This is a genomic window from Collinsella intestinalis DSM 13280 (genome assembly GCF_000156175.1).
Classification (GTDB): Bacteria; Actinomycetota; Coriobacteriia; order Coriobacteriales; family Coriobacteriaceae; genus Collinsella; species Collinsella intestinalis.
The window spans coordinates 326,706-437,827 of the sequence record NZ_GG692710.1 but is presented as its reverse complement, the minus strand read 5'-3'; the positions used below and the strand labels follow the sequence as shown (position 1 = coordinate 437,827).

General features: G+C 61.8%; 130 protein-coding genes and 2 tRNA genes (1 of these 132 only partly in view). 28 read left to right on the top strand and 104 right to left on the bottom strand.

Annotation, left to right across the window (positions count from 1 at the left end):
• The 11 genes from rpe to COLINT_RS02040 form a co-directional block, all read left to right on the top strand.
• Positions 1–411, top strand: partial view of a ribulose-phosphate 3-epimerase gene (rpe, locus tag COLINT_RS02090; RefSeq protein ID WP_006722673.1) — the 3' portion only. It extends 270 nt beyond the left edge of the window; only the last 411 of its 681 coding nucleotides appear in the window; its start codon lies off the left edge, out of view; the stop codon is at positions 409–411.
• 5 nt (positions 412–416) lie between these two features.
• The gene (locus COLINT_RS02085) at positions 417–1,589 is read left to right on the top strand and encodes a cysteine desulfurase family protein (protein ID WP_006722672.1); all 1,173 of its coding nucleotides are present in this window, start codon (positions 417–419) and stop codon (positions 1,587–1,589) included.
• Positions 1,576–2,382 (top strand): Nif3-like dinuclear metal center hexameric protein, encoded by an 807-nt coding sequence (locus COLINT_RS02080; protein ID WP_006722671.1) that lies wholly within the window; start codon positions 1,576–1,578, stop codon positions 2,380–2,382. The genes COLINT_RS02085 and COLINT_RS02080 overlap by 14 nt, the downstream gene beginning before the upstream one ends.
• Positions 2,379–3,092, top strand: coding sequence for a zinc ribbon domain-containing protein (locus tag COLINT_RS02075; protein WP_006722670.1), 714 nt, complete (start codon positions 2,379–2,381; stop codon positions 3,090–3,092). Before COLINT_RS02080 ends, COLINT_RS02075 begins: the two co-directional genes overlap by 4 nt.
• 2 nt (positions 3,093–3,094) lie before the next feature.
• A complete protein-coding gene (coaBC, locus tag COLINT_RS02070; RefSeq protein ID WP_006722669.1) occupies positions 3,095–4,279 on the top strand; it encodes a bifunctional phosphopantothenoylcysteine decarboxylase/phosphopantothenate--cysteine ligase CoaBC in 1,185 nt (394 codons plus the stop codon).
• A 59-nt stretch (positions 4,280–4,338) separates the two neighbouring features.
• Positions 4,339–4,415, top strand: a tRNA-Pro gene (locus tag COLINT_RS02065).
• 114 nt (positions 4,416–4,529) lie between these two features.
• Positions 4,530–5,273 carry a CDP-alcohol phosphatidyltransferase family protein gene (locus COLINT_RS02060; protein ID WP_006722668.1) on the top strand — a complete coding sequence of 248 codons (744 nt, stop codon included), beginning with the start codon at positions 4,530–4,532 and terminating at the stop codon, positions 5,271–5,273.
• Between the two features lie 87 nt (positions 5,274–5,360).
• Entirely contained in the window at positions 5,361–5,771 is a 411-nt protein-coding gene (locus tag COLINT_RS02055; protein WP_006722667.1) for an FHA domain-containing protein, read from the top strand.
• Positions 5,764–6,660 carry a transcriptional regulator FtsR gene (gene ftsR / locus COLINT_RS02050; RefSeq protein ID WP_006722666.1) on the top strand — a complete coding sequence of 299 codons (897 nt, stop codon included), beginning with the start codon at positions 5,764–5,766 and terminating at the stop codon, positions 6,658–6,660. The genes COLINT_RS02055 and ftsR overlap by 8 nt, the downstream gene beginning before the upstream one ends.
• Before the next feature lie 51 nt (positions 6,661–6,711).
• A complete protein-coding gene (locus tag COLINT_RS02045) occupies positions 6,712–7,245 on the top strand; it encodes an adenine phosphoribosyltransferase (RefSeq protein ID WP_006722665.1) in 534 nt (177 codons plus the stop codon).
• Positions 7,246–7,392: 147 nt separating this feature from the next.
• Complete coding sequence (locus COLINT_RS02040) at positions 7,393–8,277, top strand: DegV family protein (protein ID WP_006722664.1); 885 nt, start codon at positions 7,393–7,395, stop codon at positions 8,275–8,277.
• A 188-nt stretch (positions 8,278–8,465) separates the two neighbouring features.
• Here COLINT_RS02040 and COLINT_RS02035 read toward each other — a convergent pair whose 3' ends face one another.
• The gene (locus COLINT_RS02035) at positions 8,466–9,407 is read right to left on the bottom strand and encodes an NAD(P)/FAD-dependent oxidoreductase (RefSeq protein ID WP_039910260.1); all 942 of its coding nucleotides are present in this window, start codon (positions 9,405–9,407) and stop codon (positions 8,466–8,468) included.
• Positions 9,408–9,603: 196 nt separating this feature from the next.
• On the opposite strand from COLINT_RS02035, the gene COLINT_RS02030 reads away from it, so the two are divergent.
• Positions 9,604–10,800, top strand: a complete 1,197-nt coding sequence (locus COLINT_RS02030) for an MGDG synthase family glycosyltransferase (RefSeq protein ID WP_233418312.1) — start codon at positions 9,604–9,606, stop codon at positions 10,798–10,800.
• A 160-nt stretch (positions 10,801–10,960) separates the two neighbouring features.
• Here COLINT_RS02030 and COLINT_RS02025 read toward each other — a convergent pair whose 3' ends face one another.
• From COLINT_RS02025 to COLINT_RS08100, 4 genes are all read right to left on the bottom strand, one after another.
• On the bottom strand, positions 10,961–12,274 hold the full coding sequence (locus COLINT_RS02025) for an NCS2 family permease (protein ID WP_006722661.1): 1,314 nt from the start codon (positions 12,272–12,274) through the stop codon (positions 10,961–10,963).
• 34 nt (positions 12,275–12,308) lie between these two features.
• The gene (gene dut, locus COLINT_RS02020) at positions 12,309–12,752 is read right to left on the bottom strand and encodes a dUTP diphosphatase (protein WP_006722660.1); all 444 of its coding nucleotides are present in this window, start codon (positions 12,750–12,752) and stop codon (positions 12,309–12,311) included.
• A 2-nt stretch (positions 12,753–12,754) separates the two neighbouring features.
• On the bottom strand, positions 12,755–13,198 hold the full coding sequence (gene nrdR, locus COLINT_RS02015; RefSeq protein WP_039910259.1) for a transcriptional regulator NrdR: 444 nt from the start codon (positions 13,196–13,198) through the stop codon (positions 12,755–12,757).
• Between the two features lie 87 nt (positions 13,199–13,285).
• Complete coding sequence (locus COLINT_RS08100; RefSeq protein ID WP_006722658.1) at positions 13,286–13,747, bottom strand: LysM peptidoglycan-binding domain-containing protein; 462 nt, start codon at positions 13,745–13,747, stop codon at positions 13,286–13,288.
• Between the two features lie 157 nt (positions 13,748–13,904).
• On the opposite strand from COLINT_RS08100, the gene lexA reads away from it, so the two are divergent.
• A complete protein-coding gene (gene lexA / locus COLINT_RS02005; RefSeq protein ID WP_039910258.1) occupies positions 13,905–14,543 on the top strand; it encodes a transcriptional repressor LexA in 639 nt (212 codons plus the stop codon).
• A 42-nt stretch (positions 14,544–14,585) separates the two neighbouring features.
• On the opposite strand, the gene hflX is transcribed toward lexA, so the two are convergent.
• The 24 genes from hflX to rpsP all read right to left on the bottom strand — a co-directional run bounded on the left by hflX (position 14,586) and on the right by rpsP (position 42,238).
• A complete protein-coding gene (gene hflX, locus COLINT_RS02000) occupies positions 14,586–15,875 on the bottom strand; it encodes a GTPase HflX (protein WP_006722656.1) in 1,290 nt (429 codons plus the stop codon).
• Positions 15,872–16,792 carry a tRNA (adenosine(37)-N6)-dimethylallyltransferase MiaA gene (gene miaA, locus COLINT_RS01995; RefSeq protein ID WP_006722655.1) on the bottom strand — a complete coding sequence of 307 codons (921 nt, stop codon included), beginning with the start codon at positions 16,790–16,792 and terminating at the stop codon, positions 15,872–15,874. The genes hflX and miaA overlap by 4 nt, the downstream gene beginning before the upstream one ends.
• Complete coding sequence (gene miaB / locus COLINT_RS01990; protein WP_006722654.1) at positions 16,789–18,150, bottom strand: tRNA (N6-isopentenyl adenosine(37)-C2)-methylthiotransferase MiaB; 1,362 nt, start codon at positions 18,148–18,150, stop codon at positions 16,789–16,791. Before miaB ends, miaA begins: the two co-directional genes overlap by 4 nt.
• A gap of 1 nt (position 18,151) precedes the next feature.
• Positions 18,152–18,472 carry a stage V sporulation protein S gene (locus tag COLINT_RS01985; protein WP_039910257.1) on the bottom strand — a complete coding sequence of 107 codons (321 nt, stop codon included), beginning with the start codon at positions 18,470–18,472 and terminating at the stop codon, positions 18,152–18,154.
• Positions 18,473–18,563: 91 nt separating this feature from the next.
• Positions 18,564–19,652, bottom strand: a complete 1,089-nt coding sequence (locus COLINT_RS01980; protein ID WP_006722652.1) for an ATP-binding protein — start codon at positions 19,650–19,652, stop codon at positions 18,564–18,566.
• 8 nt (positions 19,653–19,660) lie between these two features.
• Positions 19,661–21,220: a ribonuclease Y gene (gene rny, locus COLINT_RS01975; protein ID WP_370739231.1), complete on the bottom strand. Its 1,560-nt coding sequence runs from the start codon at positions 21,218–21,220 to the stop codon at positions 19,661–19,663.
• A gap of 204 nt (positions 21,221–21,424) precedes the next feature.
• On the bottom strand, positions 21,425–22,096 hold the full coding sequence (locus tag COLINT_RS01970) for a regulatory protein RecX (protein ID WP_006722650.1): 672 nt from the start codon (positions 22,094–22,096) through the stop codon (positions 21,425–21,427).
• A 14-nt stretch (positions 22,097–22,110) separates the two neighbouring features.
• Positions 22,111–23,211, bottom strand: coding sequence for a recombinase RecA (gene recA, locus COLINT_RS01965; protein WP_006722649.1), 1,101 nt, complete (start codon positions 23,209–23,211; stop codon positions 22,111–22,113).
• Between the two features lie 146 nt (positions 23,212–23,357).
• A complete protein-coding gene (locus tag COLINT_RS01960; RefSeq protein WP_006722647.1) occupies positions 23,358–23,936 on the bottom strand; it encodes a CinA family protein in 579 nt (192 codons plus the stop codon).
• Between the two features lie 83 nt (positions 23,937–24,019).
• Positions 24,020–24,670, bottom strand: a complete 651-nt coding sequence (pgsA, locus tag COLINT_RS01955) for a CDP-diacylglycerol--glycerol-3-phosphate 3-phosphatidyltransferase (RefSeq protein ID WP_006722646.1) — start codon at positions 24,668–24,670, stop codon at positions 24,020–24,022.
• 5 nt (positions 24,671–24,675) lie between these two features.
• The gene (gene rimO / locus COLINT_RS01950; RefSeq protein WP_006722645.1) at positions 24,676–26,013 is read right to left on the bottom strand and encodes a 30S ribosomal protein S12 methylthiotransferase RimO; all 1,338 of its coding nucleotides are present in this window, start codon (positions 26,011–26,013) and stop codon (positions 24,676–24,678) included.
• A gap of 9 nt (positions 26,014–26,022) precedes the next feature.
• The gene (locus COLINT_RS01945; protein WP_006722644.1) at positions 26,023–26,520 is read right to left on the bottom strand and encodes a YajQ family cyclic di-GMP-binding protein; all 498 of its coding nucleotides are present in this window, start codon (positions 26,518–26,520) and stop codon (positions 26,023–26,025) included.
• A gap of 39 nt (positions 26,521–26,559) precedes the next feature.
• Positions 26,560–27,957 (bottom strand): helix-turn-helix domain-containing protein, encoded by a 1,398-nt coding sequence (locus COLINT_RS01940; protein WP_006722643.1) that lies wholly within the window; start codon positions 27,955–27,957, stop codon positions 26,560–26,562.
• Complete coding sequence (locus COLINT_RS01935) at positions 27,958–30,531, bottom strand: FtsK/SpoIIIE family DNA translocase (protein WP_006722642.1); 2,574 nt, start codon at positions 30,529–30,531, stop codon at positions 27,958–27,960.
• Positions 30,532–30,673: 142 nt separating this feature from the next.
• Complete coding sequence (locus COLINT_RS01930; RefSeq protein ID WP_006722641.1) at positions 30,674–32,353, bottom strand: ribonuclease J; 1,680 nt, start codon at positions 32,351–32,353, stop codon at positions 30,674–30,676.
• 210 nt (positions 32,354–32,563) lie between these two features.
• Complete coding sequence (ppdK, locus tag COLINT_RS01925; protein WP_006722639.1) at positions 32,564–35,287, bottom strand: pyruvate, phosphate dikinase; 2,724 nt, start codon at positions 35,285–35,287, stop codon at positions 32,564–32,566.
• A gap of 202 nt (positions 35,288–35,489) precedes the next feature.
• On the bottom strand, positions 35,490–36,362 hold the full coding sequence (locus COLINT_RS01920; protein ID WP_006722638.1) for a pyruvate, water dikinase regulatory protein: 873 nt from the start codon (positions 36,360–36,362) through the stop codon (positions 35,490–35,492).
• Between the two features lie 189 nt (positions 36,363–36,551).
• Positions 36,552–38,642, bottom strand: a complete 2,091-nt coding sequence (glyS, locus tag COLINT_RS01915) for a glycine--tRNA ligase subunit beta (RefSeq protein WP_006722637.1) — start codon at positions 38,640–38,642, stop codon at positions 36,552–36,554.
• On the bottom strand, positions 38,643–39,560 hold the full coding sequence (locus tag COLINT_RS01910) for a glycine--tRNA ligase subunit alpha (protein WP_039910254.1): 918 nt from the start codon (positions 39,558–39,560) through the stop codon (positions 38,643–38,645).
• Between the two features lie 51 nt (positions 39,561–39,611).
• Entirely contained in the window at positions 39,612–40,244 is a 633-nt protein-coding gene (gene lepB, locus COLINT_RS01905) for a signal peptidase I (RefSeq protein ID WP_006722635.1), read from the bottom strand.
• Entirely contained in the window at positions 40,237–41,028 is a 792-nt protein-coding gene (gene trmD / locus COLINT_RS01900) for a tRNA (guanosine(37)-N1)-methyltransferase TrmD (RefSeq protein WP_006722634.1), read from the bottom strand. Before trmD ends, lepB begins: the two co-directional genes overlap by 8 nt.
• An 18-nt stretch (positions 41,029–41,046) precedes the next feature.
• Entirely contained in the window at positions 41,047–41,562 is a 516-nt protein-coding gene (locus tag COLINT_RS01895; protein ID WP_006722633.1) for a ribosome maturation factor RimM, read from the bottom strand.
• A gap of 4 nt (positions 41,563–41,566) precedes the next feature.
• Entirely contained in the window at positions 41,567–41,878 is a 312-nt protein-coding gene (locus COLINT_RS01890) for a KH domain-containing protein (protein ID WP_006722632.1), read from the bottom strand.
• 3 nt (positions 41,879–41,881) lie between these two features.
• Positions 41,882–42,238 (bottom strand): 30S ribosomal protein S16, encoded by a 357-nt coding sequence (gene rpsP, locus COLINT_RS01885; RefSeq protein WP_006722631.1) that lies wholly within the window; start codon positions 42,236–42,238, stop codon positions 41,882–41,884.
• A 194-nt stretch (positions 42,239–42,432) separates the two neighbouring features.
• On the opposite strand from rpsP, the gene dinB reads away from it, so the two are divergent.
• Together dinB and COLINT_RS01875 are read left to right on the top strand one after the other, a co-directional pair.
• Complete coding sequence (gene dinB / locus COLINT_RS01880) at positions 42,433–43,731, top strand: DNA polymerase IV (RefSeq protein WP_006722629.1); 1,299 nt, start codon at positions 42,433–42,435, stop codon at positions 43,729–43,731.
• 176 nt (positions 43,732–43,907) lie between these two features.
• Positions 43,908–44,732 (top strand): glycosyltransferase family 8 protein, encoded by an 825-nt coding sequence (locus COLINT_RS01875; protein WP_006722627.1) that lies wholly within the window; start codon positions 43,908–43,910, stop codon positions 44,730–44,732.
• A gap of 92 nt (positions 44,733–44,824) precedes the next feature.
• Here COLINT_RS01875 and rsfS read toward each other — a convergent pair whose 3' ends face one another.
• From rsfS to COLINT_RS01530, 71 genes are all read right to left on the bottom strand, one after another.
• Complete coding sequence (gene rsfS / locus COLINT_RS01870) at positions 44,825–45,280, bottom strand: ribosome silencing factor (RefSeq protein ID WP_006722626.1); 456 nt, start codon at positions 45,278–45,280, stop codon at positions 44,825–44,827.
• Positions 45,281–45,302: 22 nt separating this feature from the next.
• Complete coding sequence (yqeK, locus tag COLINT_RS01865; protein ID WP_006722625.1) at positions 45,303–45,905, bottom strand: bis(5'-nucleosyl)-tetraphosphatase (symmetrical) YqeK; 603 nt, start codon at positions 45,903–45,905, stop codon at positions 45,303–45,305.
• 4 nt (positions 45,906–45,909) lie between these two features.
• On the bottom strand, positions 45,910–46,569 hold the full coding sequence (gene nadD / locus COLINT_RS01860) for a nicotinate-nucleotide adenylyltransferase (RefSeq protein ID WP_006722624.1): 660 nt from the start codon (positions 46,567–46,569) through the stop codon (positions 45,910–45,912).
• Entirely contained in the window at positions 46,556–48,058 is a 1,503-nt protein-coding gene (gene obgE / locus COLINT_RS01855) for a GTPase ObgE (protein ID WP_006722623.1), read from the bottom strand. Before obgE ends, nadD begins: the two co-directional genes overlap by 14 nt.
• Before the next feature lie 174 nt (positions 48,059–48,232).
• Complete coding sequence (gene rpmA / locus COLINT_RS01850; protein WP_006722622.1) at positions 48,233–48,487, bottom strand: 50S ribosomal protein L27; 255 nt, start codon at positions 48,485–48,487, stop codon at positions 48,233–48,235.
• Positions 48,488–48,525: 38 nt separating this feature from the next.
• The gene (rplU, locus tag COLINT_RS01845) at positions 48,526–48,891 is read right to left on the bottom strand and encodes a 50S ribosomal protein L21 (RefSeq protein ID WP_039910251.1); all 366 of its coding nucleotides are present in this window, start codon (positions 48,889–48,891) and stop codon (positions 48,526–48,528) included.
• Positions 48,892–49,006: 115 nt separating this feature from the next.
• Positions 49,007–49,828: a TIGR03936 family radical SAM-associated protein gene (locus tag COLINT_RS01840; RefSeq protein WP_006722619.1), complete on the bottom strand. Its 822-nt coding sequence runs from the start codon at positions 49,826–49,828 to the stop codon at positions 49,007–49,009.
• Positions 49,825–51,702, bottom strand: a complete 1,878-nt coding sequence (locus tag COLINT_RS01835; protein WP_006722618.1) for a TIGR03960 family B12-binding radical SAM protein — start codon at positions 51,700–51,702, stop codon at positions 49,825–49,827. Before COLINT_RS01835 ends, COLINT_RS01840 begins: the two co-directional genes overlap by 4 nt.
• 135 nt (positions 51,703–51,837) lie before the next feature.
• Positions 51,838–52,728, bottom strand: a complete 891-nt coding sequence (locus COLINT_RS01830; RefSeq protein WP_006722617.1) for a hypothetical protein — start codon at positions 52,726–52,728, stop codon at positions 51,838–51,840.
• A 56-nt stretch (positions 52,729–52,784) separates the two neighbouring features.
• Positions 52,785–53,966, bottom strand: a complete 1,182-nt coding sequence (locus tag COLINT_RS01825; protein ID WP_006722616.1) for an FtsW/RodA/SpoVE family cell cycle protein — start codon at positions 53,964–53,966, stop codon at positions 52,785–52,787.
• Between the two features lie 9 nt (positions 53,967–53,975).
• Entirely contained in the window at positions 53,976–56,021 is a 2,046-nt protein-coding gene (gene mrdA, locus COLINT_RS01820; RefSeq protein ID WP_006722615.1) for a penicillin-binding protein 2, read from the bottom strand.
• A 9-nt stretch (positions 56,022–56,030) separates the two neighbouring features.
• A complete protein-coding gene (gene mreD / locus COLINT_RS01815; RefSeq protein WP_006722614.1) occupies positions 56,031–56,594 on the bottom strand; it encodes a rod shape-determining protein MreD in 564 nt (187 codons plus the stop codon).
• Positions 56,595–56,604: 10 nt separating this feature from the next.
• Positions 56,605–57,585 carry a rod shape-determining protein MreC gene (gene mreC, locus COLINT_RS01810; RefSeq protein ID WP_267878530.1) on the bottom strand — a complete coding sequence of 327 codons (981 nt, stop codon included), beginning with the start codon at positions 57,583–57,585 and terminating at the stop codon, positions 56,605–56,607.
• 15 nt (positions 57,586–57,600) lie between these two features.
• Positions 57,601–58,632: a rod shape-determining protein gene (mreB, locus tag COLINT_RS01805; RefSeq protein WP_006722612.1), complete on the bottom strand. Its 1,032-nt coding sequence runs from the start codon at positions 58,630–58,632 to the stop codon at positions 57,601–57,603.
• Positions 58,633–58,751: 119 nt separating this feature from the next.
• Positions 58,752–60,170: a tetratricopeptide repeat protein gene (locus tag COLINT_RS01800; protein WP_006722611.1), complete on the bottom strand. Its 1,419-nt coding sequence runs from the start codon at positions 60,168–60,170 to the stop codon at positions 58,752–58,754.
• A 49-nt stretch (positions 60,171–60,219) separates the two neighbouring features.
• Entirely contained in the window at positions 60,220–60,759 is a 540-nt protein-coding gene (locus tag COLINT_RS01795) for a peptidylprolyl isomerase (protein ID WP_006722610.1), read from the bottom strand.
• Positions 60,760–60,846: 87 nt separating this feature from the next.
• A complete protein-coding gene (locus COLINT_RS01790; RefSeq protein WP_039910247.1) occupies positions 60,847–61,989 on the bottom strand; it encodes a zinc ribbon domain-containing protein in 1,143 nt (380 codons plus the stop codon).
• Entirely contained in the window at positions 61,986–64,817 is a 2,832-nt protein-coding gene (locus COLINT_RS01785; RefSeq protein ID WP_006722608.1) for an HAD-IC family P-type ATPase, read from the bottom strand. Before COLINT_RS01785 ends, COLINT_RS01790 begins: the two co-directional genes overlap by 4 nt.
• Positions 64,818–65,092: 275 nt before the next feature.
• Positions 65,093–66,142, bottom strand: a complete 1,050-nt coding sequence (locus tag COLINT_RS01780; protein WP_006722607.1) for a GH25 family lysozyme — start codon at positions 66,140–66,142, stop codon at positions 65,093–65,095.
• 3 nt (positions 66,143–66,145) lie between these two features.
• Positions 66,146–66,436, bottom strand: a complete 291-nt coding sequence (locus COLINT_RS01775) for a phage holin (RefSeq protein WP_006722606.1) — start codon at positions 66,434–66,436, stop codon at positions 66,146–66,148.
• Between the two features lie 14 nt (positions 66,437–66,450).
• Positions 66,451–66,792, bottom strand: a complete 342-nt coding sequence (locus tag COLINT_RS01770; RefSeq protein ID WP_006722605.1) for a hypothetical protein — start codon at positions 66,790–66,792, stop codon at positions 66,451–66,453.
• Entirely contained in the window at positions 66,785–67,231 is a 447-nt protein-coding gene (locus tag COLINT_RS01765) for a carbohydrate-binding protein (protein WP_156780297.1), read from the bottom strand. Before COLINT_RS01765 ends, COLINT_RS01770 begins: the two co-directional genes overlap by 8 nt.
• Positions 67,232–67,279: 48 nt before the next feature.
• Positions 67,280–68,449: an RNA-directed DNA polymerase gene (locus COLINT_RS01760; protein WP_006722603.1), complete on the bottom strand. Its 1,170-nt coding sequence runs from the start codon at positions 68,447–68,449 to the stop codon at positions 67,280–67,282.
• Positions 68,450–68,652: 203 nt separating this feature from the next.
• Positions 68,653–68,772 carry a DUF6273 domain-containing protein gene (locus tag COLINT_RS08810; RefSeq protein ID WP_267878532.1) on the bottom strand — a complete coding sequence of 40 codons (120 nt, stop codon included), beginning with the start codon at positions 68,770–68,772 and terminating at the stop codon, positions 68,653–68,655.
• A gap of 27 nt (positions 68,773–68,799) precedes the next feature.
• The gene (locus COLINT_RS01755; RefSeq protein WP_006722602.1) at positions 68,800–69,300 is read right to left on the bottom strand and encodes a hypothetical protein; all 501 of its coding nucleotides are present in this window, start codon (positions 69,298–69,300) and stop codon (positions 68,800–68,802) included.
• 65 nt (positions 69,301–69,365) lie between these two features.
• Entirely contained in the window at positions 69,366–70,271 is a 906-nt protein-coding gene (locus COLINT_RS01750; RefSeq protein WP_006722601.1) for a DUF6273 domain-containing protein, read from the bottom strand.
• A 13-nt stretch (positions 70,272–70,284) separates the two neighbouring features.
• Positions 70,285–70,989, bottom strand: a complete 705-nt coding sequence (locus tag COLINT_RS01745; protein ID WP_006722600.1) for a hypothetical protein — start codon at positions 70,987–70,989, stop codon at positions 70,285–70,287.
• Between the two features lie 10 nt (positions 70,990–70,999).
• A complete protein-coding gene (locus COLINT_RS01740) occupies positions 71,000–71,263 on the bottom strand; it encodes a hypothetical protein (protein WP_006722599.1) in 264 nt (87 codons plus the stop codon).
• Positions 71,253–72,338, bottom strand: a complete 1,086-nt coding sequence (locus COLINT_RS01735; protein WP_006722598.1) for a hypothetical protein — start codon at positions 72,336–72,338, stop codon at positions 71,253–71,255. Before COLINT_RS01735 ends, COLINT_RS01740 begins: the two co-directional genes overlap by 11 nt.
• Entirely contained in the window at positions 72,331–74,652 is a 2,322-nt protein-coding gene (locus COLINT_RS01730) for a fibronectin type III domain-containing protein (RefSeq protein ID WP_006722597.1), read from the bottom strand. Before COLINT_RS01730 ends, COLINT_RS01735 begins: the two co-directional genes overlap by 8 nt.
• A 3-nt stretch (positions 74,653–74,655) precedes the next feature.
• Complete coding sequence (locus tag COLINT_RS08095) at positions 74,656–76,971, bottom strand: phage tail protein (RefSeq protein ID WP_006722596.1); 2,316 nt, start codon at positions 76,969–76,971, stop codon at positions 74,656–74,658.
• Positions 76,964–77,263 (bottom strand): hypothetical protein, encoded by a 300-nt coding sequence (locus COLINT_RS01720; protein ID WP_039910244.1) that lies wholly within the window; start codon positions 77,261–77,263, stop codon positions 76,964–76,966. The genes COLINT_RS08095 and COLINT_RS01720 overlap by 8 nt, the downstream gene beginning before the upstream one ends.
• A 50-nt stretch (positions 77,264–77,313) precedes the next feature.
• Positions 77,314–77,604 carry a hypothetical protein gene (locus tag COLINT_RS01715; RefSeq protein WP_006722594.1) on the bottom strand — a complete coding sequence of 97 codons (291 nt, stop codon included), beginning with the start codon at positions 77,602–77,604 and terminating at the stop codon, positions 77,314–77,316.
• A 1-nt stretch (position 77,605) separates the two neighbouring features.
• The gene (locus COLINT_RS01710; RefSeq protein WP_050750532.1) at positions 77,606–78,187 is read right to left on the bottom strand and encodes a phage tail tube protein; all 582 of its coding nucleotides are present in this window, start codon (positions 78,185–78,187) and stop codon (positions 77,606–77,608) included.
• 11 nt (positions 78,188–78,198) lie between these two features.
• Positions 78,199–78,540 (bottom strand): hypothetical protein, encoded by a 342-nt coding sequence (locus COLINT_RS01705; protein WP_006722592.1) that lies wholly within the window; start codon positions 78,538–78,540, stop codon positions 78,199–78,201.
• A gap of 8 nt (positions 78,541–78,548) precedes the next feature.
• On the bottom strand, positions 78,549–78,794 hold the full coding sequence (locus COLINT_RS01700; protein ID WP_006722591.1) for a hypothetical protein: 246 nt from the start codon (positions 78,792–78,794) through the stop codon (positions 78,549–78,551).
• Entirely contained in the window at positions 78,787–79,125 is a 339-nt protein-coding gene (locus COLINT_RS01695; RefSeq protein ID WP_006722590.1) for a hypothetical protein, read from the bottom strand. The genes COLINT_RS01700 and COLINT_RS01695 overlap by 8 nt, the downstream gene beginning before the upstream one ends.
• Positions 79,122–79,514 carry a Gp19/Gp15/Gp42 family protein gene (locus tag COLINT_RS08580; RefSeq protein ID WP_006722589.1) on the bottom strand — a complete coding sequence of 131 codons (393 nt, stop codon included), beginning with the start codon at positions 79,512–79,514 and terminating at the stop codon, positions 79,122–79,124. Before COLINT_RS08580 ends, COLINT_RS01695 begins: the two co-directional genes overlap by 4 nt.
• 2 nt (positions 79,515–79,516) lie before the next feature.
• On the bottom strand, positions 79,517–79,735 hold the full coding sequence (locus tag COLINT_RS08575) for a hypothetical protein (RefSeq protein ID WP_006722588.1): 219 nt from the start codon (positions 79,733–79,735) through the stop codon (positions 79,517–79,519).
• An 11-nt stretch (positions 79,736–79,746) separates the two neighbouring features.
• Positions 79,747–80,625 carry a phage major capsid family protein gene (locus COLINT_RS01680; RefSeq protein ID WP_006722587.1) on the bottom strand — a complete coding sequence of 293 codons (879 nt, stop codon included), beginning with the start codon at positions 80,623–80,625 and terminating at the stop codon, positions 79,747–79,749.
• A gap of 9 nt (positions 80,626–80,634) precedes the next feature.
• Positions 80,635–81,108, bottom strand: a complete 474-nt coding sequence (locus COLINT_RS01675; RefSeq protein ID WP_006722586.1) for a hypothetical protein — start codon at positions 81,106–81,108, stop codon at positions 80,635–80,637.
• A 196-nt stretch (positions 81,109–81,304) separates the two neighbouring features.
• Positions 81,305–82,597 (bottom strand): VG15 protein, encoded by a 1,293-nt coding sequence (locus COLINT_RS01670; protein WP_006722585.1) that lies wholly within the window; start codon positions 82,595–82,597, stop codon positions 81,305–81,307.
• A complete protein-coding gene (locus tag COLINT_RS01665; RefSeq protein ID WP_006722584.1) occupies positions 82,566–83,987 on the bottom strand; it encodes a phage portal protein in 1,422 nt (473 codons plus the stop codon). The genes COLINT_RS01670 and COLINT_RS01665 overlap by 32 nt, the downstream gene beginning before the upstream one ends.
• Positions 83,987–85,411 carry a terminase large subunit domain-containing protein gene (locus COLINT_RS01660; RefSeq protein WP_006722583.1) on the bottom strand — a complete coding sequence of 475 codons (1,425 nt, stop codon included), beginning with the start codon at positions 85,409–85,411 and terminating at the stop codon, positions 83,987–83,989. Before COLINT_RS01660 ends, COLINT_RS01665 begins: the two co-directional genes overlap by 1 nt.
• The gene (locus COLINT_RS01655; RefSeq protein WP_006722582.1) at positions 85,408–85,863 is read right to left on the bottom strand and encodes a P27 family phage terminase small subunit; all 456 of its coding nucleotides are present in this window, start codon (positions 85,861–85,863) and stop codon (positions 85,408–85,410) included. Before COLINT_RS01655 ends, COLINT_RS01660 begins: the two co-directional genes overlap by 4 nt.
• A gap of 208 nt (positions 85,864–86,071) precedes the next feature.
• Positions 86,072–86,371, bottom strand: a complete 300-nt coding sequence (locus tag COLINT_RS01650) for an HNH endonuclease (RefSeq protein WP_050750531.1) — start codon at positions 86,369–86,371, stop codon at positions 86,072–86,074.
• Positions 86,372–86,624: 253 nt separating this feature from the next.
• Positions 86,625–87,827, bottom strand: coding sequence for a site-specific DNA-methyltransferase (locus COLINT_RS01645; protein WP_211203978.1), 1,203 nt, complete (start codon positions 87,825–87,827; stop codon positions 86,625–86,627).
• A gap of 27 nt (positions 87,828–87,854) precedes the next feature.
• Positions 87,855–87,995 (bottom strand): hypothetical protein, encoded by a 141-nt coding sequence (locus tag COLINT_RS08455; RefSeq protein ID WP_006722578.1) that lies wholly within the window; start codon positions 87,993–87,995, stop codon positions 87,855–87,857.
• Between the two features lie 384 nt (positions 87,996–88,379).
• Positions 88,380–88,646, bottom strand: a complete 267-nt coding sequence (locus tag COLINT_RS01640) for a hypothetical protein (protein ID WP_006722575.1) — start codon at positions 88,644–88,646, stop codon at positions 88,380–88,382.
• On the bottom strand, positions 88,643–89,263 hold the full coding sequence (locus COLINT_RS01635; protein ID WP_211203977.1) for a hypothetical protein: 621 nt from the start codon (positions 89,261–89,263) through the stop codon (positions 88,643–88,645). The genes COLINT_RS01640 and COLINT_RS01635 overlap by 4 nt, the downstream gene beginning before the upstream one ends.
• Positions 89,264–89,383: 120 nt before the next feature.
• Complete coding sequence (locus tag COLINT_RS01630; protein ID WP_006722573.1) at positions 89,384–89,728, bottom strand: hypothetical protein; 345 nt, start codon at positions 89,726–89,728, stop codon at positions 89,384–89,386.
• Complete coding sequence (locus COLINT_RS01625; RefSeq protein ID WP_006722572.1) at positions 89,725–89,934, bottom strand: Lar family restriction alleviation protein; 210 nt, start codon at positions 89,932–89,934, stop codon at positions 89,725–89,727. The genes COLINT_RS01630 and COLINT_RS01625 overlap by 4 nt, the downstream gene beginning before the upstream one ends.
• A gap of 4 nt (positions 89,935–89,938) precedes the next feature.
• Positions 89,939–90,340 (bottom strand): beta-sandwich lipoprotein, encoded by a 402-nt coding sequence (locus COLINT_RS01620; protein WP_006722571.1) that lies wholly within the window; start codon positions 90,338–90,340, stop codon positions 89,939–89,941.
• A gap of 2 nt (positions 90,341–90,342) precedes the next feature.
• On the bottom strand, positions 90,343–90,480 hold the full coding sequence (locus COLINT_RS08450; RefSeq protein ID WP_006722570.1) for a hypothetical protein: 138 nt from the start codon (positions 90,478–90,480) through the stop codon (positions 90,343–90,345).
• Positions 90,468–90,926 carry a hypothetical protein gene (locus COLINT_RS01615; RefSeq protein ID WP_006722569.1) on the bottom strand — a complete coding sequence of 153 codons (459 nt, stop codon included), beginning with the start codon at positions 90,924–90,926 and terminating at the stop codon, positions 90,468–90,470. Before COLINT_RS01615 ends, COLINT_RS08450 begins: the two co-directional genes overlap by 13 nt.
• Complete coding sequence (locus tag COLINT_RS01610) at positions 90,923–91,195, bottom strand: hypothetical protein (RefSeq protein ID WP_006722568.1); 273 nt, start codon at positions 91,193–91,195, stop codon at positions 90,923–90,925. Before COLINT_RS01610 ends, COLINT_RS01615 begins: the two co-directional genes overlap by 4 nt.
• A gap of 2 nt (positions 91,196–91,197) precedes the next feature.
• Positions 91,198–91,575, bottom strand: coding sequence for a hypothetical protein (locus tag COLINT_RS01605; protein ID WP_006722567.1), 378 nt, complete (start codon positions 91,573–91,575; stop codon positions 91,198–91,200).
• Position 91,576: 1 nt separating this feature from the next.
• The gene (locus tag COLINT_RS08090; protein ID WP_006722566.1) at positions 91,577–92,026 is read right to left on the bottom strand and encodes a hypothetical protein; all 450 of its coding nucleotides are present in this window, start codon (positions 92,024–92,026) and stop codon (positions 91,577–91,579) included.
• A complete protein-coding gene (locus tag COLINT_RS08085) occupies positions 92,023–92,601 on the bottom strand; it encodes an ATP-binding protein (RefSeq protein ID WP_050750529.1) in 579 nt (192 codons plus the stop codon). Before COLINT_RS08085 ends, COLINT_RS08090 begins: the two co-directional genes overlap by 4 nt.
• Positions 92,582–93,205, bottom strand: coding sequence for a DUF6291 domain-containing protein (locus tag COLINT_RS01590; RefSeq protein WP_006722564.1), 624 nt, complete (start codon positions 93,203–93,205; stop codon positions 92,582–92,584). The genes COLINT_RS08085 and COLINT_RS01590 overlap by 20 nt, the downstream gene beginning before the upstream one ends.
• On the bottom strand, positions 93,198–93,662 hold the full coding sequence (locus tag COLINT_RS08695; protein WP_006722563.1) for an HNH endonuclease: 465 nt from the start codon (positions 93,660–93,662) through the stop codon (positions 93,198–93,200). The genes COLINT_RS01590 and COLINT_RS08695 overlap by 8 nt, the downstream gene beginning before the upstream one ends.
• Before the next feature lie 2 nt (positions 93,663–93,664).
• A complete protein-coding gene (locus COLINT_RS01580; RefSeq protein WP_006722562.1) occupies positions 93,665–94,012 on the bottom strand; it encodes a hypothetical protein in 348 nt (115 codons plus the stop codon).
• A 9-nt stretch (positions 94,013–94,021) separates the two neighbouring features.
• Entirely contained in the window at positions 94,022–94,402 is a 381-nt protein-coding gene (locus tag COLINT_RS01575) for a single-stranded DNA-binding protein (RefSeq protein WP_006722561.1), read from the bottom strand.
• Positions 94,399–95,037, bottom strand: coding sequence for an ERF family protein (locus COLINT_RS01570; protein ID WP_006722560.1), 639 nt, complete (start codon positions 95,035–95,037; stop codon positions 94,399–94,401). The genes COLINT_RS01575 and COLINT_RS01570 overlap by 4 nt, the downstream gene beginning before the upstream one ends.
• The gene (locus tag COLINT_RS08080; protein WP_006722559.1) at positions 95,038–95,928 is read right to left on the bottom strand and encodes a DUF1351 domain-containing protein; all 891 of its coding nucleotides are present in this window, start codon (positions 95,926–95,928) and stop codon (positions 95,038–95,040) included.
• 20 nt (positions 95,929–95,948) lie between these two features.
• Complete coding sequence (locus tag COLINT_RS01555; protein ID WP_006722558.1) at positions 95,949–96,146, bottom strand: hypothetical protein; 198 nt, start codon at positions 96,144–96,146, stop codon at positions 95,949–95,951.
• 2 nt (positions 96,147–96,148) lie between these two features.
• Entirely contained in the window at positions 96,149–96,514 is a 366-nt protein-coding gene (locus COLINT_RS01550) for a hypothetical protein (RefSeq protein WP_006722557.1), read from the bottom strand.
• Complete coding sequence (locus tag COLINT_RS01545) at positions 96,511–96,969, bottom strand: RusA family crossover junction endodeoxyribonuclease (RefSeq protein WP_006722556.1); 459 nt, start codon at positions 96,967–96,969, stop codon at positions 96,511–96,513. Before COLINT_RS01545 ends, COLINT_RS01550 begins: the two co-directional genes overlap by 4 nt.
• Positions 96,966–97,271 (bottom strand): hypothetical protein, encoded by a 306-nt coding sequence (locus COLINT_RS08570; RefSeq protein ID WP_211203976.1) that lies wholly within the window; start codon positions 97,269–97,271, stop codon positions 96,966–96,968. The genes COLINT_RS01545 and COLINT_RS08570 overlap by 4 nt, the downstream gene beginning before the upstream one ends.
• Positions 97,272–97,293: 22 nt before the next feature.
• Positions 97,294–97,521 (bottom strand): hypothetical protein, encoded by a 228-nt coding sequence (locus COLINT_RS01535; protein ID WP_006722554.1) that lies wholly within the window; start codon positions 97,519–97,521, stop codon positions 97,294–97,296.
• A gap of 48 nt (positions 97,522–97,569) precedes the next feature.
• Positions 97,570–97,938, bottom strand: a complete 369-nt coding sequence (locus COLINT_RS01530) for a hypothetical protein (RefSeq protein ID WP_156780292.1) — start codon at positions 97,936–97,938, stop codon at positions 97,570–97,572.
• Between the two features lie 156 nt (positions 97,939–98,094).
• On the opposite strand from COLINT_RS01530, the gene COLINT_RS08445 reads away from it, so the two are divergent.
• Complete coding sequence (locus tag COLINT_RS08445; protein ID WP_006722551.1) at positions 98,095–98,310, top strand: hypothetical protein; 216 nt, start codon at positions 98,095–98,097, stop codon at positions 98,308–98,310.
• Between the two features lie 65 nt (positions 98,311–98,375).
• Here COLINT_RS08445 and COLINT_RS01520 read toward each other — a convergent pair whose 3' ends face one another.
• Both COLINT_RS01520 and COLINT_RS01515 read right to left on the bottom strand, forming a co-directional pair.
• Entirely contained in the window at positions 98,376–98,585 is a 210-nt protein-coding gene (locus COLINT_RS01520) for a hypothetical protein (RefSeq protein WP_006722550.1), read from the bottom strand.
• 17 nt (positions 98,586–98,602) lie between these two features.
• Complete coding sequence (locus COLINT_RS01515) at positions 98,603–98,794, bottom strand: helix-turn-helix domain-containing protein (RefSeq protein ID WP_006722549.1); 192 nt, start codon at positions 98,792–98,794, stop codon at positions 98,603–98,605.
• A 138-nt stretch (positions 98,795–98,932) separates the two neighbouring features.
• Between COLINT_RS01515 and COLINT_RS01510 the strand changes: the two genes are divergently transcribed.
• From COLINT_RS01510 to COLINT_RS01490, 5 genes are all read left to right on the top strand, one after another.
• The gene (locus COLINT_RS01510) at positions 98,933–99,145 is read left to right on the top strand and encodes a helix-turn-helix domain-containing protein (RefSeq protein ID WP_006722548.1); all 213 of its coding nucleotides are present in this window, start codon (positions 98,933–98,935) and stop codon (positions 99,143–99,145) included.
• Positions 99,142–99,651 carry a hypothetical protein gene (locus COLINT_RS01505; protein ID WP_006722547.1) on the top strand — a complete coding sequence of 170 codons (510 nt, stop codon included), beginning with the start codon at positions 99,142–99,144 and terminating at the stop codon, positions 99,649–99,651. Before COLINT_RS01510 ends, COLINT_RS01505 begins: the two co-directional genes overlap by 4 nt.
• Before the next feature lie 3 nt (positions 99,652–99,654).
• On the top strand, positions 99,655–100,173 hold the full coding sequence (locus tag COLINT_RS01500) for a hypothetical protein (RefSeq protein ID WP_006722546.1): 519 nt from the start codon (positions 99,655–99,657) through the stop codon (positions 100,171–100,173).
• Between the two features lie 102 nt (positions 100,174–100,275).
• Positions 100,276–100,788: a hypothetical protein gene (locus COLINT_RS01495; protein ID WP_039910237.1), complete on the top strand. Its 513-nt coding sequence runs from the start codon at positions 100,276–100,278 to the stop codon at positions 100,786–100,788.
• Positions 100,789–100,924: 136 nt separating this feature from the next.
• Entirely contained in the window at positions 100,925–101,932 is a 1,008-nt protein-coding gene (locus COLINT_RS01490) for a virulence RhuM family protein (protein ID WP_006722544.1), read from the top strand.
• Between the two features lie 120 nt (positions 101,933–102,052).
• On the opposite strand, the gene COLINT_RS01485 is transcribed toward COLINT_RS01490, so the two are convergent.
• Positions 102,053–102,385, bottom strand: coding sequence for a YjcQ family protein (locus COLINT_RS01485; protein ID WP_006722543.1), 333 nt, complete (start codon positions 102,383–102,385; stop codon positions 102,053–102,055).
• A gap of 32 nt (positions 102,386–102,417) precedes the next feature.
• Here COLINT_RS01485 and COLINT_RS08235 point away from each other — a divergent pair, with 32 nt between their 5' ends.
• On the top strand, positions 102,418–103,836 hold the full coding sequence (locus COLINT_RS08235; RefSeq protein WP_006722542.1) for a recombinase family protein: 1,419 nt from the start codon (positions 102,418–102,420) through the stop codon (positions 103,834–103,836).
• Here COLINT_RS08235 and COLINT_RS01480 read toward each other — a convergent pair.
• Positions 103,822–103,898: transfer RNA gene (locus tag COLINT_RS01480), tRNA-Arg, on the bottom strand. The two genes, COLINT_RS08235 and COLINT_RS01480, sit on opposite strands and share 15 nt — an antisense overlap.
• Positions 103,899–104,111: 213 nt before the next feature.
• On the opposite strand from COLINT_RS01480, the gene aroF reads away from it, so the two are divergent.
• From aroF to aroQ, 6 genes are read left to right on the top strand one after another with little or no spacing between them, the layout of a single operon-like run.
• Positions 104,112–104,966 (top strand): 3-deoxy-7-phosphoheptulonate synthase, encoded by an 855-nt coding sequence (gene aroF, locus COLINT_RS01475; RefSeq protein ID WP_006722541.1) that lies wholly within the window; start codon positions 104,112–104,114, stop codon positions 104,964–104,966.
• Between the two features lie 44 nt (positions 104,967–105,010).
• Complete coding sequence (aroB, locus tag COLINT_RS01470; RefSeq protein WP_006722540.1) at positions 105,011–106,153, top strand: 3-dehydroquinate synthase; 1,143 nt, start codon at positions 105,011–105,013, stop codon at positions 106,151–106,153.
• On the top strand, positions 106,147–107,463 hold the full coding sequence (gene aroA / locus COLINT_RS01465; RefSeq protein WP_006722539.1) for a 3-phosphoshikimate 1-carboxyvinyltransferase: 1,317 nt from the start codon (positions 106,147–106,149) through the stop codon (positions 107,461–107,463). Before aroB ends, aroA begins: the two co-directional genes overlap by 7 nt.
• Before the next feature lie 9 nt (positions 107,464–107,472).
• Positions 107,473–108,579 carry a chorismate synthase gene (gene aroC / locus COLINT_RS01460; protein WP_006722538.1) on the top strand — a complete coding sequence of 369 codons (1,107 nt, stop codon included), beginning with the start codon at positions 107,473–107,475 and terminating at the stop codon, positions 108,577–108,579.
• A gap of 10 nt (positions 108,580–108,589) precedes the next feature.
• Positions 108,590–110,095, top strand: a complete 1,506-nt coding sequence (locus COLINT_RS01455) for a shikimate kinase (protein WP_006722537.1) — start codon at positions 108,590–108,592, stop codon at positions 110,093–110,095.
• Between the two features lie 33 nt (positions 110,096–110,128).
• Positions 110,129–110,572 (top strand): type II 3-dehydroquinate dehydratase, encoded by a 444-nt coding sequence (aroQ, locus tag COLINT_RS01450; protein WP_006722535.1) that lies wholly within the window; start codon positions 110,129–110,131, stop codon positions 110,570–110,572.
• The last annotated feature ends 550 nt before the right edge of the window (positions 110,573–111,122 follow it).

Below are 111,122 nucleotides of genomic sequence, written 5' to 3'. Positions count from 1 at the left end.
TATGAGGCCTCCACTCATCTGCACCGCACGGTTTCCCACATCAAGTCCCGTGGCTGCAAGGCTGGTGTGGTGCTCAACCCCGCCACTCCCGTGGATGTGCTCGAAGATATCCTCGATGAGCTCGATATGGTCCTGCTCATGAGCGTGAACCCTGGTTTCGGCGGACAGAAGTTCATCCCGCGCACGCTCGATAAGCTCCGTCGCCTGCGCGCCATGTGCGTCGAGCACGGCGTCGATCCGCTCATCGAAATCGATGGCGGTGTGGGCGCCGGCAACGCCGAGGAGCTTGGTGCCGCCGGTGCGACGGTTCTCGTGGCCGGTTCGGCCGTCTTCGGAGCTGAGGATCCGGCTCAGGCAGTCGAGGACATCCGTCAGGCCGGTACGCGCGGCCGAGCTTCCAAGGAAGCGTAGGCGCGATGTCTGACACGTATACCAATCTCGACTACGCGGCCTCGACGCCCATGAGGCCCGAGGCAATCCGCGCTCAGCTTGATTACGATGCCTCGGAAATCGCCGGGGCAAATCCCAACTCCCTGCACTCCCTCGGTCGCAAGGCCGCGCAGGTGCTCGAATCTTGTCGTAGGGTTGTCGCCCGAAGCTTCGGTTCGCACGTACGCGCCTCTGAGGTGTTGTTTTGCGGTGGCGGAACCGAGGCCAACGTCTTGGCGCTCATAGGTCTTGCCGAGGCGGCTCGTGCGGCCGATCGCCGGCGCGACCGTGTTGTCGTTTCCGCGATTGAGCACGATTCGATCATCGATAATCTCCCGCAGCTTCGCGCTTTCGGATTCACGGTCGATACGGTCAAGCCCAACCGTCGAGGATATGTCGAACCTTCTGAGCTCGAAGCGCTCATGGGACCCGATGTCGCGCTTGTGTCGATCATGTTCGCCAACAACGAGACCGGCGTTATCCAGCCCGTCCGAGCGCTTGCCGATGTGGCCCATGCCCACGGGGCCGTCTATCACGCCGACGCCGTCCAGGGTTGGCTGCATGTGCCCTTTGATGTTGCAGATCTCGGTGTCGATGCCCTCTCCATCGCCGGGCATAAGGTCGGTGGGCCGGTCGGCATCGGCGCCTTGTATCTCAAGGGCCGAACCCCGATTCGCCCACGCAGCCTCGGAGGTGGGCAGGAGCGCGGTCTCAGACCCGGCACCCAAGATCTTCGGGCCATAGTTGGACTTGCCGCCGCCGCCGATGCACTTTTCCCGCACGTGGCTGAGCACGTTTCTGTACTCAGGCCTCTGGCCGATAACCTGTATGATCGACTCTGCTCAAATTCCAAGGTTCATGCCACGATGGGGGATTGGGCCGATTCCGATCGTCTCCCCGGCATCGTGAGCATTTACGTCGAGGGCGTCGACTCTGAGGAGCTCATCTTGAAGCTCGACGGCCTTGGGTTCGCCGTTTCCGCAGCGAGTGCCTGCTCGAGTGGGAGTATGGATGCCAGCCATGTGCTGCGGGCTATGGGGATCCCTCGTGAGGATGCGCTCGGCTCCTTGCGCATCTCCTTCGACGACCGCGTCGACCCTGCGGCCCTCGACCGGTTTGTCGAGGCCTTTTTCGAGGTGGCGCACGATGCTCGTCCGTGACCTTGAATCTTCCCTGCTCGCACGTTTCCCACGTCGGGATGCCGAGGCCTGGGACCATGTGGGGCTCTCCGTGGGCGATCCCGATGCCAAAGTACGCGGTGTGCTGTGCTCTTTGGATGCCACCCTGGACTCGCTGCACGCTGCGTGCTCCTTGGGTTGCAATGTGCTGTTGACGCATCACCCGGTTTACATCTCGGCTCCCGACAGCTTCTGTCCTCCATCTGCTGAGCGTCCCTCGAGTTCCGCCGTCGTGTACGAGGCCGTCCGGCTCGGTGTGAGTGTCATCTCGCTTCACACCAACCTTGATCGCTCCCACGAGGCGAGGGCCTCACTTCCTGGGCTTCTCGGTATGGAGGCGCGATCTTCTCTCGAGTACCCAAGCGACCCGGATGCGACTGGTTTGGGAAGCCTGTGTGCTTGTGACCCCATCCCGCTCGGCGATCTTGCCGTTCGTCTGCGGGATTCGTTTGAGACGGCACCGACCGTTTGGGGCGATCCTAAGATGACGGTCTCTCGACCGACATTTCTCGGCGGTAGCCTCGGTGATTTCGGTGAGCTCGCCGTGCGCGCGGGCGCCGATGTCGTGGTGACCGGAGAGGTGGGCTATCATCGCGCCCAGGACCTCTCTCTCAGGGGGATGGGGGTTGTGGCTTTGGGCCACGATCGCTCCGAGCAGCCGTTCTGCTCGATTTTGGCCGACGCCTGCGTCTCGATTGGCGTCCCGGCCGAACACGTATATGTCAATCCGCTGCCCACGCAATGGTGGGTGCCGACGCAAGGAGATTTCGCATGAGTCTTGGTTCCGATCTGATCAAGCTGCAGGAGACCGACCTCGAGCTTGCAAAGCTGGGCAAGCAGCTCGGCTCGCTGCCCATCATCGACGAGCTTGGCAAGAAGCGCGCGGCTCTCACCAAGCTCCGCGCCGAGGCCACGCGCCTGCTCGCCGTTCGCAAGGACGCGCAGATCGCCGTCGATGACCTCGATGAGGGCGAGCGCGCCTGCCATGAGGCCGCCGCCGCCGCTCAGGCCCGTCCCGTCGATCCGAGTGATTACCGTGCGATGCGAGATCTGGAGGAGGAGCTCTCCAATCTTGCCAAGCGCCTCGAGCGCATCGAGTTCGACCGTCCCGAGGCACGCGAGGCGCTGGCCGCTGCCGAGGAGCGCGAGCGCAAACTTGCCGACTACATCAAGCGCTTCGAGGCCGCCATTGTCGAGGACACGCGTTCCGCCCGCGATCAGGCCTCTGCCATTCAGGCCGAGATCGACGAGCTTTCCCTTCGCCGCAGCCACCTGTTCGGCCGTCTGCCTGAGGACGTCCAGGGGCTGTACGAGCGCTCCTCTAAGCGCTTCAAGGGCCTGTGTGTCGAGCGTATCCAGGGCAACGTCCCGACGGTCTGCCGCACCGCCCTCCAGCCCGCGTCCATGGATGCGCTTCGTCATGCGACCGATTATGCCGAGTGCCCGTACTGCCACCGCATCATCGTGGTCAACGAGCAGGAGTAGTCATGCCAAAGACCGTTCTCGTTTGCGTTACGGGATGCATCGCCGCGTATAAGTCATGTGAGATTGTCCGCCTTCTCCAGAAGGCCGGCGTGCGTGTCAAGGTCTGCATGACCGAGCACGCAACCGCGTTCGTGGGCCCGACCACCTTTCGAGCGCTCACGCACGAGGAGGTTGCGATCGACCTGTTCGACAACCCCTCCGACCCGATTCACCATATCTCGCTTGCCAAGGAGCCCGATGCCGTTCTCGTGGCCCCGGCCACGGCCAACGTCATCGCCAAAATGGCCCATGGCCTTGCCGATGACCTGATGAGCACGACGCTGCTTGCGACGGATGCCCCCATTGTCGTGGCTCCCGCGATGAATGTGGGGATGTGGACGGCGGCCGCCACTCAGGAGAACGTTGCGACCCTCGCTGCCAGGGGCTGTGAGATCGTCTACCCCGCTACCGGCTACCTTGCCTGCGGTGACACCGGACAGGGCAAGCTCGCCGAAGTCGAGGCAATTGTGGACCGTACGCTTGCCGTGCTCGGGCGATCCGACATCCTTGCGGGCGAGCACGTGCTCATCACCGCCGGCGGTACGCGTGAGGCCATCGACCCCGTACGCTATATCGGCAATCGCTCCTCCGGCAAGATGGGCTACGCGCTTGCGTGCGCCGCACGGGACATGGGGGCCCGCGTCACCTTGGTGAGCGCCCCGACGGCCCTTCAGGCGCCTCAAGGTGTGTGCGTCGTTCCCGTCGAGTCGGCTGCGGAGATGCATGCCGAGGTCGAGCGCGCTTTCGAAGAGGCCACCATGCTCGTTTGCGCCGCTGCGGTCGCGGATTATACCCCCGCTACCGTCGCCCCCGAAAAGCTCAGCAAGTCCGATGGCGAACTGACCTCTGTTCCGCTCGTCAAGACGCGCGACATCCTTGCGGACATGTCGTCCAAGAAGGACGATCGCGTCGTGATCGGCTTTGCCGCCGAGACGAATGACCTTACTCGTCGTGCCGTCGACAAGCTCGCCCGCAAGGGCTGCGATGCCATCGTCGCCAACGATGTGTCGCGTTCGGAGTCCACCTTCGGCTCAAATACGGATGCGGTTCTTTGGGTGACAGGGGAGGGGGCTGAGGAGATCCCCTGCATGGACAAGCAGGACCTCGCCTATGAGCTGCTGAAACGCGCCAAAGGACTAAAATCTTAAAACAGATGAAAAAAGTTCTTGCATCTGTTGGAACCTTTGGGTAAAGTAATTCCTTGCTTCGGGACGTAGCGCAGCTTGGTAGCGCACTTGCATGGGGCGCAAGGGGTCGCTGGTTCAAATCCAGTCGTCCCGACCACGGAGCATTAAGGGCGGCCATTTGGTCGCCCTTTTCCATTTTCAGGTTGTCGGCTTACGCGTTTCGTAAGCGGGTATCATGCCTCCAGTGTTTCATGTTCTAGGGGAGTAAGGCGTGGCCGCAGGCAAGATCAGGAAAAAGATCAAGAAGGAGCTCATCGGTACCTCCGATTATCCTTCCAATAAGATCTTCACCATCTCAAACTTCATCACCTTCACGCGCTTGATTCTCACGGGCGTTTTTCTGTACCTGTTCGTGACCGACCAAAACCGTTACGTCGCCCTCGCCATATACGCGATCGCGGCTTCTACCGATTGGCTCGACGGGCAGATCGCACGCATGACCAAGACCGTGAGTTGGCTGGGAAAGATGCTCGATCCCATTGTGGACCGCGCCTTGCTCTTCACCGGTGTCGTCGGCCTGGTTGCTCGAGGTGAACTGCCGCTATGGATCTGCCTAGCCATCGTCGGTCGCGATGTGTACCTGTTCCTCGGCAATTTTGTGGTTCGCCATTACCATCGCAGGCCCATCGATGTCGTTTTTATCGGCAAGCTCGCCACCGCTCTGCTGATGAGCGGTTTTACCTTGATGCTCCTCGGGATGCCGATGCTCGATGGCCTGGGCCTTGTCCCGGCCTCCGTTTCCTGGCTGCCCGGCATTAACGACGTGGCCGCTCCGCTGGGTATTTACTTCGTGTATGCAGGAGTCTTCTGCTCACTGGCAACGGGTGGCGTCTATACCGTCAAGGGCATGGTCGCCATTCGCGCCGCGATTGCGCATCCCGAGGACGAGGATGATGATTTTCTAAACCCTGAGATCGATGATGCCGATGATGCCGAGGTCGTTGAGAACGCATAACGACACCGATATGCGAACTATTTGGGTTAGAATAAATTATTGATTGTATTTTCCGGGTTTATCCCGTTTTGCCGCTAGGGGGTTACCATGGCCAATGTCGAGCAGAATGAGACAACGCGCGTTTTTCGCATGCCGAGCAGCGATGCCACCGCGCCTGACCTCATGAAGAGCACGCCCCTCATCGTCCCGGTCCTTTCCATCATCAAGGGGCCGCAGACCGGCAATGTCTTTGAGTTGGATCAGCCCGAGGTCACCATCGGTCGCGATCCCTCCAACACGATCTTCCTCAACGACATGACCGTCTCTCGCAGCCATGCCAAGATCCTGCGCAACGCCGCCAGTGTTCTCATCGAGGATCTCGGCTCCCTCAATGGCACCTGGGTTGATGGCGCCATCGTCAACTCCGCGCCTCTGCACGACGGCTCGTCCGTGCAGATCGGCACGTTCACGCTGATGTACCACGAGAGCACCGTGGAGCGCATCGAAACCGGTGAGTAGCTTGGCTGAGCGCAGCTACCTCAGCATCGGGCAGGTGGTCAACCTCCTGCGCGGAACGTATCCCGATCTCTCCAACTCAAAAATACGCTTCCTTGAGGACGAGGGGCTTATTACGCCCCATCGCACCCCTAAGGGCTATCGTCAGTACTCCAAGGCCGACGTTGACCGCCTTGAGGTCATCTTGCATCTTCAAAAGACGCGGTACATGCCCCTTTCCGCTATCAAGCAAAAGCTCGATAGCGCCTCGGACCTGTCCGCGCTCGCGTTCGAGGTCGGTCTCTTGACAGATGCCCCCATGAAGGTTGCCTCTAAGGAGACGCGCCAGAAACTGCATCCCATTGAGGACGTCCCTGACATCCTCGGTGTCGATATCGCGTTTCTGCGCCAGCTTTCCGACAATGATCTCATCCGCATCATACGCAGCCCGCAGAACCGCGAGCTTATCGATGGCCGTGATTTCGAGATCATCCGCCACTGTGCCGAGCTTTCGCGCTTTCATATCGAGCCGCGCAATCTGCGTCAGTATGTGATTGCAGCCAATCGCGAGTCCGCGCTCTTCGAGCAGGTTCTCATTGGCATGCTCGGTTCCGATGACTCCGATGATGACCGTGAGGCTAAGCTCGACCGTGCTTTTAAAACGTTGCACGACCTCACCGATGGCGTCCGCACCGCCCTTCTTCGCAACCGTGTATTCGAATCGCTTAACGCGGTCGTTGAAGATGCCGACGTCGATGCAATCGATGATGAGATAACCCGTGCGCAGCAGGCCGCTCAGAACCATGTGAGCCAGCAGTCTTACGCGACTGGGCATGAGCAGGTCGTGAGCGCATTGGATGCAAGCGAGCTCGCAGCCCAACCGATTCGCGTCCTCCCCGTCGACGCTTCATAGCGCCGTACGTTGTGACAATCAAAGCCAAAACGAGTAGAAAGATGCGCCGACATGTCCGATTTTGACTTCGAGTCCTTTATCACCGACATCCCCGATTATCCCGAGCCCGGTGTTGTCTTTAAGGACATCACGCCCCTGTTCGCCGATGCCAACGCAATGCGTCAAACCGTTCTCGCGATCGCTGATCACTTTCGTGATGCGGGTATCACCAAGGTTGTCGGCCCCGAGGCTCGTGGCTTCATGATCGGCGTGCCCGTTGCCATGGAGCTCGGAGCTGGCTTTATTCCCGCTCGCAAGCCCGGTAAGCTGCCCCGTGAGACCTACTCCGTTAGCTATGAGCTCGAGTATGGTTCCGATACGCTCGAGATTCATCGCGATGCGATCGAACCCGGTGACCGCATCCTGATCGTCGACGACCTTATCGCCACGGGTGGTACTGCTGCTGCAACCGGCAAGCTCATCCAGGAGGTTGGGGGCGAGCTGGTCGGCTATGCTTGCATCCTCGAGCTTACGTTCCTGAATCCGCGCGACGTACTTGCGACTTCGGGTGATCAGGAGCTGTTCAGCCTGGTCAAGGTCGGTTAACGCACACTTCCGTCGGTTATGGGGAGGAAAGGGGAGAGCCTTTCCTCCCCATCTTCATATGCGCTGGGTTTCTGCCTTTTCCTCCTCAACTGGTCATTTTAGTAGGTATATACTCTGGTCTCGATAAATCGAGCGAAAGGAACCCTCATGACTTGGGCTATTATCGCTGACTCTAGTTGCAACTTGCGTGACTATACGCCTGCCACTCCCAATTGCACCTATGCATTCGCGCCGCTGACTCTCCACGTGGGAGGGGAGGAGTACCCCGATGACTCCGACTTGGATGTGAGCAAGCTGAACGAGCGAGTCCATTCGGAGGCAACAGCATCGAGTTCGGCATGCCCGAGCGCTGGCGAATGGGCTGATCTGTTCCGACTGGCCGATAACGTCATTGTTGTGACGCTTTCCTCCAATCTTTCGGGAAGCTACGACTCTGCTCAGATGGGCCGCAATCTCGTTATGGATGAATATGCTCGAGAGCACGGCGGTCAGATTATGGGCAAAAACATCTACATCCTTGATTCTCGAGCTGCGGGCGCAAAACTCGAGGTCATGGTCCGCCTTATCGATCGGTACCTTATGAAGCACTCTGATGCGACGTTCGACGAGGTCGTTTCGTATGCGAAGAAGCTCGAGTCGAACAGCCAGGTGCAATTCTCGTTGAGGAGCTTCGACAATCTTGTCAAGAATGGGCGCATGCCCAAGCTGGTTGGCGCACTCGCAAGCGGCCTTTCCATTCGTATGCTTGGAACGGCAAGCGAGCAGGGCACCATCAAGGTGATTGCCCCGACTCGTGGCGATAAGAAGACGATGAAGAAAATCCTCGATGTCATGAGGTCGGACGGATATCGTGGCGGCCTGGCATATATCGATCATGTCGACAATGTCGAGGGTGCAGAGGAGCTGGGCCGTGCGATTGCATCCGAATGGCCGCAGGCCGAAGTCGAGATCCTTCCTTGTCGAGGTCTCTGTTCTTATTATGCTGAGGAATCTGGTTTGATCATCGGGTATGAGTGGAACGGCCTGAGTTAAGTAGTCTACCGGCCTGCGCACACGTCTTGATGGGTGTGCAGGCCGGTTACCTATTCCCATTCTAACTTTACATAATATATATTATCAGGAATGACTAAGTCTTGATTGTTGTCATTCTGTTAGCGACAGACGCAAGCTGCGCAAAGACGCCCTCTGAGATTAGGCATTCTCAGAGGGCGTCTGCATCATCAGGCAGATAGAGACTCGATGTAATGATAAGCAGCTGTTGCCGCAATGGCGCCGTCAGCAGCCGCCGTGACAACTTGTCGTAGCGACTTGGACCTCATGTCGCCTGCGCAATACAAACCCGGCGTCGTGGTGCCCATATGCTCGTCGGTCAGTACGCCGCCATCGGGGCCGAGTTCGGCCAAACCTGCAACGAGATTCGTGGCGGGATCGTGACCAACTGCAACAAAGACGCCGACGGATCCCTCGTCGTACGATTCGACGTGCGTTTCACCTGTGACATTGTCTCGAAATGTGATGGCGTTGATAAACGTCGAGCCCGAAACTTCGGTAATACTCGTTTGGTACCTAATTGAGATGTTGGGCTTGGCGGAGAGCCGATCGACCATTCCATGGGATGCACGGAACACATCACGGCGAACGATGATCTCTACCTGGTCGGCAAGATTCGATAGATAGAGCGCCTCCTCGACGGCAGAGTTGCCGCCGCCGATGATGAACACGTGTTTACCACGATAAAACATGCCGTCGCAAGTGGCGCAATACGATACGCCTCGGCCCCTGTACATCTCTTCTCCTGAGAAGTTGCCGGGACGGGGCGTCGCTCCCGTGGCGACGATAACGCTTTTGGCTTCAATGGAATCCATGTCGGTTGTGATGGTGAATCCACTTTCATGGCGTGTGAGGGATTGAGCTGAACCGTAGGTCGATTGTGCGCCGGCAGATTCCGCATGGGCCTGCATTTTCTGTCCGAGTTCGGCACCCGAGCATTGTTCGATTCCAGGATAGTTGTCAATCATATCTGATGTGGCAATTTGACCACCGGGCATGCCCTGCTCGACGACAAGCGTATCAAGGCTGGCACGTGCAGCGTATAAAGCAGCGGAGTAACCGGCGGGGCCTCCGCCGATGATCACAAGATCGCGTTGATTTGGCGTGGACATAAGAACCTCCATACGTCGTTTCTCTGCTCTTACCCGATAGCGGGAATCTGTTACACATGGGGTCGTACAATACCCTTATCGTCTTTGGGGGTGCCTGATGCAAGATCGTACAGATTGTCCGTGCGAGCCCGTTGCGGCTATGCCTGCGTCCGTTCCTTCGGGAAGCGAATCCACGCATAGGCCGACCATCGCGGTTGTGCATGCATCCGTCGGTTCTGGTCATCGTGCGGCGGCAAATGCGATCGCCCAGGCCATCGAGCAACTTCGTGGTCTCGATGGTGTTCCGCAGGACGTTCAGGTCGACGTCCTCGATATTCTCGATTTCGGAAAAATCAAGTTCGACGGTAATAAGACAGCTGCTGCGTTCACTGGGGCAACAAGGCCGCTCTATGATGTCACCTGGCGCTTCACACTTACCGGGCGCCTTTTGTGGGGTGGCGGCTCAGCATGGTCGACCTTGATGTTCGATTCTTTCGATGAGTATGTTCAGAAAGCGCGTCCCCTTGCCATCATCTGCACTCATATCACCGCTGCAAATGTGGCGGTGGGCGCCCGCATGCGCACTAAGATCGAATATCCCGTTGTCTGTGTTCCAACTGATTATGAGATCGAGGGATTTTGGCCACATAAGGAGGCCGACCTCTTCTGCGTGGCGACGGAGTTTATGGCTGAGACCCTACGTCCGAGAAAGGTCCCCGAGAGCGCCATCGAGGTGACGGGCATTCCGGTCCGGTCTGGCTTCGGCGATTCCGGCCGTCGCGACGCGGATCGCAAGCGCTTTGGTCTTCCTGCGAATAAAACGTTGGTGCTTGTTATGGCGGGCGCCGCTCTCCCCCAGCCTTACGTTCGTTTTAGGGCGGCAATTGAGGAGACCCTCCCCTATCTTCGAAGATTCGAGGACATGCACTTTATCTTCTTGCCCGGCAAGGATAAATCCTACGCCGACCATCTACGCTCGATCTTTTCGGGAATGAAACTCTCAAATGCGATGGTCATGGATTACGTCGACGATATGGCAGCTCTTATGCATGCCTGCGACCTTGCCATTCTTAAATCTGGTGGTCTTACGGTGACCGAATGCCTGTGCGCGGAGCTGCCGATGCTGCTGTTGGGCAAGGCCTATGGCCAAGAGAAGTCAAACACCGTCATGCTCACGTCGTTTGGCGCCAGCATGCATGCCACGACCTCTCGTGAGCTTGTGATGCAGCTTACGCATCTACACGACAACAAGGAGGCTCTCCATGGGCTTCTGGTTAACGCCAGTGCGCTGAGGCGACCTGATGCCGCTGCTGACATTGTCCGTGCGACCATGCGCCTCGTTGGGGTACCCTGCGATCGTGAGCGGCATTTTGCCGAGTTTTACTGGGGCGGGAAACCGGCCCACGCGCGATAGGCGCTTGCTTTTTGCTCTGTGTTCTGCCGTTGTGCTTGTTTGAACGTACGACGTTGCTCTGGCGAAGTTAATCTCCATGTAAAAGAAGCGCCCTCGACGAGCATTAACTCGTCGAGGGCGCTTCGTCTTGGCATCTCAGGTTACGTGCTGAAGCGCGTAATTAGAGAAGCAGGAAGTAGGCCAGGAAAGCGGCGGCGGCAACCCACATGAGCGGGCGGACCTTCTTGATGTTGCCGGTGACGGAGGCAACGATTACATAGGCGATGAAGCCGAGGCCGATACCGTTGGAAATGGAGTACGTGAACGGGATACCGATGATGATCATGAAAGTCGGGAATCCCTCAAGGATGTCGAACCAGTCGATCTCGGTGACCTCGCTCATCATGAGGAAGCCAACGTACACCAGGGCGCCGCAGGTCGCCGCAGAGCTGATGCAGCTGATCAGCGGGGAGAAGAATGCGGCAAGCAGGAACAGGATGCCCGCAGTGATGGAGGTGAGACCGGAACGGCCGCCGTCAGCGGCGCCGGAAGCGGACTCAACAAACGTGGTGATCGAAGACGCGCCGAACACGCCACCGGCTGCGGCGGCGACAGAGTCAACGATGAGGATCGGCTTGATGTCCTCGACCTTGCCCTCGTCGGAAAGGAAGTCACCCTGCTTGGCGACGGCCATCGCGGTGCCCATGGTGTCGAAGAAGTCGCTCATCATGAGAGAGAAGGCGAAGAGCAGGAGCGCGGGAGTGGTGAGGGCCTTGACGACGCCCATGACGCCATCGGCGTCAGCCATGAAAGGAGCGCCGAACGTGGAGAAGTCGAGCGGAGCTACGATGCTGGACGGAGCCGCTGTAACACCCAGCGGAATGCCCAGAATGGATGCGATGACGATGCCCCAGAGCAGCGCGCCCTTGACGTTCATCGAGGAAAGGATGACCGTGGCCACAATGGAAATGAGGCCAACGAGGAAGACGGGGTCAGTAACGCTACCCAGGGAAACCATGGTGGCTTCGTTGGCGACGATAATGCCGCCGTCCTTGAGGCCGATCATAGCGATGAAAAGGCCGAGACCGATGGAGATGCCATGACGGAGCGACACGGGAATGGCGTCCATGATGGCCTCGCGAAGGCCGCAAAGAACGAGCAGAAGAATGGCGATGCCTTCAACGAAGATGATGGCCATGGCGGTCTGCCAACCGAGCCCCATCGCGCCGCAAAGCGTGTAGGCGACGATGGAGTTGATGCCCATACCGGAAGCGCAGGCCAGAGGACGATTCGAGATGAAGCCCATCGCGATCGTCATGATGCCGGCGCCAATGCAGGTGGCAGTGACCGCGGCGGTCATGGGAACGCCGCCTGCAGACAGGATAAGCGGGTTGACGACGATGATGTAAGCCATCGCCAGGAACGTTGTCAGGCCGGCGCGAAGCTCGGTCGCGATGTTCGAGTTGCGCTCCCCCAACTTGAAGAACTGGTCCATGTGGTTATCCCCCTATGCTCAAGGACCGACTGACTTATTTCGAACCACTCGAACCGAAACCGCCGCAACCGCGGTCAGTCTCGTCGAGTTCGTCGACTTCTACGAGGTGCACGACGGGCACCTGCTGGATGACGAGCTGAGCGATACGCTCGCCTCGCTCGATGTGGATAGCCTTTTCGGAGTCGAGATTCACCGCGATCACCTTGAGCTCGCCACGATAGTGGGCGTCGATGAGACCGGGCGTGTTGGCGATGGAGAGCCCCTGCTTTAGGGCCATGCCGCTGCGCGGCTGCACAAAGCCCGCGTAGCCATCGGGAATTGCAATCGCAAGACCCGTTGGGATGAGGACGCGCTGATAGGGTTCGATGACGACGTCCGCATTGGCACGCAGGTCGAGGCCTGCATCCCCCTCGTATGCATATGAGGGGAGTTCGACGCTCGGATCGAGACGCTTAATGGAAACGGAAAGCTCGGACATGGTTACCTCAACTTATCAAGCTCGGAAATAAACTCATCGACATCGCGGAAATCGCGATAGACGGATGCGAAGCGGATGTAAGCGACCTTATCGATGCGTTCTAGCCTCTTTAGGACCATGTCGCCGATGTCGTGCGATCGGATGGCAGTCAGCGTTCCGCCTCGAAGCTCGCGCTCGATATCATCGATGAGCGCGTTGAGTTCGGACAGGTCGATGTCTCGTTTCGAGGTGGCGCGCATCAGTCCGACGAGCAACTTATTGCGGTCAAAAGGCTGGACGGACCCATCGCTTTTAATAACTTCGATGGGGTCCTCGCATCGCTCGAACGTGGTGAAACGATATCCGCAAGAACGGCACTCACGCCGGCGCTTGATGGCATTGGTTGTATCCTGCGCTCGAGAATCAATGACGCGCGTGTCATCATGTCCACAGCTTGGACAACGCATATCGCTATCCCCCTCCCATTGAGACAACCTATTTAGAATACCATGCGATGAGGGGGTGTAGCACAATTTAGTTCCGCTGGAAACCTATTACCTTGCAGCGGTGGGAACGGAAAGCTCCATACCAGGAACCAGCAGGCCCGAATCGAGGTCGTTGACCATCTTGATGGCATCGACTGTCTCAGTAATGGAGAGGCCGTCGATAGGGTTCTTTTCGGCGATGTTCCACAGCGTGTCGCCGGTGGTGACCTCGACGATTTTGGTGGGGGCGTTCAGAAGCGCGTTAAGCTTGGAATCCGAGGAAGCGGACCCCATGAATATAGTGCCTGCAACGCAGACAGATACCGCAAGCGCAGCGAGGGTGAATACAAGTTTATCGTTCATCTTGGCGCCCTCGAGCACCGTGCGACTGGGATATGCAATCGGGGCGAATAGCTGCGGGCGCGAAGGTGCGACCGCCTTTTGAGCAGCAGACCCGTCGATAACGGTGAAACGATGCTCCTCAGCAGGGGCGAGGGCGAGATTTCCAACAACGCGGATCTGACTCTTCATGGCGTGCTCCTTTCGGCTCTGTTCTCTGCATATAGATATAAATGGCCGTTCGGACAAAACTCGTTCTCTTAGAACGGGTGTTCGTGTATTATTATCTTCGAACAGTTGTTCCTGTCAAGAAATATTCGAACAAGTGTTTGATGAGAAGGGATCTGCCGTGAGCCGTAAAATCACCAAGCGCCAGCAACAGATTTACGATTTCATCCGCTCCTATCAAAAGGAAAAGGGCTATCCCCCGAGCGTTCGCGAGATGGCGGCCGCCGTCGGGCTCTCTTCTCCATCCACTGTCCATGCTCACCTCAGCGCGCTCGAAGAGCACGGCTTGATTCGCCGTGACGCGACGAAGCCGCGCGCGCTCGAGGTGTTCAATTCCGACGGATCGTCGTACAAGCCGGAAGAATCCACCGCCTCGTCTGCCCGTGGCACGGTCAAATTGCCCCTCGTCGGTCGTGTCGCTGCTGGCATGCCCATTCTCGCAGAGCAGAATATCGAGGATTCGTTTACTGTTCCCACGGAGATCGCAACGGATTCAAGCTCGTTTGTCCTGGAGGTGCACGGGGATTCCATGATCAATGCTGGCATCTTCAACGGCGATTACATCATCGTGCGCGAGCAGAAAAGCGCCATGAACGGTGAGATTGTCGTCGCCATGATCGATGGGTCGGCAACGGTTAAAACGTTCTATAAGGAGCGCGGCCGCGTTCGACTCCAACCCGAGAATGACGCCATGGAACCCATCTACGCCGACAACCCGACGATACTCGGCAAGGTTGTCGCCCTGATGCGTCGCTTTTAAATAATTGGATCGAAAATTCGGAATCGGAGTGAGCCCCTCGGCTCACTCCGTGACGTATGGTTTGACGCGCGCGGCAATATGGCGCGGCACCTTGCAAACGAGCCTGATCCGATCCTCGAGGTACTCCTCGATAAGAATGTTGCCCTGAGTCCTTATGGAGGAGAGCAGCAGGCCTTCCCGATAGGGAATCTCGCAAGATATCGGTGCATCACATGCCGACGCTTCATGGATTATCCGATTCAGCAGCTCCTCTTTCCCCTCTCCGGTAACGGCGGAAAAGAATACGGCCCTGGGGTCTCGGCGCCTCAGCGATTCAACTACAGAGGAATCCAGGCGGTCGATCTTGTTGTAAACAGTGACGGCCGGTTGATCGGCCGCTCCAACTTCATCGAGAACGTGCTCTACGGCATCGACATGCCGCGGATAGTCAGCATCGGAGATATCGACCACGCGTAAGATGAGATCGGCGTCCCTAACTTCCGATAACGTTGATTTGAAAGCCTCGACCAAGCCGTGCGGTAGCTTCTGGATGAAACCGACGGTGTCGGTAATGGTCACGTTTCTGCCACCGGGAAGACTGAGTGAGCGGGTCGTCGGATCGAGCGTAGCGAAAAGCTTGTCCTGCGCAAGCACAGAGGGGCCGCAGAGCTGATTGAGCAGCGAGGACTTCCCGGCATTCGTATAGCCTGTGAGTGCGATGCGAAACGTCTGCGAGTCATTGCGCTTCTTCGATTGAACGTCACGACGTTTCTCGACCTCTCGCAGTTCATGCCTCAGTTGGGCGATTCGATTGCGAATCATGCGTCGGTCGATTTCCAGCTGGCTCTCACCCTGACCGAACCTGCTGCCGATGCCGCCGCGCGTCTGCTCTTTAGCAAGATGGCTCCACATGCCCCGCAGTCGTGGCAAAAGATATTGCAATTGTGCGAGCTGGACTTGCAGGCGGCCTTCACGTGTTCGAGCGTGCAAACCGAAGATATCGAGAATAAGGGCGGTACGGTCGATGACCTTCGTCGGTTCACCGAGCGCGCGTTCAAGATAGGACTGTTGAGAGGGACTCAGGTCATCATCGAAAATCACCACATCGGCATCGAGTCTTTGCACGAAGCCTTTGAGTTCTTCAACTTTGCCCGACCCGATATAGGATTTCGGTACGGGTCGGTCGAGTCGTTGCGTCAGTCGGGCTACGGTGCCAGCGCCCGCCGTGTCGGCGAGTCGCTCGAGTTCGTCGAGCGAGCGCTCGATGGGCCAACCGTCACTTCTCCAGTCAACGCCGACGAGAATAGCGCGCTCCGGTGTCGGAGCAGTGTCCACGAGTTCGAAACGACTCATCCTTTCAGCACCTCGTGCTCTATAAGATCGAGGGCGTCTTCGACTCCCATCCTATCGAGATCGACCCAACGTGTTCGTTCGTCGCGCTTACACCAGCTGATCTGGCGCTTTGCATAGCGGCGGGAGCGCTGTTTGATCAAGTCGACTGCATCGGAAAGAGCGCATTCGCCATCGAGGTATGAAATGAGCTCTTTGTATCCGATTGCCTGCATGGACGTGAGCGCGTCACGTGCACCGCAATCAAGCAGTCCCTTGACCTCTTCAAGGAGGCCCTCACCCATCATGACGTCGACGCGTCGATCGATCCGCTCGTACAAACGGGCGCGGTCCATGGTGAGCGCAAAGGTTACGTGCTCGTAAAACGGATTGTGCTGTGAAAACCCAGCTGCCTGATCGGCGTAGGAAACACCCTCATCGCACATCTCGAGCGCGCGAACGACACGTTTAACGTTATTAGGATGAATAATCTCCGCGCTTCGGGGATCGCGTTTCTCGAGCATAGCGTGAATTCCGAGGGGTCCGAGATCCTCGGCGAGCTTGTTGTAGCGCTCGCGACGCTCATCGTCGACTTCCCCCTTGGGGAAGTGCATGTCATCGAGCGCAGCGCGCAAATACAACCCGGTGCCGCCACAAAATATGGGCGTTTTGCCTTCGCTTTGCAACCGCTCGACCTCACCACGTGCGTCAACCTGGAACTGCGCGGCGGAATACGGTTGAAATACGTCCACTAAGTCAACGAGACGCAGCGGAACGGGGCGCTCGTCAGCGGGCGTTTTGGCCGTTCCGATATCCATACCACGATAAACCTGCATGGCATCGGCGGAAAGCACCTCACTCCCCCATCGTATGGCGAGCATATCGGCGAGGGAGCTCTTTCCAACAGCAGTGGGTCCCGTTATCGCTACGATTGGAGTCATCGAGCATCGCCTACGGACGCACCCGCCAAATACCATGTGCGTGCCGTATCGACGTGGACGTCGATGACCTTGCCGATGAGCGTCGTGGGGTCCACGCCCGCAGGCACAGGGCAGTGCACGGTTTGGTTCCAAGGGCTCTTGCCCTGCAAAACGTTGGGGTCCTTCTTGGACGTGCCTTCGATGAGCATGGGGACGGTGGTGTCCAGCGAGCCTTGGTTGAAGTCGAAGGCGGTCTGCTCGACATGCTTTACGAGGCGATCGAAGCGCTCCTGAATAACCGAACGAGGAGTGGGGTCGACGATTTTCGCAGCAGGCGTTCCCTCACGCTTGGAGTAGATGAACGTGAACGCCTGAGCGAATTTCGCTTCATCGACGAGGGAGACAGTCTGCTCGAAATCCTCTTCCGCCTCACCGGGGAAACCGACGATGATATCCGTGGTGAGGGCGATATTGGGAATGCGATCGCGGACACGCTGCACCAGGTCAAGATATTGTTCGCGCGTGTACTTGCGATTCATGAGTTTCAAGATGCGTGAAGATCCAGACTGTACGGCCAGGTGCAGTTGCGGCATGACAGCGGGAACTTCGGCCATGGCATCAATCGTCTCGGGAAGGAGATCCTTCGGATGAGACGAGGTAAAGTAGATGCGCTCGATTCCGGTGTCGCCCACGCGGCGGAGCAGCTCGGCAAAACGTGGGTCGTGATCGTGGTCGCGCCCATAGGAGTTGACGTTCTGGCCAAGAAGCGTGATGGATCGAACGCCTTGGCGGACAAGCCCGGTCACCTCATCGACGATTTCGTCCATGGGACGGCTCTTCTCGCGTCCGCGAACGTATGGAACGATGCAATAGCTGCAGAAATTATTGCAGCCGGTCATGATCGGAACCCATGCGTGATAAGCGGTCTCACGATGCCAGGGCATATCGGTGGCAGCGCCGGTGTCGATCTCCTCGACTCGGACATGATGGTCGCCGTCTGCGAAGGCATCGGCCAGGAGATCGGCGACATGGGCGATTGAGTGAGTTCCGAAAATGACGTCGACGTTATCGAGATTGGTGAGCAGGCCCTCACCATCACGCTGGGCGATGCAGCCGCCTACGGCGATGACGCGCTTGCCGGAAGGCGATGCAGGAAGGCTTTTGCAAGAGGAGCACTGACCGTACAGGCGGGTATCCGCAGCCTCGCGCACACAGCATGTCATGAAGATGACGATATCGGCATCCGCGGGACTGGAAGCAACCAAGCAGCCGCAGGAATCCAACAAGCCGCTTACGCGTTCGGAATCGTGCAAATTCATCTGGCATCCGAACGTGCGGATGAAATAGGTCTTTCCGGAAAGGATAGAAAGGTTGGACATGTTAGCAAACCTGCTTAAAATCGTCGGGAAAATCGGGGATATCGGCGGAGTTGTACGAGATATGGTGCACATACACGGACAGACGTATGGCTGTACGAGATTCACCGTTTATAAGGATGTCCGAGAAGACCGGAGCGCAAGAGATATCGAACTCGGTGGGAATCAGAAACCCGCGGGCGATTGCCATCGCCTTGATGGCTTGGTTGACGGCGCCAGCGCCGACGCACTGCATGTTGACGGGGACGCCATCTTTGACCATGCCGGCTATAGCGCCTGCCACCGAGGCGGGCGATGATTTACTCGAGACCTTGAGGAACTCCATGTACATTTCTCCAGCGAATAAAGTGCATATTTTGGTGTGTTTTAGTTGGTGTAAAGATACCCCATGGACTACACATGGGCAAGTGCACGGGCTAGGTGTCTTCCTTGTCGATATCAAAGGTGACAGTGATGCGGTCTTTTGTGACGCGGACTTTCGGCTCGCGCGACAACGTCAGGAAATATCGAGATGCCAGATCGGTAAAATCTCGTTCCATAGTACGAGAAAAAGAAGCGATATCTTCCTTCGAGATCTTGAGACCGCGTCGGTCGCGCGTAAGATCGATTTGAGCTGGCTCCCCTATTGCAGGCTCCTTTTCGCGCAGAAGACGAGAGGCGATGCTCTTGAGCGGCGCGATGGAACCGCCGAGAATGCGATGGGCGGTGCGCTCGGAAATCTCTATGCCCATGTCGGATGCGATTCGGATGAAGTCGCCGGCATCCGCCGCGCAGGTCAGACGATCGACGACCGGCAATGATTGTTCAGAATCCAAGAAAAGCAAACGTGTGGTATCGACACGAGATGCTGCGTGAGCGTATAGCGTAGCGGCGATTTCGGTGGGGGTGCCAAGATATACGTCACAACCATGCAGCTCTTCACATGCGAACTCGCAAACAGCACGATTGATGTTGTGAGGGCCTTTCACGCAGGAAAGAATGCCATCCTCGTCTTTTGAGGCGGTCGGCCAGGTCGATTGGTCGGCACGCTCACCGAGAGAAGCGGTATCGACGACGACGCGGAATGACGAGCCGCCACCTTGAGCAGAGGTGACGACCTCGGCCGTTTGAGTGTTCTGACGAATTGAGAAAAGGGCCATACCGCGTCCATGGACACCCCATTTGTCCATACGCATGCTTTCGAGCTTGGATGTGACGCGCGCATCGAAGATGCGATCACGCATATCCTCTGGCACTCCCGATCCGTCATCGAGGAAAAGGAGGGTGCGAACACCCTCCTCCTTACTCGTGGCGAGGTAGATATTGCGAGCACCTGCGTCGCGTGCATTTCGCAGCATTTCGACGACGATGTCCTCGACATGTTGGATATCGTGTTTTGCCTGACGGCGTTCAGCCTCGGAAACGCGCAGGCGAACGAAGCCGTCGCCGAGGTTCTCCTCGACACGAAGGTTTCCCTCGCCGGACATGGAGGCGATGAACGAAATAAGGTCGTTGCCGTCAGACATGGGTCACACTACTTTGCAATATCGACGGCGCGGCTCTCGCGAATGACCACGACGCGAACCTGGCCGGGATACTCCATCTCTTCCTCGATCTGCTGGGCGATATCGTGCGCCAGGACCGTGGATTCGGCGTCGGAGACCTTGTCGGGCTGAACCATGACGTGGACCTCACGACCGGCCTGCATGGCGTAGGTGCGCTCCACGCCCTCGTGGGAGTTCGCGATCTCCTCGAGCTTCTCGAGACGCTTGATGTAGTTCTCAGCGGACTCGCGGCGAGCGCCGGGACGGGAGGCAGAAATGGCATCGCCAGCCTGGACGAGCACGTCCAGGACGGTGTTGGGATCGGTATCGCCGTGATGCGCCTCAATCGCGTGAACGATTGCGGGCTTCTCGCCATAACGACGGGCAAGTTCGGCGCCGATGACGGCATGCGGACCCTCGACCTCATGATCGATGGCCTTGCCAAGGTCGTGCAGAAGGCCGGCGCGCTTCGCGGTCACGACATCGATACCGAGCTCAGCGGCCATGATGGCACAAAGGTCGGCCACCTCGAGGGAGTGACGGAGAACGTTCTGGCCAAAGGAGGTGCGATAGCGAAGGGCACCGAGGGTCTTGACGATCTCGGGGTGCAGGTCGTGGATGCCCATATCGAATGCCGCCTGCTCGCCAGCCTCGCGGACGCGCTGCTGCACAAGGTCGGAGGCCTTCTGGTACATCTCCTCAATGCGGGCTGGGTGAATGCGGCCATCGGCGATCAGGTTCTCAAGGGCGACGCGAGCGGTCTCGCGACGAACCGGATCAAAGCTGGAGAGGACGACGGTCTCAGGGGTGTCGTCAATGACGAGATTGACGCCGGAAACCTGCTCGAACGTGCGGATGTTGCGGCCTTCGCGTCCGATGATGCGGCCCTTGAGGTCGTCAGAGGGAATGTGAACGGACGTGACGGTGACCTCGGCGGTGTGATCGGAAGCGCAACGCTGGATGGCGAGGGAGATGATCTCCTGAGCGGTCTTATGGCACTCGGCCTTGACCTTCTGCTCGGACTCGCGAATGATCGTGGCGGCTTCGTGGGTCACCTCGCCGCGAACCTTGTCGAGAAGCTCTGCGTGGGCGTCCTCGCGGGTAAGCTCAGAGATGCGCTCGAGCTCGTCCGTCTGACGGGCATAAAGCTCCTCAAGCTCACGAGAGCGCTTGTCGATTTGACCCTGCTGGCTGGAAAGCTGGTGCTCACGCTTATCAAGGGCCTCATTGCGGCGATCAAGGGACTCCTCACGCTGCATCACACGGTTCTCGAGGGCGCGGATCTCCTTCTTACGCTGAGCCTCCTCTGCCTCGGCGGCCTGCTTATTCTGGATGATCTCCTCCTTGGCCTCGAGGAGGGCCTCCTTCTTAAGTGTCTCGGCAGCACGCTTGGCATCGGCCATCACCTGCTCGGCTTCAGAATGGGCGGCGGTAACCTTCGATTCGGCCTCGCGAATGCTTCCGGACTTGGCGTTGCGCATGGCCAAGACGGCGGCAAAAGCGCCGATTGCCAGGCACACGATGCCGACGAGAACAAGCTCCATTGGCATGATGGACTCCTTTTAGTGGTTAAAGATGCAAGAAAACTGCACCCACCGATAAGGAAGGCGCAGGACATTTGCCGGGTATGGTCCACCGAAGGGCCTATGAAATCGTTCCGATAGAAAATATCGTCAATCTCATCTGCGAGGATGAGCGCATAACAAACAAATGACAAATCCATCCTACGAGGTGGCAGGGGATTTGTCAAAGTTTCATAAGGTATCGGACGATAAACGGCGTCGAGCGGCCTCGGCCGACACGGAATATGAAAACCCCTTTGCCATGAGGTGTCGAATGAGCTTCTCCTGGGGCCTCACTGACGGAATCGACTTGCGAGACAGCAGCTCGATCGCGCGATCGAGCTCGTCATCGTCAGAGAAGAAGTCCTCAGGGTAGCCAGGCAGGTCGTTGGCATCGACGCCTTTGCGCCTTAATTCGATTTCGATTTTCCGCCGTCCCCAACCGCGCCGAATGCGTTCGGAGATGAAATAGGTCGCAAACCTACTGTCATCAAGGAACCTGACATCGATTGCCTTGGATAGGGCCGCATCGATTTCGATCTCACGATATCCGTAATTGAGTAGTCGTTCCCGCGCCTCGAGGACGGCATAGTCGCGCCTCGATAACATCTCAGTCAGCTGAGCAAAACAAATCTTGCCCTCAAGTGCATGGATGGCATCGAACGCCTCCCCTTCGGGAAGCGGCAGAGCTATGGCATCGGTCATGAGCGAGCGTCCCACGCGAACGGGGACGACGATTTCCCTTGATCGGCCGTTATCCATGATGCAGGAGACTTCTGCCATGGGCTTTTTTGAGGTGGAAAAGCTCGAGGCACTCCTTCGATCGGGAAGGCGCACCTCGAGCTCAGTCATGAGCAACGTCATAGCACGCGTGCTTGCTAGGCCTCGGACGAACTATCGAATTCGACATCATCGACGATGGTACCCACGGGTTCATCTTCGAACTCAAGGCCGCATGCGACACGGACCTTGTGCTCGAGCTCGGCCAAGAGCTCAGGGGTCTTGCGCAGCTTCTCCTTTGCGGCCTCGCGACCCTGACCGAGTCGTTCGCCGTCATACGTGAACCAGGCACCGGCCTTGGTGACGAAATTGAACTGGACGGCCATGTCGAGCACCGAGCCTTCCTTGGAGATGCCCGTACCGTACATGATGTCGAATTCCGCAGTCCTGAACGGAGCGGCAACCTTGTTCTTCACAACCTTGGCGCGCACGCGGTTGCCCACGATCTCATCCTTGACCTTGATGCTCTCGATTCGACGGATGTCGATGCGGACGGAAGAGAAAAACTTGAGAGCGCGACCACCAGTCGTCGTCTCGGGGTTGCCGAACATTACGCCGATCTTCTCGCGAAGCTGGTTGATGAAGATACAGGTCGTGTTTGATTTTGCGAGGGAGCCGGCAAGCTTGCGCAGGGCCTGGCTCATCAGGCGGGCCTGGAGACCCACCGTCGTTTCGCCGATCTCGCCCTCGATTTCGGCACGAGGCACCAGGGCGGCGACGGAGTCGATGACGACGACGTCGATGGCTCCGGAGCGAACGAGCATGTCACAGATCTCAAGCGCCTGCTCACCGGTATCGGGCTGTGAGATGAGCACCTCGTCGATATCGACACCGATGCGAGCAGCATACGTGGGATCCAGGGCGTGCTCGGCGTCGATGAACGCTGCGACGCCACCCATGGCCTGTGCCTCCGCGACGATTTCCAGCGAAAGCGTGGTCTTGCCGGAAGACTCGGGACCGTAGATCTCGATGATGCGGCCGCGCGGGACACCGCCGATGCCCAATGCGGCATCCAGGGCGATGGCTCCAGTTGGAATAGCCTCTACCTCGAGTTCGGGACCGCCATCTCCGTAGCGCATGATCGCGCCGTCACCGAATTTCTTGATGATATCGGCCTTGGTGACTTCAATCATCTTCTCGCGCTCTTCGCCCGTGGTGCGCTCGTGAATGATGCGCGCAGGGCCGGAATTCTTGGCCATTGCTCCTCCTTGATTTTGACAAGTCGATAGTATCCGAACGGGTGTTCGTGGTCAAGCGACCTGTGAGAAATGCTACTCCGTGTTATTCCTCATTTATCGGAAAGCATGTAACCGGAATCTGAACGCAGATCGTAAGGCATCTGATTTCACGAGGAAGCGTGGGTTTCGCAGGTGGAGGAACGGGGAGCCTCGCGCGATAACGGCACGGAAACCCCATCATCGACGACGGCAGCGGCGAGGAGCTTAAGCGCGCCAAGCGCGGCTTGCAGCCGAACGGACATGCGGTCACCTTCGAACAGATGGCGTTCATACCGAGTGCCTCGCTGGGTCGCCACTCCAATATAGACGGTTCCGACCGGATCGGCGGAACTACCTCCGCCAGGGCCCGCATACCCAGTGATGCTCACCGCAACGTCAGAGCCAAATAGCTTACGGCTGCCGTCCGCCATGGCACACGCGGTCTCCCCGCTCACAGCCGTATGATTCTCAAGTGTTTTTGCGGGCACGTCGAGCACGTGATTCTTGATATCGTCGCAATACGTGACGGCGCCGCCGAGCAGGATGGCGCTGGCCCCCGGCACCCCGGCGATGTAAGACGAGACCATGCCAGCAGTGCAGGACTCGGCGGTGCTTACGCGCATATCACGCTCGGTCGCCAGGCGCACGAGCCCCTCAGCGGCGCGTACACAGGCGGCGTTCAGGGTCGTCTCATTAATATCAATCATGCTGGAAACCCCAATTAAAACCAAGCGACCCTCGCAAACGCGCAGGGAACCAGCGAGCTTGCGGGGGTCGATGAGAAAGAACGCTACACGCGGAAAATGACGTGACGGGCGTTCCAGAAGTACTGTGCGCCCGAGACGACCGTGAGCACGACCGCGGCGACCATCGTCGCCCATGCGACCGTGAGCACGATGGAGGTGGCCTGAACCATGCCGGGAAGCGCGAGGAACTCGAGCGCGATACCGAGCAGGTACGCGCATAGCGATACCATGGTGACCGCGGTCTTGGCCTTTCCGAGATTATCGGCTGCGATGACCTCGCCGTTAGCGCTCGCCACCATACGAAGGGCGCTTACGAGGAACTCGCGAAGCAAAATGATGAACACGAACCAGACGTTGACCAAACCGTGCTCGAGCAAGATAAGAAGCGCCGAGAAGACAAGCAGCTTGTCGGCGATCGGGTCGAGGAACTTACCGAAGTCAGTCACCTCACCGCGCTTGCGGGCAAGATCGCCGTCGATCTTGTCGGTGGCGCTGAGCACGAAGTACAGAACGAAGGCGGCGACTGCCCAGGCGCCTGCGGTGATGCCGAAGTGGTTGCCGCCGGCGGCAAAACCGCTGAACGCGAACTCACTCGCAACCATGAACAGCGGGATGAACAGAATGCGAACGCACGTGACGATGTTGGCGGGCGTCCAAATGCTCGTGATCTCCTCGCCCTTGGCGTTGACGGCCATGCCTACTACTCCTCTACGACCTCGCCGACGAGCTCATAGCAGAAGCTGTCGGTAAATTTGACCTGCAAAATGTCGCCCACGGCGGCGTCGGTCACCTCGAGGTGAACGGCACCATCGGAATCGGGGGCCTGGAACCAAGCGTGACCGATAAGCTCGGGGCCCTCGTCGGTCTCCTCGATACCGTCGACGATGACCTCGGCCACCTCGCCGACATGGGCGGCTGTGGCGGCAAAGCCGAGGGCCTCGGCCAAGTCCATGGCGGCCTGAGTGCGCTCGAGCTTCACGTCCTCGTCAACCTGACCGTCCATCTTCGCGGCGAACGTCCCCTCCTCCTGAGAATACGGGAACACGCTCGTGTAATCGAAACCCTCGCGATCCATGAACGCGAGCATCTCGGCCGCTTCGTCATCGGTCTCACCGGGGAAGCCGACGAGACTGGTGGTGCGGATAACCATCGCGGGGATCTCGGCGCGAAGCTTTGCGAAGAGGTCGGAAAGCTGCTCGGCGGAGCCGGAACGATGCATTGCCTTCAGGACGCGCGCGTTGCAGTGCTGCACGGGGATGTCGATATAGGGCAGGACCTCGGGCGTGTCGCGGATGGCGGCGATGAGCTCGTCGGTCATGCCTTCGGGCTGCAGGTAGAGGACGCGAATCCAGACATGCTCGGGACGGACCGCCTCGGCGACGGCGATCATGAGCTGCGCCAAGTTGGTGGGACCGTCGACCTCGTCCTTGAAATCAGTGCCCCAGATGCCCGTGTCCTGACCGATGAGAACGATCTCGCGAACACCGCCGGCGACCAAATCGCGAACTTCGGAGAGGATGCTCTCGGCGGAGCGGGAATGATAGCGACCGCGGATGTAGGGAATCGCGCAGAAGCTGCAGTAGCGGTCGCAGCCATCGGAAATCTTGACATAGGCGACGGCGCTCTCAACCGTGCGCTTGACACTCGGAATAAACGGAGGGTCGACGCGCTCGATGCCAAGCACTTCGTCCATGACGGAGACGATGCCGTCCTCCTCGTCGGTGCGAACGAATGCGGCGACTTCGGGGAGCTCATCCGGGAGCTCGGAACCGTATCGAGAGGGCACGCAGCCGCACATGACGATGCGAGTCCCGCGAACGCCCTCGGAGATCTCCTCGGCGAGCGTAAGCGTGGTCTCGATGCTCTCGGACGTCGCGGAGGCGAGGAACGAACACGTGTTGATAATCACCGCATCGGCGTCCTCGGCTGAAAAGACCTCGTCGTAGCCAGCCCCGTTGAGAAGGGCGCGCATGCGGTCGGTATCGACTTCGTTTTTAGCGCAGCCGAGCGTGATGTAGAGAATGGATCCGTGAGCCATGGGCGCTCCTTAACGGTAGTTCGTGAACTGGAGGGGCTGGCCGTAATCCTGATCGCGCAGGAAAGCGATGACCTGCTGCAGGGCGTCCTTAGATGCGCTGGTGACGCGCAGCTTGTCAGCCTCGATGGTCACCTTGACCTTGAGCTTCTGATCCTTGATGTCCTTGTTGATCTTCTTGGCGGTCGCCTGGTCGATACCTTCAACGATATGGCCGAGCACGCGAACGGTGCCGCCGCTCGCGGCCTGCGGATCGTCCCACTTGACGGTCTTGATGTCGACACCGCGCTTGATGAGCTTGGACGAAAGGACGTCGATGATCTGGCGGGAGACGAAATCGGCCGGAGCGTTGATGGTGAAGAGCTTGTCCGCCTTGGACAGCTCGATCGAGGCACCGGAGTCCTTCAGGTCATAGCGCTGGGAAAGCTCACGGGCCGTCTGCTGATAGGCGTTGTCGACCTCCTGCATGCTGACTTCGGACACAACGTCGAAGCTCGAGTCTTTTGCCATAGTAGGCTCCTTTCAATTCGGTCCACGCGGACCGGTCGATTACTGTTCGGTCGTTGGCTCGTCGGTCTTCTCGGCGGCGGCAAGAACGTCTTCTGGGATGGTGACACCCGCTTCCTTCGCCTCGTCGATGGTCATATCGGGCGTGCCGTCGCCATCGCTGTCGACGACCTTCTCGGGCTCCTCCTTCTTGGGCGCGAGAATCGAGACCTTGCCAACGCCCGAGACCTTCGTATCGTAGCGGACCTTGTCGCCGTTTTTATAGATGGCGACGGCGCTCGGCGTGTTGGTGGTGATATCGATTTGGGTCTCGACCTTGAATTCCTCCTCAAAGGGACCGACGACTTGCTTGCCCAAGACGATCTTGCCATCGAGCTTGACCTCGATCCAGGCAACTGCGCCCTTCTCCTTGAGCTTAACCTTGACGATGGTCTCCTTGGGCTCTTCGTCCTTGGAGGACTTGTCGGCCTTGTCTTTGGATGAGGACGGCTCGTCCGCATCGTCACCCTCGTCCGTGGACGAATCGCCTCCCTCGTCGACATCGGTTGAATCCTCTGAGGTGTCCTTGGAATCCGCCTTCTGGGCAGAGGGCGTCGAAGATGCGCTGCCGGCTGCTTCGGGCTTGGGTGCGCAACCGCGCAGCAGCACCATGACCAACGCGATGAGGATCAAGATGCCGAGAGCCATAATGGCCAGGAATTTCATATCGGGGCCCTGTTGGGGCGGACGAGATCCACCGCGAGGAGCCTGTCCCCGTCCGGCGCCCCCAAGCGGAGGCTGCCCGCCGGGCGCGCGACGAACGGGCCGCTGATCGGGATAGGTGCCACGCGGTCCGCGAGGGTCGCGATAGGAACGCCCGTCCTGTGAACGAGAAGCGTGGGCGCGAGGATCGCGTTGGTCCGAGGCCGGGTAGCCGTCGGAACGACGGGTGCGCGAACGCAACGTGGAATCGTACCCGCCCTGCGAGGGACGGCGGCGGGAGTCGGCGGTGCTGACCGGTCGAAGTCGCGAAGCTGAAACGGGCTCATGCGCGGATGAGAATTCGGACACGTATCCGGCCTGAGGCGGGCGCTGGCCATAACGTGATGCGGGAACGGAATTGACCATCATGTATCGACCCGCCGCATTGGAGCTGCGGGGGTTGGCATCGGCGGCGGCATCCTGGAAACGGCCGGCACGGCCACCGGAACCGTTGCGCTCGTACTCGTGCAGGGCGTCGAAATAGGCATCGACCACCTCGCGCGGATTCAGGCCGAGGAATCGCGCGTAGCTGGCGATGATTCCCTGGGAATACCCGCGCGGGGGCATGGCAGCGAAGTTCTCGGTCTCGAAGTACTCGATGATCTGCGGCCGGATTTTGATGACGTTGGCGACCTGCTGAATCGAGGCGCCCATCTGACGACGGCGCTCGAGCAGCATCTCACCGAAATGACGGGTCATCTACATCCCTCCAAAAATCTCTTCCTCAGACAGAGGCTCCTCCACGGCGCGCAACGCCGCAAGCCCCTCCTCATCGTAGAGCACCTCGCGCGGCTTAGAGCCATCCGGCGGACCGACGATGCCCTTTTCCTCGAGCATGTCCATGATGCGACCGGCGCGCGCATAGCCGACCTTAAGGCGGCGTTGCAGTCCGGAGGTGGAGCCGAGCTGCGACTCGACCACGATCTTCGCCGCATCCCACAATAGCGGGTCCTCCTCGGTGGGAGCCTCGTTGTAGAAGCCGCCCCCTCCCCCGCCGGACATGGTTGCAGGCGCCACGGCAGACAGAATCTCCTCGTGATAATCGGGCGCACCCTGCTCCTTGACGAAATCGACGACACCGTTGATCTCGTCATCGGATACGAAGCATCCCTGGATGCGCTTGGGCTTGCCCCAGTCGACCTTGGAGAACAGCATGTCTCCGTAGCCGGTGAGCTTCTCGGCGCCCATCTGGTCGATGATGACGCGGCTGTCGATGCCGGTGGCGACGTTGAAGGCGATACGATTGGTGATGTTCGCCTTGATGAGGCCGGTCACGACGTTGGAGCTCGGGCGCTGCGTGGCCACGATGAGGTGGATACCCGCCGCACGGCCGAGCTGCGCGATGCGAACGATGCTCGCCTCGACATCCTTCCCGGCGACCATCATAAGGTCGGAGAGCTCATCGATGATGATGACGAGGTAGGGCATCTTGGCGGGCGGATTGTCGTAATGGTCGAACTCGCCGGCAGCCTGCTTTTCGTTGAAGGTCGAGATCTTGCGGACGCCGATGCGCTCGAAGACCTTGAGGCGGCGCTCCATCTCGGACACCGCCCACTGCAGGGCGCTCGCAGCCTGCTTGGGCTCGGTGACAACCGGGACGTACAGGTGCGGCAGGCCGTTATAGCCGGAAAGCTCGACGCGCTTGGGGTCGACCATGATGAGGCGAACGTCCTCGGGGAGGCTCCTCATGAGCAGCGCCATGATGATGGAGTTGATCATGACGGACTTACCGGAGCCGGTGGTGCCGGCGATGAGAAGATGGGGCATCTTCGCGAGGTCGGCAACGATGGGCTGGCCCTCCGCGTCGCGGCCGATGGCAAGCTCGAGCGGTCCGCCCTGAACATAGGGCAAAACATCGCCGAGGTTGACGTTTTGGCGCTTGGCGTTGGGAATCTCGATGCCCACGAGCGAGGTGCCGGGAATCGGCGCGAAAATGCGGACCGACTGCGCGGCCAGAGACAACGCGATGTCATCCTCGAGATTGGAGATACGGCTGACGCGCTCGCCCTCACCCGGCTGGACCTTGAACGTGGTCACGGTGGGACCGGAGATCCATCCGACAACGCGGGAGTGCAGCCCAAACTCGTTCAACGTGGATTGCAGTGAGTTTGCGGTTTGCTCGAGCTCCTTGTCCGAGGAAGCGGCGACGGCGGAATGCGGATTGTGACGGAGCATGCTGAGCGGAGGCAGCTGCAGCTGACCGTCCTCGGGCTCTACCGAATCGGCCGCGGCAGGGGCGCTCGACTTTGAAGGACGCACCTCCTTGGCCGCGCCGTCGGAGCTGGAAGCGGGAGCACGGCTCTTAAGGAAGGACGGGATCTCGCGCGGGCCGTCGGCGGTCTTTACGACGGAGCGTGTCGCACCATCCACATCAAAGGGAGGGATCTCCTCGTCATCAACGGGGGATTCGGCCGTAGCGGAAGGCGCCTCTCCCCCATCGGCTTTGACCGGCGTATCGACCTGGTCAATACGGTCAGGCACGGGAATGAGCGTGGTCTCAGCACGTTCAGCCGCGAGCTGGCTGCTCAAATCGACGAAGGGGTCCTCATCGCGATCCGGCTCATCTTCGATTGCGGAGGCAGACGCCCGGGAAGCGGAATCCAGCACCGTGGTCTCACGATTACCCAGAAAGGTCGTCTCGGCGGCACCGGCATCGTCGAACAGGTTGCCCTGAACGGCGGCCCCGCCGAACGCCGCGCGCCCCTGTGCGGGCTGAAGCGCGCCCTCATCGCCCCAGGGGGCATCGTTCACGTTGACGCGTCGACGCTCCGCGAGCACGCGGGCGCGATCGGCGGCCGCACGCATGAAGGAGCTGACCGAAAAACCGATCACAACGAACCCGACGATGATGAGGCCGATGAGCACCACGAGAGAGATGGTTTTGCCGAGGGCCTGCTGAAGGGCGCTCGCGATGAACGCGCCGACATATCCACCGGAGGTGGAGAGGGCCTCGGGCTCGAACATGGCTGAGGTGGCAAATTCGGTGCCCGGAACCATGAGCGACAGGATGGCCAGCACGCCCAGCAGGATGAGAGAGCCGCCTAAAAGCGTGCGGGCGTTCAAGGGCGCACGGTCGCGCAAGAAGAGGCCGGCGGCGAATATGAGCAGGGCGAACGGCAGCACATAGGCACCCAGGCCGAAGCCCAGGTGGTAAAAACCGGCGATGGCGTTTGAGACGGGCGCGCTCGTAGGCGAGACCACAGCGATGAACGAGACCACGGCGACCACGGCGATCGCAATACCGGCGATGTCGCGGCCAGCGGTATCGTCCATAAGCGAATCGAAGGCGTGCTCGGAAACGGGAGCGCGGCCCTCGTTGGCCCGCAGACCGCGCGGGGCGGCCGAGGAGGCCGCCCCTTGCTTGTTCTTACGTGCCGGAGATTTCTTTGCAGATGAATTGGCTGAGCGGGCCAACCTACACCTCCATGACGACCGGGATGATCATCGGTCGCGTGCGGTTGTTGTTCCAAATGTAATTCGAGAGGGCATCGCGCACTGCCTTGCGGATGGCGTCCGTACCGGAGCTCGAGAAGTTGAACTTGCCCTTCTCGATGGCGCGCTGGATAGCGGCAGAGGCATCGGCGGAGAACTGGTCGTCGATAGGGAACGAGACGCCACGACCGGAAAACTCGAGATCGCCGATCTTCTTACGCTTCATGTCGAGCATGGCAACGACCGTCACCATGCCGTCGCTCGCGAGCTTCTGACGGTCGCGCAGGACGATCGGGTCGGTATCGCCGATACGCAGGCCGTCGACGTATACGACGCCGGACTCGACGGAGCGGCCGCGCTTGACGATGCCGTCGCGCATCTCGAGAGAATCGCCGTTGTCGATCACGAAGATGTTCTTGGCGGGGACACCCATCTTCTGGCCGAGCGCAGCGTGCGCGCGCAGATGCACGGCCTCGCCGTGGACGGGCATGAAGTAGCTCGGCTTGGTGAGAGCGAGCATGAGCTTGAGCTCCTCCTGGCTGGCGTGGCCGGAGACGTGCACCAGGGCACGGCTCTTGTCGTACACGTCGCAGCCAAGCTTGGCCAGGCTGTTTACAACCTGCTGGACGGCCTTCTCATTACCCGGAACCGGGGTTGCGGAGATGATGACCGTATCGCCCTCGTGGATGGACAGCGTCTTGTGTTCGCCGTTGGCCATGCGGGAAAGAGCGGAGAGCGGCTCACCCTGCGAGCCGGTGCACATGACGACGAGCTTGTCCTCGGGGATGCCGTTGATCTCAAACGCATCGAGCAGGTCGTTCTCGTCGACCTTCAGGTAACCGAGCTCGCGTGCGACACGCGTGTTGGTGAGCATCGAGCGGCCGGTGACGACGATCTTGCGATTGCACTTCTTGGCCGCATCGCAGATCTGCTGCAAGCGGTGGATGTGGCTGGAGAAGGAAGCGACGAAGACGCGACCCTTGGCGTTCTTGATCGCATGGAGGATCGAAGGACCGACCTCCGCCTCGGACTTGGTGAAGCCCGGGACGGTGGCGTTGGTGGAGTCGGACATGAGCAGGTCGACGCCCTGCTTGCCGAACTTTGCGAGCGCACCGTAATCGGGGGTAACACCGTCGATCGGGGTCTGATCGAGCTTGAAGTCGCCCGTGTGCACAACAGTACCAGCCGGAGTCTTCAGGAACACGCCGAGCGCGCCGGGGATGGAGTGCGTCGTGGAGAAAAACTCGATGGAGAAGCAGCCGAGATTGACGTGGCTGCCACCCTTGACCTCGCGGAACTTAGGCGCACGGATGCGGAACTCGGAAAGCTTGCCCTCGATGAAGCCGAGGGTGAGCTTGCTGGAGAAAATCGGCACCTTATTGTTGAGGTCCTGCAAGAGATACGGCAGCGCACCCGTATGGTCCTCATGGCCATGGGTGATGATGATGCCGCGAAGCTTGTGCTCGTTCTCGAGAACATAGGTGTAATCCGGCAGGACGAGGTCGATGCCGGGCTGGTTGTCGTCGGGGAACATGAGGCCTGCGTCGACGAGCACCATGTCATCGCCGCACTCGAAGGCGGTCATGTTCTTGCCGATGCCGTCAAGGCCGCCCAGGGGGATGACCTTGAGCGTCACGTTAGATTTCTTGTTGTTGGTTGCCATAGACTGATGTGGCTCCTTTCGATTGCACGATAACGAAAACGACGGTCGATGCCGCCGCGCAATTCAAAGTCATATGCGTCGAGGTGGGTACACGCATACGGAAATTATTGTATCCATTCGATTGCATGTGAACGAAAGTACACCAAAAGTACGGTGGCCGCACGAATGCGGCCACCGCGAATAAAGGGGGTCGATTGTCGGTTCGCGCCGTTAGCGAGCGCAAGTGAGCTTGGCGCGTGCAGCCGCGAGTCGGGCGAGCGGGACGCGATACGGAGAGCAGCTCACATAGTCCACGCCTGCCGTGTTGAAGAAGTCGACGATGGACGTCGGGTCGCCGCCGTGCTCGCCGCAGACGCCGAAATGCATTTCGGGCGTGACGGCACGACCCTTGTCGACGGCCATCTTCACCAGCTGAAGGACGGCGGGATCGACGGTCTCGAAGGGATTTGCAGTCAGCACCTTCTCATGCAAATAGGCGGGAAGGAATTTGGCCTCGGCGTCGTCTCGCGAGAAGCCGAAGGTCGTCTGCGTGAGATCGTTCGTACCGAAGCAGAAGAAGTCGGCATGGGCCGCGATCTCGTCGGCGACCAGGCAGGCGCGCGGCAGCTCGATCATAGTTCCAATGGGAATGTCGAGTTTCACGCCGCACTCCGCCTCGACATCCATGATGACGCGCTCGGCAACTGCGCGGGTCTGGACATGCTCCTCGGTAATGGACACGAGCGGAATCATGATCTCGGGACGCGGATCGAAGCCCTCGAGCTTGAGGCGGGCGGCGGCGGACGCGACGGCGCGCACCTGCATCAACGGAAGGTCGGCATAGACGATGGAGAGACGCACGCCGCGAAGGCCAAGCATGGGGTTGGACTCCATCATCCCGTCAATGAGGCGCAGGCGCTTGCGAACATCGGAAACGTCCTGGCCCAGGGCCTCTTTACGCGCGATCTCAACGGCAAGCTCGCGAGGATCGTCGAGGAACTCATGAAGTGGCGGATCAATGAGTCGGATGACCATGGCGCGTCCGGTCATGGTGCGCAGCATGGTGACGAAATCTTCAGTTTGGACGGCGAGCAGGTCCTCGAGCGCCTTGGCGCGCACATCGGCATTGTCGGAGAGGATGAAGGACTGGATGATCTGCTTGCGATCGCCGAGGAACATATGCTCCGTGCGGCACAGGCCGATGGCCTCGGCGCCGAATTCAAGGGCAAGCTCGGCGTCCTCGGGGTTATCGGCGTTGACGCGCACGTGGTATCCGCGCCCGTCGGTCTCATCGAGGCGAACCCTGTCCGCCCAGCTGAGAACGGTGTCAAGGTCTCCGGTCAGCTCGGGCTTGACAAGCGGCACCGCACCGGCGACAACGATGCCCTGACCGCCGTCGATGGAGATGACGTCGCCTTCGTGCAGCACGATATCGGTTCCAAGGACGTGAACCTCTTTCGCGGCGGCATCGATGCGGAAGCTCTCGACACCGCATACGCATGGCGTGCCCATGCCGCGCGCGATAACGGCAGCGTGGCTCGTCTTTCCACCATGGCTCGTCAAGATGCCCTCAGCGGCGACCATGCCCTTGAGGTCATCGGGGTTCGTCTCCCAGCGCACAAGGATTGCGGGGCGCCCGGCCTCATGGACGGCAACGGCGTCGTCGGAGGAAAAGACAATCTCACCCACGGCGGCTCCGGGGCTCGCGTTGAGGCCGCGCGCAAGCACGTCAACAGCGGCGGAGGTGTCGAACTGAGGATGCAAGAGCTGGTCGAGCTGAGAGGGATCGATGCGCATAAGCGCCTCATCGCGGGAGATGAGCCCCTCCTCGACCATGTCGATCGCGATGCGCAACGCCGCTGCGGCCGTACGCTTGCCCGCACGCGTCTGCAGCATCCACAACTTGCCCTGCTCGATAGTGAACTCGATGTCACACATATCGCGATAATGGCCCTCAAGGATGCCAAAGACGCGGTCAAGCTCGGCCGCGGCCTCCTCCAGCCCGGGGACGTTCGCGAGACCGGAGATGGGCTCGGTGTTGCGGATGCCGGCGACGACATCCTCGCCCTGCGCGTTCACAAGGAAGTCGCCATAGGCTCCCCGAGCACCGCAGGCGGGGTCGCGCGTGAACGCGACGCCGGTCGCGGAGGTCTCCCCCTTGTTGCCGAATACCATGACCTGGACGTTGACGGCGGTGCCGAGATCGTCGGGGATGCGGTTGCGCTGACGGTAGATGCAAGCGCGCTCATTCATCCAGCTGCCGAACACGGCCTGGATGGCCAAACGAAGCTGAAGGCGGGGATCTGCGGGGAAGGTAACGGTCCCGTCCACGACGAGCTCGGGATACGCGGAGGCATCGACCTCTCGGGCGAAGATCGCCTTGAACTCATCGACAAGATCGCGGAGATCTTCATCGGAGAGCTCGGCATCGGTGCGGACCCCGGCGATCAGGCGCCGCTCGGCGATGGCGTTCTCGAACAGGTCGGCATCGATACCCAGAACTACGTTGGAGAACATCTGGATGAACCTGCGGTACGAATCCCATGCGAAATGAGGGTTGTCGGTTTGGGCGATGAGTCCCATCACGGATTCATCGTTGAGGCCAAGGTTCAACACGGTGTCCATCATACCCGGCATGGAGAACGGCGCTCCGGAGCGGACCGAGACGAGCAGCGGATCTTCGGCATCTCCCAAGCGCTTTTCCATACGGGACTCGAGGTCGCACGTCGCCGCCTCGATCTCGTCGAGGGCGCCCTCGGGCCAGCTGTTCCCCGCCTCGTCATACTCGACGCAGGTCTGGCACGTGATGGTGAAGCCCGGGGGCACGGGAAGGCCGATACGGCACATCTCGGCGAGGTTTGCGCCCTTGCCGCCGAGGATGTAGTTCATCGAGGCGTCGCCCTCGGTCACTTCGGGCGAGGCCACGCCGCCACCGAATTTGTACACGCGCTGCATCGTAGTCACACTGACCCCCTATCGACCCGAAGCCGGGCCGCATCGTTTGCCATACCGCGCTTCTGCGGGTTAAGGGAACTCTACGGGGGCGATTGGAAATACCTGTGAAGATGCGGGGATATGAGGCCGAGCGGCGCAATGCGCGCGGCAGACGGTTGCGCATGTGGTTACCTGATGAAGATACCACTGCAGCTAGAACATGCTAAATCGATTGCGCATCCAGGCGCTCTCGACGGCGCTCGCGACCGATGCGCACCTGCCTCATGCGCTCGAGAATCTCGGCGGCGGACTCCTCGATAGCCTTTCCATCCGTGCGGACGGTGATGCATCCAAGCTTTTTGATAAGTGCCCGGGCCTCATCCATCTCCGAACGGACGCGCTCGGGATCGGCGTAGTCGGAAGCGACGGCGCGACTCATATCGTCGCCGAGGCGGCGGTCGCGGATCGTCGAAACGACTTCGGTTGTGGAGATGAGCCCGAAGACCTTTCCAGGATCGACGGAAAATAGGGAAGCTGGCGGCTCCACGCCCGGAACGAGAGGGATGTTCGCAACGCGATATCCAAGATGGGCGAGGTACATGGACAGCGGCGTTTTGCCGGTGCGTGAGATGCCGATGAGAACGATGTCGGCGTCATCCAAGTCATCGGAGCCACGCCCATCGTCATGCTCGACAAAATACTCCATAGCCTCGATGCGCTTGAAATACTCCTCGTCCGTACGATGGATGGACCCTGCAATACCGCTCGGCGCGACTCCCGAACTCTCACTCAATGCCTGGACCGCCGGACCGAGAACGTCGACGCCGTTGACGCCCATTGCCCGAAGCCGCTCACCTACCTCGGCGCGCAGGGCACCGTCGGCGATGGTGTACAGAACGCTGAGCGCCCTCCCCTCGCCCAAGAGTTGCCGGACAGCTCCCTCGACTACGTCTGCGTCGTTGACCTTCGTCAGGCGCTCGACGGCGATCTCGACTCCGTCGAATTGACCGCATGCAGCGCGGGCGACTTCATAACCCGTCGCACCCAGCGAATCAGAAACGACGAGGACGACTTGGCGTGCAAAACGCTTGGTCATGGAGCCACCCTTCAGACGGGCCTACACATCAAGGCGACTATAACGTACAGCCCCTACGTCGCACGCCGAGAAGACCATCCATCTGGATGAACGGCAACCGCGAACAACTCGCATGGCTGAGCCACGCCAGTATGAAAAGAGGGCCCTCGCGGACCCTCCAATCAAGCTATGAACGCTGCGAAGCAGGCGCTACTTGCGAGCCATCTCGCCGATGTTGGCAATGCCGGCAAACACGTCCTCGAAGCGGTTGAGCAGGCGGAGCCTGTTCTCGCGAACGGCCATGTCCTCGTCCATGACCATGACGTCGTCGAAGAACGCGTCGATGGGACCGCGCAGGGCCGCAAGGGCGGCGATGACGGCCTTGAAATCGCGAGCGTCAAGCGCCGAGGCAACCTCATCGCGCGCGGCATCGGTCGCGTACAGCAGGGCAAGCTCGGCGTCGCCCATGAGGTTGCGGTCGGCCTCGATGCCGAGCTCCGCGTCGGCGAGGTGAGCGGCGCGCGCATAAGCGGTGGCGAGGTTGGTGAAGGCCTCGCGGTCGTTGGCGCGGGCCTCCTCGAGGGCATGCGCGAGCTCGAAGAAGTGCACGGGAACGGTGACGTCGCCGTCGGAAACGGCGGCCACGGTGTCGGCGGAAACCTTCTCATCGCGGGCCATCTGGGCCATGCGACCCTTGATGAACGCGCAGACGGATGCAGCCACGGCAGCCTTGTCGAACTCAAGGCCCTGCTCCAGGTAGCCCTCGAGCGCAGCATCGACGATAGCCTCATACCCGCACTTCAGACGCGTGCGGAGGATGTTGAGGACGCCGATGGCGGAACGGCGCAGCGCGAAGGGATCCTTGGAGCCGGTGGGAGGCTCGTCGATGGCGAACATGCCCGCGATGGTGTCGAGCTTGTCGGCAACGGCAACGATGCAACCGGCGATGCCCTCGGGCAGATCGTCGCCGGCAAAGCGGGGACGATAATGATCGCGAATGGCGGCGGCAACCTCGGGCTCCTCGCCCGCTGCGGTGGCATAGTAGCCACCCATCACGCCCTGCTGGCTGGTGAACTCGACGACCGCAGAGGACACGAGGTCGGCCTTGGCCAGGTGGGCGGCACGCTGAGCGCTGGACGCCGCGTGGGCACCGAGATGGGCCTCGCGAGCGATGGCGAGGGCCAGGTCCTCCATGCGGTCGGACTTCTGAAGCACGGTGCCGAGCTTCTGCTGGAAGCCAACGGAGGCCAAGCGCTCACGGAACACCTCGAGGTCGACCTTGAGGTCCTCATCGTAGAAGAACTTGGCGTCGTAGAGGCGCGCGCGGACGACGCGCTCATTGCCGTCGATCACGGTGGCGTTGGCCTTGGGGTCACCGTTGGAGACAACGACGAACGCACGGGTCAGATTGCCCTCCGCGTCATACGTCGGGAAGTAACGCTGGTTGGACAGCATGGACTCGCAGATGATCTCGGACGGGACGTTCAGGAACTCCTCGTCGAAGTGGCCCACGAGAACCGTCGGCCACTCACAGAGATTGACGACCTCGTCGAACACCTTCGCAGGAGTATCAACGCGCACGCCGAGCTCGGATTCGACCTTGGCGATACCCTCGCGGATGACCTGCTCGCGACGCTCGGCGGACAGGACATGGGCGGACTCGAGAACATCCTCGTAGGCATCCGTGCTGGCGACGAGGTGCTCACCGGGGGAAAGCACGCGATGACCGCGCGTGGTGTTGCCGCTCACAACGTCGGCAAAGGAGACCGGGACGACCTCCTCACCGAAGAGGCAGCAGATCCAACGAACCGGGCGGACGAAGGTGGCATGCTCGCTGCCCCAACGCTGGCTACGGTAGTTCGGCCACTGGATGGACGGGATGAGACCCTCGCACACGCGCGTCAGGATGGGAAGCGCGGGCTCCGAGGGGGTGTTCTGCTCAGCGAAGACGTACTCGGTGCCATCGGCGTCCTCGCGACGGACCAATTCACGAGCGGTGAGACCGTTTTTGCGGGCAAAGCCCTCGGCGGCCTTGGTGGGATTGCCCTCAGCGTCGAAGGCGATCTTGGCGGAGGGACCGCGCAGGACGGAGTGGATCTCCTCCGTCGCCTCGGCGACGTCGCTCACGAGCACGGCCAGGCGGCGCGGCGAAGAGATGACGCGAATCGCGCCGTGGGCGAGCCCGGCCTCGTCGAGACCCTTGCCCATCAGGGATTCAAGCTGCTTGACGGCATTGTTGAGCGGGGCGGAGGGCATCTCCTCGACACCGAGCTCGAACAGGAAATCACGGGTGTTCGCCACTTAGGCCACCTCCCCCTTCTCAACGCTGTCGGACGCGGCCGCATCACCGGCGACCTCAGCCAAATAGGACTCGCAGCACGCCTTAGCGAGCGTGCGGACGCGCAGGATGTACGCCGCGCGCCCTGTGGCGGAAATGGCGCCGCGGGCATCCAGGATATTGAAGCTGTGGCTGCACTTCATGACGCAGTCATAGGCGGGCAGTGGGAGCTTGGCCTCGAGGCATGCATGGCATTCGGCCTCGAAATCATCGAACTTCTGGCGCATCATATCGACGTTGGCAACCTCGAAGTTGTAGGCGGAGAACTCACGCTCGTTCTCGAGGAAGACCTCACCGTAGGTCATGGGCGTGCCGTCGGGCAGATAGCTCCAGACCAGGTCGTAGACGCTCGTGACGCCCTGAGCGTACATTGCGATGCGCTCGAGGCCATAGGTGATCTCGACGGGAACCGGATCGCACTCGATGCCGCCGACCTGCTGGAAGTAGGTGAACTGGGTGACCTCCATGCCGTCCAGCCAAACCTCCCAACCGAGGCCCCAGGCACCGAGCGTCGGGCTCTCCCAGTCGTCCTCGACGAAGCGGACGTCGTGCTCAGCAGGATCGAGGCCGATGGCGGTCAGAGAGTCCAGGTACAGCTCCTGGGAGTTCTCGGGGCTCGGCTTAATGAGCACCTGGAACTGGTAATAGTGCTGCATGCGATTGGGATTCTCGCCATAGCGGCCATCGGCGGGACGGCGGCAGGGCTGCGGATAGCACGTGCGCCACGGCTTCTTGCCGAGGCTGCGAAGCAACGTGGCGGTGTGGAACGTACCGGCACCCACCTCGGAATCGTAGGGCTGCATAACGGTGCAGCCATGGCCGGCCCAATACTCCTCGAGCTTGAGAATCATCTCTTGGAAGGTCATTGCGTTCGGATTCATCCTGCGGCGCTCCCCCTCATTCGTACGGTCAAACAAGCTTATATTCTAGCGTTACATCGAGCCGATCCGCGAGAACGGCCAATATCGGAAAAAGACGGTCCCCACGACGTTGTCCGTGGGAACGGCCCCGAAGTACCTGGAATCGGAGGAGTTCTCACGGTTGTCCCCCATCATCCACAGCGAACCTTCTGGAACGACATACGGGTAGTCGATCGAAACCCCCGGAGCCTGCATGGGTAGCGGGTAGCTCTCGCCAACGACATAGGGCTCCTTCAAGGCGACCCCGTCGACATATACCTGCCCGTCGATCATGTCGATCGTCTGGCCGGCACGAGCCACGACACGCTTCACCAAAATCTCGTGGCTGGAATCGGAGATGGGATTCTTGAACACGACGATATCGCCGACCTCGGGCGTATCACCGAGATGCGCGCTGACGCGTTGAGCGAAAACCTGATCGCCAACAAGAATGGTCGGTTCCATGGAGCCGCTCGGAACAACGAATGGCGAGACGACGAACACGCGAATCAGGGCGAAGACGGCGAAGGCGACAACAAAGACGCCGAGCCACTCGAGAAGCCCCTTCCACTTGGGCTCGCGATCAGGTCCATCCAGACGCTCGGACTCATTCGAAGGCGCAGATTGGGCAGCAGTGCCGTCAAGGGCCTCGGAAATGTCACTCATCGATAGCCTCTCCATCAGATACGGCCTGATCATCACCGGACTGGAACTGCTCGATCAGATCGAGGGCGCGCCGACGCTCGTCGTCGGTCAGGCGCGCGGAGTCGATGAGATCGGGGCGCCAACAGCAGGTGCGCTCGATGGCGTTCCAACGGCGCCAGGCCGCGACTTTGGCATGGTCGCCCGAGAGCAGGACGTCCGGTACGGAAGATCCGTTGAAAGCGGCAGGCCTCGTGTACTGAGCGTATTCGAGCAACCCGCCATCATCGGAGGTCGAGAACGATTCGTCGACGCTGCCCATGTCGTTGCCGAGCGCACCGGGGATCAGGCGGATGATGGCGTCGGAGACCACGAGGGCGGGAAGTTCACCGCCGGTCAGAACGTAATCGCCAATCGAAAGGCGCTCGTCCGCGAGGTCATAGGCGCGCTCATCCATGCCCTCGTAACGTCCGCAGACGAACAGGATGCGATCGCATGCAGAGAGACGTTCGGCGACCTCTTGCGTGAAGGGCTCGCCGCACGGGGTGAAAAACACAACGCGGGGCGGACACTCCCCCCTCGACGAGATATCGCAAATCGCCTCATGAAGGGGCTCGACCTTCATGAGCATGCCGGCGCCGCCACCAAAGGGCGCATCGTCCACGGTGCGATGGCGATCATGCGTCCAATCGCGCAAATCGTACGCGGCAAAATCGAACAAGCCGCGCGCACGGGCGCGGCCCATGATCGAAGTGGACATATAGGGTTCGAAAAGCTCGGGAAAGACCGAGAGGGTCTCGATGAGCATGAGCACTCCTCTCAGCGTTTAGAGATCGAGCAGACCGTCCATGATGTGGACGGTGATGGCCCCCTCTTCGGGCAGCTCGACGATGACCTCGTCGATAACGGGCATGAGGACCTCCCCGTGCGAGGAACCGTCCAGCACCCAGACATCGTTCGCAGGGGTCTCCATGACTTCGACGATAGAGCCCAAATCACCAAAACGCTCGTCGACGACAGAGCGCCCCAGCAGGTCACCAACGGCCGAATCGAGACGACCGAGCTCGAAGTCATCGCAGGATGCGAGGACATAGCAACCCGTCAAGCTCTCGGCGTCATCGAGATTGTGAGCGCAGGAGAAGCGCACGCGGGCGCCCTCGGGCGTGACGGAGAGGGACTCGACGGTCGAGGTGCGCTCCCGCTTGAGGGCGGGCGGAGTCAGATGCACTTGCATCGACTCGGTAAGCAAAAGGGGAAGGCCTCGCAGCGGAGCCACGAGAACCTCCCCTTTGGTGCCGTGCGGGCGAACCACACGGGCGATGTTCTTATAGGCGGCGCGCACGGGCCTAACCCAGGACCTCGACCTCGACGGAAGTGTCGAGACGAGCAGCGAGGGCACGGGCGAGCGTACGGATGGCCTTGATGGTGCGACCGTGGCGACCGATAACCTTGGCCACGTCGCCCTCGGCGACGGTGACCTCGATGGTCGACGAGTCGGCACCGTCGATCACCTCGAGCGAAACGCCGTCGGCATCGTCGACGATGCTGCAGACGAGATACTCAACGAGATCGGCGATACGGTCGGAGACGAGCTCCTCCGCCTCGGTGGCGTCGATGGCCTCATCAACGAGGGATTCCAAGAGCAGCTCCTCAGACACGTTTTACTCCTCGGAAGCCTCGGCAGCGGCAGCGGCCTCTTCCTCGGCCTTACGGGCGGCCTCCTCGGCCTCCTTGGCGAGCTGCTTCTTGGACTTCTTGGGGGCGGCGGCGGTCTTCTCGCCCTCGTTGGCGGCCTTCACCAGAGCGGCGACGGCGTCGGTGAGCTGAGCGCCCTTGGACTGCCAGTCGGCGATCTTCTCGAGATCGAGGGAGATGGTCTTGGGGGTGGTCATCGGGTTGTAACGACCGACCTCCTCGATGGGGCGACCATCGCGACGGGTGCGGGAATCGGCGACGACGACGCGGTAGTACGGGCGCTTCTTGGAACCATGACGAGCGAGGCGAATCTTGACAGCCATGCAAACTCCTTCTTTTGCGCAGCGATTGCTGCATTCCTAACCAGGACAATTACCGTGCCAAACGACTCGACGGGAAGCGTTTGAGACCGGCTTCATTTGGAAAGTCGCAAGCAAATCCATATCTTATCTGAGATTTGCGCGATTGCAAGCATGTTCATGCAGCGTACATCGGCAATTGTCGATATACTGACAGCATGAACACAAGCGAACATACATACGGTCTCGCCCCAGAGCTCTTCGGCTCGTGGAACGGCCCTGCAATCGGGCTGATGGATCTCGATGCGTTCTTTGCGAGCGTCGAGCAGCTCGATCATCCGGAATGGCGCGGAAAGCCCGTGATCGTGGGCGGTTCGCCCGAAAAACGCGGCGTCGTCTCCACATGCTCATATGAGGCGCGAGTCTACGGTGTTCGCTCGGCCATGTCGTCCGCCCAGGCCAAACGCCTGTGCCCCGAGGCCATCTGGACACCCGGCCACTTCGATCGCTATCGCGAGATGAGCGCCCGCGTCATGGCCATTCTCGCAGATGAGACCCCATTCGTCGACCGCGTATCCATAGACGAGGCGTTCTTCGACATCAGCCCCGGCAGGTTTTGCGACGAACATCCCATCCAGATAGCACAGCGCATCAGCCGCCGTGTCTCAGAACTGGGCATCACCTGCTCGATCGGGTTGGGCCGCAACAAGACCGTCGCAAAGATCGCCAGCGAGCGGGACAAGCCCCGCGGGCTCACCATCGTGACGCCTGGAACCGAGCACGGATTTCTCGCGCCGCTGCCCGTCCGCGCCATGAGCGGCATCGGCGCCGCCGCCGAAAGCGCGCTTGCGCGCGTGGGGATACGGACACTCGGGCAGCTTGCAGAAGCGTCCGACGGCCTCCTCTCCCCCATCTTCGGCATCAACACCGAACTCGTGCGCCGAAGGGCCGCGGGGCTCGAGGTCAGCGAAGTTCGGGCTATCGATGCGCCCGACGACGTCAAATCCATCAGCAACGAGCGGACCTTCGCGCACGACCTCACCGACCCCAGCGACGTCAAAGCGGCGATACAGCTGCTCTCTGAATCGGTGGGTGCCAGGCTCCGCCGGCGTGGACTGGCGGGACGAACCGTCACGCTCAAGCTTAAGTATTCCTTTGGCGAAGGTAGGACGATCCAACGCAAGCTCGCGCACGCCACCGACGATGAGAACGTATTCGGAGCGGTTGCACGCGATCTGCTCGCCTCGATTTGGACCGAGGGCATGCATATCCGCCTCGCCGGCGTGGGTGTGAGCGATTTTGGGCCCGACCCCCATGGGATTCAGACTGACCTCTTTTGCGCTGTCGATGAACGGGGCGCCATGGCGAGCGACAAGCGCGACCTCGCCGTCACGCTCGACGCCCTCCGCGAGCGCTTTGGCAACGATGCCGTGGCCTTTGGGCGAAGCACCCGTTTTGGCGGCGACCTCGTCGACCCCGCGAAATTCCTCACGCAACATGCACCCGAAGATGTGTAATTGGGGACGGGTGCAAATTACACATCGGCGATTTCACACGTCACAAGGACGTCCATCCAAAGTGACGAGCAATTTTTACCTGCACCCGATTACGCATCGAGCTGCGGGTACAAGAGAGGACGTGGCTCGCAAGTAGCCTGCGGCCCCAACATGCATTGACCCCGTTAAGGAGACCCATGACGCAGCGCACCCCCGAAATCGTCGTTACCTGTGACGAGGGGTATCTCGGCCCGCTCCGCACCATGCTGCTGTCGCTGCGTGCAAATAACCGAGCTGAAAACATCCGAGTCTGGATCCTTCACCGCGGCATCCCGCAGGTAGCGCTCGAATCTCTTGCGGGTTTTTGCGGGCGTATCAAGATAGAGCTGGCGCCCCGCATGGTGGACCAGGCGCTCTTCGCGCATGCGCGCTCAAGCGAGCGATACCCGCAGGAGATGTACTACCGCATGCTGGCACCGCATGTCATCGACGCCGACATAGACCGTGCCCTGTATCTCGATCCCGACATCCTCATCATCAATCCGCTCGCACCGCTCTTCGGCATCGAGCTGGGCGACTGCGTATTCGCCGCCGCATCCCATACTGATGCGGTCCATCCGGCAACGGCCCTCAACAACGTGCGCCTCAACACAAACGAGCTCTACTTCAACACCGGCGTGATCCTCATGGACATGAGGCGTGCGAAAGCACTCATCGACCCCGACGAGATCTTTGCTTTTGCCATGGAGCACGAGCGAAAACTGCTCTTCCCCGACCAGGACATCTTCAACGCCCTGTATGGCAAGTGCACATTGCCCGTCCCTGACCAGGTGTGGAATTACGACGCGCGAAAATACCCCGACAACATCATCCGCACCGGCGGCGAGGCAACGCTCGATTGGGTTATGAACAACACTGCAATCCTGCACTTCTGCGGCCGAGATAAACCGTGGGCGCCGAAGTACCGCGGCCAATTCGCAGCGTTGTACAAACACTACGCCACGCTCGCCCGCCGGATATAGCGAGCGAAGAGCAGAATACACTGCGGATATGAGAAAGGGCAGGCACTATAGCCTGCCCTTTTGCGTAAACCCCGTGTGGCGATACGCCGAAATTAGAGCTCGATGACGGGAGCATCGCCCCAGAGCTTCTCGAGGCGGTAGTACTCGCGCGCCTCAGGGGTGAAGGAGTGGACGACGACCGAACCGTAGTCCATGAGGATCCAATTGCGCTCCTCGCGGCCCTCAATCGAGAACGGATGCTCGCCGAATGCCTTCGCGACCTTCTCCTCGACCTCGTCGACGATAGCGTCGACCATGCGCGTGTTGCTGCCGGTGGCAAGCACAAAGTAGTCGCAGACATCGGAGAGCTCGGTGAGATCGATGATGCAAATGTCCTCGGCACCCTTGAACGAGGCCGCGTCGGCGGCGGCGCGAGCCACCTCGATGGCGGGAACGCCGGACGTGGAAGGGGAAGCGGCGCTGCGCTCGACGGAGGCGTTGCCCTCGGCGGTATGAGCGCCCAGGCCGGAGGCGTAGTCGAGAAGCTGATCGTCGGTCATGTCAGTCATGGAAAACCTTTCCTGTGATCGGTTAGCGCGTTCGCTTTGCTGCGTACGCATTATAGATGTCGATTGCGGTCGGGTACAGATAGCGTCCACCCGAAATCACATAAACGAGACCCTGCGCGAACGTTTGGAAAAACAGCTCTTCCAGGGAAGACTCCCCCACCATGGCGCGCAGGCGCTCGGCGTAGTCGCCGTGACGGCCGGGCTCGATCGCATCGGCGACGAACACGACCATGTCGAGCGGCGTCATGTCGACCGCTCCGACCGTGTGCCTTGCGACCGCCTGGCACACGGAAGCGTCGATGCCCTCGAAAATATGCGGCAGCTCATAAGAGGCAACAGGACCGTGCAGCAACCCCACGGCGGCGGAGGGGGAACCGGCGACGCGAACGCCGTACTGAGCCGCTCTCACGAGCAGCTCGTGATCGTCCAAAACCTTGTCCCAATCGTGCAAAAGCCCCGCAAGGGCAGCCGAAAAGCAGTCCACGTCGTACGCCTGGGCTATCTCGTAAGCCGTCTTGGCAACGCCCAGGGAGTGCTGGTAGCGGCGGGGCTTCTCGACCATGCGCACCTCGAGCTTGGCGCGAACGGCCTCGAGCTCGGCGATCTGTTCATCTGAAAGCGTCATGTGCTCATTCTCCCGTGACGTACAAGTCGTTCTTCTGGATATAACCCATCACCGACTCACTCGTGAGATAGCGTGCGCTCTTGCCGTCGCGCACGAGCTCGCGAATGTTGGACGAGCTGATGGCCAGAGCCGGAATCTCGATATAGCGAACATCGAAATCTATGCCAGAGGCGGCAATGCGGGCCTTGGCCGTCTCGATATCGTACCCGGGTCGGGTCGCGGCGATCAGGGTCGCAAGCGATGCGAGGCGCTCGGCGTCATGCCAGGCAAGGATATCCATGATCGCGTCTGCCCCTGTGATGAAGTAGAGCTCGACGTTATCGGGATAGCGCGAGCGCAACTCGCCGAGGGTATCGACTGTATAGGTGACGCCGGGGCGATCGATCTCGAAGCGGCTAGCGTAGAACGCCGCGTTCGCGGCGGTGGCCAACACCGTCATGGCGTAGCGATCCTCGGGGTCGCTCACGTGCTTGTCCTGCTTGAACGCGGGCGAACCGGCGGGCATGAACAGCACCAGATCAAGATCGAGCGCCTCGCGTGCCTGCTCGGCGGTGACCAAGTGGCCGTAGTGAATCGGGTCGAACGTTCCGCCCATGATACCCAGGCGGTACGTGCGCTCAAGGTCGTCGCCGAGCGGGGGCAGCAGTCGATCACGCGAGGACATCGGGGTCCTCCTCACCGACCTCGGGCTGAGAATCCTCGGTGGCGAGCTCTTCATCGTCGACATCGAACTCGATGAACTCGACGTCGTCCTCATAATCCCCATCGTCGTCGATGCCCTCGAAATCGAAGGCGTAGCCGAGAATGCGGACCTCATCGCCATTCTTGCAGCCGGCCTTGATGAGGGCGTCGTCCACGCCCATGCGGGCCATGCGGTGCTGCAGATAGATGATGGCCTCTTCGTTCTCCCAGTCGGTCTGGACGACCATGCGCTCGAGATTGGTGCCGGTGACGCGCCAAGCGCCCGGCTCCTCCTGGAGTACACGGAAGCGCTTGTCGCGAGCCTTGCGGGCGCGCTCCCACTTCTCCTCGTCGAAGGCGGGGGCGGCTGCCTGCTCCTCGGCGATGGCGCGGCGCAGCTCGCTCACGCGCTCACCGCAGGCGAGCATGAGCGTCTGAAGGCCGGCGCCGGTAAGCGCGGAAACGGCGAAGAATTCGTGACCGTCCTCGAGGGCGGCCATCTTGAGAGCCTGGACGCGATCGGCCACGCCGGAGGCATCGCACTTGTTGGCGACGACGATCTGCGGACGATCGGCAAGGTCGGATGCATAGCGGCGGAGCTCATCGTTGATGATGCGGTAATCCTCGAGGGGATCGCGGCCCTCATAGCTGCCCGTGATATCGACAACGTGCAGGATCAGAGCCGTGCGCTCGACATGACGCAGGAACTGATGGCCCAGGCCCTTGCCCTCGGCCGCGCCCTCAATGAGACCCGGAACGTCGGCAACGACATAGGAATACTCGCCGGCGCGCACCATGCCGAGATTGGGCACGAGCGTGGTGAACGGGTAGTCAGCAATCTTGGGGCGGGCGGCGCTCATGCGGGCGATGAGCGAGGACTTACCGACGCTCGGGAAACCCACGAGGGCTGCATCGGCCATGAGCTTCATCTCAAGCTCGATCCAGTGCTCGATGGCGGGCTCGCCCTTTTGAGCGAACGCCGGAGCACGACGCGTGGAAGTCACGAAGTGCGGGTTGCCCAAACCACCGGTGCCACCGGGGGCCACCACGACGCGCTCCCCGTCGTGCGTGAGGTCGGCCAGATCGTAGGCGGGCTCCATCGTCGTGGGATCGAGTTCGCGGATGACGGTGCCCATAGGCACCTTGAGGATAAGGTCCTTGCCGTCGGCGCCGTCTTTGCGCGAGCCCTTGCCGTGCGTGCCAGCCTCGGCGCGGAAATGATGCTTGAATCGATAATCGATGAGCGACGAGAGTTGGGCGTCGGCCTGAATGACAACATCGCCGCCATGACCGCCGTCGCCGCCGTCGGGACCGCCCTTGGGAACGAAGGCCTCACGACGGAACGACATGCAGCCGGCGCCGCCGTCGCCGCCCTTGACGTTGATGCGGCAAATATCGGTGAACTGGGACACAGCCCCTCCTTGTATGTTGACAAGCCCTATGTGTAAAAGGGACGGGTGCAAATTGCACATCCACGGCGATGCGCGCGACGCGCATTCGCAGTAAACATGCAACTAGCTTACCAAATGCCCCTGTGCAAAATGAGATGTGTCGTGTGCACCCGACCCCTTTTACACACAAGGAGACCCTCCGGGCTAATCGCTCAGAGGGTCTCCCAAAAGATGCAAATGCAAAAAGGGTGAGGACTACGCCTCGACGGGGTACACGTTCACACGGTGCTTGAGGCCCTTGGTGAACTTGACCTTACCCTCGACGAGCGCGAAGAGGGTGTCGTCCTTGCCACGGCCGACGTTCTCGCCGGGGTGGATGTGGGTGCCGTTCTGGCGGACGAGAACCTCGCCGGCCTTCACGGTCTGACCGTCAAAACGCTTGGTGCCCAGACGCTGGCCGCGGGAGTCGCGACCATTGCGGGAGGAACCGAGACCTTTTTTGTGTGCCATGTCAGGTACCTGCTCTCTAACTAACTACAAATGGTCGACTACTCGGCGACGGGAGCCTCGGGCTCCTCGACCTTGGTGGTCTTCTTGGCGCGGGAAGTGGCCTGGACCTTGGTGATCTTCAGCTTGGTGAGCTGCTGACGGTGGCCCTTGAGGCGGTGATAGCGCTTGCGCTTGTGGAACTTGTAGACGAGCTGCTTCTCGCCCTTGAACTGCTCCAGGATCTCAGCAGTGACCTTAGCCTTGGCGAGCTTGGCAGGATCCGTGACGATCTTCTTGCCGTCGTTCAGGAAGATAACCTCGAGCTCGACCTTGGAACCGGCCTCGCCCTCGATCTTCTCAACGGTGATGACGTCATCGGTGGCGACTTTATACTGCTTGCCGCCCGTAGAAACGATTGCGTACATGTTCTTGCCCTTCATGCATCAGTTGTGCAACAGTCGGATATGGTATCAGGTGGATTATGGCGCGTCAACGGATATATTCAACGTTTTCCCTGCATATTCACAGGTTCGACAAAGCCTATCGCACGGAACGCGCGAGAAGGCTCCCCTCAGGTGCCTCGAGCTCACGGCCCAATGGCTCGATGATAGTCGAAGCATCCACGCAAATGCTTTGGGAAATACGCTCAACATTATATCTATCGAACACCGTGAGCTGCTGGATTCCCGTAGACACGATCTGCTCGTCCACACCGGGATCGAGCCCTCGCAAGGCCTGGTCGAAGGCGGCCACGATGATCTCGGGGCGAAGCGAGCCCTCGTTGTCGCAACGGGTGCACAATTCGATTCTGACGCAACCGTCGGTCAGAACTTCGTGGCTCTCGGCCTTGAGCAAGCGCTGCACATCGAGGGTTTTGGTCTTCTTGCCGCGATGGAACGGGATCTGCGCGCCCTGATCGTACCAGCCGAAGACAATCTGAGAAAGCGCCTCGTCGGTAACGTCGAACTCGGGCCTGACGAAGACCTCAAGCAGGTATCGCACCTCATTAATCTCGGCGGTGAGCGCCGGGCGACGGAGCTCAACGTAGGCAGCGTCGATAGGACGCAGGTCAACGGGAGCGGCGGCCTGCAGCCGCGCAAGCGCGTCCTCGGCAGGGATGAGCTCCGTCAGATACACGTCGAAATACTCCGCCGTGGAAGACGTCCCCACTGGCAGTGCCGAGGTGTAGGCGATACGCATATGCGGAGAGAAGCCCTGCGTGACCGCATAGGGCAACTTCGCACGGCGCACAACCTGCTCGACCGTGTGAATCAGCTCGAGGTGGCCCAGGTACTTGAGGCGCCCCAACTTGGGATAGGCCACGCGGAGGCGGAAGAGCGTGGGTTCGGATGCGTTCGTCATGCGCGCTCACCTACCAAGACGTTGTCGGCTTTCAGGGTCGGGCACACGCCGCAGCCTGTGCAGGACTCGCGCGTGCAGTCGGGCGTGGTGACGCCCTCGAGGGATCGACGGTACTCGCGCAGGAGGAACCCGCGGGACACGCCCGGGCTCACATGCTCCCAGGGCAGACGCCAATCGAGCTCAAAGGACTCCTGGGCGAGCGCCCTCAAGTCCATGCCGAGCTCCGCGGCCGCCTCTTCCCAGCGACTGAGCTCGAACTGCTCGGTCCAGGCGTCGAAGCGCTGGCCGCGCCTCCAGGCGCCCTCGATGAGAGGTGCGATGTCGCGGCCGCCGCGGCTCATGACCGCCTCAACGAGCGAAGTGGCGGCATCGTGGCAGTGGATGCGCACGGCGCGATTCTTCACCGAATGGAAGAGCAGCTGCTGACGGCGCTTGACCTCGGCGTCGTCGAGCTGCGGGCACCACTGGAACGGGGTATGCGCCTTGGGGATGAACACCGACACCGAGATGGAGACGGAGATACCGCCGCGCTGCTCCTTCGGAACGACCTCGCGCGCGATCTCGAGCGTATGGTCGGCGAGCTGGGCGATAGCGACGATGTCCTCATCGGTCTCCCCCGGCAGACCCATCATGAAGTACAGCTTGACGCGACGCCAACCGGCCTCGAACGCGGCGCGCGTGGCACGCTCGAGGTCCTCCTCGGTCACGTTCTTGTTGATGATGTCGCGCATGCGCTGGCTGCCGGCCTCGGGCGCAAAGGTGAGGCCGCCCTTCTTCTCCCCCGCCACGGCGGCCGCCATGTCCACGCCAAAGGAGTCGAGGCGCTGAGACGGAACGGAGATGGAGATGCCGGTGTCGCCCAGTCGCTTGTTGAGGCGATTGAGCATCTCGGCGCATTTGGAGTGATCGGTGGTGGAGAGCGAGTTGAGCGAGACCTCGTCATAACCCATGTGGGCAAGACCACCTGTGACGGCGGAGACCACCTGGTCGGCGGAGCGCTCGCGCACCGGGCGGTACGTCATGCCCGCCTGGCAGAAGCGGCACCCACGGGCGCAGCCGCGCAGCACCTCGACGCAGAGACGGTCCTGGACGATCTGCATGTAGGGAACGACGGCCTGCGGGACCGGGTTGGTGGCGCCAAAGTCCTTCACCACGCGCTTGTAAACCACGGGCCGCACGTCCTCGCCATCGCGCGGGACCGTGTAGCCGTGCGGCGAGCAGGGCTCATCGTGGCGCACCTCATAGAGGGACGGCACGTAAACGCCGCCGATCTTCGAAAGCTCGCGGAGCATCTCGGCACGGGACGCACCGGCGTCGCGCAGTTCGCGATGGCGCTGGCAGAACTCGACGATCTGTTCCTCGCCCTCGCCGATCATCATGCAATCGAAGAACGGCGCGAGCGGCTCGGGGTTGTAGACGGAAGGGCCGCCGCAGATGACGATGGGGTCGTCCTCACCGCGATCGGCCGCATGAAGCGGGATGCCGGCAAGGTCGAGACCCTCGAGGTAGTTGGTGCACGCCATCTCATGCGGCACGTGGAAGCCCACGACGTCGAAGGACGCGATGGGAGCAGCGCCCTCGAGCGAAAGCAGCGGGATTCCGGCGGCGCGCATCTCATCGGCCATGTCGACCCACGGGATGTAGCCGCGCTCGCAGGAAAGACCAGGGGCCTCGTTGAGATTGCGATAGAGAATGGCGATGCCCTGGTTGGGCAGGCCCACCTCGTATACGTCGGGGTAGATCAGCACGCAGCGGTGCTCAGCCTCGGGCTTGTACAGCGCTCCCCACTCATGGTCGATGTAGCGCGTAGGCTTTTCGACGCGGGCGAGCAACGGTTCAAGCTCATGGAAGCGGTTCTCATAGGGAACTCGCATGAATCCTCCTTATCGGGGGCTTAACGGAGATAAAAGTCACGGGTGTCGGGAATGATAGCGCATCGTCGCGACACGGGCGAACGGGGGCGCACCGCACAGGCGGCAGCGGCGGGCCAAAAACCGCGGCAAACCGGCCTACGCGACCGCCTGCGGCGCAGGGGCGAGCAGGGTCTTCGCACGCGAATACGCCCCGCGGAAAAAGTCGTTCAGAGGACCGTAGTCGATATCGCGCTCGTAATAGGCGCTGAGGCAGCACCCCATGCCGAACGTACCGGCACCCGCGACAAGCGCCTTGAAGACCACACCCGGGCGCCCGATACGACGCGCCACCGCACGCGCCCCGGCGCGCAGGGCGATCGCACCGGCGAGCACCATGGCGGCCTCGTACGCGCGCTCGACCCGCATGGGTTTGCCGAACACGCCCGCGAGCTTGAGCATCATCCCGAGCTGCGTCATGGTCATAACGGGAAAATCGGCGCCCGGCATGAAGAACAGCGCGCCGGTGGCAAGGTTGGCCATGGTCGCCGACCGCACCACCCGCATGGCGGCCGCGATGCGCATGAAGGCGAAGTTCGCGGCAAAGGCGGTGTCTTTGTCGGTCCGATCCAAGATCCAGCGCGCAAGCGAGGAGAGCAGGTGCGTCGCATCGCTCGCGGCGATAAGGCCGAGCATCGCCGTATCCTGCTGGATAAAGGGCACCTCCACACTTGATTCGCAAAGAATGACGGTCGGGACGCCCGCGATCACGATCTGCTGGACGCGATCTTGCAACAGCGGGCTGCCCGAGCTCACAACCAGGGCGACGTCGGTGTCGGCCTTGACGGAAAACATAGGGGCATCAAGACGCGCAACTCGCACGAGCCCCGAGGTCGTCTGCGGCACCAGGGCGTCGCGCAGGCACGAAACGATATGGGAGGGCGCGCCGGCGTCAAGGTAGACCGCCACGCGTACCGGCGCATCAACATCGCCCTGAACGCTCGCACCCATCTTGACGGCGTCAACGACAGAATCAACGGGAATCCTCATGTCACTCCTCAAAACGCTCAGACCAATACGGACGTATCCGCACGACCCAGACGGGTCTATACGGACTTGTTACCCACTCGCCAGATCGACTGGACGATACCGACGGCCGCGCATTGCATGAGCATCGACGATGAACCGAAGCTGATGAAGGGCAGCGGAATACCAGTGATGGGCATGAGGCCGATGCACATGCCGACCTCCTCGAGCAGCTGGAAGGTCCACATGCCCACGATGCCAACGCATGCGAGCTGCAAGAACAGGGAGTCGGATCGATGCGCCACGCGAATGGTGGAAAAGATCAGGAAGGCGAACAGGCCGAGCAGCACGAGCGCGCCGACGAAACCGAACTCCTCGGACAGCAGGGCGAACACGAAGTCGGTATGGGCCTCGGGCAAAAAGCCAGCGCCGGCCTGCGATGCGTTGCCCACGCCCTTGCCGAAGAAGCCGCCCGAGCCCACGGCAATCATGGACTGCAGCAAGTTATAGCCGGCACCCGAGGTATCAGACTCGGGGTCGATGAAGACGAGCAGGCGGTTCATCTGGTACTGCTTGAGCAGGACATCGCGCCCCAGCATGCCGTCGAGGACCGAGTCGAGGGCGAGCATGATCGAGACGAGGCCGATGATGAGAGCCACGGTGCACAGCACCCATTCCTTCCGGGGCCCGCTCATCATGATGATGGCGGCACCGGCAAAGAAGATCACCAGGCCGCTGCCCAAGTCGCCTGCGACCACGGCCGCACCGAAGGGAACCATGAGCATCGCGCAGAACTTGACGTACTCCCTCACCGAATCGATGCGACCGTTGTACTGCGCACCGAGCGAGGCCACAAAGAAGATCGTGATGAGCTTGGCAAGCTCGACCGGCTGGAAGGTGAGTCCGATAAGCGGGATCTTGATCCATCCGGTCATGCCTTTGGCGTTGTAAGAGAGGCCGGGGATATAGGGACTGAACAGAACGATCAAATCGATGACGAGCAGGACGGTCGTCATGCCGGCAAGGCCTGAGAAATCAGACCTCCAGCACAGGAACGCCAAGAACAGACCGAGGCCGATGCCGACGAGCTGGCGGGTGAACGAGGCCTCGGCGATGGTGAGCGACGCGGTCCAAATCACAAAGGCGCCGTAGGCAAGCAGGAGCACCCAGGCGATGAGCACGGGCACGCTGACCTTCTGCCGCAAGCCAGCCCTGTTGGCGCCCATCTTCTTGTTCACGCGCGAAAGCGTATCTTGAGCCATGTTCCTCACCTACCTCGAGGTATCTCCACCGACGTACTCAAGCGAGTCGGGGCAATCGTAAATGGCGCCGAGGACGTGACGAACCGCCGGCATAGAGCACGTTCCGCCAAAACCGCCCTGCTCCAACAACGTGACCACCACGTATTTGGGGTCGTCATAAGGAGCGTAGGCGATGAACCAGCCGTACAAATCCTCCCCCACCTTCTCGCCCGTGCCGGACTTGCCGGCTACCTGGACGGGCAGGTTTTTGAAGTGCTCGGCGAGGGCGGGGGACTCCTCGTAGATCATCGAGTGGAGTCCCGCATGGACGACGCCCATCTGGGAGTCCTGGTTCTTGAGCTCGACCGTCAGACGTTTCTTCGGCTCGAAGGTATAGGCATCGCCTTGGCCGTCGCGGGCCACGACCGAATGCAGGACATGAGGCGTGTACTCGACGCCGTTCATGGCGATACCGGCATATGCCGTCGCCATCTGGATGGGCGTCACGAGGATGTCACCCTGGCCGATGGCGATGTTGGTCATATCACCGGCATTCCATGCACGCTCCTCGGCCGACCAATCCTTGAAGTAACTCTCTTTCCATTCGGCATCCGGAACGCGACCCACGCCCTCGGCAGGCAGATCGACGCCCGTCTTGGAGCCCAAGCCCCAGCGACGGAACATCTCCTGCAGGCCCTCGGTGTCGTGGTCGGCGTAGAAGAAGTTCTTGCCCAGATCGTAGAAGACCGCGTCGCAGGAGTCCCTGATGCCATCCTGCAGGCCGCGGACGCCGTGGCCCTTGTGCAGCCAGCACCACTTGCCGCTTCCCTCGCCCAGGCCGGTCCACCAGCCCCTGCAATCGGATCGGGTCTCGGCAGTGTACACGCCGTATTCCATGCCAGCGAAGGAACTCAGGGGCTTGATGGTGGATGCGGACATGTACTGGCCACCAACGACGCGGTTGACCAGTGGGCGTCCGCCCTTGTCATCGTTGAGCTCGGACCAGATATCGGAGGAGATGCCGCCGACGAAGACGGACGGATCGAACGACGGGAAGCTCGCCATGCCGAGGACATCGCCATTGGTGCAGTCGAGGCAGACACAGGCGCCCGCACCCCCCGGATACCCGGTGCGCTCGGCGGTCTCCTGGCTGATCTTGAGACCTTCCTCGCACGCCTGCTGGATCTTCACGTCAATCGTGAGCTTGATGTCGCTACCGGGCTCGGCGGGCACGGCGCCGGCTTGGGCCGTCACGTTGCCACTCGCGTCGACCTTGACGGTCTGCTCGCCACGAATGCCCTGTAGAAGGTTCTCGTAGTAGTATTCGACGCCTGCCTGACCCACGATGTCACCATGCTGGTAGACGATCGAGCCAGAATTGGCCTTCTCATCTTTTTGAGCGTCGAGCTGCTCCTGGGTGACCGTGCCGGTATATCCAACGACGTGGCACGCGAGCGTGCCGTAGGGATAAGCGCGTTCGGTACGCTCGGCAATGTAGACGCCGGGGAACAGGTCGATGTGCTCTTGGATGTAGGCGACGGTGGAGCGCCTCACATCGGTGGCAACGGTATGAGGGCTTTGCGGGCCCTCGGTGTTGTTCTGGATGTTGCGCAAGACGGCCATATAGGGCATGCCGAGCACGTTGGCGAGATGCCGAACCGTGACCGGATCATCCGCAAGGTCGCGGTACGCCGTGATGGCAAGCGAAGGACGGTTATCGACAATGGCCACGCCATTGCGGTCGAGAATGCGGCCGCGCGGCGCGGGAGTGGTCACCGTACGCGTCTGATTCTTCTCGGCGAGTGCATCGTAATGGTCCGACGAGACCATCTGCATGCTCCAGAGCTTGGCGATGATAGCGGCGAACACCGCGCCGACTCCGGCGGTGAGGAGCTTGAAGCGCCCGTTGGACTTGACGCCCTGGGTGGAACCCTCCCCCTCGGAGGCGCGCGGACGCGTGCCGTTCTGGGTGTCGAAGGTGAACTTACCCGAGTACCCCTTGAGGAACAGCAGCGAGCCAATGATGGCGACGAGCAGAATGACGCCGGCTATGATAACGATGAGCTGGGCATCCATGGACGCGACCTATTTCAAGCCCTTGAAGCGCGAACCGCGCCCGTAGCCAAAACCGCGCGAGGAAAACCCGCGCTGGGCCGCAGGCGAACCTGCCATGAGCAGGAACGGGATGCTCGCAAGCACGTCGAGCACCGTCGAAGCGAGGCCATGGACGCCAATGGCCACGAGCACGCTCGACTCGACACCGAGGCCGAGCATCGCGATCGAGTAGATGAGATTGACACCGAGGATAGCGGCGATCACGACGCGCAGCGTCTCCATGCCGACGCCGGAGGTCAGGCCGCGCGACATAAGGGCCACGCCGTATCCCACCAGGGCGAGCAACAGCGACATCAGTCCGACGGGACCCGTCGTGGTCAGGTCATACAGAAGGCCGGAAAAGAAGCCGACGTACACCATGGCGCGGGAATCGAGGGAAATGGCCAGAGACACCGTCAGCACGAGCATGAAATTGAACGCTCCACCAAAAAGGTGAATCTGCGGCGCGAGGGCCAGGTGCAGCAGGATGCACGCCACGACAATGCCCGAGAGACGACCGCGGGAGGGGCCTGAGTTTTTGAGTTCGAATCCCATGGACTACCTCCTATTCGCCGGCCGGGTCGTCCGCATCTGCGGCGCCGTCTGAATCAGTTGCATCGTCTTGCTGCTTGGCCGGACCGCCCTGCGGTGAGTTGTTGGCCGCGGCGACCTCATCATCGGAGGCGACCTGGTCATCCTCGAGCGAAGTAATGACGAGGACCTCCTCGTTGTTCTCGGCCGTGGAGGCGGGACGCACGACGATCGTGTAATACACCGCGTTCGCGGCACGGTTGATTGAGGCGACGGTACCGAGCGGCAGCCCCTTGGGGAACGAGCCGCCGATACCAGACGTGATGATAATGTCGCCGGCGGACACCTCGGCATCGGAGACAACGTACTCGAGGCGCAGGGTGCCATCGGCTTGCCCGCGGAGCATACCCTGAGCACGCGAACCCTGGACCATGGCCGAAATGCCGGACTGCTCGTCGCTCACGAGGCGCACGGTGGAAGTGGTGGCAGAGACCTCGATGATCTGACCAATGACGCCACCCGAGCTGCATACGGGCATGCCGACCTCAAAGCCGGCGTTGGCGCCCTTGTCGATGATGACAGCGTTGGACCAGGCATCGCCCGTGGACCCGATGATGCGGGCAGCGGTCGACTTCAGACTGTACGTGGACTGGAGCCCGACGAGCTTCTCAAGACGAGCGGCCGTTTCCTGAGCCTCGGAAAGCTCGGCGACCTTGGCGGTCAGGCGCTCGTTCTCCTTTTTGAGCTCCGACAACGTCTCGGAGGAGGCGCCGGCGTTGCCGATCGCGTTGCCGATTGCGTTGAACGGGGCCGCAACCGCACCGCCCAGCATGCGAACGGGAGACGTGATCGTCATCGCTGCGCCGCGCAGGGAGTGGATCATGCCGGTGTCCCCCTCACGTAGGTAAAACGTGAGGAGCAGCAGCGACACGAGGCATAAAACAATCAACGGGCGACCACCCGTTGATTGTCTTGAACTATGCAGATTGAAGGAATACTTGGGCTTACCCGGCACAGGCCGACCTTTCCGCTACGCGTTGCTCTGGACGAAACCGCCGTCGAAGGCGTTTGCCTCCAGGACGCGCGCGCAGCCGTTCACGACGTTGTCGAGCGCGGTGGGGCTCACGTTGACCGCAACGCCCGTCTCATCGCGCAGGCGGACGTCCAAACCGCGGAGCATGGCACCGCCGCCCGTGAGCAGGATGCCGTAGTACATGAGGTCGGAGGCAAGATCCGGCGGGGTCGCGTCGAGGGCGTCCTTGACGGCCTTGGTCATCTCATCCAGCGGCTTGTTGAGGGCGCGGCGGATCTCCTCGCTCTCGATGCGGACGGTCTTGGGCAGGCCCGTGATCACATCGCGGCCGTTGACCTCGACGTCGAGCTCGTCCTTGAGCGGGACGGCCGAACCGACCTTGATCTTGATGTCCTCGGCGGTGCGCTCGCCGATGGCGAGGTTGTAGGCATCGCGAACATGCTGGAGGATCGCCTGGTCGAACTCATCGCCGGCGATACGGATGGATTGGGAGACGACGATACCGCCCATGGCGATGACCGCGACCTCAGTGGTGCCGCCACCGATGTCGATGACCATGGAGCCCGTGGGCTCCTCAACGGGCAGGTCGGCGCCGATGGCGGCGGCCATGGGCTCCTCGATGAGGTAGGCCTGACGCGCACCGGCCTGGATGGTGGCCTCGAACACGGCGCGCTTCTCGACGGAGGTGACGCCGGAGGGCACGCACACGACGACGCGAGGGCGCGGGGTCCAGGGATAGCGCTTCTCACTCGCCTTGTCGATGAAGTAGCGCAGCATGGCCTCGGTCACATCGAAGTCAGCGATGACGCCGTCCTTGAGCGGGCGGACGGCGACGATGTTGCCGGGCGTGCGGCCGAGCATGCGTTTGGCCTCGATGCCGACAGCCAGGATGCGCTCGTCGTTCTTATCGATTGCGACGACGGAGGGTTCGCGGATGACGATGCCCTTGCCGCGCACGGAGACGAGGGTGTTGGCCGTACCGAGGTCGATCGCCAGGTCGCCGTCGTACTGACCGAAAAACATATCCATCAGAGAAAACAAGTCTGCTCCTACGTCAAACACACGGGGTTCACTGGGACAAGTGTAGCGTCCGCCCGTACGTCAAAGATAACGTGCGCGGAAAACGCATCACCCGTCCACTGAAACTACTACTGTGCGGCAGCCTCGCCGGCAGGCTCGGCAGTCGGGTCCTCCGCAGCGGGCGCATCGGCGGCAGCGGCGTCCTCAGCGGGAGCCTCGTCCGTGGCAGCATCGGCATCGGTGGGCTCGGCAGCGGACTCATCGGTACCAGCGGAGGCGTCGACGTCGCCGGAGACGTTGAAGTCGGAGGCGATCGAGCAAACGACCCAACCGAGACCCTCGCGGACGAAGTCGACCTCATACGTCATCTCGCCGCCCTGCTTGAGCGCGACCTTGACCGTAGCCTTGGACTCGCTCATGCCGGCATCCATGCCCTCGATGGTCGCGGTGGCGTCCTTGGGGATGGAGGCCACGATGACCGCACGCTGGCTATCGTCGAGGCCGGAGGCCAAGAACTCATCGGTTACGGCATCGGAGGAGGCAGCCTCAAACAGCTTGGTGAGTGTGTCCTGCTGCGTGGGGAAGCCGAATCCGCGGGTGTAGGCAAAGGCAAGGCCGCCGCCCGCAACAACCAGGATGAGGAGGATCGTGATGAAGATCTTGAGACCGAGGTGACGGTGCTTGCGGCGAACCTTGGCCTCGGCGCGATCCTGCTGGACCATCTCATGCTCGGAAAGCGTGAAGAATCCGGTGTCGGACGGATCGGGCATGAAGTTGCCGGACTGTCCGAGCGGATCGAGCGGGTCGACCGCGGTGTCGAAGGCGTCGGTCGCCGGCATCATGGCCGCGGAGGCGGACAGCGCATCATGCGCGCGATCGCGAGCAGCGGCCTGGTCGGCCGTGAGCTGATACACGCCGTCCGCGGTTGCGGCGGTGAAGGCGTCGAGCGCATCGCTGAAGCGGTTGGCGGCGGCGTACGCGCAGCCCAGACCGGCGTTGATAGCGCTCACATCATCGCGCGGACCGGCAAAATCGAGCGCGGTGCGGTACGACTCGATGGCATCCTCAGGACGCTGCAGGGCGACGAAGCAATCGCCGAGGCTCGCCAAGGCGCCAGCCGGGGCGGGGTTGGTCCCGTCGATAGCAGCCTGGCGGTAGGCCACACCGGCCTCCGTGAGGTTGCCGAGCTTCTCCAGAGCGCTGCCGAGGCCGAGGTAGGCCTTGTACGGGGTGGCGTAGCTGGCATCCTGGGTGGCAGCGGAGAAGGAGGAGACGGCCGAGGCCAGATCGCCGGCGGCGACGAGGGCCTTACCCTGGTTGGTGAGCAGCGCGCCCTTCTTGCCGTAGGCGTCGTCCTTCAACGCGACGGCATAAGCAGCCGCCGCCTCGGCGTAACGACCGAGGCGCATGAGCGAGTTGCCGCGGAGATGGTCGGCCTCGCCCCAGGGCTGGTCGCCCTCTTTGGCAGCGGAGAACAGCTGGGCCGCGGCGGCAAAGTCGCCGGTGCGGTAAGCGCTGCGGGCCTGTTCCAAAACTTGAGCGTTCACATGTACTCCTTAGACGCGTAAGGGCGTTTACTTCTCGCGAGGCGGATCTTTAAGCCTCGTGGACGATCTCGATATGGCGGATCTCGTCGCCGGCGCGCAAGCGACCGATGACGTCGAGGCCCTCGACCGTGGAGCCGAAGACGGTGTAACCAGAATCGAGGTTGTGCTGCGGACCAAGGCAGAAATAGAACTGGGAGCCAGCGGAATTGGGATCCATGGAACGGGCCATCGCAAGGGCGCCGTCCTCGTGGCTGTTGTTCGGGTTGGTGGAGAACTCCTCCTGGATGTTCCAGCCGGGACCGCCGGTACCGGGCTGGCCATCAGGACCCATCTGGCCCGCGGCGACCTGCTCGGGGGTCATGTCGCGCGTGTTGGGGCAACCGCCCTGGATCACGAAACCGGGGACGTAGCGATGGAACTTAAGGCCGTCATAGAACCCCATGACGGACAGCTCGCAGAAGTTCGCGACATGGATTGGGGCGCCCGCGCAATCGAGCTTGACGCGGATGGTGCCCTGCGAGGTCTCGATGATGGCGCTCTCGTCGCCGGCGAGCTGGTACTCGGGCGTGCGGGTCTTCTTGAAGAACATGAGTCTCCCCCTAACGTACGTGCATATAGAACTTATCTTACCACGCCCAACGCGACCCGCCCGCACGCGGCGGGCGGGGCACGAACCTTACTTTTCGACGGGTTTCCACGCGGCGACGTTCTTCTCGTACTCGATGACGTCGATGGCGCGGCCATCGACCATGGACACCTCGCGCAGAGGCGCGAGGATCTCGTCCTGATGGTCGGCCGGACGCTCTCCCTTCGGAACCGCGAGCGAGACGTCCCACGATTTACACAGTACGTCGACGCGGTTGTACATCCACGTGGCAAGCTGCTTAAGATGCTCGACGTCCTCGGCATAAGCCGTGTTCTCGGTAAGGCGCAGGGAGTCGAGCTCATCCAGGGTCTGCTGGATGGTAGAACGCAGGTCATACGCGCCTTGGGAAGCCTGCGAGCGCTGATCGAAGTCCTTGATGAGATATTGCCCGTTGAAGGTCTCAATCACCGGACCCAGGGCGTCCTGATACGACGTGATCTCGGCATACACAGCGGAGAGCAGCTGGAAGGCCTCGGGTTCGGAGAGCACATGGGCGCCGTCGGCCTCTCCGGCCCCCGCCTCCCCCGCCTCGGCGGCGGAATCGTCGGCGGAGCCCTTCTCGGCCACCTGGCGGCTCGGGTACATCTCGCTCGCGGCCCGATCGAAGGACTCGACGATACCGGGCATCACGCCCAGCGGGTCCGTCGCGACGAACACGCCAACCGCCCCAAGGAGGAGCACCGCGACAAGTGGAGCGACCCAACGGGGGCGGCGGGCCTTGGCGTAGGCATCGTCCCCGCGCGCGAGGTCGTCATCGCTCACGACGGGCCGCGGACGCGGCGCTGCGGAACGCGAAGCAGAGGGCGCCTGCGCGGCAGAGAGCTCATCGCCATCTAGGACGCTCGTCGCCTGCTCGTCGCGAGGGGCGGCGGAGCCCGTAGAGGCGCTCGGGGCCGGCACCGCGCCGGCAATCATCTCGGCGGTCAGACGCGGGAAGCTCGCGGTACGACCGGCCGCGAGGTCGGAGGCCGCGGACTGCTCAGAGAGGATGCCCGGAGCGGGTCGGCCGCATTTGGGGCATGTGCGATCCTGGTCGCCCAGGCGCGCACCGCAGCCCTCGCAAAAAATGAAATCGGGGTGCGCGGAAGCGGGGCGCGGCGACAGGTCGGCGCCACACGCGGGGCACGTGCTCGAATCATCGGAAATGGAAGCGTTACAGATGGGGCAGATCAATGGTCCTTCTTCCGCTTGGTCTTGGGCATCCTCACGCGGATGCCGCCGTTGGCCTGCTCAACACGATAGCGTTTTTTGCGTCCGGACGAAGCTCCGACCGCGGTCTTCACGCTCTCCCGACGGGTATCGGAAGTCGCGCCCTCGGGCGAATCCGCCTCGGAGGCAGCGCGTGCGGAGGCGCCGACCTTTCGACGCGCCAACTTCTCGCGAGCGCGGTCGAAGGCGCGCCGAGCGCTCGAACCAGTGGAGGTCACCTTTCGCCCGCCGGAGCGCCCGCGCACGCTCACCCGAACGCCACGACCGAAGCCGGTGGCGAGCTTGCTCGTCTTCTCGGGCGAGCGCTCGAGCATGTCGGTGAGCCAGGCGAACAAAAGGCATCCCACAGCGGCGAACAGGGCGCCGAGCAGTGCGGGAATCAGCTTGAGGCGGGCAATCGAGAAGAATCCGGGGAACCCGACAACACCGACCGCGAGGCCGGCGATGACGAACACGAACACAGCACGGCGCAGCGGCGTGAAGGGCACCGAGATGCGCCAGATGAGGTAGACGCCCACGGCACACGCGGTGATGAGGCACATCGTGGAGAGCATCGCCTCGGAATACCCAAAGAGCGCGGCGGCCCCCATGCACAGAATCGAACCTGCCAGCACGCCCGCGCTCGCGGGAAGGGCTCGCTTGAGGACGTTCGCCAAGAAGTTGCCGCGAACGCGCGCCGTGTTGGGCTCGAGCGCCAGGACAAAGCTCGGGAACCCAATGCAGAAGAAGTTTATGAGCGTCATCGTGATGGGCTGGAAGGGATAGGGCGGCACGAAGATGCACAGCGCCGCCAGGCCCATGGAGAACAAGGTCTTGGTGAGGAACAGCGCGGCCGAGCGCTGCAGGTTGTTGATGGAGCGGCGCCCCTCCGCCACAACCTCGGGCATGGCCGCGAAGTCGTTGTCGACGAGCACGATCTCGGCGACGTTGCGCGCGGCGTCAGAACCCGCGGCCATGGCCACCGAGCAATCGGCCTCCTTGAGGGCGAGCACGTCGTTCACGCCGTCGCCCGTCATGGCGACCGTATGGCCGCGGCGCTGCAACGCGTTGACGAGCTCGCGCTTCTGCTGCGGGGTCACACGGCCAAAGACGTGATAGCGATCGACCGCGGCGTCCAGCTTACCGGGCGTATCGAGCGTGGTTGCGTCAACATACCTATCGGCCCCGGGGATGCCGACCGTACGCGCGATCATCGAGACCGTACGCGGGTCGTCACCGGAGATGACATTGAGGGTGACGCCCTGCTCACAGAAATAGCGGATGGTGTCCGCCGCGGACGAACGAATCTCATCGCGGATGGTCACAAAGCCCAAAGGACGGGGCTCACCGATGAAATCGCCCTCATCGGTGAATCCGTCGACCTCGGCAACCACCAGCACACGGCACAGCGACGCGAGCTCGGCGACACGGCCCTCAAAACGGGCAAAGACATCCGACGTGAGCACGAACTGCGAGGCACCCATGACGCACGCGACCGAATCTGAGCCGAACGCACCGCCCGTGAGCTGTGCGCCGCTCCACTTCTTGGCAGAGGAGAAGGCGATGACGCGCTGAGCCTCGGGCGCACGGGCGAGGTCGCGATAGTGCGCAAGGACCGCTGTGCAGGTCTCGTTCGCATCGTCCGACGTGGCGCGGGCGATACCAGCGAGCGCGGCATGCATCCGCTGCGACGCGGGATCGATGTGGTCGGCGTCGAAGGCCTCCGCAGGTTCGGCCCCGCCAAGGTCGTCGGCCACATACACGCCCTCGACCTCCATATGGCCCGAGGTGATCGTGCCGGTCTTGTCCAGGCAGAGCACGTCCACGCGGGCGAGCGTCTCGATGCAATAGAGCTGCTGCGCAAGCACCTTGCGGCGCGCGAGGCGAATGGTCGCGATGGCAAGCACGGAGGAGGTGAGAAGCACCAGCCCCTGCGGGATCATGCCGAGCAGGGCACCCACCGTGGAGAGGATGGCCGACGAGATGGCACCCCACGAATCGCCCGATGCGACCCACGAGGCAAGCGTGGAAGAAGAGTTGGGATCGAGCGCGCACCAGGACTGATAAGAGTTGTGGACGCTCGAGTAGAACAGCGCAAGGCCGATGGGCACCATGAGAACACTGGCAAACCGCACGATGGCGTTCAGCGCGTTCATGATCTCGGAGTTGACCTTCTTGACGTACTTCGCCTCGTTGTTGATGCGCGCGACGTAGTTGTCGGCGCCGACATGGATCACGCGTGCGTACACGAGACCCGCATCGATGAAGCTACCACTCATGAGCTCATCGCCGGGACGCTTGTGAATCGCGTCGCTCTCGCCGGTGAGCAGGCTCTCGTTTACGTGGCACTCGCCCGAGACAACGACCGCGTCGGCCGGGATTTGGTCTCCCCTGCCCAGACGGATCAGGTCGTCGAGCACGAGCTCATCGAGCTGAAGCTCGACCTCCCGACCATCGCGGACCGCGACGGCGCACTTGGAGGCGAGCAACGTGAGCTTGTCCACCATGCGCTTGGAGCGCAGGGCCTGCACGATACCGATGCCCGTGTTGAGAAGCACGACCCCCAGGAAGGTCAGGTTCTTCCAGGCGCCGGTCACGATGACGAGCGCGGCCAGGATGATATTGATCAGGTTGAACAGGGTGCAGGTGTTCTCGATGACGAGTTCCTTGACCGACTTGGTCTTGAGCTCGGTGTTGACGTTGACCTTGCCCTGCGCGACGCGCTCGGCGACCTCGGATGACGTCAAGCCGCGCGTGCCGAACTCGACAGCGGCGCGCTCGTCCGGGGACGCGCCTTTGCTTGCAATACCCATAACCGATCCGTTCCGCAGCGCACGCTGCCTGGTTACAAGAAAGGCCACGTGCGAAACCGCCCGCGACCCATAAGGATTCGGGCTCAAAGCCCGAGGATGTTTGTTGGTGCCCTATAGCAATGCTCTCGCGAACTTTAGGACATCAGGTATGCATTGCCGTTTTCGGCAAAAGCATACTGCTGAGAATAACTTTCGGCTAGTCATCGGTCAACAGCCTTCATCATATCGTCCCGCCCGAAAAGCAGAGCATGGGCTATTTCACGCTAACTTGAATTCTAGTACTTGATCTTCTGCCCTGCGTAGATGCGATTCGGGTTCGAAATCCCGTTCTTCTTGGCGAGCGCCTGATAGGTCGTGCCGAGCTTCGCCGCGATGCCCGAGAGCGTGTCTCCGGACTTGACGATGTAGACGCGCGCCAGCTGCGAAACCCCGTTGATCTTGTCCTGAACGGCCTTGTAGCGGGAGCCAAGAACGCGTTCACGAATGGGGTTGTTGCCATATCGGCCTGTCTTGACCTCGGCCACGAGCGTGTCGACGCTCGCCTGGTCGATGTGGTTGATGAAGTTCTGCACCTCGTCGTAGCGGGTGCCGAGAGCGGCACGGCGGGCCTCGCCGTCACCGAACTCGCCGCGCATGACGCGGTCGACAAGATCGAGGGTTGAGCCCTGCGGGGCAGTCGGATGAGGGGTCGGCTGCGGCTGGGGGGCGGGCTGAGCTGAGCCCTTGGGATTGGCGTAGCGGTCCCAAGCGGCGGCGTCGCCATAGAACTTGTTCAGGTCGAGGTTGCCGCCGTACCCGGGAAGTCGGCCGTGGCTGGAATACTGTCGCATCATGCAGCCGTACTTACCCTCGTTCCACGGGGAGTCCTGGTAGCCGGTGGCGTTGTTGTCGGCGTACTGCGCGACCCATGCACCGCAGTTGTGCTTCTTGCACAGGTCCCACGGGAAGACGGACGCGGAAGAGTAGACCACGGGTGGGATGCCGGCGCGCTCGATGACGCGCTTGATGCACTGCTCGAGGTAGCCCAAGTTGCCCCACGCAGAGTTCTCGCCCTGCTCCCAATCGAGGACGAGCATGGCCTTGCCGACCCAGTTCTTGATGGAGTCGATGAAGAAGTCCATCTCGGAGACCGCGCCCTGGCCGCCGATGTAGTGGTAGACGCCGACCTTCTTGCCGAGCGACATTGCCTGCTCGACCTGACGCACGCAGTCGGGCGATGTGTAACCGGTTCCTTGCGTGGCCTTCGCGATGACGAAGTCGCACGGGACGGCCGCGAGGTCGATGCCCTTCTGCCAGTTGGAGATGTCGATTCCGTTCATTGCCATTGCTTAAAACACCTTCTTTGTAGCCTCGGCCGCGCCGAGGAGGACGCCGATGCCCGTGGAGACGATCGTGGCGGTCTGCGCCACCTCTCCTGCGGCGGGCCAGCCCCACACCGACGCGAGGCCGGTGTAGATAGCGGCTGCGGCGGGAATCGCGAGCAGGCCGACCCACTTCAAGACGTCGTAGAGCCATCCGGGTAGCCAGTACTTGGCGTAGCCCTCCACCGGCACGTCATCCGGGATGTCGATTGGCTCGGCCACACCGGTCTCCTCCGCGATGCCATAGTTCTCGTCCATAACGGTCGCTCCTTTCACGCGACGTGGAGCTCCATGAGCTCCTTGTACATGTGGGTTCCCTGGCCGTTGCCGCCCAGGGCGTGGTAGAGCTCATAGACCTCCTGAATGCCCTGCTTTACCTCGACGGGACACGTGCGCTCACCGAGGACGTAGTACTCATGCAGGTCCTTGAGCCGATAGCGGAGAAGCAGACGGAAGATTCGGCGGTTCATGTCGCGCTCCTCCTGCTGCTGAATCTCACGGCGCTCGCGCTCCTCCTTGGAGCCGCGAATCTTTCCGCCCAGCCACCCGGCGACCCCCGTGATGCAGAGCATCGCGATCTGGGGCAGGAGCTGCCATATTAGGTTCTCAGGCATTGGTGACGTCCTTCCAGACGCCCTCGGTGCCTATGGCGCCGGGAACCCAGACGTTGTTGTCAACGAGCGATTCCCAGACCTTCCCGTCCTTCTTCACGCGAGCGCCCTTCGGGTAGGGGTTCGTGGACTCCGGTTGCACCCACTCCGGAACCTCGTCGTTTCCGCTCTCGGAACCGCCATATTCGATGGTCTTGGCCCACAGGCTGTGGGCCACATCGGGAGCCCAGTCGGGCTGGGAAGTATGAGGCTGGATGCAGGTGTAGAGGACGCCTCTATGGCTGACGCGCTCCCCGTCGGCATACGTATGGCCGCCGGAATTGAATTCGGGGAATAACCCGTAAGCGGAAGTTGCCACATCGTCAGATAGGCCGCCGGACTTCCCTTTGTAGATCTCGATGATTCCGCGGATTGCGGACTCTTCCTCTTCCGTAAGTGCCATGGTCGCACCCCTTTCTTTCGGTGCGACCATGGTATTTGCGGCGTGAGATTAAGCCGCGATCCTAACTACCGTTGCGGGGGGGGGGTTGCCGTTCACAGACCCTCCGAATAGCTCGCGATACAGGGCGTCCATCGAGAGAAGGGTGTCGTGTGCGTCGAGGTGCACGAGGCCGCCCCTCCAGGATTGGTACTGCTGCTCTATCTGCTCCATGGTGATGTCTCCGGAGTCGAGCATCCGCTTGAGGGCCTTGAGCTTTCGCCTCTCCCTCGTGATGGTGTCCCTGCACGGCCTCACGATCACCCTCCCCGACTCAGAGTAGAAGAACTTCTTCTTGAGGAACGTGAACCCGTGGGACAGCTTGACGATCTGCGTCTTGCGCGGATGGAGCTCTATTCCGTAATCGCCGCAAAGTATCTCGACGGCCGACTTGACCATGACGAGATGCTCCTTGCTCGTGTGGATGCAGTAGCTGTCATCCATATATCGCCCGTAGGCCTCGACGCCGCACATCTCGGTTACGAAATGGTCGATGGCGTTTGGGAACGCCACGGCGCATATCTGGTTGGGCTCGCTGCCGAGTCCGAGCCCGACGTCACCCTGCACGTCGATGAAGCTCTCCGCAAGCGAGAGAACCCTGCCATCGTCGAGTCGAGATGAAAGCTGCCTCTTGAGGGGCTCGTGCGCGATCCTGGCGAAGTAGTCTCGGAAATCCATCTGTAGGATGTAGCCCTCGGCGCCGTGCTTGCGGTAGTGGTCGGCGAGATGCCTCTTCATGAGCCTGACGGCGTAATCCGTGCCCCTGCCCTTGATGTTGGCGGAATTCGCCCCGATCACGGTCGGGACGGTTGCCGGGATAAGGACCTCTTGCGCCAGCGCTTTCTGCGGGACGCGCTCAGCTATGTGCACCGAGCTTATGTGGCGCCTCTTGCCACGCTCCACGATGTCGAAGTTGATGAAGCCCCTGTGCAGGTCGTTGCCATCGAGGATGTCGCGGCGAGTCCGCACGATGTTCTTGAGTACGTCCTTCTGGTATCGCTGGATCGACGCCTTCCAAGAGACCCCCCTTCCGGCCTGCATCGCGGCGCGGTACAGCGCGTTGAGGTCGGCCACCGCCTCGATGTCCAGCCCCTCGATCCGGGAATCTCTGTTCCGCCGCCTCTTCTCGGCGCGTCTCGCCCTTCTCGCCTCTCGGCGCTCGTCAGAATTCAAGTCGGGCACCCCGCACGGCTAGCAATGGCGCTCCGCAGCCGCTTGCAGAAAGGGCATGAAATCGGACCGAACGCCGGAGAGTCCGACCATGCAAGAAGCGTCCGCCCTTCTGCGCGGGGTGCATATTCACGGCCGTGTGGCCGATGGTCGCGCCTTCCTTCCTCTTTCTGCACGGCTTTCGGGCGAGCCTACTCGGTCTGGCGATAAGGGAATCAGGGGCGGGGCCGCACCCAGTCATTCGTCGGGGAATTGTAGTTGGCATTCCCGTTGTTGTTGACGTAGCACACGTTGGACGAGGACGAGCCGGACACCGACCGCAGCCACCAATTGATGCGACTTTCAAGGCGTGACCGGGGACATTATACAGAACGCAATCGCTCAATTTCTTCCTCCAAGGCGGCGAGTCTCTGCTCGGGCGTCTGTGCGCCGGTGAGCTTCACCGATTTGCGATAGCCCTTAAGAAGCTCGATCTCCCTGTCGATCATGAGGGTCACGCGCTCAAAGACGTTGACGTTCGATGTCACGTCCATGGCGATCAGGCACTGCATGTCCTGAAGCAACTGGTCGCAGTCGGCGATGGCGAGCGTGATGTACTTCCTCCGCTCTATCACGTTTGCGCTGGTGTTCGGGTAGAAATGGTCGGCGCGGTTGATGTTGTAGACGATGCTCCTCGCCGTCTCGACCGTTGGGACGCCGTTGAGCAGGCGGAACGCCTTGGGGCACACCTTGTCCTTCGCCATCAGCCTGTTCACCTCGACGCGAATGGCGATGGCGTTCCGGTAGAACTCGAACTGGGACAATGTCCTGTTCCTGGCAAGCACGCCGCTCATATAGATCCAATCGACAGCAACGGTCCGCATTCGCGGCAAACGCCCCGCGCAAGGCGGGGCGTCGTCAAGTGTAGCGCATAGGCTAGGCCTACGGCCTAACCTACGAGGAAGCAGGGGCGGGGCCGCACCCAGCCATGCGTCGGGGAATAGCAGGTGGCATACCCGCTGTAGCCGACGTAGCACACGTAGGACGAGGACGAGCCGGACACCGACCGCAGCCACCAATTGACGCGACCGCCCATGATGCGGTCCTTTGTCTGCTTGAAAATCGGGAACTGGCAATCGAAGCCAGTGCCGTAGCCGGGCTTGCTCCACGCATTCAGGCCGTAGACCTCCACCTCGCTGAGGGACCAGATCTTGCCGAGGTCCTGCCAGGACCAACCCGAAGGCTCGGTGAGCTTGCCGGAGGATGAGTAGCGTTCCTCAAGGAGGACGCGATGGGGCATGATGGCCGCCTGCACCTCCGCAGGCAGAGCGGACAAGAAATGCTCGTTCTCCCACTCATGCAGATGGCTCAGGAGGTATGGGCACTTCTGCTCGTTCGTTCCGTTGTTGTCGGCGGTCTTCCGCCACTGGATGTAGCTTTCGTTCACGGCATTCGGGCCGCGAACCGCGACGGTGGACTTTGGCACCATCGCGATGTGATGCCCCTTCGCGGTATCGCCGCACTGGAAATACGGGTCGATGGCACCGACGGCATAGCTCACCGTTTGGGAGGCCACTTGCGCCGTCTGCGGGATGACGACGTTGATGTAATCGCCTATGCGGATTCCGGAGTAATTCGCTGCGCGTACACGGGCGCGAAGCCATTCCCAGACGTTCGCCTTCTGCTTGATCTCCTCGGCGAAGACCGTGGCGAGGTTGCGGCCCGGGTAGGCGCCGATGCTTTCGAGCCGGGAGTACTCGGCATCCTGCAAGGCTTTTGACGCGTTGTCTCGTGCGGTCTGATCGACGATGCTGTAGTTTCCACCGCTTACGTTGAATATCTTGGCATCTGCCATTGCTGCCCCTTTCCTAGGCGAGGTAGATAGTCGTGCCGCTCGCCGAGCAGGTCGAAGCGAGCGTGATTGTTGAGCCCGATACGGACGCCTTGGAGCTCGGCGCGTATATCGTCTCGTTTATGACGATGAACTTCCCCGTGGAGTCGGCGAGCATGGACGCGAGCATGTCGATCTGCGCGCTCATCTCGGCTATCCTCTCGTCACCGACAACGCTCTGCTGCAGAGAGGAGGCGACCATCCGTGCATATGCGGCGGCGTCGTTCGCAAGAGCCGCTGCGGCATTTGCCGAGACGGCGGACTGGCTTGCATTCGATGTTGCTGCCGCCACCTGCTCGCCCCTCGTCTTGTGCTCCTGCACGCGGGTGGACTCCGCAGATGTCCGCGAGCCCTCGTTGGAGACGCGCTTCCTCTCGGCGTTCGCGCGCTCGGACTCCGCCTGCACACGGCCCGCCTCGGCCTCGGCGCGCTTGGACTCGGCCGCCGCCCTCGCGTTCTCGGCGGCGGCGCGCGCGTTCTCGGCGCTCACCCGGCTCGTCTCGCCCTTCTCGGCCCTGTCCGCCGCTGTGTTCGCATTCGCAGCGGCCGTCTGTGCGGCCTCGGCGGCATCCATGGCCAAGGTGGACTCGATGTAGTAGACCGTGCCGTCCGTGGTCCTCGCGCGGTCGATGTTCCCCGCCTCGTTCAGGAGCAGGGCCGCTCCCTTTGTAGTGTCAGGCAACTTTACCTCCTCACTTTGCGATGATTCCGGTTACCACCGCGATGGGGCCTACTGCGTGGACGATGCACCTGTCCCCCGCCTTAGCCCCGGAACACGATGTCGTCATGGACAGGCCCTTGAGCGTGGCACCGCCGACGCTCACGTCGAGCCTCGCCCCGGACGCCGCGACCACCGTGCCGAAGCGCACCGGCCTGGACTCCGATGGCGGGGCGCAGAAGATACCGGCCAGGGCTGAGCCCGCCGCGATCATCTCCGACTCGATGTCACCGTTCATACCTGCGCACCTCCAACTCCATCGGGCATCCTCCCACGAGCGTGAGAGTTCTCTTGCGGATGGCGAACTTGCCCTCGATGCGCGCGCTAGGCCACGATACGCCGACCGCATCGCCCACCGACACCGGAGCGTGGACGTGAGTCACGGTCACGCGCCGGATGGGGGACGCCTGCGTCCTCAGGAGCTCGGCGGCCTTGGCGTCTGCGGCGGCCTGCCTCTCCTTCTGGGTGGAGCCGTCCGGCAGGTCGCTGAACGTGTATGACTTGGCCTTGCGCCATCCCCTACTCACCGTGGAGAACTCGCTGGCGGGGTCGGAATCGACGGCGGTGCCTATGACGGTCTCCTCCGCCGTCTCGTACACGGCGTGCACCACGTTGGCCACATCGTCGATGTCCCGCTCGTCTACCGCCGAGTTCTCGAACCGCGCGGACGCGCCCTCCTCAAGCGCTAGGGCCACCGGCCTGTCGGCGGGCTCGACATACCTGCTCAAGATCACCCTGCCCATACCGTCGCACCTCGCCGGGGAGAATCCCGCGAGGTCGAGCAGGCAGTTGACCGCCCCAAGCTTCTTCGCCATCCCGCCGCCGGAGTTGTCGAGGCCCAGTGCCCACGTCGATGAGAGCGAGAAGGACGATGGGTCTGCGACCACCTCAAGGCCGGCGGATCGGAGCAGACCCGCCGCGTAGGAGACCGCGTTGGTACCGGCGGGGACCGTCAAGGGGCCGTCGAACTCGTCCTCGGCGACCTCGCGCAGCCGCCCGGACAGCCTCGCGCTGCCCGTCGCCACGGTGCCCACCTTGTCGCGCTTCGGCGCGGACACGATGAAGGTGCCGAGGGCGATGGACTCGGACGTGCCGTCCTGGAACGCGGCATCAAGGTACACGCGCAGCAGGTCGGCACCGAGCGACAGTTCCCCCGTGTAGTCGATGGTGCCGGTCTCGTAATCGGAGTCCTGATTGAACTCGAGCGTGCCGCCGGTGCGGATGTTGCGGAGCCGCTCGACCTCGGCGCCGGTCGCTCTTGAGACGCGCATGAAGCGGTATGAGCTTGAGAACCTCTTCTTCCAGTCAGCCATTGGCGGGCTCCTCGAACACGTCGTGCGTCACGTTCGCCGAGCAGCTGAAGATACCAGGCTTCTTGATGGAGCTCTGGAACTCCATGGGGCCGAACGCCCTCTCGCCGCAGTGGCCGCGCCACCAGCCGTGCCAGTGCTCGGCCATGATTCGCCTGAACGCGTCGTAATCGGACCGCAGGAGGTCGAAGCTCACAGACGTGGACACGTCCTGCTCGTCGAGCGGGTAGGACGCGGGCAGGTGCCCGTTCTCCCCTCCGTCGGCGAAGTGGAACGTGCTCACGCTGCGCTTACTCGATTGCGAGTAGGTGCCGCTGTTGAGGATCAGCACCTCGGAACCGTCGACGCCGAAGTTGAGAGCCATGCCCCTGGAGGGCATGTGGGCCTCCACCTCGGAGCGCGAGGACGTGCCCGACTCCGCGTAGCCGGTCACGCGGTAGCGGAACGGCTCATTGAGGGGCGGGATGCGGTCGATGGCCTCCTGCGCATCGAGGATGCCGACGGCGACCTTGGACGAGGTGCCGTCGGACATGACGCGCTCGACATCGAACGACACGCACTTCGCGGCGTCGCCCAAGACGAGCTCGCCGTCCTCGAACATGATAGTGCCGAGCATGGACAGCTCGCCGTCCTCGCAGGCCATGGGGCCGATCAGTGTGGAATCCTCGACCATGTAGGCGGAGGTGCCGTTCTTGGCCATGACGTGGCAGGCGAGGTTGCCGTCGTCCGTCACCTCGATAACCGGGATGGCGGGCTCGCTCCAATGCGTCTTGAATGTACGCTTGGCCGACGTCGTGAGGCCGGAGCCACCCCGCACGTGAAGCGTGAGCGTGTATGTCACGCCGTTCTCAAGGGCCTCGTAAGAGCCGATGGGCACGGGACGGAGGTCGGTTACGTCCACACTGCCCACCACCGTGCCGTCTGGGCGGGTGAGCGAGAGCGTGGCGGACGCGATGCCCGTCTCGTCGGAGGCGCTCACCTCCACGGTGAGAGGCGCGCTGTCTATAAGGGCTCCGTCAACGCCCGGGTTGGCCACCCACGCCTGCGGCAGGTCGGCGACAACGAACGGGACGTAGGACGACCACGCGCCCCAATCGGAGTGCAGGCCCTTCGTGCGCACGCGGATGCGCCAAGAGCCCTTCTGGTTGCACCTGAGCGTAAGGATCGTCGCCACGCCGGTGATGTCCTCGGTCACGGTCGAAGGCCCGGTGATCTCGACCTGCGCCGCGCTCTGCTTGGTACCGTCCGGGTGGTTTGGAGTCCATTTGACGGTGAGTGCGGAGCCCGTGGCGTAGGATGCCGCGACGCCCGAGACGGCGGGCGCCTTAGGGGGCATCACGGTCATGACGGAGTTAGAGGTCCTCCAGCCGGAGTTCAGCGCGTTGGGGCTGGTCCGGTGGGCACGGACTCGGTATACCACGCTGCCCGCCGGCGCAGATGCGTCGTCAATGACCGCCTTGCCGCCCGATGTGCCGTGAGTCCCGCTGAACGCCGCCCAGTTCTTGCCGCCATCAGTTGACCTCTGCGCCTCATGGCCCTGGGCATAGCCCGCCGCGTCGTGGATCACGAGGCGCACGGAGCTGTTGCCCGTCTTGACCGCCTCCACCTTGGACGGGGCGGCGGGCGTGGTGTAGGTAGTGCCGCAGGACACGTGGTTGGAGTTCCCGCCCGGCCCATGGGCGCACAGGCGGTACTCGTACTTATGGTTAGAGGAGGTTGAGTTATCGGTGTAGTTGGTGACGTCCCATGGCAGGTCCGCGATGTTCACCCAGTTTCCGTCATCCGTCCTGCGGTCGACGTACACACCGGCCCAGGGCTTAGCGCCGTTCATGTCGGTGTAATCGCCCTGCCAGGACAGCTTTTGCTGGTTGTCGGACACGCGGACGAAAGAGCAGCCCTTCGGCGGGTTCGGCTTCGAGTAACCGCGCTGCGGGATGCCCATGTAGGCGGTCGCCCAGACGTCTCCACCCGCCGAGCCGTACCCGTTGACGGTCTTGCCGTAGGCGCGGACCTGCACGGAGCAGTTCCAAGAGCTTCCGTTCCTCGGTACGTCGACGTTGAGGGGCGCAAGCGTGGCTGCCCTCCCCCAGTCGCCGTAGTTGTTCAGAACGACGTCCTGGCCCGCCACGCACCGACCGTTCACATAGGCCTCGAGGCGCACGCCATATTGCGCGATGTACTTCGCCTCAAGTGCCACGCCGATGGAGACGCGAGCCGTGGTGTCGTTGACGCTCGTTACACTGTATGTGTCGATGAAGGCGCGGTACCAACGGTTTCTACCAGATACCTGCACCTCCCCCGTGTATGTGCGACCCATGGCCTACCACCCCTTCCTTGACGAGCTGGCCCTGTCCGCAGCGGATACGATGACCTCAACGGCACGCCTGATACGCTGGTCCGCGTCGACCTGCCTGCCGTCGACGGTGATGTACACATTGCCGCCCGTCGCCGCAGATGCGGGGGCACCGGAGACGGACACACCGGCGGAGAGCATCGCGCTCGCCCCACCGAGGGCGGATTTGACGGTCTTCCTGACCGCAGACTCCTCCGATGCCATGCCCCTCGCCCAGTCGCGCATGAGCGCCTTTCCGGAATACGTCGTGTAGCCGCGCCCGGAGAAAGGACCTTCCTTGGCCGGTGAGAACGGGAAAAGCCCTCGGATTTTGCCAAGTGCCCCGGAGATCTGGTCTCCAACCCATCCGACCGCACCCATAACGCCGTCAGCGAAGCCCTTGAGAAGGGCTCGGCCGGAATCGATGAGCCAGCTTCCGGCGCCCGCGAAGATGCCGATGATTTTGCTCGGAAGGTTCCCGAGGACGGACATGACTTGCTCACTGCCACCGCTCACCGCGCTAACGATCCCGTTCCATGCGCTGTCGAGGAAGTTCCCCAGAGCGCTCCACGCCGCGTTCCAGACTCCCTGGATGAAGCCGAGCGCGGAATCGATGGCCCCGCTCACCAACCCGATATAGGTCTGCACTATCGAGACCATCCCGCTCCAGATGGAGTCAAGGATGTTGAAGATGCCGTTCCAGACACCGGACCAGTCTCCAGAGATGAACGCGAGGACCGTCGAGATGACCGAGCTAATTACGTTCATAGCCGTGGTAACTATCGCCTCGATATGGGGGAACACGGCGTCAATGATTCCCCGGATGTAATCGCCGAACGTCTGGAAAAGGCCCTGGATAACTGGGAGCGTCGCCTGCACCACGTTCGCCATTGCGATGATCACCGGCGTCACTGCGTTCGCAATCGCGGAGCCGAGGGAAACCACGTGGCCGATAATCGATGCGATGATGGGCGCGATTGCCTGAATCGCGGCGGAGATGACCGGAAGCACTGCGACGGCAAGGTTCCCCAGCGCCGCACCAAGAGCAGTCAAAGCGGGCATGAGAACGGAGGCCACTTGGCCGATGACCGGGGCCATCGCCGATTGGATGGCCGCGGCGGCAGGGGCGAAGGCGGAGGATATCGTCGATATCGCACCCTTGATTCCGCCTATTACCGTCGAGACGAACGCGCCGACTAGCCGGAACGCGGCCATGAACTGCGATGCGTCCACGGGCGGGAGGCTGATGCCGAGGCCGGAAACGCCCTGAACGGCGATGTTCCATGCGGTTGCAAGCGCCTCCGAGACGATGGGCGCCAGCACGGAGCCAAGGCCCGAGAGCACCGAGGGGAAGGCCTGAATTATGCTCTTGCCGATTATCGCGACGCGGGGCGCCACGTTCTTGGCCACGGCGCCTATGGATTCCAGAAGCTGGTTCGTGAGCTGGCTGAAATCCACGTCGTCGCGCCCGAGGCCCGTGAGGAAGTTCGTCCACGCGGCCTTGGCCATGCCGATGGAGCCGGAGATGGTGGTGGACGCCTCCTTGGCGGTGGTGCCGGTGATTCCCATCTCCTCCTGCACCGTGTGGATGGCCTCCACGATGTCGGCGTAGGACTCGATGGTGAGGTCGGCGGTCTTGCCCTGCTCGGAGCGGAGCTTGTTGGCGTCCGCGATGAGGCGCTGCATCTCCTCCTTCGTGCCGCCGTAACCGAGCTTGAGGTTGTCCAGCATCGTGAAGTTCTGCTTCGCGAACCCCTGGTAGGCATCCTGCACGCTCTGCATGTCGGAGCCCATCTTGTTGACGTTGTCCGACATGTCGACCATGGCCATGTTGGCGTACTCCGCCGCCTTGGCGGTGTCTCCGCCCACAGACTGCACGAGTGAGGCGGCGAAGCTGGTGGCCTGCGTCATGTACTGGTTGGCGCTCATGCCGGCGGTGCGGTAGGCCTCGTCGGCGTAACCCTTCAAGGTCGAGGCGGACGATCCGAAAAGCGTCTCGACGCCGCCGGACAGCTGCTCGTAGTCCGCATATGCGCCGAGGGCCGCACCGCCTACGGCCGTGACGGCGCCTGTAACCGCCCCGAGGCCCGCAACCGCGAGCTTCCCGGCCGTCGCGGCGGCCCCTCCTATGGAGGAAAGGGCGGACTTGGCGGCGCCGCTGCCACCGATGATTCCTGCGGTCAGGCCGCTTCCGAAGGACTTTCCTCCCTCGTTTCCGGCCTGTCCGAACTGCGCCTTGATGTCGTTTGCGAAGCCCCTCATGGAGGGCATGAGCGTCACGTATGCGGAGCCCACGTCAGCCATGGTCCACCCCCATTCCCAATATTTCGTCGATCTCCCCGCGCGCGTCGAGCGCCAGGTCCCTGTTGGCATGAGCCTCTGCGAGCTTCGCCGGGTTCATGAGTGGTTCCGGTGCTGGTGCGGGGTTCTTCGGGTCGTTCGACAGCGCCCAGATCAGATGCCGCTGGTTGAACTCGATTCGCCAGAGCAGGTACTCGGCGACGCCCCATTCGTTCGAGGGCTCCTGCGCCCTTGCCGTGCGCGACTGGGCGGGGAGCTGGTACCAGAGAAGGGACATCCTCTCCAAATCAGGCACCTCGCCCTCCAATGGGAGCGAGATGCCGTAATACTGTTGGAAGTCGGCGATTACTTCGCCCCTGCTCCCTTCGAGGCAGGAGACGAAGCCTGCGAGTTTTTTGCACCACACGCCTCGATGGCCTTGCCGAGCAGGGTCTGGATGCACGTGACGTCCCCGCCAAGACGGTCGATGTACTCCTCGTCCCTGCCGCCGAAGATGCGCTCCATCACGTCGAAGGCAACGCTGAAATCCTCTTCCGATTTCGCGAGCTGCTTTGCGGTCTTGTAGCTGCGCACGACGTCCGCGTCGCAGGTGAATTCGCCCTCGACGCCCTCGATGGTGAAAGTGACCGGGTTCACGCTACATCGCCTCCGTCTCGGTGGACTCGATGAAGTCGACGCAGGTGTCGCCGCTCTCGTCGCTCAGGTACTTGATGGTGATGGGGCGTGCGCAGAGCTCGCCGATGGCGAGGTTGAGCTCGTCCAACTCGTCTGACTTGCCCTTGGGGATGACCTTGCGCCAGCGGCGACCGTTCTTCAGCACCAATTCGAGAACGTAGCTGCGGATGGTCTCGGAATCGCCGTTGTGGTGGACGGTGATGATTCCGTTCTCGTCGGTGACGTTCTTCTCTCCGTACTGGATCTTCAACGTCTCGGCCTTGATCTCGGCGAAGGTGACTTGGCCGGATTCGACGCGGGAGGTCTTGGGCGAGTCCAAGAGCTCGCCGTTCATATCCAGAATGTCCTCGGAATCGCTGTCGATCGTCTCCTTGTAGCCGTCCGAGGAGATGTAGCCGAGCACCTTGAACGCCACGTTGAGCGGCGTCTTGATGTCCTTCGGCAACTCCGTGCCGACCGGGGCGGAGAAGATGTAACCGCCCTTCACGCCCTTGGAGGAGCTGACGTTGTCGGCGTTGTTCTTGGTTGCGACTGTCTTGGCCATGACGGCCCCTTTCACTCGAAAATCGTAAGGTTCACGTTCGTCCTGTATCTGGCGCCGCCGGTGGCGGGGTCTGGGAGGCGGTACGTTCCGTCCGGGAAGGCGTCGAAGATGTTCTCCTCGCCCAGGAGCATCGGCACGGCCAGCTCAACGAGCCCAGCCATCTCCGCCGCGCGCCTCCTCGTGGGAGCCCACGAGTACACGGCGACGAACGCCTGAGCGCCGAAGCCGAGGCCGTTGCCGCCGGTGAGCTCCACGGAAATGAACTCTCCCGGCGCGTCCCTCGGCACCTCAAGGAAGACCTTGATTCCCGTGGCGTCCATGAGGCGCTTCGCCACGGTTCTCTCCACGTCCATAGCGCCTCCTAACGCTTGCCGCGTTTCTTTGAGCGCGACCAATCGGGAGTCTTTCCGTCAACCTTGATCGGCCTGACGAGGCACCCGTGGGCGAGCTTGCCTTTGATGGTGATGACCTCGCTGCCCTCCCGAGCCGCCTGCAGCTCGCGCGCCTTGGAGCGGACGAGTGACTGCACGGCGGCTGAGTTGAGCACTTCCCGGTATCCGGACCGCCTCCACCGCTTCCAGCGGAACCTGCACTTGCAGCTAGCCATCCACTGCCACCACCTCGGCGACCATGTTCAGCTCGCCCGGAGCGTGCTCGTCCGCGTAGCGCTGCGGCCAACCGACGACCTCGCAGGTGACGCCGCGTACGACGACCGAGCATCCGCGAAGGTCCGCGCCGTAGCCCTTGGGAAAGAAGACCGAGAAGGCGACCCTCACCCCCTCGGGGCGCGTGGCGTCCAAGTCTGAGGTGGGGCCGGGGCACACGACCACGCCGTCCACCTCCTCGCGCTTCGGCTCGCCCACGAGCGGCTCGCCGAGCTCGTCGCGATCGACACTCGGGGTGATCACGGTCACGCTCTCCGTGGCAATAAGGCTCAAAGCTCCCCCCTCTCGATGGGGCGCAGCACGCGCCTCACGGAGCCGTCCAGGCCGAGGAGGCGGCGGGCGGTCTTGCCCACGTACATCTCGCCCAGGGCGGAGCCGTAGGTGACGGATGCCGTGATGCTGCCCGCCCCCTGGCTGAGCTGCGTGGCGCCCGCCATGTTGGCGGGAGTGTTGAGCACGCGGTTGACGAGCATGCACGCGACGGCCGGGGCTGCGCGGTCGAACGCGTCGCTCTGACCCTTTTCATACGGAACGCCGTAGGCGGCCTCGTACTCGGAGAGGAGCATCGCCGAGGCGTCCGACAGCAGCGCGTTCAAGCGGGCCTCGTCCGCCGCCGCGCCGTAGCGAGCCGTATAATCCTCTGCCGTCGCGAAAATCTCCATGGCTACTCCGTGACCTCGGCGAGGCCCGCTGCGGAGAGCTTGTCGAGGAGCGCGTTGTAGGCGTCCTTGACAGATGCCACGGTGGAGGCGTCGGAGCCGAGCTTGGCGATGGTGCCCAGCAGGGGTTCGCCCTCGGCGTTGACCACAGCCACGTGCGCGGGCAGGAGCGGGGACGCCTTGGCGGCGTCCTCCACCACTACCTTCTGTATCAAAACGGACATCTGGCATCCCCCTAAGCGCTCTTGAGGACCGCGAAGCCCTTGGGGTCGAGGATCGCGTAGGCGTAGACCGCCTCGGTTCGGAACGCGATCTGGTTGTGGGCCTTGAGGTCGACGCCGGTCTGGTCGGGGTCGCCGTACTCGATGATCTCGGAGTAGATGTCGCGCACCATGCCCCACTTGATGAGCGTGAAGTCGCCCATGATGCCGAGGACCTTGGTCTGCTCAGTCGCGAGACGGCCATTCACGGTGCCGGACACGGCGGCGTCGATGCCGTCGATGTTGCCCGCATTGAGGTTCAGGGGTACCTCGGGGTAGAGGCGCTGACCGGTGGCGGGCACGCGAAGCTTGCGCAGGGCGCTGGCGTACTTCTTGGACAGGGCGAAGCCGTTGATGTCGTAATCCATGAGGGCGTCGACCAGCTTGTCGATGTCCTCGACGGGGCTCTCGCCGGAGGTGACGGAGGTCGCCTTGGCGGTGAGAGCGGTGTAGCCGCTGAGCTTCGAGCCGCCCTTGGGGTTCACGGCGTGGTACACGACGTAGTCGAGGGAGCGGCCGATGGCGGCGTTCTGGTCGGCGAGGATGTTGTCGACGATCTCCAGCTTGTTGTCCTCGTCCGCCCAGCGCAGCTCGTCGCTCACACGGGTGGTGGTGACGACCTTGACGCGCTTGCCCTCGATGGGGGTGAAATCAAGATCGTAAGATCCCTTCTTGGCGCCTTCCTCGACGACCTCCGCCTCGGAGGACGGGTTGAAGATCATGTGGTTGATGTCGACGAACTTCTGTGGCTTGCTCGGGGAGAGCTTCGCGATGGTAGAGGTGTCCTTGGCCTTGTTCAGGAGCTCCGTCACGACCTCGCGCGGGAGCTTGATCTTCTTGGTGTCGTTAGCCATTTCTACTCCTTAATCGTTTCCGAAAAGCTGGTGGATGAAGTCGCGCTTGCTCGAACCGCCGTCCGAGCCGCGCGGGAAGCTGCCCGGCTTGTCGACGCTCGACGCGGGCTTCTTCTTGAAGTGCTTGAGCAGCTTGTCGGCGTAGGCCGACATGGCGCCCTCGTCATCGCCCACGAGGAGGTCCGCGGGGACGCCCTTCGCCTCGGCCACCTTCGCGGCGACCTTGGCGCGCTCCTCGGCCTTCTCCTTGGCGTCGAGGCGCTTGGTGAGGTCGGCGATTCGCTCCTCGGCGGTCTTCCCAGCCTGCTGGGCCTCCTCAAGCTGCTTGGCGGCGTTCTTGTTGTCCTTGGCGCGTTTCTCCCACTCTCGCGAGTGCGCCTTGGCCTCCTCCGCCTGCGCTTTCGCCTCCTCGTAAAGTGCCTTGTAATCTGGTTCCTCGCCGTTCGGCTGACCATCGATTTGCACTGCACCCTCTTTAGGCATCGCTGCTCCTTCCCGCGCCGTGCGGCGCTCCCGGCCCGCCGTGCGGCTGGCCTTTAGTTGGATGTGCGCCGTGCGGCGCGTTGGGAGGATTGTCCTAGCGGCGTGAGATTTGACCGTATCGGCATGAAAAAGGCCGCGCACGTAGCGCGGCCAATGCCGAATGGGTATACTCGAGGTGAGGGAATAGCTACCTGGGTTAAGAACCGAGGCGCAGCGTTCCCTCTTCTATTACGTGAACGCTCCCGTCAACATCGATGACGGCAACCGAGTCGAACGTGCCATCTGCTACGAAGTCCCTTGCCGCGGCAAACGCATCATCGCGGGATTCTGGCACTCTCAATATGCTCAGAACGCAATTCTTGCTCTTCGACGGATATTCGTCGAACTTCTCGGATGCCTCTCGCATGAGCCTACGAATCTTCTTCCTCGATTTCGGAGTCTTGATTTCAAAGAGCGCTCCGCCAGACTCATAATCTGGGTACTTGTGATCGGTGCCAGCGTAGAGAAAAAACGCTGGCTCGCCTATTTTCAGAGCGGCCCATATTTCATCCCCGTCGGGCTTGGACATGAACTCGGCCGCCAAGGGGACATTATGCGAATTCCCGACGGAATCGAGATATGCTCCCACGGTGTCTGAATAGTTCTGAGGTGTCTTGTCCTTTCTGAACCTCTGCCACGCCCTGTTCATCCTTTCGTTGTAGGTGTCTGCCTCGGCGCGCGCCAAAGCCACCGAGACGGCTCTTGAAATCTCACCATCATCCGTCATGGGCACGGTGGACAGGAATTCCTTTGCAGTCTGCCGAGCCTTAACGCTGAGGCCGGACGCATCATCTATTTCCCTAAACGCCTGCCAGCGCGCATGCCATTCGTCTGGGTCGTAACCCTCTACCTCCATGCCGTCGAAGCCGGGGATGACCTTGCAGCGGCAGTTCTTGTGGTAGTGGTTTCCCTCGCCCGCCGTCTTTGCTGATCTGTAATCGAAGCCACGGGAGGCGAGCATCGCGCAGAAGCTGCACGTCTCCCCTCCCATGGGAACCCTCGCGTACCTGAGGCCGTCGCGCTTGGCGTTGAGGCGCATGGTCTGGTTGGCCCGCCTCGCCACCTGATCGGACGCCTTGGAGGCGCAGGCGCAGATGAAGCCCTGCGGGTCGCCCGAGAGGTACTTGCCGAGCTGGTAGCGCACTTCGCTCTCGATGTGGCCGTGGACGTCGGACGTGTCTATGACTGCTGGCTTGACCTTAACGCCGGAGAGCTCGGCCATGCCCTCGTACATGTCCGCAGCGAGCGACGAGGCCCCGTCGCCGAACGCCCCCACGGCTTCGTCAACGACCTCGATCGCGAACTCGCGCACCTGCTCCGGCGTCGCGCCGGGGAACTTCTCGATGAAGGCACCTATCCTGCTCGAAGCGCACTCGTAGGCCTTGCCCTCAAGCGCGGCGAGCCGCTTGTCATATGCGCTAAGCGCCTTCCTCGGCAGAATCAACGCCATCACCCGTCCCCGTCATCTGGTCGATAATCGCGCGGCCCTGCACCTTGCGGTTGTCGCTCTCGATTCTCTGCATCTGCTCGTCCGTGTAATCGAGAAGCTCCAAGACCACGTCCGAGTTGGCGAGCTTGGGCACCGCCTGGACCTGCTTGAGCACCGCGTCGCTCTGGCTGACCGCAGACGGGTATGCCGGGGAAAGCCAGCGCGGGTTCACGTTGTGGCCGGCGTCGCGCTCGGTGGCGAAGTCGGTGTCGTTCACCACCGCGAGGGCCATGTACGCCACGTTGCGCAGGGCGTTGCCGTTGTCTCGGTTCAAGTTCTTCGCGTCGATCACGAGGGGTTCGAGAGATGCGGCGATCGCATCGGAGCTTGAGGGGTTGTCGTTGCTCGCGCCGAAGAAGGACACGGGGACGTCCGTCACGCTGGACATCTGGCACGCGAGGGTGCGGAAGTACTCGGAGAGCGGTGCCATCTGCAGCTGCGCGGATTGCCACACGGTCGGAACATCGCCGTCCTCGTCCTTGGTCACCTCGTTGATCGCGCCCATGCTCGCGTCGTATTTGTTCTGGCCGTTGGTCACGCGCTTTGCGGTTCCGAGAAGCCACATCTGCGGGAGCGTGGCGGATTCCGCCGCCACCTCCATTCGGGCGCGCTGGCGGATGGCGTCGTCGGTGATGCTCATGACGGCGCGGGTGATTCGCGAAGCTCCGAACGGCCGCTCCAATGTTGCGCCGTGCGCCATGGGCTCCATGAGGGGTCGCCCCATGGAGTTCTCGTCGTACTCCGCGTACCAAAGGCCGTTTGCATAGGCGATCTTGATGAGGCAGTCCTTCTTGAATACGTGGACGAGCGTGGGGATGCGCTCGCGGGTGCCCCTGCGCTCCCTCGACTCTGCGACCACGAGACCGGCCTTGATCTCCTTCTGCGCGTCGTCCCAGATCGCGCTCGCGGCCGTGGCAGGATAGGCGCTGATGACAGGATTCCCGAGACCGTCATCGGTCACGGTCCAGAACCCGCAGCAGTGCTTGAGCTCGCCGATGAGGTTCTTTCGGTACAGCTCACCGAGAGAGTTGGCAGCGTAGATGGCACGCAGCTTGTCGGTGGTCTCCTTATCGTCGGTCGTGAACCCGTTCAGCACCGAGCGGTCCGCGAGGGCGTGGACGGCCTTCTTGGGCCAATCGATTCTCGGGTCGATCTTCGCCGCGAGGCTCGCGGGCATGGCGATGCCCAGGTCCTTGACGCGCACCTTCCCAAGGTAGTACCGCTCGCGCTTCGCATTTCCGGGCAGCTTCCTGCGCCACGTCTCTATGAGGTCCAGGACGAGCCGCCTGTCCTCCGGTTCGAGGTTGTAGGCGTTCGCGATGTCCGTGGACAGTTCCTTGTTGATGCCCATTAGAAGTTCGCCTCCTGCTTCCTAGAGGGGTCTCTTTTCGTAGTGCGCGCCGCGTACAGGGCGAGCGACGCCGATTCGATGGGCGCCGCCATGGAGTTCGGGCCGTCCCCGAAGCCCCAGCCGCCAGCGGCGCCGATGTCGCGCTTGACCGACCTTGCGGCGGACTCGTCCAGAGCTGGCGATGCGATGTGGCCAAGGGAGCCGTCTTTCAGCTCGTCGAGCAGCATCGAGGCGGCAGCCTGCACGATCGCGGGGCTTCCCGTGATAACCGCCTTCTTCGGGAACGCGTTGTCACCCAGCCTTTGGATGAGGGCGTCGGCCCCGGACTTTCCGTCGATGCACACCGCCGCGATCTCTCCCTTGTTCCGGAGGAGCATGTCAGAGATTCCGGCTGTGCCACCATCGGTGCAGGCCACGTCGTACAGCTCCACGTAGGAGGGGCCTCCCCTCACCGCGCGAGCCCACGAGATGGCCGCAGTCCTGCCATCGGTGGAGAACTTCACGCCGAAGGCAAGCTTCCCGCCCGCCATAGCCTTCCTGACTTCCCGCTTCGCCCATAGGCCAGGCGGCAGGGCGGGGTTTGCCACCTCGGCGTCGTCCGCCCACCACCCCAGGCGCTCGCGCGCGAAGGTGTCGGGCGCCATCTGGTTGCACTCGCTCTCGACGGCCTTCAACTCGAGGACGATTCCGAGCGAGGGGTTGCACTCGTACCAGCGAGCGCGGTCGTTCTTGTCTCCGATCTCGGTGGCGCCCCACTCCATCCAGGCCATCTGCGAATCGCCTTTGAGGATGGATTTCCGAAGGTTCGCGAAGACCGTCCCCAGGCATTTTGGGCCGGGCGGGGTTCCGAGGTAGATGGTCTGCGGGTTGTGCATCTTCCCGGCGGAGATGGCGGGCAGCAGCGCCGCCTGCTGCATGTCGGTCAGCTCCTGTGCCTCGTCTATGATCAGCACGTCGAAACTCTTGCCTCGACCGCCGCTGTCCGTTCTGGTGGTGAACCGGATGGTCCCGCCGTTGTTCAGGACGATGGCCTGCTTGCCGTTGGTCTTGCGGACGTATTTGAGCAGGTCGCGAAGCTCCTCTTCCTCATCGTCCTCGAACGGGGCCTTGAGTTCCTGGAACATCTCGTCGGAGGTGTCGCCGTGGTGGCAGGTGTACAGGATCTTCTCCCCGCGCATGAGGCCGTCGAAGCATCGGGAGCGTACAACCCAGCTCTTACCGTTCTGGCGCGGGACGCTGATGCCGACCTCGGAGTTGACGTACATGCCGTCCCCGTCGGTGGCGAGCATCACATCGAGCAGGTGGGGTTGCCACGGCATGGGGGCTCCGAAATACTGCGATGCGAGCTCGGTCGCGATGTCAGCCGCGCCTTCGAACCCATCCGGAACGTTCAGCTCAAGCGTCGGTGTCTGCCTAGGCTTCACTCGCCCACCGCCCTACGGGGCGCGGGTCGCGAGGTTGCGAGCTGCAGAAGCTGCGCCTTCTCCGTCGTTCGCTTCTGCGGCGCGCTGGCCTCCGCCCGGCTCTTGGGGGACAGGCCGAGCTGGTCGGACAGGGCGCGAATCTCCGCGCTCGCCTCCTTGAGCACCGCGAGCGCGGGGCTCTTGCGCATCATGGGAAGGCTCCTGCCGTCCGGGGACTTGAACGGCTTGTATCCCACCGCGTCGAAGATGCTGATCCGCCCGTCGCCCTTGGAGATCGCGTTCTGGGCGCTGCGGAAGACCGCGTGCCAGAAGCAAAGCTCGCGCAGCGGCTCGACGTCCTGCTTGGTGAAGTTGTTGTCTCCGCTCGGGGCCAGCGATTCCCAGATGGCGCTCTGCACGGGGTCTAGAGCGATGTCATCCGGCATGGAAACGCCCCGTCCGCCCTTGGCCATAGCGCCTCCCTTCGTTGGGAGCGATGGTATAGGCGGCGTGAGATACCCCCCTATTGCCCAGAGATATGCGGGGGGAAATCGGCTATATCGCCCGGGGCGGGCCTTCGAGGTAGGGGGTGGGGCAAGCCCCCCTATGCCGTTTTAAGGCCGTCTGCCGAACCTTCGGCCAACCACCGCCGAGCCGACTGAAACGCCCCGAATCCGCCCTCTAGAACAGCCGGGAGCGCACGATGGGAAGCCCCTTCGCGCCCTCGTCCCCGTCCATCCTGTTGCCGCGCCTCTGGTTGCAGATGCGGTGCGCCGCGTCCACGTTGGAGTAGTCCAGCGGGTCTCCCCCACGGCTCACCGGAACCAGCTCGTCAACCTCGAAGCTCCACGGGTCTCCGGCCGGGAGGCTGTAATTGATGGGCAGGCCGCACAGGTGGCACGGCCTTCCCTCCGCCCTGAGCCTCGCCCTGAGCTTCCTTCTGGCGTTGCCGTTGGCGTTCCTGGGATTCTTCTTGCCCATCTCAAGCCCCTCCGTTTTGCATAGAATCCGGTACAGCTCCGTCTCTGCGGACACCCTCGTGCATATTCAGAACCCGCAGCGGCCCTTCCGTGGATACTCCCATCGGCATGAGAAGGGACCGCCCGTGAGGACGGCCCCTGGTGACGCACGGCCATGGTGGACGGCGGGTAATCGGTGCACCCTACACCGCGCTGGTAACGGAACCCCGCCGCCCGTCGTGACCGTGCGCCGCATGTTCGCCCTGGTCTATCCCCTATTCAAGCTTCATCGCGGTCTTTCCCGTGGCGTTCTCCCATCGGGTTATGATCACGTCGCAGTAGTGCGGGTCAAGCTCCATGGACAGGCACCTGCGGCCCATGCCCTCGCACGCCATGAGCGTGGAGCCGGAGCCGCCGAACACATCGAGGACGGTGTCGCCCTCCTTGGTGGAGTTCCTTATCAGGTAGGCCATGAGGCCGACGGGCTTCATGGTCGGGTGCTCGGCGTTCACGGATGGCTTGTCGAACTCCAGGACGGTGCTCTGCTTGCGGTCCGAGTACCAGCTGTGCGCGGCCCCGTCCTTCCAGCCGTACAGGCACGGCTCGTGGCGCCATTGGTAGTCCTGCCTTCCCAGGGCGAAGGTGTTCTTTGCCCAGACGAGGCATTCCCTCACGGTCATGCCGGAGAGCTCGCAGGCCCTCAAGAAGTTCATGCGCTGGCTGTCGGCATGCCAGATGTAGAAGGCGGCGCCAGGGTTCAGCACCTCCATGGCGTTGTCGAAGGCGGATTTGAGGAACGCGACGAAGGCGTCGTCGTCATCCCAGGAGTCGTTCTCGATCACGAGGCCGTCCGTCCTGCGGTGGAGTTGCTTGAGCTCGGATGGCCGCATGTGCTGCCCGAGGGCCACGTTATAGGGAGGGTCTGTCAGGAGTAAGTCGCAGAACCCCCCCCCGCCGAGTTTTTCAACGTCTTCACGGCAGGTTGAGTCGCCGCACATGATCCGGTGCGCGCCGAGCTGCCAAATCTCGCCCCTCTTCGCCCTGCACTCGACGACCTCCGGTACCTCGTCCTCCTCCACGTCCACGTCCTCTATGGCATCTCCGAGGGAGTCCGCGAAGCCGAAATCCGCCATGTCGAACTCGTCCGCCAGGACATCCAGCTCGTAGGCCAACATGTCCTCGTCGAAGCCGGTCATCATGGTGGTTTTGTTGTCCGCCAGGGTCAGGGCGCGGCGCTGCGCGTCGGTGAGGTCGTCCACGAAGATGCACGGGACATCCTCCATCCCCAGGTTCCTTGCTGCGGTGGTCCTCGCATGCCCGGCCACGATCTCGGCGATGCCGTCCTCGTTGTGCCAGGCTATGACCGGGTTCCTGAAGCCAAACTCCTTGATGGATGCCTCGACCGCATCTATCTGCTCCCGAGTGTGGAGCTTCGCGTTGTTGTCGTAGGGCTTTAGCTCCTCAATTGGGATTCCCACTACCTCAAGCTCGCTGATTCTCATCTGCTACCCCGCAATCGTCCGGATGAGCCATGCGATCAGGGCAACAAGGCCCGCGTCGATGGCGATGCAGACGAGGGCTGCGGTCACGCAGCCGAACGCGCCCGTCACCTCGCCCCTCATCGTGCTCCAGTCATGTTTTCTCATCAGCACTCATCGTCCTCTCTCGTGAACTCGCACCGGTGGTCGGTGCACCATCCCCATTCGCATCCGCTTGGGCACCTCTCCCAGAACTCGCAGTCCCGGCACTTGATGATCGGCTCCGGGTCGGGTTCGACCCAGTCCTCGTCCCGCAACCCGAAGCTCATTTCTCCTCCCTGGGTGAGAAGCGGCAGTAGTTGCCACCCCGCACATCAATGGCGTCTCCATACCTGATGAAAACGCACTCTGTCTTGTCGATATGCTCGATGTAAGCCGGGCAACGACAGTGAACGTGCCCGAAATCAAAGCTCCTATGAGCGCATCGAGCGCACGGCGGGATAAGTCGCATCCGCACGGACCTGATCGGATGTCGAAGCCAGAACGGGATTCTCATCGCTCAACCCCCTTTGCCAAAGCCGCCTTGAGACGGGAGTTCTCGGCCTCAAGCTCCCTGCATCTATCCAAAAGCCGCTCGTTGTCCGCGACGGTGACCTTCCATGCGAACGGGTCGATGAGGCCGGCAAGGTAGAGCACCGTCACATCCCGGCCAGGCGTCCCCAGCGCGTCGAACAGCTGGGGCCAGTTCACGTTGGTTGACGTGACGAGCTCGGCGAGCTTGTCCGAAACCCGCCTGCGCTCCTCGATACTCGGTGTCATTCGGCCACCTCCACCTTTGCGAGCGCCTTGGCGCGGCGGACGATGTCGAGTTTCACCGCGCGCTCGCAGCACTCAAATTCGTCGGAGTTTGCCGCGATGGCATTGGCAGGGCAGTCGTCGCATTCGCTCACCCCTTTTCCGAAGTACCCGCAGATGCTGTTGCACGCGTCCTCCTCAAGCCGCTCCCAACTGTCCGGGCGGGTGTGGGTGATCTTCTTCGGGTCGATGTGCCAAGTTCCGCCCGCTTCGTCTTTGAGCGTCGCAAGCGGCCCGTCCAGGCTGTGCTCGCCGAAGCCGGTCACCGTGGCCTTTCGCATGCGGTCACCGGTAGACAGGCTCCGGTACCACACCGTGTCGCCTACCTTGATCTCCACCCCGTCGGCGTCCAGGACTTTGGGTGCGGGGCGCTTGACGCGCTGCCCCTGTTCGTACTGGTTCGACCGGCACTCGTCATCGCAGAGCACGAAATAGCCGTCCATCGCCGTGATTGACTCGACCTCTATCTCGGTTTCGTCATTGTGCGCCGAGGCGTAATGGACCTTATCGCCAGGCATCACGAGCTCGCCGTCCTCGAACCTGGGCCACATGTCGAGGATGCGGCGCTCCTTCTCGGTCAAGCCTCCAGGGCACCGCTGCAATTCCGCACTCACCTCGTCTTTTGCAATTTCTCTGACAATATGCGCAAGATCTATGCCAGCCGCTCTTACGCTCTCGTTTACGGCCATCATTCCTCCCGTCTAACACGATCCCTTGTAAAGCCCGGCGAGCCTCAACCGCCTCAGCGCGGCACGCTGCTTGGCGTTCGGCACGCCAGAGAACCGGTCTTCCCACACCGCAATGCATCCAATTTCGCGGCAAAGCCAGTCGGTGACTCCATAAGGAGGGATGCGCTCCCAGGCCTCCAGATCGGCCTCAATCCCCTCGCGGTCCATGAAGCGCTCGAGCAGCCATCTCTGATGGCTAGGGACCGCATAGTGAACGGTTCCATCTGATTCGATGCAGACCTCCAAGTAATGGACGAAGGTGTCCTTGTGGGTCTCGATGTCGAAAGGGCCGTGCAGGACCTCATTGGGGTCTCTCATTCGGAATCACCGTTCCGCGCCACCTGGGCAGACCGGGTGTTCCATTTGCCAGCGGCCTCCTCTTCGGACTTCCACCAATTGCCGGGTGTTCCGGCGGGGCATCCCTCGACGTCGTCGCAGCACGCGGCGAACATGGTCCCGTACACGCTCACGTTCTCCGCCACGTGCGCCTTGCCCCCGCAGAAGGGGCACTCCTTGAGCTCCATGCGATTACTCCTTAGCCGTGATCTTCACGCCCGGCAGGAACTCCGGCATGAAGTTCAGCTCGTAGCTGTACTTGTCCACATCGCTGCCCGAGATGTCCTCCACCGTGTAGGTCGTGAACTTGTTGAGGTAGACGAAGTGCTTTTGGTACTCGCCGTTCTCAAGCTCGCAGATGACCTGCAGTTCGTTCGTGTCCGGATCGGTTTGGATAGCAAACGTCCCCGTCATCTGCAGGAGGACCTTATCGGACAGCGTGTTGATCACCGTCAACCGTCGCACGGCGTTGAAGTTGTTCGCCTCCTGGGAGACGTTCCAACTGACCCTGTCCTTCTCCGTGCATCCGGTCAGGCCGATGGTCGACGCGGCCATGGCGACCGCGAGTGCGCAGGCGATAATCTTTCGTTTCATCCCTAATCCAATCCGCTCATAAGCACCAGTAGCAGCAAACCCGCCGCCAGCAGCTTCACGAGCTCGTAAATCTTGCAGGCGATGGCCGCAGGTACGGTCAAAGAGGCAACTATGGCCAAGACCACCGCTATCCTTCGCATGCACCCTCCTCATACGGGCGCTTTACCTCGCGCCCCTTGTTGTCGACGTACCAGATGAACACCGGCGCCCCCGTGTAGGGCCTCCGGTAGTTGTAGCGCCACTCACGGACCTCAAACACGTCCCGCAGCGGAGCCCAGCGGGCCGCCCAGCACCTGTCCCACACGACGTGGTAGTCGATGGAGCCGTCGAACAGGCCGATGGCGGACGGAGGGCAGGACCTCAACCTCGGTATCGGCCTGGCGCCGTAGAAGTACGCCAGGCAATTGGCGCGGTCGCGAGCCTCGGGCGCGCCGAACCTACCGAACAGCTCGCGCACCATGGGGGCGACCCTTTCCTCGTCGCACCCCATGGACACGAGGCGAGAGATGCACGACTCGGCGGCATCGGGCCTCGATGGCTCGGGGAACAGGTCGAGCGCCATCTGCCCGGGGATGACGCCGATCACCGCGACGCCCCCTTGATGAGCGACCGCACCTCGGAGACGCTGACCTCCATGGCCTTGGCGATCTCCTCGGCGCTGCAACCGGCGCGCTTCAAGCGCTGCGCGTGCTTCTCGCGCTGGTATCTGCTCATCCCGATGTCGCCGGAGACGCCCGCGGCCCGCAAGGCCTTGTGCATCTCGATGCGCTTGCGGTTCGCGCCGGAGAAGTCGCGCCGCGCTTCCAACTCATCGATCTCCACCCGGTACCGCTCGATGATCTCAGGCCCCTCCATGGCTAAACCTCCGATTCCTCGGCAAGGCGCTCGTTGTAGGCCTCAAGGAACTCCGGCTCGAATTCCTCCACGAACTGCGTCTTGGAGATTCCCTTGGGCAGATTGAAGCCGAGCACGCACTCCAGGCACCAGTCCTTGAATGGAACGAACGTCTCCTCGTCCTTAACGCTCTTGTAGATGTTCGTGCATGAGTCGAAAATACGCGCTCGCCCCGCGTTGCAGATGGTCTTCCGTACCGGGTCGGGCTGCGCCTCAAGGCGCTCCCTGAGAAGCCGGTTCTCGGTCTCAAGGCGCTCGACCTCCTCGTTGAGAGTGAAGGCGGCCTCCTGGGCGCTCTCCAGCTCGGCAAGCACGTACTCCTCGCAGGTGTTGAATTCCATTTCAGTTCCCCTCTCTGATCTCGATCAACCGATCGTGTTTCTTGTCTTCGATTCGCCAGAAGCCGAATCCGTAAAGCTCCTCGGCGTGAGGCCCCCACTGCTCAAGGAGGATTCCGTCCCACCACCAACGCTCGTACTGCGGGTCGTCCCACATCCAGCGGGCAGTGAGCGCTGAGCCGCCGTGGAACCCGTTGTGGCACCCCGTGGTGCCGGAGCCGCACAGGGCGAAGAGCGGGCTTCGCAGCAGCCACGTCCTGTCCGGGGTCACGAGGGAGAACCGCTCGCCGAGCCTCCTCGGCGCGACGTGGTGGCAGTTGGTGGCTGGTCGATGGCAGATGCAGCACCGTTCCCCGGTTCGCTCGTAGCTCGCCCCATGGGTGTAGCGCGCGCCGATGCTGGGCTTGCCGAACAGCTCTGCACGTTCGAGGGGCAGGCCCCTCAGCTGGCTCATGGTCGGCACTTGACCCTCCAATCCTCGCCCTCTAGCTCCACGATCCTGCAGGAGCCTATGACCCTCGACGCCAGGCGCTTGCCCGGGACCTCGCCCCATGAGTTCGAGAGCACACCAATTCGCATGTTGCTGGTGAAGATGGTCGGCAGCCCGGCCTTGACCCTCTCGTCGACCAGGATGGAGAGCTTCTCGATGGCGGTCTCGGTCGGCCTCTCCATGCCGAAGTCATCCAGGGCGAGAAGCGGGATTCGGCACGCCCTGTCGAGCGCGTGCTTGTCGCCGTCCCTCTCGAAGCCCGCGTAGATCTCCTCCATGAGCCTGGGCGCCGAGACGAGGCGCGCCTTCCCGCCGGAATCGACCCACATGCGCACCGCGCAGGACGCGGCGTAGGTCTTGCCTCGCCCGGACTCCCCGTGCACGTACGCTCCGACCCCTTCCTTGGCCAACTCGTAGAGCCTGTGGCCGAGCTCGCAATCGGCACGGGCGTACTCGCCGACAAGCCCGGCGGAGCGAAGCTGCGAGGCCCGAATCTTGGCCATGGCCTCTGCGCGAGCATCAGAAATCGCTGTACTCATTCCGAGCCCCCTTCCTGCAGTCCTTCACGATCCAGTTCCTCGCAGCCGCCTTCCAGTCCTTCATCGGGCTCTTGCCGACGACCCAGCCCTTGCTGGCGTAGAAGTCGACGAACTTGCTACCGGTGAACCCCGAAGGGTCGTAGCCGTTCTCCCGGCACCACTCCGCCGCGTATGCGTCCGCCTCCTGCGGGGTGGGCGGCTTGAAGCGCTTGCGCTTCACCACCTCTGGTTTGGATTGGACTGGACTGGTTTGGTCTGGTTTGGATTGGCTTTCCGATATCGCTTGATCATCGGAAACCAGTGGTTCACGCGATTCTGAAACCACTGGTTTCTTGAGTTCATAAACCTCTTGTTCCACCGCTTCGGAAACCTGTGGCCTGCTTTTGGGACGGCCTCCCTTAGAACCACGCAACCGCATGGCCTTCGAGTTGTCTATATCCTCCTTGAGCGATATGAACAGAGCTCTGAGCATGTAGGGAAGCTCCACCTCTTCGCCGAACATTCCGTACATATTGATCGCGTAGATAAGCTCCTTTCGATCCTGCTCATTGAGCTCGGCGCACACGTCGCCGAACTTCTCGAACACCGTGAACGCCTCAGCCATTCTTTTCACCTCCCGTAAACCTCGACGTCGGCAAGCTGCTCTTGCCAAGGTTGCAGTACTCACACGCAGCAACGAGGTTGCTCAGGTCGTCGGTGCCGCCTTCGGCAACCGGAACGATATGGTCGACATGAAGCGTGACACTTGGCGCTTTCGCGCCGCAGTACTGACACGTGTAGCCGTCTCGTTCAAGCACCTCGTATCTGATACGCGGGGGCAGCGGCTTTCTCTCCGCACCGGATGACCTCCGAGCGCGCATCGGCTTTTTCTTGCCATCAATGCAGTCTCTGAGTGATTCGAATATGGCGTCGAGCGGCCAAGCCAACTCAGGCTCGATACCGTAGGTGCCATAGCGGACGAGCGCCCGGAAGAGCGCAGCCTGACGCTCTTCCGGTATGCGCTCTAAAGCCCTGGTAAGCCTCGGAGACCACGTGAACTCTTGTTCCGTGCACCCCTCCATGCCTAGCGCTCCTTGGAGGCGAGGCCGGGCGTGTAGGCGACCTCGGCGCCGTTGCCGGTGTAGATGGTCGTGAGGATGTGGTCATAGCGCGCGGCCTTCACCTCGGGGTGGTCAGCCAGGTAGCACATGAGCACGCGGCGCATGCGCTTAACGTTGTAGACCTGCTTGGGTTCCTCGACACCGCGCTTGCGGTGGGTCTCGACGTTCACGAGGACGTGGCAGCCAGACTCGTCGATGCAGATGGCGTCGGCCTTCCCCTCGTCGCACTCGTAGCCTGTCATGTCGACGCTCTTCAAGTCCTTGCTGAGAAGGAACTCCTTGGCGATCAGCTCGCCGATGTCGTAACGCATGTTCGCTCCTTAGAACGGGATGTCTTCGTCGAAAACGTCATCAGGCACCGGCTCGGCGGCCTGCTGGCGTGAAAGGAACTCGATCTCCTCCACGATGACTTCGAGCTTGCTGCGGCGCTGTCCGTCGCGCTCCCAGGAGCTGTAGCGGAGCTTGCCTTCGATAGCCACCTTGCAGCCCTTCGACAGGTAGCGATGAATCTTCTCCGCACGGGTGCCGAACATCGCGCAGTCCACGAAGTTCGGGTAGTCCTCCCACTCGCCCGATTGGGGGTTCTTGCGGCGGTCGTTGACCGCGATGCCGAAGGAAAGCACTTGCGTTCCGCCGGTCGTGGCGCGAAGCTCGGGGTCGCGCGTCAAATGGCCGGACACGGCCACACGGTTGATGCTCATTGCTCCTCCTCGTACTTCTTGACCGTCTCGGCGAGCTGCTTCCCGTACTCGATCAGCTGCCCGTCGGTGAGCTTCGCGGGGTCATCGGTCTGGAAATGCGCCTCCAGGTATCCGTCAAGCTCCTCGTTGGTGAGGCCGTGCTCGATGCACACGGCCTTGTATTTGGCGACCTTGGCCAGCATCTGCTGGCGCTTCGAGGGCTTCTTGGTACCTCCCAAGGTCTGCCCGGTGGATTTCTTCGGCTCTTTGACGGGGCCTGTATCTCCGTCCGAGTCGTTTTCCCCAGCCAGTCCGAAGGCCTTGTTGAGCGAGTAACGGCGCGCATACGTCTCGCGCTTGCCGAAGTTCTGCGGGTCGGTCTCGTAGGAGTAGTATTCGCGGTCAAGCTCAACGACCGCGTCGCCACGGCATACGTTGGTGCTGATGTATAGCGTCCCGTCATCCTCCCGAACGGTTTTCTGAAGGAGGTAGAGCCCGTTGTCGTTCAGGGCCTTGCGCACGACATTCAGCACGTCCGAGAGCTCTGCATAGGAGTACTTCCTGCTGCCGATCTGACCCTCGCCGCGCATCTTCGGATTGGTCATCTCGGACTGAGCCTTTGCCAAAAGGTCGAATATAGGCTTGCTCTCGGCCATCTAGCTCACCCTCCCCTCGCGCTTGAGGGAGCCGCCGATGCCGTTCTCATGGCAGAAAAGGCGCACGGCGTTCGCCTCCTCGACCGTCGCCGAGAGGAGCCGGAACGTCCAACCGTAGCGTGGCTCCTTCTCAAGGGTCTCCATGGTCGACGACGGGCCATCGCCCGGGCCTTGCTCCGGAACGGGCTGCGGGGCTTGCTCCGGCTCGGGGGCCGGTTGCTCCATCGCGGCCTTCATCTCCGCGATGCGCCTGTCCTCCGCGTCCTCCCGGGCGGCGGCGGAGATTGCCGCGCCGAGATCGAGCGTTCTGAACAGTTCACGCTCGGCCGTCTCGTAATGCGGCATGGACGGCTTCATGGCCTTCAGGGTGCCCCAATCGGCGGCGAGCTTGCCCACCTTCTCCTCGAGGGCGTTCTTCGCCTTGACCTCGCCGAAGGACTTCAAAAGCCATGCGTCCTCGTGAATGCGCTCGTAGGGAACGACCGGGGCCAGGAGGTCGGCGATCTGCGCGTAATACGCCGCGAGGCCGTTGTACGCGCGCTTCCTTCGGGCGTCCTCGGCCGCATCGAGCTGCGCCTTGATGCCGTCGGAGGCGTCCTTTGCGATCCCGATGATTCGCTTGCACTCCCCCTCGAAGGCGGAGAGGGGCTTCGTGTACTCGCGCTTCACCGCCTTGCGGCGCTCGTCGATCTCCCTGACGATTCCATTCAGGTACGTTCGGTCGCGTTTCGCCTGTTTGATGGCGTCCTCGGAGGTGAGGTCGTAGGTCGCGCCCTCGTAGTCGGCCACCATGGCGCGGACTCGGGCCTCAAGGGTCTCGAAGTTCGCCCTGATGGGCACTGGGACGTAGGTGACCTCCAGCCTCTCGTCATCGATAACTTCTGCTTGCATTGCGATTCCTTTCAGAAGAATTAACGGATGATCTCGCCCGTCTCGCTGTCGAATCCGAACGTCTCCTGCTCCGGCGTCACCTTGAGGAACACGGTCTGGCCGCTCATCTTGATGAGGTCGAACGCATCCGGGGCGTCGGTTAGGATCTCCATCTGCAGGTTCGCCGTCCCGCCCTTGACGGTCGTCTGCTTGAACAGGGCCTTAACTTGAGCAAACATGGCTACTCCCCGAAGATTCGCTTGATGAGGCGGCCGAGCTCGGAGTCGGCGTCGACCTCAAGCTCGATCGCGCCCACGGCATTCTTGAAGGCCTCCTGCCTGGCGAGCATCTTCCGGTTGAACCCGGACACGTCCTCATATGCCTCTCGGCGCACGTCCTCCGGGAACTGGCTCGCGATGGCCTCAAGGACCAGGATTGCCGTGTAAGCGCTCTTGACCATCGTGACCTGGTGGAAATGCTCGGAAGCGTCGTCCTGAACCATGTGGTAGGTCAGGTTGCTCGCGACCGCAGCCGTCACCTTGAGGAGCCTCACCTGCAGATCGTCGAAATCGTCATTTGCCATGTGGTTGCTCTCGAAGTACTTCATTCCTCTTCCTTTCGGTAGATCTCGTTGTAATAGGAGATTTCAATCTGGAGTAGGTTTCCGGTGCCCCCGGGACGCCTCGCGCTCTTCGCGATGGTCATGTTCACGACCTGCGAATCGTCCATGAAGGCGATGCCGTTGAGGGCGTCAAGGACCAACTTCCCGCAGTTGTCGAGGTCGGGCTTTCCTGTATCCGCCCGCCCCGCCCAGAACTTGGGGTTGCTCTTGGCGAGCTCGCGTCCGTAGATGATGTGCACGGAAACGGGGCCTCGGAACTTCGCCCATCTGTCCCCGGACACCCTCAGGAACTCGTCTCGTATGGCGAGTTCCGCGCGCTTGGTCTTGCGAGGGGTGTACGTCCTGCCCGAGCGCGTGAACCTTGGGCGGCCCTTGCCGACGATCTCGGCGGGGTGCAGCTCCAGAACGGCGCTCCCGACGCGCTTGTGAACCCACGTCATCGGATCACCGCCGTCGTGTACTGGTCGGCGTCGCTCCGCGCCACCCTCATGCGAATCTCCGGGTCTTCCTCCATCGCTATACGGGCGAGGTAAGGCGCCAGATGGTTGGGAAGCACCACGCTGAACGTGATCCTCATGCCGTACAGGCAGCGGTTCGGGCTCGCCTTGCGGTCGTGGGTGTTCGCGCATTCCCTGCGCGCCTGCGCCTTGTACCACTCGAACTCGCGGCGGTGCGTGGCGACCCATCGGCGGGCGTCCCTCATGCGCTCCTCGCCCACCGGGTCGAGGCCGGGGAGCGCCATCTGGTTGCTGGGAGGCTCGAAGCTACGCATTGACGGCACCGGCCATCATCAGGTTGTGGCGCGCCACGGCGACCGCCGCATCGGACGCGGGGACCATGACGAGCCACACGTACGCGCACAGCAACGCCATAACCGCCAGCAGGATTAGCCAGAAAACAAGCTCCCGTGGTATATTCGCATTGGCCGTCTGGCCGACAGGGGCATCCGTGACGTGGTAATCGGGGGTGCCCTGTTTTTGTGCCAGCCTCATCTTTTTTCCTTTCTACTAGGTGTCTTACCTGCGGGTTTCATCCGAGTTTCATTGATTTGGACTGTTTTCCCGCAGTTTCTTGCGCAACCTGCTCTTCTTCGAGTAGAGGGCCTGCCGCGCCTGCTCGTTGCGCTCCCTGCGGGCCACCTCGTCCTCAAGCTCGCGGACGTCCTTGGCGATCTGCTCCCTGCGGGCCTCCATGGTGCAGTTGGCGCACCAGCCCGTCTTGGCGTTCAGGGGCTTGGCCGTGAGGCATCCGCAATTCGGGCACCGCCATCTTGGCGTGAGGAATATCCCCTGTCTGCTCGCCTGAACTTTCACAGATATGACCGTGCGGTTAAGGTGCTCTGCGATGGCCGCGGCGCCCTCCCCCGCGTGCTCCTCCATGTATCGGATCTCATCGGTGGTCCAGTTCACGCTTCCTTCTCCCTCCCCTCACGTGCTCGAAATACAGTGGGAATAGAACGTCTTGCATGAATTGCAAGCGGTCCTCGAATAGGAATGGCGGGCTCTCGCCCTCGTCGTCATCTTCCAAAAGGCCTCCAATCTCACGCGCTGCGGAAAATTGCCAGCATGAATACGAGACGGACATACAAGCCGAAGCATCGGGAGCCGAAGCGCGCGTGGTACGAGCGCGTCGCCGGACTCGCCGAAACGCATCCGCGCCTATTCGCCATAACGGTCATCGGCTCCTACGTCTCGTCCGTCTGCGACTTTGTCGAACTCGCCGGAAAGCTCGTCGATGCGCTTATCTACGCGTTCAATATCCTTGGTGGCCTGGTAGGCTAGGGCGATTGCGAAGACGCAAGCCAACGACACGCACAGATCCAGAAATGAACTGACCAGCTCCATCGCTAGGCCACCTTTCCCCGCGTGCAGCGCCCAAAGGCTGCGCTGCAGACATTCGCCCCAACAACGGCTCCGCCGAAGAAGATGAATGCGAGCAGGAGCGCGTCGTCTGCCGACTGGCCCACTCCGGGCATCTCGCGGATGGCGAGCAGGCTGAACTGGCACGCGATGAGCGGCCATCGGATGCTTACGCGCGGCTTGACGCTCTCTTTCATCACGCCACTTCCTCTCCCTAACGAAAATCCGACAATTGACATCCGATGATTTCGGATAGCTGGCATACCTCGCTCCAGCTCCATTCGAATTCACCCGACAACCGGTTGTTCAGCGTGCCAACCGACATGCCGAGTTTTTCTGCCAGAACCTGCTTCGTATGACCAGCGATCAACAACCAGGCCCCAACCTTCTCTGCAATCTTGTCCATCGTTCACCTCCTTAGTTGCCAATTAGCAACTCTTACTGTAGTTGCGTATTAGCAATTAGGCAACAACTATTTTTGCTTATTGGCAATTTCCTATTGGAAACGATAAAATCTTGGGTGCAAGACGTAAGGAGGCGCGATATGACATTTGCAGATGTCGTTAGGCAGACAATGGCAAAGCTCGATATGGAGTCAAAGCAATTGGCGGAATTGAGCGGCGTCGGCGCTCCGTATATCTCCAAATTACTCAATGGGAAGATTAAAGAACCGACATGGGCAAAGGCGTGCGCAATCATTGACGCACTAGGCCTTACCGTTGACGAGTTCAGAAATATTCAGATTGGAAAAGAGTGATCGTCGTGGGATTGCTTAGGAAGCTCGCAATTGACGCCACAAACACGGCAGTAGAAGTATTAGCTGAAAAGATCCCATCAGCTTCCACTCAACTTGAAAAACTCAAAGCTCGGGAGCATGAGTTTTCAGGCAAAGTCAAGCATAAGGTTTACACCTACGACGGAACGCCTTTATCAGGACTCCGAAAGGGGAAGACTTTTTACTCAACCGTGATTATCGATCCCGCCAAAGTCGGGAGGTTGCTATATGGAGAAAAGCTTGAAGACGATGATGACTCCATCGCCCTAGCCTATAAGGGGAAGCCCTACGGAACCTTCAGCACGTTTAACGACATTTTCCGCGAAATGGCTTTGAAGGGTTACACGCTTCGGATTAAAACCAAAATCGTCGGAATGCATGACGTTGGAATCCCGCAGGTTGTAGCCTATATGCCCGACAGAGATGAAGTAGAGCTATGGCGTGATGCACGCTCCGACATCTTTGGTGCTGACGGCGCGGAGGCATAGGCGATGTTCGAAAAGGTCAAATCTGCATTAGGAGCAACCACATCTGCTCTCACCGCGCTGTCCGCAGCAGTGGGAATATTCGCCTGGATGAACATCACGCCGGAAATGGTGGGTCAGGCGGCCTACGACACCATGAGGACATGGCTGCCGTTCGTCATGTTCGCGCTCGGGGCCATCTTCGGCGCCGGAGTGACCTACGTGGCCGCCGTACGGAAAGCCGGACGTTACGAAACGGCGCGGGTCGAACGTAACGCCGCGATTATCCGGAACATGGATTTCAAGGAGAAGGCGGCGCTGCTCTATCTCCACGAACACGGGCACAGGGATGTAGACGAGTGGGAACACGAGGAGATGGCGCAGGCCTTCTACAACCTAAGCGCCATGGGGTACGTCGAGGGCGACACGATCGGCCCGGACAAGAAGAGATGGACGCTGTCCACCGCCGCGATGGAGGCGATTGACCATGACCCGGCGATATTTAAGGCAATGGAATCGGAGCTCGGAATGACAGGCCGCGATTAGATAGGCTTATAAATGGATGGATTTGCAGGCAAGATTAGTGCAGCGATTACGGGAACATGCACTGTAGCCGGAACGGCCCTCGCGTACCTCCAATGGGCGGGAGTGGAGTTCGACGGCTTCATTAGCGCGATTACAAATTACCTACCCCTGTGGTTCCCACCGACCGCATTTGCATTCGGCATCTGCATCGGCTGGTACGCCCGTGGCCGCTCTCAAGGGATGAGCCGTTCGGAGCGAAAATATCTCGAAAAGCGCGAACAGGAGAGGCTGGAAGAGGACTTCGAAAAGGCGAAGATGTCTTTCTACGCACTCGATGCCAATATCAAGGCGCTCATGCTCGCGGCCTTGGACAAAGGCGGCGCATATTGCAATGGAACCGACTGGAGATTCAGCGGCTACAGCGATGCTCAGTTCATCACCCAATTTGTCTCAACCCGCTACATCGACGGCGATATTGCCAAGATCACCGCGACGCCGCTACTTGAGCATTTCAGGGGAGAGGTGCCAGATCTATTCGATGGCGTGAAATCGACGCTGGAAAGCCATGCAAGGCAAAAGGGCACCCGAGTTGTATCCAGCTTCAGCACATCGCTAAATTGGTGGTGGCTTAGATAAAAAAGGAAGGGGGCTATCGCCTCAGGCAATGACCCCCAACCAGCCTCCACCTCACTTAGAGTCCACGGAGGCGTACCAAAGTCAGGATACATCAACCGAAGCAAACGACCGACACGATGACGTAAGGAGAGACGCGATGGCAGAGGAACAGATCAGCGCGGAGATAATCCTATATCAAGCGGGTGGAATCAACGTACCCGTCGAGGTCTCATACGCAAACGAGACGTTCTGGCTGACACAAAAAGCCATGGCCGAGCTATTCGGGGTCGACGTAAGAACCGTTTCGGAGCACCTTGGCAATATCTTTGAGAGCGGCGAACTTGATAAGGCCAGCTCAACGGCTTCTTCCGGAATTTCCGGAAGAACTCAGGGGAGGCCGCCCGTTTACTACAACCTAGACGTCATCATCGCCGTGGGATACCGCGTGAACTCCATCCGTGCGACGAGGTTCCGCCAGTGGGCAACGGCGACCCTACGCGAATACATTACCAAGGGCTTCGTGTTAAACGACGACATGCTCGCCAATGGCAGACCATTCGGCAAGGACTACTTCGACGAGCTGCTCGCGCGCATCCGCGACATCCGCGCGAGCGAGAGGCGCGTGTACCAGAAGATCACGGACATCTTCCAGGAATGCACCTATGATTACGACCGCGACAGCGAGGTGGCCCACCGCTTTTACGCGACCGTGCAGAACAAGCTCCATTACGCCGTGACGGGGCACACGGCGGCGGAGATCGTGCAAGGGCGCTCCGACCCCGCCAAGCCTCACATGGGGCTCACATCGTGGAAGGGAGGCCCCGAGGGCCGAATACATTCCAGCGACGTCACCGTTGCGAAGAACTACCTGACCGAGGACGAGATACGCGAACTCAACAGGCTCGTCAACATGTTCCTCGACACCGCCGAGGACCGCGCGGAGAGAAAGCTTCTCACCAGCATGGCGGACTGCGAGGCCCTACTGGACAACTTCCTGACCTTTACCGGACGCGACGTGCTGAAGGGGCTTGGCAACCGCAACAAGAAGACTGCGGACAAGATTGCGAAGGAGCGCTTCGCCGAGTTCCAGCGCATCCAGGACGCCTCCTATGAGAACGACTTCGAGAAGATGGCCAAGGGGAAATTGTCCTCGGGAGGCAAATAGAGAATGAGCAAGCCCCGCTCCCCTACTAGCTTGCAGGCGACAGGGGGCGGGGCGAAAGAAGGAGCACGGGGCCGTGGCCTACCGCGCTCATACCCATAGGAGGGCAATCAGATTATGACACTAGATGAACGGGATTGCAGCCTTCGCATCCTGGAGGAACTTTCGGGCCTTCCCCATCATGGAGTTCTCCTCGGCAAAGGCAAGCCCCTCCATTGTCACCTCGGGGCGGAAGATGGACACCATCCGCTCCCCTCCGAAGTATTCCTCGATGCCGACGCCGGTGATGTACCCGTGGGACACCAGCTGCTCGACGATGGACGTCCAGTAGCTCTCAGGGATGCCCATGGCATGGCTGGACCACATCGCGTCCTCGGGCTCCACGCCCCTCTTCATGCAATCGTACAGGTAGGCGATTATCCGGTACATGACAACGTACATGTCGTTCTTGGCCATGGCGCCTCCGAATCAAATGGGGTGATCTGATTATGGCAGATGTTAAGAGGGCCGTGATATACGCCCGGTTCTCGTGCTCCAAGCAGCGCGAGGCGTCAATCGACGACCAGCTGAGGGTGTGCCGCGAGTGGTGCGACCGCGAGGGCTACGAGGTGGTCAGGGAATACAGCGACTACGCCATGTCCGGGCGCTCGGACGACAGGCCGCAATTCCAGGAGATGATCGCCAACGCCGGAGAGAGCGACATCGTCCTCGTGTACATGATGGACCGTTTCTCGCGCTCCGAATACGACGCGCCGATCTACAAGAAGGAACTTGCCAAGCACGGCGTGGAGGTCGTGAGCGCCATGGAGGCGCTGCCCGACGGCCCGGAAAAGATTCTCATAGAGAAGATCTACGAGGGGCTGGCCGCCGTCGAATCGGCAAAGACCTCGATCAGGGTGAAGCGCGGCATGGGCGGCAACGCACTCAAGTGCCTGACCAACGGTGTACGGATATACGGGTACCGGACCGCAGAGGACGGGCGCTTCGAAATCGACCCCGATGCCGCCGAGAACGTGAAGTGGGCGTACAAGATGCGACTGAGGGGGATCGCCGTCAACCAGATAGGCACGATGCTCGCGGAGCGAGGGGTGAAGAACTCGACTGGAGGAGCCTGCAACTACAACCTCGCCAGGAAGATTCTCTCCGACGAGCGGTACACCGGCGTGTACATTTGGGATGACGTCAGGATCGAAGGTGGCATGCCGCAAATCATCGACAGGGGGACGTTCATGGAAGCGCAGGAAGTCAGGTCGAGGAAATGCCGAGCCGACGAATCCTGGGGTGACTACGCCCTCAAGGGCAAGGCGCTGTGCGGCGAGTGCGGCAGAAGCCTGCAGGGCATATCCGGCTATGGGAACAAGGGCGTGCGCTACGAGTACTACTCATGCCCCGGCAAATGCCAGAAGAACATCAGACGCGACCTCTTGGAGGGCGAGATCGTGCACGCTCTCCGCTCGATGCTCTCGGACAGGAGCACCGCCATGATGATCGCGAGGGCGCTGTGCGGACTTCAATCCCATAAGGCCCTGAACATCGAAAAGGAAAGGGCGCAGAAGTCACTCTCAGACGCCGAGAAAAGCCTTAAGAACCTCCTCTCGGCAGTGGAGCAGGGCATCATCGTCCCCGGCACGAAAGAGCGAATACAGGAGCTTGAGGCGCAAAAGATGAGGGCACTAAGAGACCTCGAATCGGCTCAATCCGAGGAGGTAGACCCGGAGGGCTTCGCAGACTTCCTCATGTACGGCGAGGAACTTGACGACAGGAATCTTCTTAAGGCGTTCGTCTATCAGGTGATGCTCATGCCCGAAAGCGTGGTCGTGACCCTGAATTACGACGAAGAAAACGGCGAACCCGCCCGAATTAACTTCAAGCGGGTTCGAGGAAAATTAGAATGGTGCGCCATATAGGGTTCGAACCTACGGCCTTCTGCTCCGGAGGCAGACGCTCTAATCCACTGAGCTAATGGCGCGCGACGGATTGCATTATACCCAAGTGAGGGGACGGACTGATGCTCTTTGCCAATCTTTCAAAAACGCAACCCCAGGCTCGGTACCGCCGTTCTGTAGTCTCTACTCTAATACACACGAGCCGCAAACCCCGTCGGGACGGTGGGGTACACTCGTTGGGGTCAGTCAGTCCGGCTATGCCGGGCGCAACTTGCAACGTAAACGAAAGGGGCTCCATGATCGCGATCTCGCACGCACATGCGGCAAAGCCGCAGCGAAAGGTCGACCGCGCCTCGCACCCCGAGGACACGGTCATCGACCTCGGCGGCGGTGTGAAGATCGGCGGCGGCCACTTCCAGGTCATCGCGGGCCCCTGCTCCGTGGAGGGCGACAACCTGCTCACCATTGCCGCGCGCTGCAAGGCGGCGGGCGCCACACTCCTGCGAGGCGGCGCGTACAAGCCCCGCACCTCCCCCTACGACCACCAGGGCATGGGAGAGCGCGGACTCGACCTCTTGCTCGAGGCGCGCGCCCAGACGGGCATGCCGATTGTGAGCGAGGTCATGGACACACGCGACGTGGAGCTGTTCGTGAATCGCGGCATCGACGTCATGCAGATCGGGGCGCGAAACGCACAGAACTTCGCTCTTCTCAAGGAAGTCGGCCGCACAAAGACCCCGGTCCTACTCAAGCGCGGCATGGCAAGCACGCTCGAAGAGCTGCTCATGGCCGCCGAATACATCATGAGCGAGGGCAACGAGCAAGTCATCCTGTGCGAGCGCGGCATCCGCACGTTCGAGACGGCCACGCGCAACACCTTTGACCTCAACGCCATCCCGGCGCTGCACCACCTCACCCATCTCCCGGTCGCGGCGGACCCCTCCCATGCGACCGGTTGCGCCCGCTACGTGGGACCAATGGCACTCGCAGCCTGCGCGGCGGGAGCCGACGCACTCGAGATCGAGGTGCACGACGACCCGGCGAACGCCTGGTCCGACGGCCCGCAGGCCCTCACGTGCGACGAATTCGACACAACGATGGAGCAGATCCGCGCGATCCGCTCGGCAATCTCAAGCCCACGCGGCGAATAGCCGCGCGAACAACACACACCCACCACTCGGCAAAGGACGGCATCATGGCAACCTCGGCATACACGCTCGACATCGATACGGCACATCCCTATCAGATGCACATCGGCACGTTTCTTCTGGAGCAGGTCGGCGCCATCACGCAGTCGGTCGCCCCTCAGGCCCAGCGCGCACTCATCATCACCGACTCGAACGTCGGCCCGCTGTTCCTGGCGCCCGTCGAGCAGGGGCTGAAAGAGGCCGGGCTGACCGTGGGCGTTGCGACCTTTGAGGCCGGCGAGCAGAGCAAGAACCCAACAACCTATGCCGAGCTTCTCGAGCGCGCGGCCGAAGAGCAGCTCACGCGCGACGACGTGATCATCGCGCTGGGCGGCGGCGTTGTGGGCGACCTCGCGGGTTTTGTCGCAGCGACGTACATGCGCGGCATCGGCTACATCCAGGTGCCCACCACCTTGCTGGCGATGGTCGACTCCTCCGTGGGCGGCAAGACCGCCATCGACCTTTTCGCCGGCAAGAACCTCGCAGGCGCCTTCTGGCAGCCGCTCGCCGTCATCGCCGACGCCGGTTGCCTGGGCACCCTTTCCGACGAGCAGTTCGCCGATGGCTGTGCCGAGGTGATCAAGCACGCCCTCATCGCAGACGCCGAGCTGTTCGCCGAGCTTGAGAAGACGCCCCTCACCCTCGACCTGCTCAAGCAGGACCTCGCACGCGTTTGCTGGCTCATCGCGCGCAACGTCGATATCAAGCGTGCCGTCGTTGTTCAGGACGAGCGCGAGGCGGGCATCCGCAAGCTGCTGAACTTCGGTCACAGCATCGGCCACGCCGTCGAGGCGGCCGAGGGCTACCGTCTCGGCCACGGCACCTGCGTCGCCATCGGCATGGTCGCCATTGCGAGCGCGAGTGTCACCGCCGAGCTCTGCCCCGAGGAACTGCCCATGCGCCTCGCCCGCCTCATCAAGGCGCATGGGCTCTCCCTCGCCTTTGACGCGGCGCCCGACAAGATCTTCGACGAGGCGCTGCACGACAAGAAACGCTCCGGCTCGACCATCGACCTCGTCGTCCCGCGCGGCATTGGGGCGGCGTCCCTCGCACCCACCCCGCTCGACGAGTTCAGGCGCATCCTCGAGGTGGGCCTTGCCTGCACCCAGGCGCTGTCCGCCGAGATCGACGGCGAGGAGGATGCATGCTAGCCAAGATCAGCCCCAAGCCCCTCTCCGGCACCGTCCCGGCCATCTCGTCCAAATCGATGGCGCATCGCATCATCATCGCGGCGGCCCTCGCCAACGGCGTGACCCGCGTCGCCTGTGACACAACGTGCGCCGATATCGACGCGACGATCCGCTGCCTTACCGCGATTGGCGCCAAGATCGACCCCATCGATGGCGGCTTTGAGATCCACCCCGTGCTCAAAAGCCTCGAGCACGGCATCTTGCGTGCTCTGGCAGGCGCGACCCTCGACTGCGGCGAATCTGGCTCGACGCTTCGATTCATGCTCCCGGTCGCCTGCGCCCTCGGCGCCGATGCGACCTTCGTCGGCTCGCCGCGGCTCGGAGAGCGCCCCATCGCACCGCTCACCGATGAGCTCATGGCCGCGGGCTGCACGTTCCAGGGAGCCACAGGACTCCCCCTGCGCACATCCGGGCGCATGCGTGCCGGGCGCTTCGAACTGCCCGGAAACGTGAGCTCGCAGTACATCTCGGGCCTATTGCTCGCCGCGCCCCTGCTTGATGGGGACACCCAGATAGCCGTGACCGGTGAGGTCGAAAGCCGCCCGTATATCGGCCTCACGCTGGCCGTCCTCAACGCGTTCGGCGTGAAGGTCGGCATCGAGGAGGGCGCGACGCCGGGCGGGCTGCCGCTCACCGTCTTCACCATCGAGCGCCAGGGGTATCGCACCCCCGGCGCCATCGCCGTCGAGGGTGATTGGTCCAACGCAGCGTTTTGGCTGAGCGCCGGCGCGTTGGGCCGCCACTCCGTGACCGTCCGCGGCGTGACCCCCTCCTCAATCCAGGGCGATCGCGCCATCAGCGCCGCGCTCATGCTGTTCGGCGCCAAGGGGCAGCGCAACGCCCGAGCCGCGACGGTTCGCCCGGACAACATCCACGGTATCGAGCTCGACGTACGCGACATCCCCGACCTCGTCCCCGCCCTCGCCGCGGTGGCAGCGTGCGCCGAGGGAACCACGCGCTTTACCGGATGCTCCCGCCTGCGCATCAAGGAATGCGACCGTCTCGAGGCGATTGCGACGGAGCTCGGCAAGCTCGGCGCCAACGTGCGCGTCGACGGCGACGCCCTCGTGATCGAGGGTCGCGACCAGCTCGACGGCGGACGCGTGAACAGCCGCAACGACCATCGCATCGCCATGATGGCAGCCATCGCCGCCGTGCGCTGCGCCTCCCCCGTCGAGATCGAAGGGGCGGAGGCCGTGAACAAGAGCTACCCGCTGTTCTTCGAGCACTACCGACTGCTCGGCGGCGACGTCGAGCTCATCGACGAGTAAGGGGCGACGATGGCCTCCATGTGCGGCGACAGCCTACGCGTCTCCATCTTTGGGCAATCGCACTCCCCCGCCATCGGCTGCTCGGTCGACGGGCTGCCCGCGGGCATCCCCATCGACCTTGACCGTCTCCAAGCGTTCCTCGACAGGCGCGCACCCGGCAGCTCGGACACCTCGACCACCCGTCGAGAGGCGGACGCGGTCGAAATCATCGCCGGTATCACGGAGGGTCACACGAACGGCGCGCCCATCGCCGCGATCATCCGTAACCGCGACATGCGAAGCTCCGACTATAGCGAGCTCCGCCGCGTCCCCCGTCCGGGCCATGCCGATTGGACCGCCATCATCAAGTACGGCGAGCATCGAGACGTGGCCGGCGGAGGTCACTTCTCGGGCCGCCTCACCGCACCGCTGTGCATCGCGGGCGGGATCGCCCTTCAGGCCCTCGAGGCAAGGGGAATCAAAATCGCCGCGCACATCGCGCAGCTCGGCACCGAGCCCATTGCCGACGAGGCGCTCAACCCCATGGAGCTCGACGAAGCGCAGCTTGACGCCATAGCCGCAAACCCGCTGCCCTGCATCGACGCCTCGGCCGCACGGCGCATGCACGAGGCCATTCTCCAGGCAAAATCCGAGCTCGACAGCCTGGGTGCCGTGATTGAATGTGTGGCATACAACGTCCCCGCAGGCCTTGGCGACCCCATGTTCGACGGCATGGAAAACCGTATCGCTCGCATCGCGTTCGGCATCCCCGGCGTGAAGGGCGTCGAATTCGGCGAAGGGTTTGGAGCGACCCTCATGCGCGGGAGCGAGCATAACGACCCGTTTTGCATGCAAGACGGGCGTCCGCACATGGCCATCAATCACGCCGGTGGCATCCTCGGCGGCATCACCTGCGGAACGCCTCTCATCTGGCGTATGGCGGTCAAGCCAACGCCGTCGATCGGCAAGCCGCAGCACAGCGTCGACCTCGACGCACATCGCGACACAAAACTCACCGTCCGCGGACGGCACGACCCGTGCATCGCCCCGCGCGCCGTCCCCGTTGCCGAGGCCGCCTGCGCGTGCGCAATTTTCGACGCCATGCTCACCTCAACCGGCACTCAACGGATACTCTAGGGAGATATCGATGAACCTCGATGAACTGCGAAGCCAGATCGATCAGGTCGATGGCAAGATTCTCGACCTGTTCGGCATGAGGATGGCACTGGCCAAGGACGTTGCCCGCGTGAAGTCCCAAACGGGGCGCGCGATATTCGACCCCGAGCGCGAGCAGCGCAAAATCGATGACGTGCGTCGCCGCGCACCCCAGGGGCTCGAAGATGAGGCAGAGAAGCTTTTCCGCTTGCTCATGGACCTCACCAAACGCTCTCAGGAGCACGTCATGGCCCAAAACTCCCCGCGTCCCTACGGCGTGCTGGGACGCGTCTTGGGTCACAGCTACACACCCGTCATTTATCGGGAGCTCGCCGGGCTCGACTACCGCAAGTTCGAGCGTGAACCCGATGAGCTCGAGGCGTTCATCCGTTCGGATGAGTGGGAGGGCGTGAACGTCACCATCCCGTACAAGCGCGATCTCGTACCCTATATGGACGAGCTGTCCGATGTTGCGCAGCGCATGGGCAACATCAACACCATCACGCGCCTGCCCGACGGCCGCCTGCGCGGCGACAACACGGATTACTACGGCTTCAAGGTGCTTGTGGAGTCCCTCGGACTGGAGCTCGCCGGCAAGAAGGCGGTCGTGTTCGGAGGCGCGGGCGGTGCAGGCTCGACCGCGATGATGGTCCTCGCCGACCTGGGCATGGAGGCGGTCTCGATCGGCCGCGCGGGCGAGAACACGTACGAAAACCTCGACCGTTATGCAGATGCGGCGCTCGCCGTCAACTGCACACCCGTCGGCATGTTCCCCAAGTGCCCGGCGGCCCCGTGCTCACTCGATGTACTCCCGCAGCTCGAGGGCCTCGTGGACATTGTGTACAATCCCGCACGCACCGCCCTGATGATGCAGGCTGAGGCACGCGGTATCCCGTACGCCGGCGGCTTGCTCATGCTCGTCGCACAGGCGGCGCAAGCCGTAGAGCGCTACACCGGCGAGGTCATTGGCATGGACCGCATCCTCGATGTCACCGCCCGCCTCTCCGCGACGGAACAAAACATCGTCCTCATTGGCATGCCCGGGTGCGGTAAGACCCGAGTAGGAGAACGCCTGGCAGCCCTCTTGGGACGCGAGCATATCGATATCGACCACGTGCTCGAAGACGAGCTGCAATCAACCTGCGCCGAATACATCTGCCAACATGGCGAGGCGGCGTTCAGGGAGCGCGAGACCGAGGCCCTGCGCGGCACTGCCGCTCGCTCGGGACTCGTCATTTCTTGCGGAGGGGGCGTGGTGACGCGCGCGGAGAACTGGCCGCTCATTCACCAGAATGGGATCATCGTCATGCTCGACCGCCCCATTGACGAGCTTTCCAAGAAGAACCGCCCCATCACCGCACGCGACGGCATCGAGGCGCTCGCGCAGCAGCGCATGCCGATCTACCGCGAATGGGCCGATCTCATCGTGGCCTCATGCGACTGTGCCGAGAACACGGCCAAGGCCGTCCGCGACGCGCTGCCGCCTATGCTCCCCTAACGGGAATCGCCGGACTGACCTCAAGGAGTCATCATGAAAGCGCTGGTCATTAACGGACCGAACCTCAATATGCTCGGCATTCGCGAGCCCGGGATCTACGGCACGGACTCGTACGAGACGCTTGTGTCGATCTGCCAGGATAGCGCTGATGAGCTCGGGTTCGACGGCATCGAGGTCTTCCAGTCCAACCACGAGGGCGCGATCGTCGACCGGATCCAAGAGGCTTATGGCAGGGTGGACGGCATCGTTATCAACCCGGCGGCCTTCACCCATACGAGCATCGCGATCCTCGACGCGCTCAAGGCAGTTGGTATCCCGGCGGTCGAGGTCCACATCTCAGCAGTTGAGAAGCGCGAGGCGTTCCGGCAGATATCGTATGCAGGGATGGCCTGCTTTGCACGCGTGTCCGGCGAGGGCCTGGCAGGCTACGCCCACGCACTCGAAATCCTGGCCGAGCAATTGAGGAAACAGGACTGACGAACTACGGTGATTTGACCCTTGTCACTCGCCTGGCTGTCAAATTCGCCAGATGTGTGACCGCCCTGCTCAATGACCTCGTCGGTTTACTAGAAATAATTGCCGATAATGGCATTACTGGGCCATTGAATTCAATGTGCCAATGTCCATTGTCAGAATAAGCGATATGGATGTCCATTATCTTGGCTCGACAACCATCTATTACGCTTTCTGGCGCATTGACCGCCGCGCGATCAGTTACACAAACGGAAAATTTGACAATTCGCTATTTCGTACTGCGATGCGCGCAAGATTTTTTATCTCGAAAGACAAAAGGAGCCCGCGCATATGCACGGACTCCTTTGCATGAGAGTTGAAATACGACTAGCGCGCAGAAACTCTCGTAAACGTAGGCTTATCTGTTACTCGGCCTCGTGATGACGACGCGGGGCACGGCCGCCGTTGTCGCCGGGACGACGGGGGCGATCACCGCGCTCACGACGGGCGGGACGGTCGAAACCGCGGGCACCGGTGTCGCGGGCACCACGGCCCGGACGATCGCCGCGCTCGC

Bases quoted from the DNA above. Each gene is read 5' to 3' on its own strand.
- COLINT_RS02085 (WP_006722672.1), top strand. From the start codon at position 417: ATGTCTGACACGTATACCAATCTCGACTACGCGGCCTCGACGCCCATG.
- COLINT_RS02080 (WP_006722671.1), top strand. From the start codon at position 1,576: ATGCTCGTCCGTGACCTTGAATCTTCCCTGCTCGCACGTTTCCCACGT.
- COLINT_RS02075 (WP_006722670.1), top strand. From the start codon at position 2,379: ATGAGTCTTGGTTCCGATCTGATCAAGCTGCAGGAGACCGACCTCGAG.
- coaBC (WP_006722669.1), top strand. From the start codon at position 3,095: ATGCCAAAGACCGTTCTCGTTTGCGTTACGGGATGCATCGCCGCGTAT.
- COLINT_RS02055 (WP_006722667.1), top strand. From the start codon at position 5,361: ATGGCCAATGTCGAGCAGAATGAGACAACGCGCGTTTTTCGCATGCCG.
- COLINT_RS02045 (WP_006722665.1), top strand. From the start codon at position 6,712: ATGTCCGATTTTGACTTCGAGTCCTTTATCACCGACATCCCCGATTAT.
- COLINT_RS02040 (WP_006722664.1), top strand. From the start codon at position 7,393: ATGACTTGGGCTATTATCGCTGACTCTAGTTGCAACTTGCGTGACTAT.
- COLINT_RS02035 (WP_039910260.1), bottom strand. From the start codon at position 9,407: ATGTCCACGCCAAATCAACGCGATCTTGTGATCATCGGCGGAGGCCCC.
- COLINT_RS02025 (WP_006722661.1), bottom strand. From the start codon at position 12,274: ATGGACCAGTTCTTCAAGTTGGGGGAGCGCAACTCGAACATCGCGACC.
- dut (WP_006722660.1), bottom strand. From the start codon at position 12,752: ATGTCCGAGCTTTCCGTTTCCATTAAGCGTCTCGATCCGAGCGTCGAA.
- nrdR (WP_039910259.1), bottom strand. From the start codon at position 13,198: ATGCGTTGTCCAAGCTGTGGACATGATGACACGCGCGTCATTGATTCT.
- COLINT_RS08100 (WP_006722658.1), bottom strand. From the start codon at position 13,747: ATGAAGAGTCAGATCCGCGTTGTTGGAAATCTCGCCCTCGCCCCTGCT.
- hflX (WP_006722656.1), bottom strand. From the start codon at position 15,875: ATGAGTCGTTTCGAACTCGTGGACACTGCTCCGACACCGGAGCGCGCT.
- miaA (WP_006722655.1), bottom strand. From the start codon at position 16,792: ATGACTCCAATCGTAGCGATAACGGGACCCACTGCTGTTGGAAAGAGC.
- miaB (WP_006722654.1), bottom strand. From the start codon at position 18,150: ATGTCCAACCTTTCTATCCTTTCCGGAAAGACCTATTTCATCCGCACG.
- COLINT_RS01985 (WP_039910257.1), bottom strand. From the start codon at position 18,472: ATGGAGTTCCTCAAGGTCTCGAGTAAATCATCGCCCGCCTCGGTGGCA.
- COLINT_RS01980 (WP_006722652.1), bottom strand. From the start codon at position 19,652: ATGTCTGACGGCAACGACCTTATTTCGTTCATCGCCTCCATGTCCGGC.
- rny (WP_370739231.1), bottom strand. From the start codon at position 21,220: ATGCCAATGGAGCTTGTTCTCGTCGGCATCGTGTGCCTGGCAATCGGC.
- COLINT_RS01970 (WP_006722650.1), bottom strand. From the start codon at position 22,096: ATGACGTTGCTCATGACTGAGCTCGAGGTGCGCCTTCCCGATCGAAGG.
- recA (WP_006722649.1), bottom strand. From the start codon at position 23,211: ATGGCCAAGAATTCCGGCCCTGCGCGCATCATTCACGAGCGCACCACG.
- COLINT_RS01960 (WP_006722647.1), bottom strand. From the start codon at position 23,936: ATGATTGATATTAATGAGACGACCCTGAACGCCGCCTGTGTACGCGCC.
- pgsA (WP_006722646.1), bottom strand. From the start codon at position 24,670: ATGGCCGTCAACGCCAAGGGCGAGGAGATCACGAGCATTTGGACGCCC.
- rimO (WP_006722645.1), bottom strand. From the start codon at position 26,013: ATGGCTCACGGATCCATTCTCTACATCACGCTCGGCTGCGCTAAAAAC.
- COLINT_RS01945 (WP_006722644.1), bottom strand. From the start codon at position 26,520: ATGGCAAAAGACTCGAGCTTCGACGTTGTGTCCGAAGTCAGCATGCAG.
- COLINT_RS01940 (WP_006722643.1), bottom strand. From the start codon at position 27,957: ATGACCCGTCATTTCGGTGAGATGCTGCTCGAGCGCCGTCGTCAGATG.
- COLINT_RS01935 (WP_006722642.1), bottom strand. From the start codon at position 30,531: ATGGACGATACCGCTGGCCGCGACATCGCCGGTATTGCGATCGCCGTG.
- COLINT_RS01930 (WP_006722641.1), bottom strand. From the start codon at position 32,353: ATGGCAACCAACAACAAGAAATCTAACGTGACGCTCAAGGTCATCCCC.
- ppdK (WP_006722639.1), bottom strand. From the start codon at position 35,287: ATGCAGCGCGTGTACAAATTCGGTGGCGGCGTGGCCTCGCCCGAAGTG.
- COLINT_RS01920 (WP_006722638.1), bottom strand. From the start codon at position 36,362: ATGACCAAGCGTTTTGCACGCCAAGTCGTCCTCGTCGTTTCTGATTCG.
- COLINT_RS01910 (WP_039910254.1), bottom strand. From the start codon at position 39,560: ATGAATCCGAACGCAATGACCTTCCAAGAGATGATTCTCAAGCTCGAG.
- lepB (WP_006722635.1), bottom strand. From the start codon at position 40,244: ATGAGTGACATTTCCGAGGCCCTTGACGGCACTGCTGCCCAATCTGCG.
- trmD (WP_006722634.1), bottom strand. From the start codon at position 41,028: ATGCTCATCGAGACCCTCTCGGTCTTTCCCGAGCTTTTCGAACCCTAT.
- rpsP (WP_006722631.1), bottom strand. From the start codon at position 42,238: ATGGCTGTCAAGATTCGCCTCGCTCGTCATGGTTCCAAGAAGCGCCCG.
- dinB (WP_006722629.1), top strand. From the start codon at position 42,433: ATGAACACAAGCGAACATACATACGGTCTCGCCCCAGAGCTCTTCGGC.
- COLINT_RS01875 (WP_006722627.1), top strand. From the start codon at position 43,908: ATGACGCAGCGCACCCCCGAAATCGTCGTTACCTGTGACGAGGGGTAT.
- rsfS (WP_006722626.1), bottom strand. From the start codon at position 45,280: ATGACTGACATGACCGACGATCAGCTTCTCGACTACGCCTCCGGCCTG.
- yqeK (WP_006722625.1), bottom strand. From the start codon at position 45,905: ATGACGCTTTCAGATGAACAGATCGCCGAGCTCGAGGCCGTTCGCGCC.
- nadD (WP_006722624.1), bottom strand. From the start codon at position 46,569: ATGTCCTCGCGTGATCGACTGCTGCCCCCGCTCGGCGACGACCTTGAG.
- obgE (WP_006722623.1), bottom strand. From the start codon at position 48,058: ATGTGCAATTTGCACCCGTCCCTTTTACACATAGGGCTTGTCAACATA.
- rpmA (WP_006722622.1), bottom strand. From the start codon at position 48,487: ATGGCACACAAAAAAGGTCTCGGTTCCTCCCGCAATGGTCGCGACTCC.
- rplU (WP_039910251.1), bottom strand. From the start codon at position 48,891: ATGTACGCAATCGTTTCTACGGGCGGCAAGCAGTATAAAGTCGCCACC.
- COLINT_RS01840 (WP_006722619.1), bottom strand. From the start codon at position 49,828: ATGACGAACGCATCCGAACCCACGCTCTTCCGCCTCCGCGTGGCCTAT.
- COLINT_RS01835 (WP_006722618.1), bottom strand. From the start codon at position 51,702: ATGCGAGTTCCCTATGAGAACCGCTTCCATGAGCTTGAACCGTTGCTC.
- COLINT_RS01830 (WP_006722617.1), bottom strand. From the start codon at position 52,728: ATGAGGATTCCCGTTGATTCTGTCGTTGACGCCGTCAAGATGGGTGCG.
- COLINT_RS01825 (WP_006722616.1), bottom strand. From the start codon at position 53,966: ATGGCTCAAGATACGCTTTCGCGCGTGAACAAGAAGATGGGCGCCAAC.
- mrdA (WP_006722615.1), bottom strand. From the start codon at position 56,021: ATGGATGCCCAGCTCATCGTTATCATAGCCGGCGTCATTCTGCTCGTC.
- mreD (WP_006722614.1), bottom strand. From the start codon at position 56,594: ATGGGATTCGAACTCAAAAACTCAGGCCCCTCCCGCGGTCGTCTCTCG.
- mreB (WP_006722612.1), bottom strand. From the start codon at position 58,632: ATGGATATGTTTTTCGGTCAGTACGACGGCGACCTGGCGATCGACCTC.
- COLINT_RS01795 (WP_006722610.1), bottom strand. From the start codon at position 60,759: ATGTTCTTCAAGAAGACCCGCACGCCCGAGTACCAGCTCGCCGGCGAC.
- COLINT_RS01785 (WP_006722608.1), bottom strand. From the start codon at position 64,817: ATGGGTATTGCAAGCAAAGGCGCGTCCCCGGACGAGCGCGCCGCTGTC.
- COLINT_RS01780 (WP_006722607.1), bottom strand. From the start codon at position 66,142: ATGGCAATGAACGGAATCGACATCTCCAACTGGCAGAAGGGCATCGAC.
- COLINT_RS01775 (WP_006722606.1), bottom strand. From the start codon at position 66,436: ATGGACGAGAACTATGGCATCGCGGAGGAGACCGGTGTGGCCGAGCCA.
- COLINT_RS01770 (WP_006722605.1), bottom strand. From the start codon at position 66,792: ATGCCTGAGAACCTAATATGGCAGCTCCTGCCCCAGATCGCGATGCTC.
- COLINT_RS01765 (WP_156780297.1), bottom strand. From the start codon at position 67,231: ATGGCACTTACGGAAGAGGAAGAGTCCGCAATCCGCGGAATCATCGAG.
- COLINT_RS01755 (WP_006722602.1), bottom strand. From the start codon at position 69,300: ATGCGGACCGTTGCTGTCGATTGGATCTATATGAGCGGCGTGCTTGCC.
- COLINT_RS01750 (WP_006722601.1), bottom strand. From the start codon at position 70,271: ATGGCAGATGCCAAGATATTCAACGTAAGCGGTGGAAACTACAGCATC.
- COLINT_RS01740 (WP_006722599.1), bottom strand. From the start codon at position 71,263: ATGAACGGTGACATCGAGTCGGAGATGATCGCGGCGGGCTCAGCCCTG.
- COLINT_RS01735 (WP_006722598.1), bottom strand. From the start codon at position 72,338: ATGGCTGACTGGAAGAAGAGGTTCTCAAGCTCATACCGCTTCATGCGC.
- COLINT_RS01730 (WP_006722597.1), bottom strand. From the start codon at position 74,652: ATGGGTCGCACATACACGGGGGAGGTGCAGGTATCTGGTAGAAACCGT.
- COLINT_RS08095 (WP_006722596.1), bottom strand. From the start codon at position 76,971: ATGGCTGACGTGGGCTCCGCATACGTGACGCTCATGCCCTCCATGAGG.
- COLINT_RS01710 (WP_050750532.1), bottom strand. From the start codon at position 78,187: ATGGCCAAGACAGTCGCAACCAAGAACAACGCCGACAACGTCAGCTCC.
- COLINT_RS01705 (WP_006722592.1), bottom strand. From the start codon at position 78,540: ATGGACGTGGAGAGAACCGTGGCGAAGCGCCTCATGGACGCCACGGGA.
- COLINT_RS01700 (WP_006722591.1), bottom strand. From the start codon at position 78,794: ATGGCTAGCTGCAAGTGCAGGTTCCGCTGGAAGCGGTGGAGGCGGTCC.
- COLINT_RS08580 (WP_006722589.1), bottom strand. From the start codon at position 79,514: ATGGAGATTTTCGCGACGGCAGAGGATTATACGGCTCGCTACGGCGCG.
- COLINT_RS08575 (WP_006722588.1), bottom strand. From the start codon at position 79,735: ATGTCCGTTTTGATACAGAAGGTAGTGGTGGAGGACGCCGCCAAGGCG.
- COLINT_RS01680 (WP_006722587.1), bottom strand. From the start codon at position 80,625: ATGGCTAACGACACCAAGAAGATCAAGCTCCCGCGCGAGGTCGTGACG.
- COLINT_RS01675 (WP_006722586.1), bottom strand. From the start codon at position 81,108: ATGCCTAAAGAGGGTGCAGTGCAAATCGATGGTCAGCCGAACGGCGAG.
- COLINT_RS01670 (WP_006722585.1), bottom strand. From the start codon at position 82,597: ATGGCGTTGATTCTGCCGAGGAAGGCGCTTAGCGCATATGACAAGCGG.
- COLINT_RS01665 (WP_006722584.1), bottom strand. From the start codon at position 83,987: ATGGGCATCAACAAGGAACTGTCCACGGACATCGCGAACGCCTACAAC.
- COLINT_RS01655 (WP_006722582.1), bottom strand. From the start codon at position 85,863: ATGGCCAAGGGCGGACGGGGCGTTTCCATGCCGGATGACATCGCTCTA.
- COLINT_RS01650 (WP_050750531.1), bottom strand. From the start codon at position 86,371: ATGGGCAAGAAGAATCCCAGGAACGCCAACGGCAACGCCAGAAGGAAG.
- COLINT_RS08455 (WP_006722578.1), bottom strand. From the start codon at position 87,995: ATGAGAAAACATGACTGGAGCACGATGAGGGGCGAGGTGACGGGCGCG.
- COLINT_RS01640 (WP_006722575.1), bottom strand. From the start codon at position 88,646: ATGACACCGAGTATCGAGGAGCGCAGGCGGGTTTCGGACAAGCTCGCC.
- COLINT_RS01630 (WP_006722573.1), bottom strand. From the start codon at position 89,728: ATGAGAGACCCCAATGAGGTCCTGCACGGCCCTTTCGACATCGAGACC.
- COLINT_RS01625 (WP_006722572.1), bottom strand. From the start codon at position 89,934: ATGGAGCTCAAGGAGTGCCCCTTCTGCGGGGGCAAGGCGCACGTGGCG.
- COLINT_RS01620 (WP_006722571.1), bottom strand. From the start codon at position 90,340: ATGAAACGAAAGATTATCGCCTGCGCACTCGCGGTCGCCATGGCCGCG.
- COLINT_RS08450 (WP_006722570.1), bottom strand. From the start codon at position 90,480: ATGCGAAGGATAGCGGTGGTCTTGGCCATAGTTGCCTCTTTGACCGTA.
- COLINT_RS01610 (WP_006722568.1), bottom strand. From the start codon at position 91,195: ATGGAGGGGCCTGAGATCATCGAGCGGTACCGGGTGGAGATCGATGAG.
- COLINT_RS01605 (WP_006722567.1), bottom strand. From the start codon at position 91,575: ATGGAATTCAACACCTGCGAGGAGTACGTGCTTGCCGAGCTGGAGAGC.
- COLINT_RS08090 (WP_006722566.1), bottom strand. From the start codon at position 92,026: ATGAGCCAGCTGAGGGGCCTGCCCCTCGAACGTGCAGAGCTGTTCGGC.
- COLINT_RS08085 (WP_050750529.1), bottom strand. From the start codon at position 92,601: ATGAGTACAGCGATTTCTGATGCTCGCGCAGAGGCCATGGCCAAGATT.
- COLINT_RS01590 (WP_006722564.1), bottom strand. From the start codon at position 93,205: ATGGCTGAGGCGTTCACGGTGTTCGAGAAGTTCGGCGACGTGTGCGCC.
- COLINT_RS08695 (WP_006722563.1), bottom strand. From the start codon at position 93,662: ATGGAGGGGTGCACGGAACAAGAGTTCACGTGGTCTCCGAGGCTTACC.
- COLINT_RS01580 (WP_006722562.1), bottom strand. From the start codon at position 94,012: ATGCGTTACGACATCGGCGAGCTGATCGCCAAGGAGTTCCTTCTCAGC.
- COLINT_RS01575 (WP_006722561.1), bottom strand. From the start codon at position 94,402: ATGAGCATCAACCGTGTGGCCGTGTCCGGCCATTTGACGCGCGACCCC.
- COLINT_RS01570 (WP_006722560.1), bottom strand. From the start codon at position 95,037: ATGGCCGAGAGCAAGCCTATATTCGACCTTTTGGCAAAGGCTCAGTCC.
- COLINT_RS08080 (WP_006722559.1), bottom strand. From the start codon at position 95,928: ATGCAAGCAGAAGTTATCGATGACGAGAGGCTGGAGGTCACCTACGTC.
- COLINT_RS01555 (WP_006722558.1), bottom strand. From the start codon at position 96,146: ATGTTTGCTCAAGTTAAGGCCCTGTTCAAGCAGACGACCGTCAAGGGC.
- COLINT_RS01550 (WP_006722557.1), bottom strand. From the start codon at position 96,514: ATGAAGTACTTCGAGAGCAACCACATGGCAAATGACGATTTCGACGAT.
- COLINT_RS01545 (WP_006722556.1), bottom strand. From the start codon at position 96,969: ATGACGTGGGTTCACAAGCGCGTCGGGAGCGCCGTTCTGGAGCTGCAC.
- COLINT_RS08570 (WP_211203976.1), bottom strand. From the start codon at position 97,271: ATGGCGCTCCCCGGCCTCGACCCGGTGGGCGAGGAGCGCATGAGGGAC.
- COLINT_RS01535 (WP_006722554.1), bottom strand. From the start codon at position 97,521: ATGAGGCTGGCACAAAAACAGGGCACCCCCGATTACCACGTCACGGAT.
- COLINT_RS08445 (WP_006722551.1), top strand. From the start codon at position 98,095: ATGAATACGAGACGGACATACAAGCCGAAGCATCGGGAGCCGAAGCGC.
- COLINT_RS01520 (WP_006722550.1), bottom strand. From the start codon at position 98,585: ATGAAAGAGAGCGTCAAGCCGCGCGTAAGCATCCGATGGCCGCTCATC.
- COLINT_RS01515 (WP_006722549.1), bottom strand. From the start codon at position 98,794: ATGGACAAGATTGCAGAGAAGGTTGGGGCCTGGTTGTTGATCGCTGGT.
- COLINT_RS01510 (WP_006722548.1), top strand. From the start codon at position 98,933: ATGACATTTGCAGATGTCGTTAGGCAGACAATGGCAAAGCTCGATATG.
- COLINT_RS01500 (WP_006722546.1), top strand. From the start codon at position 99,655: ATGTTCGAAAAGGTCAAATCTGCATTAGGAGCAACCACATCTGCTCTC.
- COLINT_RS01490 (WP_006722544.1), top strand. From the start codon at position 100,925: ATGGCAGAGGAACAGATCAGCGCGGAGATAATCCTATATCAAGCGGGT.
- COLINT_RS01485 (WP_006722543.1), bottom strand. From the start codon at position 102,385: ATGGCCAAGAACGACATGTACGTTGTCATGTACCGGATAATCGCCTAC.
- COLINT_RS08235 (WP_006722542.1), top strand. From the start codon at position 102,418: ATGGCAGATGTTAAGAGGGCCGTGATATACGCCCGGTTCTCGTGCTCC.
- aroF (WP_006722541.1), top strand. From the start codon at position 104,112: ATGATCGCGATCTCGCACGCACATGCGGCAAAGCCGCAGCGAAAGGTC.
- aroB (WP_006722540.1), top strand. From the start codon at position 105,011: ATGGCAACCTCGGCATACACGCTCGACATCGATACGGCACATCCCTAT.
- aroA (WP_006722539.1), top strand. From the start codon at position 106,147: ATGCTAGCCAAGATCAGCCCCAAGCCCCTCTCCGGCACCGTCCCGGCC.
- aroC (WP_006722538.1), top strand. From the start codon at position 107,473: ATGGCCTCCATGTGCGGCGACAGCCTACGCGTCTCCATCTTTGGGCAA.
- COLINT_RS01455 (WP_006722537.1), top strand. From the start codon at position 108,590: ATGAACCTCGATGAACTGCGAAGCCAGATCGATCAGGTCGATGGCAAG.
- aroQ (WP_006722535.1), top strand. From the start codon at position 110,129: ATGAAAGCGCTGGTCATTAACGGACCGAACCTCAATATGCTCGGCATT.